The organism is Enterobacter cloacae complex sp. P14RS (genome assembly GCF_014895895.1).
GTDB lineage: Bacteria > Pseudomonadota > Gammaproteobacteria > Enterobacterales > Enterobacteriaceae > Enterobacter > Enterobacter bugandensis.
Map to the genome: position 1 here is coordinate 1 of NZ_JADBQM010000013.1, position 115,343 is coordinate 115,343.

Annotated in this window: 99 protein-coding genes (1 of these 99 running past the window's edge); 45 read left to right on the forward strand and 54 right to left on the reverse strand. The window is 57.2% G+C overall.

What is annotated here, in order from left to right; genetic code table 11:
- Positions 1–137: 137 nt before the first annotated feature.
- Positions 138–1,166 (forward strand): UDP-N-acetylmuramate dehydrogenase, encoded by a 1,029-nt coding sequence (gene murB, locus IM295_RS11800; protein WP_063155473.1) that lies wholly within the window; start codon positions 138–140, stop codon positions 1,164–1,166.
- On the forward strand, positions 1,163–2,125 hold the full coding sequence (gene birA, locus IM295_RS11805) for a bifunctional biotin--[acetyl-CoA-carboxylase] ligase/biotin operon repressor BirA (RefSeq protein ID WP_041911845.1): 963 nt from the start codon (positions 1,163–1,165) through the stop codon (positions 2,123–2,125). Before murB ends, birA begins: the two co-directional genes overlap by 4 nt.
- A gap of 194 nt (positions 2,126–2,319) precedes the next feature.
- Here birA and bcsG read toward each other — a convergent pair whose 3' ends face one another.
- From bcsG to bcsE, 3 genes are read right to left on the reverse strand one after another with little or no spacing between them, the layout of a single operon-like run.
- Positions 2,320–3,999 carry a cellulose biosynthesis protein BcsG gene (gene bcsG, locus IM295_RS11810; RefSeq protein ID WP_126345967.1) on the reverse strand — a complete coding sequence of 560 codons (1,680 nt, stop codon included), beginning with the start codon at positions 3,997–3,999 and terminating at the stop codon, positions 2,320–2,322.
- A complete protein-coding gene (gene bcsF, locus IM295_RS11815; protein ID WP_072201618.1) occupies positions 3,992–4,186 on the reverse strand; it encodes a cellulose biosynthesis protein BcsF in 195 nt (64 codons plus the stop codon). Before bcsF ends, bcsG begins: the two co-directional genes overlap by 8 nt.
- Positions 4,183–5,745: a cellulose biosynthesis c-di-GMP-binding protein BcsE gene (gene bcsE, locus IM295_RS11820; RefSeq protein ID WP_048960024.1), complete on the reverse strand. Its 1,563-nt coding sequence runs from the start codon at positions 5,743–5,745 to the stop codon at positions 4,183–4,185. The genes bcsF and bcsE overlap by 4 nt, the downstream gene beginning before the upstream one ends.
- Positions 5,746–5,919: 174 nt before the next feature.
- Here bcsE and bcsR point away from each other — a divergent pair, with 174 nt between their 5' ends.
- From bcsR to IM295_RS11865, 9 genes are all read left to right on the forward strand, one after another.
- Positions 5,920–6,108 (forward strand): cellulose biosynthesis protein BcsR, encoded by a 189-nt coding sequence (gene bcsR / locus IM295_RS11825; RefSeq protein ID WP_028014761.1) that lies wholly within the window; start codon positions 5,920–5,922, stop codon positions 6,106–6,108.
- Between the two features lie 11 nt (positions 6,109–6,119).
- Positions 6,120–6,872, forward strand: coding sequence for a cellulose biosynthesis protein BcsQ (gene bcsQ, locus IM295_RS11830; RefSeq protein WP_028014760.1), 753 nt, complete (start codon positions 6,120–6,122; stop codon positions 6,870–6,872).
- Entirely contained in the window at positions 6,869–9,484 is a 2,616-nt protein-coding gene (gene bcsA, locus IM295_RS11835) for a UDP-forming cellulose synthase catalytic subunit (protein WP_193066733.1), read from the forward strand. The genes bcsQ and bcsA overlap by 4 nt, the downstream gene beginning before the upstream one ends.
- A 10-nt stretch (positions 9,485–9,494) precedes the next feature.
- On the forward strand, positions 9,495–11,915 hold the full coding sequence (bcsB, locus tag IM295_RS11840; protein WP_045259409.1) for a cellulose biosynthesis cyclic di-GMP-binding regulatory protein BcsB: 2,421 nt from the start codon (positions 9,495–9,497) through the stop codon (positions 11,913–11,915).
- A gap of 6 nt (positions 11,916–11,921) precedes the next feature.
- Positions 11,922–13,028 carry a cellulose synthase complex periplasmic endoglucanase BcsZ gene (gene bcsZ, locus IM295_RS11845; protein WP_047363559.1) on the forward strand — a complete coding sequence of 369 codons (1,107 nt, stop codon included), beginning with the start codon at positions 11,922–11,924 and terminating at the stop codon, positions 13,026–13,028.
- Positions 13,010–16,492, forward strand: a complete 3,483-nt coding sequence (bcsC, locus tag IM295_RS11850; protein WP_193066734.1) for a cellulose synthase complex outer membrane protein BcsC — start codon at positions 13,010–13,012, stop codon at positions 16,490–16,492. Before bcsZ ends, bcsC begins: the two co-directional genes overlap by 19 nt.
- A gap of 119 nt (positions 16,493–16,611) precedes the next feature.
- Positions 16,612–18,618 carry a biofilm formation regulator HmsP gene (hmsP, locus tag IM295_RS11855; RefSeq protein ID WP_028014755.1) on the forward strand — a complete coding sequence of 669 codons (2,007 nt, stop codon included), beginning with the start codon at positions 16,612–16,614 and terminating at the stop codon, positions 18,616–18,618.
- 159 nt (positions 18,619–18,777) lie between these two features.
- Positions 18,778–20,064, forward strand: a complete 1,287-nt coding sequence (locus IM295_RS11860) for a dicarboxylate/amino acid:cation symporter (protein WP_136484768.1) — start codon at positions 18,778–18,780, stop codon at positions 20,062–20,064.
- 227 nt (positions 20,065–20,291) lie between these two features.
- A complete protein-coding gene (locus tag IM295_RS11865; protein WP_045259406.1) occupies positions 20,292–21,785 on the forward strand; it encodes a pitrilysin family protein in 1,494 nt (497 codons plus the stop codon).
- A 47-nt stretch (positions 21,786–21,832) separates the two neighbouring features.
- Here the strand turns inward: IM295_RS11865 and IM295_RS11870 are convergent, their stop codons facing one another.
- Positions 21,833–22,762: a sugar kinase gene (locus tag IM295_RS11870; protein WP_193066735.1), complete on the reverse strand. Its 930-nt coding sequence runs from the start codon at positions 22,760–22,762 to the stop codon at positions 21,833–21,835.
- Between the two features lie 229 nt (positions 22,763–22,991).
- Between IM295_RS11870 and pdeH the strand changes: the two genes are divergently transcribed.
- Positions 22,992–23,765: a cyclic-guanylate-specific phosphodiesterase gene (pdeH, locus tag IM295_RS11875; protein ID WP_041911854.1), complete on the forward strand. Its 774-nt coding sequence runs from the start codon at positions 22,992–22,994 to the stop codon at positions 23,763–23,765.
- Between the two features lie 65 nt (positions 23,766–23,830).
- Positions 23,831–25,873: an AsmA family protein gene (locus tag IM295_RS11880; protein ID WP_028014750.1), complete on the forward strand. Its 2,043-nt coding sequence runs from the start codon at positions 23,831–23,833 to the stop codon at positions 25,871–25,873.
- A gap of 59 nt (positions 25,874–25,932) precedes the next feature.
- On the opposite strand, the gene IM295_RS11885 is transcribed toward IM295_RS11880, so the two are convergent.
- The 3 genes from IM295_RS11885 to IM295_RS11895 all read right to left on the reverse strand — a co-directional run bounded on the left by IM295_RS11885 (position 25,933) and on the right by IM295_RS11895 (position 29,493).
- The gene (locus tag IM295_RS11885) at positions 25,933–27,255 is read right to left on the reverse strand and encodes an MFS transporter (RefSeq protein WP_028014749.1); all 1,323 of its coding nucleotides are present in this window, start codon (positions 27,253–27,255) and stop codon (positions 25,933–25,935) included.
- A gap of 261 nt (positions 27,256–27,516) precedes the next feature.
- Entirely contained in the window at positions 27,517–28,542 is a 1,026-nt protein-coding gene (gene yhjD, locus IM295_RS11890; RefSeq protein WP_041911856.1) for an inner membrane protein YhjD, read from the reverse strand.
- A 51-nt stretch (positions 28,543–28,593) separates the two neighbouring features.
- A complete protein-coding gene (locus tag IM295_RS11895) occupies positions 28,594–29,493 on the reverse strand; it encodes a LysR family transcriptional regulator (RefSeq protein WP_028014747.1) in 900 nt (299 codons plus the stop codon).
- Between the two features lie 119 nt (positions 29,494–29,612).
- On the opposite strand from IM295_RS11895, the gene IM295_RS11900 reads away from it, so the two are divergent.
- Positions 29,613–30,371, forward strand: a complete 759-nt coding sequence (locus IM295_RS11900; RefSeq protein WP_045259402.1) for an SDR family NAD(P)-dependent oxidoreductase — start codon at positions 29,613–29,615, stop codon at positions 30,369–30,371.
- Positions 30,372–30,544: 173 nt separating this feature from the next.
- Complete coding sequence (locus tag IM295_RS11905; protein WP_193066736.1) at positions 30,545–31,147, forward strand: response regulator transcription factor; 603 nt, start codon at positions 30,545–30,547, stop codon at positions 31,145–31,147.
- Here IM295_RS11905 and IM295_RS11910 read toward each other — a convergent pair.
- Both IM295_RS11910 and IM295_RS11915 read right to left on the reverse strand, forming a co-directional pair.
- On the reverse strand, positions 31,126–31,464 hold the full coding sequence (locus tag IM295_RS11910; protein WP_028014744.1) for a lysozyme: 339 nt from the start codon (positions 31,462–31,464) through the stop codon (positions 31,126–31,128). The genes IM295_RS11905 and IM295_RS11910 overlap by 22 nt on opposite strands.
- A 71-nt stretch (positions 31,465–31,535) precedes the next feature.
- Positions 31,536–32,075 carry a GNAT family N-acetyltransferase gene (locus IM295_RS11915; protein ID WP_028014743.1) on the reverse strand — a complete coding sequence of 180 codons (540 nt, stop codon included), beginning with the start codon at positions 32,073–32,075 and terminating at the stop codon, positions 31,536–31,538.
- Between the two features lie 147 nt (positions 32,076–32,222).
- On the opposite strand from IM295_RS11915, the gene IM295_RS11920 reads away from it, so the two are divergent.
- Complete coding sequence (locus IM295_RS11920; RefSeq protein WP_041911859.1) at positions 32,223–33,815, forward strand: STY4199 family HEPN domain-containing protein; 1,593 nt, start codon at positions 32,223–32,225, stop codon at positions 33,813–33,815.
- Positions 33,816–33,864: 49 nt separating this feature from the next.
- Here the strand turns inward: IM295_RS11920 and IM295_RS11925 are convergent, their stop codons facing one another.
- From IM295_RS11925 to IM295_RS11935, 3 genes are all read right to left on the reverse strand, one after another.
- Positions 33,865–35,514: an alpha,alpha-trehalase gene (locus tag IM295_RS11925; RefSeq protein WP_028014741.1), complete on the reverse strand. Its 1,650-nt coding sequence runs from the start codon at positions 35,512–35,514 to the stop codon at positions 33,865–33,867.
- A 183-nt stretch (positions 35,515–35,697) separates the two neighbouring features.
- On the reverse strand, positions 35,698–37,050 hold the full coding sequence (gorA, locus tag IM295_RS11930) for a glutathione-disulfide reductase (protein WP_041911861.1): 1,353 nt from the start codon (positions 37,048–37,050) through the stop codon (positions 35,698–35,700).
- A 71-nt stretch (positions 37,051–37,121) separates the two neighbouring features.
- Positions 37,122–37,964: a 23S rRNA (adenine(2030)-N(6))-methyltransferase RlmJ gene (locus tag IM295_RS11935; RefSeq protein WP_028014739.1), complete on the reverse strand. Its 843-nt coding sequence runs from the start codon at positions 37,962–37,964 to the stop codon at positions 37,122–37,124.
- 177 nt (positions 37,965–38,141) lie between these two features.
- Here IM295_RS11935 and prlC point away from each other — a divergent pair, with 177 nt between their 5' ends.
- Positions 38,142–40,184, forward strand: coding sequence for an oligopeptidase A (gene prlC, locus IM295_RS11940; RefSeq protein ID WP_193066737.1), 2,043 nt, complete (start codon positions 38,142–38,144; stop codon positions 40,182–40,184).
- A 7-nt stretch (positions 40,185–40,191) separates the two neighbouring features.
- On the forward strand, positions 40,192–40,944 hold the full coding sequence (gene rsmJ / locus IM295_RS11945; RefSeq protein ID WP_047367222.1) for a 16S rRNA (guanine(1516)-N(2))-methyltransferase RsmJ: 753 nt from the start codon (positions 40,192–40,194) through the stop codon (positions 40,942–40,944).
- 60 nt (positions 40,945–41,004) lie between these two features.
- Here rsmJ and uspA read toward each other — a convergent pair whose 3' ends face one another.
- Positions 41,005–41,442: a universal stress protein UspA gene (gene uspA / locus IM295_RS11950; protein WP_003861223.1), complete on the reverse strand. Its 438-nt coding sequence runs from the start codon at positions 41,440–41,442 to the stop codon at positions 41,005–41,007.
- Between the two features lie 283 nt (positions 41,443–41,725).
- Here uspA and uspB point away from each other — a divergent pair, with 283 nt between their 5' ends.
- A complete protein-coding gene (gene uspB / locus IM295_RS11955) occupies positions 41,726–42,061 on the forward strand; it encodes a universal stress protein UspB (protein ID WP_003861224.1) in 336 nt (111 codons plus the stop codon).
- 43 nt (positions 42,062–42,104) lie between these two features.
- On the opposite strand, the gene IM295_RS11960 is transcribed toward uspB, so the two are convergent.
- From IM295_RS11960 to pitA, 3 genes are all read right to left on the reverse strand, one after another.
- Positions 42,105–42,512, reverse strand: coding sequence for a hypothetical protein (locus IM295_RS11960; protein WP_028014736.1), 408 nt, complete (start codon positions 42,510–42,512; stop codon positions 42,105–42,107).
- On the reverse strand, positions 42,490–42,879 hold the full coding sequence (locus IM295_RS11965) for a polymorphic toxin type 44 domain-containing protein (RefSeq protein WP_028014735.1): 390 nt from the start codon (positions 42,877–42,879) through the stop codon (positions 42,490–42,492). Before IM295_RS11965 ends, IM295_RS11960 begins: the two co-directional genes overlap by 23 nt.
- A gap of 172 nt (positions 42,880–43,051) precedes the next feature.
- Positions 43,052–44,551 (reverse strand): inorganic phosphate transporter PitA, encoded by a 1,500-nt coding sequence (gene pitA, locus IM295_RS11970; protein ID WP_028014734.1) that lies wholly within the window; start codon positions 44,549–44,551, stop codon positions 43,052–43,054.
- Positions 44,552–44,779: 228 nt separating this feature from the next.
- On the opposite strand from pitA, the gene IM295_RS11975 reads away from it, so the two are divergent.
- Complete coding sequence (locus IM295_RS11975; RefSeq protein WP_193066738.1) at positions 44,780–45,976, forward strand: NAD(P)/FAD-dependent oxidoreductase; 1,197 nt, start codon at positions 44,780–44,782, stop codon at positions 45,974–45,976.
- Between the two features lie 53 nt (positions 45,977–46,029).
- Here IM295_RS11975 and IM295_RS11980 read toward each other — a convergent pair whose 3' ends face one another.
- The 5 genes from IM295_RS11980 to IM295_RS12000 form a co-directional block, all read right to left on the reverse strand.
- Positions 46,030–47,853 (reverse strand): integrin alpha, encoded by a 1,824-nt coding sequence (locus IM295_RS11980; RefSeq protein ID WP_193066739.1) that lies wholly within the window; start codon positions 47,851–47,853, stop codon positions 46,030–46,032.
- A gap of 107 nt (positions 47,854–47,960) precedes the next feature.
- Positions 47,961–49,004 carry a fimbrial protein gene (locus IM295_RS11985; RefSeq protein ID WP_193066740.1) on the reverse strand — a complete coding sequence of 348 codons (1,044 nt, stop codon included), beginning with the start codon at positions 49,002–49,004 and terminating at the stop codon, positions 47,961–47,963.
- Between the two features lie 11 nt (positions 49,005–49,015).
- A complete protein-coding gene (locus IM295_RS11990) occupies positions 49,016–51,523 on the reverse strand; it encodes a fimbria/pilus outer membrane usher protein (protein WP_193066741.1) in 2,508 nt (835 codons plus the stop codon).
- A 37-nt stretch (positions 51,524–51,560) separates the two neighbouring features.
- Complete coding sequence (locus IM295_RS11995) at positions 51,561–52,244, reverse strand: molecular chaperone (RefSeq protein WP_041911869.1); 684 nt, start codon at positions 52,242–52,244, stop codon at positions 51,561–51,563.
- Between the two features lie 55 nt (positions 52,245–52,299).
- The gene (locus IM295_RS12000) at positions 52,300–52,854 is read right to left on the reverse strand and encodes a fimbrial protein (protein ID WP_028014728.1); all 555 of its coding nucleotides are present in this window, start codon (positions 52,852–52,854) and stop codon (positions 52,300–52,302) included.
- Positions 52,855–53,430: 576 nt separating this feature from the next.
- On the opposite strand from IM295_RS12000, the gene IM295_RS12005 reads away from it, so the two are divergent.
- On the forward strand, positions 53,431–54,456 hold the full coding sequence (locus IM295_RS12005) for a TerC/Alx family metal homeostasis membrane protein (RefSeq protein ID WP_028014727.1): 1,026 nt from the start codon (positions 53,431–53,433) through the stop codon (positions 54,454–54,456).
- A gap of 60 nt (positions 54,457–54,516) precedes the next feature.
- On the opposite strand, the gene IM295_RS12010 is transcribed toward IM295_RS12005, so the two are convergent.
- Positions 54,517–55,179: an HAD family hydrolase gene (locus IM295_RS12010; RefSeq protein ID WP_028014726.1), complete on the reverse strand. Its 663-nt coding sequence runs from the start codon at positions 55,177–55,179 to the stop codon at positions 54,517–54,519.
- Positions 55,180–55,419: 240 nt separating this feature from the next.
- Here IM295_RS12010 and IM295_RS12015 point away from each other — a divergent pair, with 240 nt between their 5' ends.
- Positions 55,420–55,947, forward strand: coding sequence for an NlpC/P60 family protein (locus tag IM295_RS12015; protein ID WP_049000481.1), 528 nt, complete (start codon positions 55,420–55,422; stop codon positions 55,945–55,947).
- A gap of 5 nt (positions 55,948–55,952) precedes the next feature.
- Here IM295_RS12015 and IM295_RS12020 read toward each other — a convergent pair whose 3' ends face one another.
- Positions 55,953–56,747 (reverse strand): SDR family NAD(P)-dependent oxidoreductase, encoded by a 795-nt coding sequence (locus IM295_RS12020; RefSeq protein WP_041911873.1) that lies wholly within the window; start codon positions 56,745–56,747, stop codon positions 55,953–55,955.
- A gap of 32 nt (positions 56,748–56,779) precedes the next feature.
- Entirely contained in the window at positions 56,780–57,661 is an 882-nt protein-coding gene (locus IM295_RS12025; protein ID WP_028014723.1) for a LysR family transcriptional regulator, read from the reverse strand.
- A 99-nt stretch (positions 57,662–57,760) separates the two neighbouring features.
- On the opposite strand from IM295_RS12025, the gene IM295_RS12030 reads away from it, so the two are divergent.
- The 8 genes from IM295_RS12030 (at position 57,761) to arnF (ending at position 65,957) form a co-directional block, all read left to right on the forward strand.
- On the forward strand, positions 57,761–58,267 hold the full coding sequence (locus IM295_RS12030; RefSeq protein WP_028014722.1) for a phenolic acid decarboxylase: 507 nt from the start codon (positions 57,761–57,763) through the stop codon (positions 58,265–58,267).
- Between the two features lie 323 nt (positions 58,268–58,590).
- Positions 58,591–59,730: a UDP-4-amino-4-deoxy-L-arabinose aminotransferase gene (gene arnB, locus IM295_RS12035; RefSeq protein ID WP_049000482.1), complete on the forward strand. Its 1,140-nt coding sequence runs from the start codon at positions 58,591–58,593 to the stop codon at positions 59,728–59,730.
- Position 59,731: 1 nt separating this feature from the next.
- Positions 59,732–60,715 (forward strand): undecaprenyl-phosphate 4-deoxy-4-formamido-L-arabinose transferase, encoded by a 984-nt coding sequence (arnC, locus tag IM295_RS12040; RefSeq protein ID WP_041911876.1) that lies wholly within the window; start codon positions 59,732–59,734, stop codon positions 60,713–60,715.
- Positions 60,712–62,694, forward strand: a complete 1,983-nt coding sequence (gene arnA, locus IM295_RS12045) for a bifunctional UDP-4-amino-4-deoxy-L-arabinose formyltransferase/UDP-glucuronic acid oxidase ArnA (RefSeq protein WP_041911877.1) — start codon at positions 60,712–60,714, stop codon at positions 62,692–62,694. Before arnC ends, arnA begins: the two co-directional genes overlap by 4 nt.
- Complete coding sequence (gene arnD / locus IM295_RS12050) at positions 62,691–63,593, forward strand: 4-deoxy-4-formamido-L-arabinose-phosphoundecaprenol deformylase (RefSeq protein WP_193066742.1); 903 nt, start codon at positions 62,691–62,693, stop codon at positions 63,591–63,593. The genes arnA and arnD overlap by 4 nt, the downstream gene beginning before the upstream one ends.
- Positions 63,590–65,245, forward strand: coding sequence for a lipid IV(A) 4-amino-4-deoxy-L-arabinosyltransferase (gene arnT / locus IM295_RS12055; RefSeq protein WP_045631454.1), 1,656 nt, complete (start codon positions 63,590–63,592; stop codon positions 65,243–65,245). The genes arnD and arnT overlap by 4 nt, the downstream gene beginning before the upstream one ends.
- On the forward strand, positions 65,245–65,580 hold the full coding sequence (arnE, locus tag IM295_RS12060) for a 4-amino-4-deoxy-L-arabinose-phosphoundecaprenol flippase subunit ArnE (RefSeq protein WP_045259389.1): 336 nt from the start codon (positions 65,245–65,247) through the stop codon (positions 65,578–65,580). Before arnT ends, arnE begins: the two co-directional genes overlap by 1 nt.
- Entirely contained in the window at positions 65,577–65,957 is a 381-nt protein-coding gene (gene arnF, locus IM295_RS12065) for a 4-amino-4-deoxy-L-arabinose-phosphoundecaprenol flippase subunit ArnF (RefSeq protein ID WP_048960809.1), read from the forward strand. The genes arnE and arnF overlap by 4 nt, the downstream gene beginning before the upstream one ends.
- Here the strand turns inward: arnF and acpT are convergent.
- From acpT to IM295_RS12165, 20 genes are all read right to left on the reverse strand, one after another.
- Entirely contained in the window at positions 65,914–66,522 is a 609-nt protein-coding gene (gene acpT, locus IM295_RS12070) for a 4'-phosphopantetheinyl transferase AcpT (protein ID WP_028014714.1), read from the reverse strand. The two genes, arnF and acpT, sit on opposite strands and share 44 nt — an antisense overlap.
- Positions 66,523–66,524: 2 nt before the next feature.
- Positions 66,525–67,754, reverse strand: a complete 1,230-nt coding sequence (locus IM295_RS12075; RefSeq protein WP_048960810.1) for a beta-ketoacyl-ACP synthase — start codon at positions 67,752–67,754, stop codon at positions 66,525–66,527.
- Positions 67,751–68,482 (reverse strand): 3-ketoacyl-ACP reductase FabG2, encoded by a 732-nt coding sequence (locus tag IM295_RS12080; protein WP_028014712.1) that lies wholly within the window; start codon positions 68,480–68,482, stop codon positions 67,751–67,753. The genes IM295_RS12075 and IM295_RS12080 overlap by 4 nt, the downstream gene beginning before the upstream one ends.
- A complete protein-coding gene (locus IM295_RS12085) occupies positions 68,479–68,952 on the reverse strand; it encodes a 3-hydroxy-fatty acyl-ACP dehydratase (protein WP_047362581.1) in 474 nt (157 codons plus the stop codon). Before IM295_RS12085 ends, IM295_RS12080 begins: the two co-directional genes overlap by 4 nt.
- On the reverse strand, positions 68,949–70,118 hold the full coding sequence (locus tag IM295_RS12090) for a beta-ketoacyl-[acyl-carrier-protein] synthase family protein (RefSeq protein ID WP_126327234.1): 1,170 nt from the start codon (positions 70,116–70,118) through the stop codon (positions 68,949–68,951). Before IM295_RS12090 ends, IM295_RS12085 begins: the two co-directional genes overlap by 4 nt.
- A gap of 1 nt (position 70,119) precedes the next feature.
- Positions 70,120–70,698 (reverse strand): DUF3261 domain-containing protein, encoded by a 579-nt coding sequence (locus IM295_RS12095; protein ID WP_028014709.1) that lies wholly within the window; start codon positions 70,696–70,698, stop codon positions 70,120–70,122.
- Positions 70,695–73,019, reverse strand: coding sequence for an MMPL family transporter (locus tag IM295_RS12100; protein ID WP_193066743.1), 2,325 nt, complete (start codon positions 73,017–73,019; stop codon positions 70,695–70,697). Before IM295_RS12100 ends, IM295_RS12095 begins: the two co-directional genes overlap by 4 nt.
- On the reverse strand, positions 72,988–73,593 hold the full coding sequence (locus tag IM295_RS12105) for an outer membrane lipoprotein carrier protein LolA (RefSeq protein WP_193066744.1): 606 nt from the start codon (positions 73,591–73,593) through the stop codon (positions 72,988–72,990). Before IM295_RS12105 ends, IM295_RS12100 begins: the two co-directional genes overlap by 32 nt.
- The gene (locus IM295_RS12110; protein ID WP_028014706.1) at positions 73,590–74,012 is read right to left on the reverse strand and encodes a thioesterase family protein; all 423 of its coding nucleotides are present in this window, start codon (positions 74,010–74,012) and stop codon (positions 73,590–73,592) included. Before IM295_RS12110 ends, IM295_RS12105 begins: the two co-directional genes overlap by 4 nt.
- 3 nt (positions 74,013–74,015) lie before the next feature.
- Complete coding sequence (locus IM295_RS12115) at positions 74,016–75,707, reverse strand: glycosyltransferase (RefSeq protein ID WP_193066745.1); 1,692 nt, start codon at positions 75,705–75,707, stop codon at positions 74,016–74,018.
- Positions 75,698–76,051 carry a hydroxymyristoyl-ACP dehydratase gene (locus IM295_RS12120; protein ID WP_028014704.1) on the reverse strand — a complete coding sequence of 118 codons (354 nt, stop codon included), beginning with the start codon at positions 76,049–76,051 and terminating at the stop codon, positions 75,698–75,700. Before IM295_RS12120 ends, IM295_RS12115 begins: the two co-directional genes overlap by 10 nt.
- Positions 76,038–77,399 carry an acyl-CoA synthetase gene (locus tag IM295_RS12125; protein WP_193066746.1) on the reverse strand — a complete coding sequence of 454 codons (1,362 nt, stop codon included), beginning with the start codon at positions 77,397–77,399 and terminating at the stop codon, positions 76,038–76,040. Before IM295_RS12125 ends, IM295_RS12120 begins: the two co-directional genes overlap by 14 nt.
- The gene (locus IM295_RS12130) at positions 77,392–77,979 is read right to left on the reverse strand and encodes a hypothetical protein (protein WP_045259379.1); all 588 of its coding nucleotides are present in this window, start codon (positions 77,977–77,979) and stop codon (positions 77,392–77,394) included. Before IM295_RS12130 ends, IM295_RS12125 begins: the two co-directional genes overlap by 8 nt.
- Before the next feature lie 6 nt (positions 77,980–77,985).
- On the reverse strand, positions 77,986–78,237 hold the full coding sequence (locus tag IM295_RS12135; protein ID WP_024908875.1) for an acyl carrier protein: 252 nt from the start codon (positions 78,235–78,237) through the stop codon (positions 77,986–77,988).
- A gap of 10 nt (positions 78,238–78,247) precedes the next feature.
- Complete coding sequence (locus IM295_RS12140) at positions 78,248–78,505, reverse strand: phosphopantetheine-binding protein (RefSeq protein WP_028014701.1); 258 nt, start codon at positions 78,503–78,505, stop codon at positions 78,248–78,250.
- Positions 78,486–79,301, reverse strand: coding sequence for a 1-acyl-sn-glycerol-3-phosphate acyltransferase (locus IM295_RS12145; protein ID WP_193066747.1), 816 nt, complete (start codon positions 79,299–79,301; stop codon positions 78,486–78,488). The genes IM295_RS12140 and IM295_RS12145 overlap by 20 nt, the downstream gene beginning before the upstream one ends.
- On the reverse strand, positions 79,298–80,020 hold the full coding sequence (locus IM295_RS12150; protein ID WP_193066748.1) for a beta-ketoacyl synthase chain length factor: 723 nt from the start codon (positions 80,018–80,020) through the stop codon (positions 79,298–79,300). Before IM295_RS12150 ends, IM295_RS12145 begins: the two co-directional genes overlap by 4 nt.
- Before the next feature lie 47 nt (positions 80,021–80,067).
- Positions 80,068–81,132 carry a class I SAM-dependent methyltransferase gene (locus IM295_RS12155; protein ID WP_193066749.1) on the reverse strand — a complete coding sequence of 355 codons (1,065 nt, stop codon included), beginning with the start codon at positions 81,130–81,132 and terminating at the stop codon, positions 80,068–80,070.
- A gap of 68 nt (positions 81,133–81,200) precedes the next feature.
- Positions 81,201–81,590 (reverse strand): hypothetical protein, encoded by a 390-nt coding sequence (locus IM295_RS12160; protein ID WP_193066750.1) that lies wholly within the window; start codon positions 81,588–81,590, stop codon positions 81,201–81,203.
- 319 nt (positions 81,591–81,909) lie between these two features.
- On the reverse strand, positions 81,910–82,959 hold the full coding sequence (locus IM295_RS12165; RefSeq protein WP_041911893.1) for an AI-2E family transporter: 1,050 nt from the start codon (positions 82,957–82,959) through the stop codon (positions 81,910–81,912).
- A gap of 145 nt (positions 82,960–83,104) precedes the next feature.
- Between IM295_RS12165 and IM295_RS12170 the strand changes: the two genes are divergently transcribed.
- Positions 83,105–84,322: an MFS transporter gene (locus tag IM295_RS12170; protein ID WP_192979066.1), complete on the forward strand. Its 1,218-nt coding sequence runs from the start codon at positions 83,105–83,107 to the stop codon at positions 84,320–84,322.
- Positions 84,323–84,326: 4 nt separating this feature from the next.
- Here IM295_RS12170 and IM295_RS12175 read toward each other — a convergent pair whose 3' ends face one another.
- Together IM295_RS12175 and IM295_RS12180 are read right to left on the reverse strand one after the other, a co-directional pair.
- Positions 84,327–84,884 carry a DcrB family lipoprotein gene (locus IM295_RS12175; protein WP_028014694.1) on the reverse strand — a complete coding sequence of 186 codons (558 nt, stop codon included), beginning with the start codon at positions 84,882–84,884 and terminating at the stop codon, positions 84,327–84,329.
- A gap of 72 nt (positions 84,885–84,956) precedes the next feature.
- Positions 84,957–85,622: a 7-cyano-7-deazaguanine/7-aminomethyl-7-deazaguanine transporter gene (locus IM295_RS12180; RefSeq protein WP_028014693.1), complete on the reverse strand. Its 666-nt coding sequence runs from the start codon at positions 85,620–85,622 to the stop codon at positions 84,957–84,959.
- A 167-nt stretch (positions 85,623–85,789) separates the two neighbouring features.
- Here IM295_RS12180 and tusA point away from each other — a divergent pair, with 167 nt between their 5' ends.
- Positions 85,790–86,032 carry a sulfurtransferase TusA gene (gene tusA, locus IM295_RS12185; protein WP_032653764.1) on the forward strand — a complete coding sequence of 81 codons (243 nt, stop codon included), beginning with the start codon at positions 85,790–85,792 and terminating at the stop codon, positions 86,030–86,032.
- Between the two features lie 463 nt (positions 86,033–86,495).
- On the opposite strand, the gene yhgN is transcribed toward tusA, so the two are convergent.
- A complete protein-coding gene (gene yhgN / locus IM295_RS12190) occupies positions 86,496–87,089 on the reverse strand; it encodes an NAAT family transporter YhgN (protein ID WP_003861574.1) in 594 nt (197 codons plus the stop codon).
- 177 nt (positions 87,090–87,266) lie between these two features.
- Between yhgN and asd the strand changes: the two genes are divergently transcribed.
- From asd to glgP, 6 genes are all read left to right on the forward strand, one after another.
- The gene (gene asd / locus IM295_RS12195) at positions 87,267–88,370 is read left to right on the forward strand and encodes an aspartate-semialdehyde dehydrogenase (protein ID WP_022649649.1); all 1,104 of its coding nucleotides are present in this window, start codon (positions 87,267–87,269) and stop codon (positions 88,368–88,370) included.
- Between the two features lie 239 nt (positions 88,371–88,609).
- The gene (gene glgB, locus IM295_RS12200; RefSeq protein WP_045259374.1) at positions 88,610–90,796 is read left to right on the forward strand and encodes a 1,4-alpha-glucan branching enzyme; all 2,187 of its coding nucleotides are present in this window, start codon (positions 88,610–88,612) and stop codon (positions 90,794–90,796) included.
- Complete coding sequence (gene glgX, locus IM295_RS12205; protein WP_193066751.1) at positions 90,793–92,766, forward strand: glycogen debranching protein GlgX; 1,974 nt, start codon at positions 90,793–90,795, stop codon at positions 92,764–92,766. The genes glgB and glgX overlap by 4 nt, the downstream gene beginning before the upstream one ends.
- 17 nt (positions 92,767–92,783) lie before the next feature.
- Positions 92,784–94,079, forward strand: coding sequence for a glucose-1-phosphate adenylyltransferase (glgC, locus tag IM295_RS12210; RefSeq protein ID WP_028014690.1), 1,296 nt, complete (start codon positions 92,784–92,786; stop codon positions 94,077–94,079).
- Positions 94,079–95,512 (forward strand): glycogen synthase GlgA, encoded by a 1,434-nt coding sequence (glgA, locus tag IM295_RS12215; protein WP_041911898.1) that lies wholly within the window; start codon positions 94,079–94,081, stop codon positions 95,510–95,512. Before glgC ends, glgA begins: the two co-directional genes overlap by 1 nt.
- Positions 95,513–95,530: 18 nt before the next feature.
- A complete protein-coding gene (gene glgP, locus IM295_RS12220; RefSeq protein WP_041911899.1) occupies positions 95,531–97,978 on the forward strand; it encodes a glycogen phosphorylase in 2,448 nt (815 codons plus the stop codon).
- Positions 97,979–98,013: 35 nt separating this feature from the next.
- Here the strand turns inward: glgP and glpD are convergent, their stop codons facing one another.
- Positions 98,014–99,522, reverse strand: a complete 1,509-nt coding sequence (glpD, locus tag IM295_RS12225) for a glycerol-3-phosphate dehydrogenase (RefSeq protein ID WP_041911900.1) — start codon at positions 99,520–99,522, stop codon at positions 98,014–98,016.
- A 188-nt stretch (positions 99,523–99,710) separates the two neighbouring features.
- Here glpD and glpE point away from each other — a divergent pair, with 188 nt between their 5' ends.
- From glpE to IM295_RS12240, 3 genes are read left to right on the forward strand one after another with little or no spacing between them, the layout of a single operon-like run.
- Positions 99,711–100,043 (forward strand): thiosulfate sulfurtransferase GlpE, encoded by a 333-nt coding sequence (glpE, locus tag IM295_RS12230; RefSeq protein ID WP_028014686.1) that lies wholly within the window; start codon positions 99,711–99,713, stop codon positions 100,041–100,043.
- A 47-nt stretch (positions 100,044–100,090) separates the two neighbouring features.
- Positions 100,091–100,921 carry a rhomboid family intramembrane serine protease GlpG gene (glpG, locus tag IM295_RS12235; RefSeq protein ID WP_193066752.1) on the forward strand — a complete coding sequence of 277 codons (831 nt, stop codon included), beginning with the start codon at positions 100,091–100,093 and terminating at the stop codon, positions 100,919–100,921.
- A gap of 16 nt (positions 100,922–100,937) precedes the next feature.
- On the forward strand, positions 100,938–101,696 hold the full coding sequence (locus IM295_RS12240; protein WP_028014684.1) for a DeoR/GlpR family transcriptional regulator: 759 nt from the start codon (positions 100,938–100,940) through the stop codon (positions 101,694–101,696).
- 61 nt (positions 101,697–101,757) lie between these two features.
- Here the strand turns inward: IM295_RS12240 and malT are convergent, their stop codons facing one another.
- Complete coding sequence (gene malT / locus IM295_RS12245; protein ID WP_047367202.1) at positions 101,758–104,463, reverse strand: HTH-type transcriptional regulator MalT; 2,706 nt, start codon at positions 104,461–104,463, stop codon at positions 101,758–101,760.
- Between the two features lie 585 nt (positions 104,464–105,048).
- Here malT and malP point away from each other — a divergent pair.
- Both malP and malQ read left to right on the forward strand, forming a co-directional pair.
- Positions 105,049–107,442, forward strand: coding sequence for a maltodextrin phosphorylase (gene malP, locus IM295_RS12250; protein WP_193066753.1), 2,394 nt, complete (start codon positions 105,049–105,051; stop codon positions 107,440–107,442).
- 9 nt (positions 107,443–107,451) lie between these two features.
- Positions 107,452–109,533 carry a 4-alpha-glucanotransferase gene (gene malQ, locus IM295_RS12255; RefSeq protein WP_048960498.1) on the forward strand — a complete coding sequence of 694 codons (2,082 nt, stop codon included), beginning with the start codon at positions 107,452–107,454 and terminating at the stop codon, positions 109,531–109,533.
- A 59-nt stretch (positions 109,534–109,592) separates the two neighbouring features.
- Here the strand turns inward: malQ and gntT are convergent, their stop codons facing one another.
- From gntT to gntX, 3 genes are all read right to left on the reverse strand, one after another.
- Positions 109,593–110,909, reverse strand: coding sequence for a gluconate transporter (gene gntT / locus IM295_RS12260; RefSeq protein ID WP_048960500.1), 1,317 nt, complete (start codon positions 110,907–110,909; stop codon positions 109,593–109,595).
- Between the two features lie 305 nt (positions 110,910–111,214).
- Positions 111,215–111,790 (reverse strand): Fe-S biogenesis protein NfuA, encoded by a 576-nt coding sequence (gene nfuA / locus IM295_RS12265; RefSeq protein WP_003861601.1) that lies wholly within the window; start codon positions 111,788–111,790, stop codon positions 111,215–111,217.
- Positions 111,791–111,851: 61 nt separating this feature from the next.
- Positions 111,852–112,535, reverse strand: coding sequence for a DNA utilization protein GntX (gntX, locus tag IM295_RS12270; RefSeq protein ID WP_193066754.1), 684 nt, complete (start codon positions 112,533–112,535; stop codon positions 111,852–111,854).
- A 36-nt stretch (positions 112,536–112,571) separates the two neighbouring features.
- On the opposite strand from gntX, the gene bioH reads away from it, so the two are divergent.
- Both bioH and IM295_RS12280 read left to right on the forward strand, forming a co-directional pair.
- Complete coding sequence (gene bioH, locus IM295_RS12275) at positions 112,572–113,345, forward strand: pimeloyl-ACP methyl ester esterase BioH (protein WP_045630304.1); 774 nt, start codon at positions 112,572–112,574, stop codon at positions 113,343–113,345.
- A 111-nt stretch (positions 113,346–113,456) separates the two neighbouring features.
- Complete coding sequence (locus tag IM295_RS12280) at positions 113,457–113,726, forward strand: YdgH/BhsA/McbA-like domain containing protein (protein ID WP_045259364.1); 270 nt, start codon at positions 113,457–113,459, stop codon at positions 113,724–113,726.
- 33 nt (positions 113,727–113,759) lie between these two features.
- Here IM295_RS12280 and feoC read toward each other — a convergent pair whose 3' ends face one another.
- Complete coding sequence (gene feoC, locus IM295_RS12285) at positions 113,760–113,996, reverse strand: [Fe-S]-dependent transcriptional repressor FeoC (RefSeq protein WP_193066755.1); 237 nt, start codon at positions 113,994–113,996, stop codon at positions 113,760–113,762.
- A 12-nt stretch (positions 113,997–114,008) separates the two neighbouring features.
- On the reverse strand, positions 114,009–115,343 hold the 3' portion of the coding sequence (feoB, locus tag IM295_RS12290) for a Fe(2+) transporter permease subunit FeoB (protein ID WP_192971941.1). 984 nt of this gene lie beyond the right edge of the window; the window shows 1,335 of its 2,319 coding nt (coding positions 985–2,319); the start codon falls outside the window, past its right edge; the stop codon is at positions 114,009–114,011.

A 115,343-nucleotide genomic window follows, 5' to 3' on the forward strand; every position in this document is an offset into this window, starting at 1 on the left:
GGAACTGCCAGGCATCAAATAAGTGAAGAGGCCATCCGAAAGGATGGCCTTTTTGCGTTTCTGCGCTGCACAAACTAATCCCCCAACGCCCTGCTTATACGGTAAACTACCTGCGTTTTTGCATCAGGATAGCGTCTATGAACCACTCCCTTAAGCCCTGGAATACCTTTGGCATTCAACGTAATGCTAATCAAATTGTACGTGCCGATACTGCACAGCAGCTGCTGGATGCATGGCAAAGCGCAACAGAAAATAACGAACCCGTACTGATTCTGGGCGAAGGAAGCAATGTCCTGTTTCTCGACGATTATGCGGGAACGGTGATCGTTAACCGCATCATGGGCATTGGTGTGGAAGAGCATGCCGATAGCTGGCATCTGCACGTGGGGGCCGGAGAAAACTGGCATCAGCTGGTGCAATTTACCCTCGAAAAAGGGATGCCGGGTCTGGAAAACCTGGCGCTGATCCCAGGCTGCGCCGGATCGTCACCCATCCAAAACATCGGTGCCTACGGCATCGAACTGAAACATGTCTGTGAATATGTCGACTGCATCGAACTGGCGACCGGAACGGCTAAGCGCTTAACGGCAGAACAGTGTCGGTTTGGCTATCGTGACAGTATCTTCAAGCATGAATATCAGGATCGCTACGTGATTGTCGCCGTGGGCCTGCGTCTGCCAAAGAACTGGCAGCCGGTGCTGACCTATGGCGATTTAACGCGTCTCGATCCGGCAACCGTCACTCCCCGCGACGTATTTGACTCAGTTTGCCATATGCGAATGACCAAACTTCCCGATCCGAAAGTAAACGGAAATGCAGGAAGCTTCTTCAAAAATCCGGTTATTAGCAGCGAAAATGCAAAAGCCTTTCTTGAAGGATGGCCCACTGCGCCACATTATCCTCAGGCAGATGGCAGCGTGAAGCTGGCCGCTGGCTGGCTGATCGATCAATGCCAGTTAAAAGGCACGTCCGTAGGTGGCGCTGCCGTTCACCAGCAGCAGGCTCTGGTACTGATTAATCAATGCGATGCGACCAGCGATGATGTTGTCCAGCTGGCGCATTATGTTCGTCAACGTGTGGGCGAAAAGTTTAACGTCTGGCTGGAGCCAGAAGTCCGCTTCATTGGCCGCACAGGTGAAGTGAATGCCGTGGAGACCATTGCGTGAAGGACAATACCATTCCGTTAACCCTGATTAGCATCCTTGCTGACGGGGAGTTTCACTCTGGCGAACAGCTGGGCGAGCAGCTGGGCATGAGCCGTGCCGGCATTAACAAGCATATCCAGACGCTTCGCGACTGGGGCGTCGATGTGTTCACGGTGCCGGGAAAAGGCTACAGCCTGCCGGAGCCAATTCAATTGCTGAATGAAGACGTCATCCGCAGCCAGCTTGAACACGGCAACGTTGCGGTGCTGCCGGTGATTGATTCGACGAACCAGTACCTTATGGATCGGCTGAGCGAACTCTCGTCCGGCGATGCCTGTGTTGCTGAATACCAGCAGGCCGGTCGTGGCCGTCGCGGTCGCAAATGGTTCTCGCCATTTGGCGCCAATCTCTATCTGTCCATGTACTGGCGTCTGGAGCAGGGGCCTGCCGCAGCCATTGGCCTGAGTCTGGTCATTGGTATCGTCATGGCGGAAGTGCTGCACGATCTGGGTGCCGATCGGGTCCGCGTTAAGTGGCCAAACGATCTGTACCTTAACGATCGTAAACTTGCCGGTATTCTGGTCGAACTGACGGGAAAAACCGGTGATGCGGCGCAAATTGTTATTGGCGCGGGCCTCAATATGGTGATGCGTACTGTCCAGGATGATGTGGTGAATCAGGCCTGGACCAATCTCCAGGAGGCGGGGATTGTCATCGATCGTAACACCCTTGCCGTGCGCATGATTAAAGAGCTGCGCAGCTCACTCACGCTTTTTGAACAGGAAGGCCTGGCACCGTTCCTGTCTCGTTGGGAAAAGCTGGATAACTTCATCAACCGTCCGGTGAAGCTGCTGATTGGTGATAAAGAGATTTACGGCATTTCCCGCGGTATTGACGCACAGGGCGCGCTGCTTCTGGAGCAGGATGGCGCGATCAAGCCCTGGGTGGGCGGTGAGATTTCCCTGCGAAGCGCCGAATGACCGGATGGAGTAAACGATGCGAAAATCCGTCTGCGCTACCCTGGCATTTAACGATGGGGCAGCCTTCCGGAGAGCCCGAAATCACCTCTAAAGACGACGACTATTCGGCAAGTCTGAAAATGCGGATGTGGATTTCAGCGCAATAATGACGCACTGACTACCCCCTCTCCCCTGTGGGAAGAGGGGGAAATCAGTTACTGCGGATACGGTACCCAGTCCCCGCCGTTCAGGCGAACGTACGGTTTGTTCTGATACTGAATCACCACCGCGTTGGCGTTCTCGGAGACTTCTGCCGTTTGCGGCAGGTTGCTGGTGAGCTGATCCCAGTTCACGCTATCTTCCACAAACAGCTTCCCGTCAACGGCGCGGGCAACCAGTTCTGAAATCGCCAGATAGCTGCTTGGCTGGGTAATCTCAATTGGTGTGCCCTGGTGCGGTGCCTTCATACCAAAGAATTTAATGCCTGCAGGCACGTTGGTAATGGACGGGCTTGGGATATCGCGCAGGCCGGATACCTGCATTCTGTCGCCTTTCAGCGCGCCACCGTGCTCAGGTACCACGACTACCATCACTTTACGGCCAGATTTTTCCAGCTCCGTGAAGAACGCATCCAGCTCGTCGAAGAATTTCTGCGCCCGCACTTTGTAATCCGCCGTTTTACTCACCCCCGGGAAGTGGTTACCGTCGTGAAGCGGCAGGGTGTTATAGAACGTTGCACTGCGCGGATTACTGTCTTTTTCGATGGTCTGCAGCCAGCGCTGCAGCACGGCGGTATCGTCATAAACCGGCGAGCCATCGAAGCCCAGCAGCGTAACGGGAAGACCGGTTTGATCCATCAGTGGCGCCTGCATGCCACCCTGTTCACGTACCTCTTTCAGGAAGTTACCGAACTGACCGTTATGCCCCAGCATCAGGTGCTGCGTAAAGCCCAGCTTCGCGAGATTATCGAACAAATAACACTGGTTGCCAGCGGGCTGATACAGGTTTTTATGCGATGCCTGACCGCAGCTTGCTCGCAGCAGGCGGATTGCCGCCGGGCCGCTGTATGAGGTGGCAGAGTTAAAATCTTTAAACTGGATGTCAAAGTGGGACCACAGCGGGTGAGACATCAAACCGGCGGCATCCACGTCGGCCCAGGAGAGGGAACAGATGTTAATCACCAGCAGCTCAAACGGCTGCGCATCGGCTGGCAGCGCATCCGGGAATTTCGTCTGTCGCTTATCTTCAGCGGTATAGAAGCTGGAGAGCCAGGCATTAAGATTGGTGGAGGTCGGCGGTGCAGTCTGCGTTGGAATATCGCCCACCACCGGCGTATCGCCCGCCGTTGTAACGGTAGCCGCTGCGCTTCCTCCCGTCGTGGTCACCGTTGTCGTCGGCTGGCCGGCAGGCCACAGCGAAAAGCTTGGCCCCGCCAGCGTCAGCACGTTAAGCCAGATCATAATGGCGACGACAAACACCGTGACGCGGATCCACTGAGACAGGAACAGCCAGGCAACCAGCAGGACAAAAACGGCGCCAATCATCTGCCAGTTAATGAAACGCTCAACCAGGTCAAGCATATAGTCTGCGCTGAAGCCCGCGACCTGCGATCCCTGGCTCATTATGCTTTCCGGACCAGGCAGCCAGGTATCGTGCCAGAACAGCGCAAAGCCGATGGGGATGGCCACCCAATGGCGTAAACGATGCAGCCTGATGTTCGGCAGAGGCATCAGCAGGAAGGCCATAAACACCAGGTTAAGCAGGGGATGGAAATTCAGATAACCTGCCCAAAGCAGGCCAAACTTCACCAGAAAGTAGAAGTTCCAGCCGGAAAGGCCGCGCCAGTATTGCCAGAGCGGCGAGGGTGACGAAGCGGTATAGGATGAATTAGTCATGTTTACGGTCTGCCTTGACGTGTGATGCCCGTGTCAGTGTTCCGGCTGGTTTTACATAGCGAGGTTTTACAAACATCACTCTGGCCGTATCACGGATACGGCGTATGGAATGGCGTGCATAGTAGCCAAGCGGGAAAAAGATCAGCGCGCAGAATACGACCAGTTGGATGATATCGCTGATATTCATGATGGTGCGTTCTCCCCGTTCTCAGTTAATAAGCGAAGGGGTTCCGGAACCCGACGCCAGACATGTCCGTCATGTCTGGCATTGAGGAGCGGTTTAACATCGCTCGTGATTGCGAGCGGTTTAACCCATTGTTCAGGCTGGAGAGCGCGCATTTGCACCAGCTCTGCGCTGATAGCATTATCTTCGAACCAAATCATACGGTTCGAGAAAATATCCCCGGTAGGCAGGGGGAAGATGTGGTTAAGCGCGGTATCAAGATCGTTGACCCGGCAAAACGACAAAAATAGCACCAGGCGATTGTCGCCAATGGTCATGATGTCCCCTGTACGGTTCGGGCGACACAGGGTGAGCGCCTGCTCAACGCGAATGCCCGGGACCGGCCGCAGGGCAACCATAACCCCTTTCCCGTCCGCCGGAAGTAACGTGTTGCTCATCATGTTGCCGACGGCATCGCAGAACGTATCCCATTTCTGGTAGCCACGCAGCTTCATCGGCTGGGTCATGGAGAGCAGCGTGGAGATATCTTCCGGGACATGGCGACTGAACTGCTGACCCTGAACGCTTTCAATAAGCGTCAGGCAGCGTGACAGTGGCGCATTCCAGGGGATCACCATATTTGCCCCGCAGCCCAGAAGCAGACGCTCATCGGTAGCGCGCAGGCTGGTATTATTTTCGCGCACCACAATTTTTAACGCGCTGCCGCGCTGGCGGCGCAGGGTGTGAATTTGTCTCGCCAGCGTTTCAATCTGATTATTCTGCATCAACGAGAAAACGAGGGTGGCTGCCTGGGTGGTGCGGGCTTCATGAAAAAGCGCTTCGTTAGACTCAAACAGTGACCAGTTTTCCGAAAGCGCGGGCGCGCCCTCTAAAACCGCGATATGGCTCAGGATGCGCTTTTCATCGCTGCGCGGCTGCACCACGGTTTCTTCCTGCTGTGCCAGGTGCCATTTCCCCTCAATATGTTTAAGAGTCAGCTGTTGCCTGGCGCTCACGCCCTTTTCATTGCACCAGAAGGCAATATCGTAGAGATAGCTGCCTGCCTGGTCACGAAGACTTGCCAGTCCGAACAGGGAGCGATATTCGCCCATCAAAAGTGAGAACAGCTTGTCATTATTACTGCCGGGGTTGACGACCAATAGCGTGCAATTTTGAAACTTTGCCCATTTATTGATTTTTTCCAGCCACGACAGCAGTTTTTCAGCAGGAATATTTTGCAGTATGTTATTTGCACATTTAAGAATCACTAAATAGTGATCCGGGTCAATAGAGCACTGAACGTCGCGGGACAAAAAGTATAGACTATCCGCTTCCGCTGACATGGAAAACAAACGTACTTTCTGGGGGCCGCTGTCGCTTTCGAGCGTAATTATTTTCTTCGGCTCTTCGCCCATGCTAATGACGGCCACGCGGGAATCCTTATCCTGAGCGGCAATTGTCTGGTTTACCAGGCTGATAGCGTCTTCATTACGATCCGTATTAATCCACCAGACTCCACCGACTGGCATGTGGCTCAATTCGTCCCATAATGACTGGATGCCAATAGAAAATATGGAGTCCACGATGTCCCTCTTTTCGTCTAATTTGCCTGTATCTCAGTTTACTAGCGAAAGCGTAGAAATAAACCTAACATTGAAATTAAAGAACATCAGATTTAGCATGTAAATGAAATTTGTCAGGGCAGGATGCCCCGCAACTTCCGAGCGTGCGATTTTCCTCAAAGGGATGGAATAAGAATGGATAATAACGAACCTGCAACCCCAGTCGACTCGACTCTGGGTTACACATTCCAAAACGATTTTCTGGCGCTGGCGCAGGCCTTTTCTCTACCTGAAATAGATTACACCGATATTTCCCAGCGGGAACAGTTGGCTGCTGCTATTAAACGCTGGCCGTTATTAGCTGAATTCGCCCATCAACATTAAGGGAGCCATTGATGGCCATACTCGGATTACAGGGCGTCCGTGGCGGTGTGGGTACCACATCTGTTACCGCGGCGCTGGCGTGGTCATTACAGCTTTTAGGTGAATCGGTGCTGGTCATTGACGCCTGCGCCGATAATTTGCTGCGTATGTCGTTCAACGTCGATTTCACTCGCGAAGAGGGCTGGGCCCGCGCGCTGCTTGATGACAAAGACTGGCGGGATGCGGGGCTACGCTATACCTCCCAGCTGGATTTACTGCCTTTTGGCCAACTGACCACCACAGAACGCGAGAATGAAGCCGCCTATCAGCGTCTGTTTTCGCAGTTCACGCTTGCGCTGCAGAGCCTGAAAGAAAAGGGGCACTACCAGTGGATCCTGCTGGATCTGCCGCACGGCGCCGGGACGCTGACCCGGCAGCTCATCGCCCAGTGCGATCATGTACTTTCCGTGGTGAACGTCGATGCGAACTGCCATATTCGCCTGCATCAGCAGGGGCTGCCTCAGAACGCACATCTCCTGATTAACGATTTACGTATCGGTAGCCAAATCCAGGACGACCTCTATCAGGTGTGGCTGCAAAGCCAGCGCCGCCTGCTTCCCATTGTGATTCATCGGGATGAGGGGATGGCGGAATGCCTCGCCTCCAAGCAGCCGCTGGGCGAATACCGCAGCGACTCGCTGGCAGCAGAAGAGATCCTGACGTTGGCGAACTGGTGTCTGCTGAACTTCGCCAGCAAGGCGGAGCCTGCTGGGAGTTCGGTATGAGTCGACTCGCCAGCTGGCTTCTCATCCCGCCGGTCAGTTCGCGTTTGAGCGACCATTACCGGCACTTTCGCCGGCATGGTGCTCCGGCATTCAGCGCCGCGCTCGGCTGTTTCTGGCTGATTCTGGCCTGGACGTTCATTCCACTCGAGCACCCGCGCTGGCAGCGCATCCGTGCGCGTCACGGCGAATTATACCCACACATTAACCCCGACCGACCACGGCCTTTGGACCCGGCGCGCTATCTTATTCAGGCCGTCTGGCTGGCAATATCGTCATCCCGAACGGAGAAAATAACGCCGCACTGGCGCAGCTATTCCCGCGTACAGCAGTTACGTGAACGCTATCACCAGTGGCTGGATAAACTGCCCGCTAGCGTCAGCGATAAGACCAGCCATCTGGATAACCATAAAGAGCTTGGGCATCTCCACCCAGGCTTGCGGCGTTTTATTCTCGGCGTGATTGTCGTGTTCTCGCTCATTCTGGCGCTGGTCTGTATTACGCAACCTTTCAACCCGCTGGCGCAGTTCATCTTCCTGATCCTGCTGTGGGGCGTGGCGTTGCTGGTTCGTCGTATTCCGGGCCGTTTCTCGGCGCTGATGCTGATTGTGCTGTCGCTGACGGTTTCCTGCCGCTACATCTGGTGGCGTTACACCTCAACGCTGAACTGGGACGACCCGGTCAGCCTGGTGTGCGGTCTGGTGCTGCTGTTTGCTGAGACCTACGCGTGGATTGTGCTGGTGCTAGGCTATTTCCAGGTGATCTGGCCGCTCAACCGCCAGCCGGTTCCGCTGCCTAAAGACACCACGCAGTGGCCGACCGTCGATCTCTTCGTCCCGACCTACAACGAAGACCTGAGCGTGGTGAAAAACACCATCTATGCCGCGCTGGGCATCGACTGGCCGAAAGATAAGCTCAGAGTCTGGATCCTGGATGACGGCAACCGTCCGGCGTTTCGCCAGTTTGCGGAAGAGGTCGGCGTTGAGTACATCGCCCGCCCGACTCACGAGCACGCTAAGGCGGGGAACATCAACAACGCCCTGAAGTATGCCTCCGGGGAGTTCGTCTCGATTTTTGACTGTGACCACGTGCCGACGCGCTCGTTCCTGCAGATGACCATGGGCTGGTTCCTGAAAGAGAAAGAGCTGGCGATGATGCAGACGCCGCACCACTTCTTCTCGCCGGACCCGTTTGAACGTAACCTTGGCCGCTTCCGCAAAACCCCGAACGAAGGCACGCTGTTCTATGGGCTGGTGCAGGACGGGAACGACATGTGGGATGCCACCTTCTTCTGCGGCTCGTGTGCGGTTATCCGCCGTAAGCCGCTGGATGAAATCGGCGGAATTGCCGTTGAAACGGTAACGGAAGATGCGCATACCTCGCTGCGCCTGCACCGTCGTGGCTATACCTCTGCCTATATGCGTATCCCTCAGGCCGCCGGTCTGGCGACGGAATCACTCTCCGCGCACATCGGTCAGCGTATTCGCTGGGCGCGCGGCATGGTGCAGATTTTCCGCCTCGATAACCCGCTGATAGGCAAAGGGCTCAAGCTGGCGCAACGTCTCTGCTACGTCAACGCCATGTTCCACTTCTTGTCCGGCATCCCGCGGCTGATCTTCCTGACCGCGCCGCTGGCGTTCCTGCTCCTTCACGCCTATATCATTTACGCCCCCGCGCTGATGATTGCGCTGTTCGTTCTGCCGCACATGATCCACGCGAGCCTGACGAACTCGAAGATTCAGGGCAAATACCGGCACTCCTTCTGGAGTGAAATCTACGAAACGGTGCTGGCGTGGTACATCGCGCCGCCGACGATGGTCGCGCTGATTAACCCGCACAAAGGGAAATTCAACGTCACCGCGAAGGGCGGTCTGGTGGAAGAAGAGTACGTCGACTGGGTGATCTCCCGCCCGTATATTTTCCTCGTGCTGCTGAATATTGTCGGCGTGATCGCCGGTATCTGGCGCTACTTCTACGGCCCGGAAAACGAAATCCTGACCGTCTTTGTAAGTATGGCCTGGGTGTTCTACAACCTGATTATCCTCGGCGGCGCGGTGGCGGTGTCGGTAGAGAGTAAACAGGTTCGTCGCGCGCATCGCGTTGAAATCTGCATGCCTGCGGCGATCGCCCGTGAAGATGGTCACCTCTTCTCCTGTACGGTGCACGACTTCTCTGACGGTGGCCTGGGGATCAAAATCAACGGCCAGGCGAAAGTGCTGGAAGGGCAGAAGGTTAACCTGCTGCTTAAGCGCGGTCAGCAGGAGTATGTCTTCCCGACGCAGGTTGTGCGTGTGGCAGGCAGTGAAGTGGGTCTGCAGCTGATGCCGTTGACCAAAAAGCAACACATTGATTTTGTGCAGTGTACGTTTGCCCGTGCGGATACATGGGCTCTCTGGCAGGACAGCTTCCCGGAAGATAAACCACTGGAAAGCCTGCTGGATATTCTGAAGCTGGGGTTCCGTGGCTATCGTCACCTTGCAGAATTTGCCCCGTCGTCGGTGAAATTAATTTTCCGGTCACTTACTTCGCTGGTTTCCTGGGTCGTGTCGTTCATTCCTCGTCGTCCCGAGCGGGATGAGACGAAGCAGGCGGACCCGGTTATGGCTCAACAATGATGATAACGCGATGAAAACAAAACTTTCCTGGTTATGTGCAGTGGCAATGGGAGTGAGTGCACTTCCCGCAACAATGGCTAACGCAGCACCCGGTAACGCAGCGGCGACGCCTGCGCCGACGGTCCCTGTCGTCGCGCAGGCAACCGATCCGGTTGTTACGGCGGCACCCGGTCAAACAGAAAACATCATTCCGAACCAGCCAACGGAGGGGAACACCCTGCCGGTCGAGAATCCGGTCATCGGGCAGGTGATGCCGGGCGTGCGGGGGGCTAACGCGCCCGTTGTCGCGGATAATGTGCCGTCGCGGGACGTGAAGCTGACCTTCGCGCAAATTGCGCCGCCGCCGGGCAGCATGGTGCTGCGCGGCGTCAACCCTAACGGCAGCATTGAATTTGGTATGCGCAGCGATGAGGTTGTTTCAAATGCGGTACTGAACCTTGAATACACCCCGTCGCCATCCCTGCTGCCGACGCAGTCTCAGCTGAAGGTCTACCTGAACGATGAATTGATGGACGTTCTGCCAGTGACCAAAGAGCAGCTGGGTAAGAAAACACAGGCGCAGGTACCGATTAACCCGCTCTTCATTACCGACTTTAACCGTATCCGTCTGGAGTTTGTTGGTCACTACCGCGATGTCTGCGAAAACCCCGCCAGCAACACGCTGTGGCTGGACGTCGGGCGTAACTCCTCGCTGCAGATGACCTACCAGCCGCTGGCGCTGAAAAACGATCTGTCGGCGTTCCCGGTTCCGTTCTTCGACCCGCGTGATAACCGTCCGCTCACGCTGCCGATGGTGTTTGCATCGTCCCCTGACGTGACCGAGCAGCTGGCGGCGACCATTGTGGCCTCCTGGTTTGGCTCCCGCTCCGGCTGGCGCGGTCAGAACTTCCCGGTCATGTATGACAAAATGCCGGACAGGAACGCGATTGTCTTTGCAACCAACGCGAAGCGTCCGGGCTTCCTGCGCGACCACCCGGAAGTCAAAGCGCCAACCATTGAGATGGTAAGCCACCCGGATAACCCGTACGTGAAGCTGCTGGTGGTCTTTGGTCGTGATGATAAAGATCTGGTCCAGGCCGCGAAGGCGATTGCTCAGGGCAACGTCCTTTTCCGCGGCAACAGCGTGGTGGTGGACGAAGTTAAGCCGCTGCTGGCGCGTAAACCTTATGACGCGCCAAACTGGGTGCGTACCGACCGCGCCGTGACGTTTGGTGAACTAAAAACCTATGAAGAGCAGCTGCAGGCGTCCGGGCTGGAGCCATCGCCGATTAGCCTGTCGCTGAACCTGCCGCCGGATCTGTACCTGCTGCGCACCAACGGCATTGATATCAATCTCAACTACCGCTATACCGCGCCAGCGACGAAAGACAGCTCGCGCATGGATATCAGCCTGAACAACCAGTTCCTGCAATCGTTCAGCCTGCAAAGTACCCAGGACACTAACCGTCTGATGCTCCGCCTGCCGGTGCTGCAGGGGCTGCTGGACGGAAAAACGGACGTCTCTATTCCGGCGCTGAAGCTTGGCGCGATCAACCAGCTGCGTTTTGATTTCCAGTACATGAACCCGATGCCTGGCGGTTCGGTGGATAACTGCATCACCTTCCAGCCGGTACAAAACCACGTTGTGATCGGCGATGAGTCGACCATCGACTTCTCGAAGTACTACCATTTCCTGGCGATGCCGGATCTGCGTGCCTTTGCTAACGCAGGTTTCCCGTTCAGCCGCATGGCCGATCTCTCTGAATCCATTGTGGTGATGCCAAAAGCGCCAAACGAAGGTCAGGTGACGACCCTGCTCGACACCATGGCAACCGTAGGCGCGCAAACCGGATTACCGGCAGTTAACGTCACGTTGACGGACGATGGCAGTCAGATCCAGAACAAAGATGCGGATATCATGGTGATCGGCACCATCCCGGACATGCTGAAGGATGAAAAACGTATCGACCTGCTGGTGAAAGCCACCGAGTCGTGGGTTAACACGCCGCTTCGCCAGACCGAGTTCCCAAGCATTATGCCGGACGTGAACGACCGTAAGGCCAGCGCGCAGACGGCCGTAACCTCTCAGGGGGCGATGGCTGCGGTGGTGGGCTTCCAGTCTCCTTACAACGATCAGCGTAGCGTGATAGCCCTGCTGGCGGACAGCCCGCGTGGCTATGAACTGCTGAATACCGCGATGAACGACAGCGGCAAACGTGCCGCGATGTTTGGTTCTGTGTCGGTGATCCGCGAGTCCGGTGTCAACAGCCTGCGCGTGGGTGATGTGTATTACGTCGGCCATCTGCCGTGGTTCGAGCGCCTGTGGTATGCGCTGTCGAACCATCCGGTTCTGCTCGCCATCCTGGCTGCGGTCAGCGTGGTCTTGCTGGCATGGGTGCTGTGGCGTCTGCTGCGCATCATCAGCCGTCGTCGCCTTAACCCGGATGAGTAAGACGTGATGAAAGCCTTTCGCTGGTGTGTAGTCGCAGCGTTGATGCTGGCGGCGATCCCTCTTCGCGCCGCCTGTACCTGGCCTGCCTGGGAGCAGTTTAAAAAGGATTACATCAGCGAGGGCGGGCGCGTCATCGATCCGAGCGACACGCGCAAAATTACAACGTCGGAAGGGCAAAGCTATGCGTTGTTCTTTGCCCTGGCCGCTAACGATCGCAAGGCGTTTGACCAGTTGCTGACGTGGACGCGCGATAACCTCGCCAGCGGCAATCTCAACGATCGTCTGCCCGCCTGGCTCTGGGGACAGAAAGACAAAGAAAACTGGGGTGTGATTGATACCAACTCCGCCTCAGATGCCGATGTCTGGATTGCCTGGTCGCTGCTCGAAGCGGGCCGGTTATGGAAAGACCCGGACTATACCCAAACGGGCAAGGCACTGCTAAAACGCATTGCCAGCGAGGAAGTGGTGAAAGTGCCGGGGCTCGGCTCAATGCTGCTTCCCGGTAAAGTCGGTTTTGCCGAAGAAAACGCCTGGCGCTTTAACCCCAGCTACCTTCCTCCACAGTTAGCGAGCTATTTCACCCGCTACGGTGCCCCGTGGACCACGCTGCGTGAAACCAATCTGCGGCTGCTGCTGGAAAGTGCGCCGAAGGGATTCTCGCCGAACTGGGTGCAGTATCAGAAAAACAAAGGCTGGCAGCTACAGCAGGATAAAACGCTGGAAGGGGGCTATGACGCCATCCGTGTCTATCTTTGGGTGGGCATGATGAGCGATAAAGATCCTCAAAAAGCCCGGCTGCTGACGCGCTTCCAGCCGATGGCGGCAAAGACAATTAAACAGGGCGTGCCGCCGGAGAAAGTGGATGTGGCGACGGGGAAACACACCGGCAATGGCCCGGTCGGGTTCTCTGCCGCGATGCTGCCGTTTTTACAGCAGCGCGATGCCCAGGCGGTTCAGCGCCAGCGCGTGGCAGATCATTTTCCCGATAACAATGCCTACTACAGCTATGTATTGACTCTTTTTGGTCAGGGATGGGATCAGCATCGTTTTCGCTTCACCGCTAAGGGTGAATTAATACCGGATTGGGGCCAGGAATGCGCAAGTTCACAGTAAATCTACTCACTCTATCGCTTGGGCTGGCACTGATGCCGCTGGCGCAGGCCGTTAACTCTCCGCAGCAGAAACAGCTGCTGGAGCAGGTTCGGCTGGGCGAATCGACCCATCGCGAGGATTTGGTTCGTCAGTCGCTCTACCGTCTTGAGCTGATCGATCCGAACAACCCTGACGTCATTGCCGCCCGCTTTCGCTACCTGCTGCGCCAGGGCGATAACGCCGGAGCGCAAAAAGAGCTGGACCGCCTGAAGGGGATCGCCCCTGACTCCGGCGCGTACCAGTCCTCACGCAATACCATGCTGCTTTCCACCCCGGATGGCCGCCAGCAGCTTCAGCAAGCGCGCTTACTCGCTACGACAGGGCACACGCAGGAGGCGATTGCCGCCTATGACAAGCTCTTTGACGGCAACCCGCCGGGCGGCGACGTGGCGACGGAATACTGGAATGTGGTGGCGAAAGATCCTGCCCGTCGCGCTTCGGCCATCAACCAACTGAAAAAAATAAACAGCAGCAGCCCCGGGAATACCCAGCTCCAGACGACGCTGGCCCAGCTTCTGTTCCAGAGTGGACGCCGTGATGAAGGCTTTGCGGTGCTGCAGGAGATGGCTAAATCCACCGGCGGCCGCAGCCAGGCCTCTGACATGTGGTATGAGCAGATCAAAGACCAGCCAGCCAGCAGCGCCAGCGTCACCGCGCTGCAAAAATACCTGACCGTTTTCAGCGACGGCGATAGCGTCGCGGCGGCGCGCGCCCAGCTTGAGGCGCAGCAAAAGCAGCTCGCTGACCCGGCGTTCCGCGCGAAAGCGGAAGGGCTGGCGGCGGTGGATGCCGGGCAGGGGAGTAAGGCGGTGGCGGAGCTGCAAAAAGCCGTCAGCGCCAACCATGCCGACAGTGAAGCGGTGGGTGCCCTTGGGCAGGCCTATTCCCAGAAAGGCGACCGCGCCCGCGCGGTGGCACAGTTTGAAAAAGCGATTGCCCTCGATCCGCAGAGCGATAACCGCGGGAAATGGGACAGCTTGCTGAAGGTTAACCGCTACTGGCTGCTGATCCAGCAGGGGGATGCGGCGCTGAAGGCGAATAACCCGGCGCAGGCGGAGCGTTACTATCAGCAGGCGCGCAACGTCGACAATACCGACAGCTATGCGGTGCTGGGGCTGGGAGATGCTGCCGCCGCGCGTAAAGATAACGACGCGGCGGAGCGTTATTACCGCCAGGCGTTACGTATGGACAGCAGCAACAGCAATGCGGTTCGCGGCCTTGCCAATGTTTACCGCGCGCAGTCCCCGGAGAAAGCCTCGCAGTTTATTCAGTCTCTCTCCGCCAGCCAGCGCCGGAGTATTGATGATATTGAGCGTAGCCTGACTAACGAGCAGCTTTCCGCCCAGGCAGAACAGCTGGAGAGTCAGGGGAAATACGCTCAGGCGGCAGAAATTCAGCGTCGCCGTCTGGCACTCTCGCCCGGTGACGTCTGGATAACCTATCGTCTCTCGCGCGATCTCTACAGCGCGGGCCAGCGCAGCCAGGCGGATACCCTGATGCGCCAGCTTGCCAGCCAGAAACCGTCTGACCCGGAGCAGGTGTATGCCAACGGGCTCTACCTGTCCGGAAACGATCAGGACCGGGCCGCGCTGGCGCATCTGAATACCCTGCCGCGCAGCCAGTGGAACGGCAACATTCAGGAACTTGCCGACCGTCTGCAAAGCAATCAGGTGCTGGAAACCGCCAACCGCCTGCGCGACAGCGGCAAAGAGCAGGAGGCGGAAAATCTTCTGCGTCAGCAGCCTGCCTCCACCCGCATCGACCTGACGCTGGCGGACTGGGCGCAGCAGCGTGGCGATCTGAACGCGGCGAAAACGACGTACAGCGCCGTCCTGCAGCGTGAGCCGCAGAACGAAGACGCGATCCTCGGTCTGACCGAAATTTACAGCGCGGAAGGTAACAAAGATGCCGCCCGTGCGGAGCTCGCGAAACTGCCCGCCGCGCAAAACGGCCAGCCGCTGTCGCTCAATATGCAGCGCCGGATCGCGATGGCGCAGGCAGGTCTGGGCGATTCCGCTGCTGCAGAACAGACCTTCAGCAAAATCATTCCGCAGGCCAAATCGCAGCCCGCCTCCATGGAAAGCGCGCTGGTGCTGCGTGATGCTGCCCGCTTCCAGACGCAAAACGGCCAGCCGCAGCAGGCGCTGGAGACCTATAAAGATGCGATGGTGTCGTCCGGCATCACCACGACGCGTCCGGTGGACAATGACAGTTTCACCCGTCTGACGCGCAACGATGAAAAAGATGACTGGCTGAAGCGCGGCGTGCGCAGTGACGCCGGTGATTTGTACCGTCAGCAGGATATTAACGTCACGCTGCAGCACGACTACTGGGGCTCCAGCGGCACGGGCGGCTATTCTGACCTGAAAGCGCATACCACCATGCTCCAGGTGGACGCCCCGCTCTCTGACGGGCGCATGTTCTTCAGAAGCGATCTGGTCAACATGGACGCCGGCACCTTTGATAACAATAACGGAACTTACGACCCTAAATGGGGAACCTGCTACGACACGCCGTGTAGCGGCAACACCAGCCAGAGCGACAGCGGCGCCAGCGTCGCCGTTGGCTGGCAGAATAAAACATGGGCGATGGATATTGGTACCACGCCAATGGGCTTTGACGTCGTCGACGTGGTGGGCGGTATCAGCTACAGCAGCGATTTAGGCCCCATCGGCTATACCGTCAACGCCCATCGTCGGCCTATCTCCAGCTCTCTGCTGGCGTTCGCCGGGCAAAAAGATACCAATACCGGCACCACCTGGGGCGGCGTGCGCGCGACCGGCGGCGGGGTAAGCATCAGCTATGACAAAGGCGAGGCGAACGGCGTCTGGTCAAGCCTGAACGCGGAAACGCTGACCGGTAAAAATGTGGAAGATAACTGGCGCGTCCGCTGGATGACGGGTTATTATTACAAGCTCATTAATAAAAACAACGAGCGCCTGACGGTCGGCGTCTCCAATATGCTCTGGCACTACGATAAGGATCTGAGCGGCTATTCCCTCGGCCAGGGCGGCTACTACAGCCCGCAGGAGTATGTCTCCTTTGCGCTGCCGGTGACCTGGCGTAAGCGTACGGAAAACTGGTCCTGGGAGCTGGGTGGCTCGGTATCCTGGTCCCACTCCAAAACCAAAGACGAGCTGCGTTACCCGATCCAGAGCCTGATCCCGACCGATGAGCCAGGCCGCTATACCGACCGTGGCGCGATGGAAACCGGCAGCTCCTCCTCCGGGACGGGTTATACCGCGCGGGCAATTATCGAACGCCGGGTCACCTCCAACTGGTTTGTGGGCATGGGCGTGGATATTCAGGAAGCGAAAGATTACACCCCAAGCCATGCGCTAATTTATGTGCGCTACTCTGCTGCAGGCTGGCAGGGCGATATGGACTTACCGCCGCAGCCGCTTATTCCTTATGCGGACTGGTAATCGGATTTTCCTTAATCCATTTGTAAGTCTCTCTTAATAGCGCGGCAATCGGGTATACTCAGGCGCGCCAGGTTTACACCCTGGCGCGCCCTGCGCTTCGAGTTTTGTGGAGAGTCATTTTGCGTGTCAGCCGTTCCTTAACGATCAAACAAATGGCGATGGTCTCTGCCGTCACTATGCTGTTTGTACTGCTCTTCTGCGTAATTTTGCTGTTTCATTCCGTACAGCAGAATCGCTATAACACGGCTTCGCAGTTAGAAAGTATCGCCCGCTCGGTGCGCGGCCCGCTCTCCGCCTCGATCCTGAAAGGGGACATTCCCGAAGCGGAAACCATCTTAAAACGCATTCAGCCTGCCGGCGTCGTTAGCCGCGCCGATGTCGTCTTACCCAACCAGTTCCAGGCGTTGCGGATGAGTTTTATCCCGGAGCGTCCCGTCCCGATGATGGTGATGCGCCTGTTTGAACTGCCGGTGCAAATTTCTCTGCCTCTCTATTCGCTGGAACGTCCTGCCAATCCGCAGCCACTGGCCTACCTGGTTCTGCAGGCGGACTCGTACCGGATGTATAAATTCGTCATGAGTTGGGTGGTTACGTTAGTGACCACTTGCTTACTTATGACCCTGATCATCAGCGTAGCGCTGACGTGGTGTATAAACCGCCTCATTGTTCACCCGCTGCGCCGTATCGCCCGCGAGCTGAATGGGCTTTCGCCGCAGGATCAACTGGGGCACCAGCTTGAGCTGCCGCGTCTGCACCAGGACGATGAGATCGGTATGCTGGTGCGCAGCTACAACCTCAACCAGCAGCGCATCCAGCGTCATCAGGATGAGCTAAACAACAGCGCCACGCGCTTCCCGGTGTCGGAGCTACCTAATAAAGCGTTTCTGATGGCAATGCTGGAGCAGACCGTTGCGCGGCAGCAAACCACGGCGCTGATGGTGATTGCCTGTGAAACCCTGCAGGACACGGCGGGCGTGCTCAAGGAGAGCCAGCGTGAAATGCTGCTGCTGACGCTGGTGGAAAAGGTGAAGTCTGTTCTTGCCCCGCGCATGGTGCTGACCCAGGTCAGCGGTTACGACCTGGTGGTGATTGCCAACGGCGTGAAAGAGCCGTGGCACGCTATCACATTAGGTCAGCAAGTACTTACTGTCATAAATGAGCGGCTGCCCGTGCAGGGCATCCAGCTTCGTCCGAGCGCCAGTATCGGTATCGCCATGTACTACGGTGATTTAACGGCGGAGCAGCTGTACCGCCGCGCGTTCTCGGCGGCGTTTACCGCCCGGCGCAAAGGGAAAAATCAGATCCAGTTCTTCGACCCGGAGCAGATGGAAAAGGCGCAGCAGCGCCTGACGGAAGAGAGCGATATCCTGACCGCGCTGGATAACCGTCAGTTCGCCCTCTGGCTACAGCCGCAGGTGAATTTACAGACGGGGGAAGTGAAAAGCGCCGAGGCGCTGCTCCGCCTGCAGCAGCCGGATGGCTCCTGGGAGCTGCCGGAGGGGCTGATTGAGCGCATCGAATCCTGCGGCCTGATGGTCACCGTTGGCTATTGGGTACTGGAGGAGTCCTGCCGCCAGCTTGCCGCCTGGCAGGAGCGCGGCGTAACGCTGCCGCTGTCGGTCAACTTGTCTGCCCTGCAGCTTATGCATCCGACGATGGTCTCCGAGATGCTGGAGCTGATCCACCGCTACCGGATAAAGCCTGATACGCTGACGCTGGAAGTGACGGAGAGCCGGCGCATTGACGATCCTAACGACGCGGTGGCCATCCTGAAGCCGCTGCGCAATGCCGGCATTCGCATCGCGCTGGACGATTTTGGTATGGGGTACGCCGGGCTGCGCCAGCTTCAGCACATGAAAGCCCTGCCGGTGGACGTGCTCAAAATCGATAAATCGTTTGTCGACGGGCTGCCGGAGGACAGCAGCATGGTGCAGGCCATCGTCCAGATGGCGCGCAGCCTCAAGGTGCACCTTATTGCCGAGGGGATTGAAACCGAAGCGCAACGCGTCTGGCTGGCAGAGGCGGGCGTCGAGAGCGGCCAGGGCTACCTTTTTGCCCCCGCGGTGCCGCCGGATGTCTTCGAGCAGCGATACCTTTCTGGCGCTGACCATAACGCAAAAGTGTAATTTTGTTGCTGGCTTGTGCGAGCCAGTTCAAAGTTCTTAACATTTGTGTTTCAAATTTGAACCGGGTTTATTTCTGTCCTGTTATACGGGTGTTATTTTAGAGCCGCAGGTTAACCATAACCTTACAAAGCCTGTGGTTTTTCTTCCCAAGGACACCCTATGAAAACCTCACTCTTCAAAAGTCTTTATTTCCAGGTCCTGACAGCCATCGCCATCGGTATTCTGCTGGGTCACTATTACCCGGAGCTGGGCGCGCAAATGAAACCGCTTGGCGACGCGTTCGTTAAGCTCATTAAAATGGTCATCGCCCCGGTGATCTTCTGTACGGTGGTAACGGGCATCGCTGGTATGGAAAGCATGAAGGCGGTGGGCCGTACCGGTGCAGTGGCGCTTCTCTACTTTGAAGTGGTCAGTACCCTTGCGCTGATTATTGGTCTGATCATCGTCAACGTGGTACAGCCTGGCGCGGGTATGAACGTTGATCCCTCTACGCTGGATGCCAAAGCGGTCGCGGTCTATGCCGAACAGGCGAAGGATCAGGGCGTGGTCGCCTTCCTGCTGGACGTCATCCCTGGCAGCGTCATCGGCGCCTTCGCCAGCGGAAACATTCTGCAGGTGCTGCTGTTTGCCGTGATGTTTGGCTTCGCCCTGCACCGTCTGGGCAGCAAAGGCCAGCTTATCTTCAACGTGATTGAAAGCTTCTCGCAGGTCATCTTTGGCATCATCAATATGATCATGCGCCTGGCGCCGATCGGTGCCTTCGGTGCGATGGCCTTCACCATCGGCAAGTATGGCGTTGGCACGCTGGTGCAACTGGGTCAGCTGATCATCTGCTTCTACATCACCTGTATTCTTTTCGTGGTGGTGGTGCTGGGCTCCATCGCCCGTGCGACAGGCTTCAGCATTTTCAAATTCATCCGCTACATCCGTGAAGAGCTGCTGATTGTTCTGGGGACCTCCTCTTCAGAATCGGCGCTGCCGCGTATGCTCGACAAGATGGAAAAGCTGGGGTGCCGTAAATCGGTGGTCGGCCTGGTGATCCCGACGGGGTACTCCTTCAACCTTGACGGTACCTCGATATACCTGACGATGGCGGCCGTGTTTATCGCCCAGGCGACCAACAGCCATATGGATATTTTCCATCAAATCACCCTGCTGGTGGTGCTCTTGCTGTCGTCTAAAGGGGCTGCGGGCGTGACGGGCAGCGGCTTTATCGTGCTGGCGGCCACCATTTCTGCGGTGGGGCATCTGCCGGTGGCGGGTCTGGCACTGATTCTTGGTATTGACCGCTTTATGTCTGAGGCGCGTGCCCTTACCAACCTGGTGGGTAACGGCGTGGCCACGGTGGTGGTCGCGAAATGGGTGAAAGAGCTGGATCACAAGAAGCTCAACGATACGCTGAATAATCGCGCGTCTGATAGCAAAAATCCTGGTTTAACCTCCTAATCTTGTCACAATTGCCCGCATTCCCTTGTCGGGATGCGGGCTCCTGCGCATAATAACTGTTCATACCTGTCATAATTCGACAAGATTTTTTTTGGGTATATTTCACTTCGGACCGTGACGTTTTGCCGAACGCGCGGTCTAATCGACGTGTTTTCATCGTCATCTTTTAGAGTGCAGCGCGTCGCGAGACACTCTTTTTTAACCAGGAATGTTGATCAGGGGTTCACATGCAGGGCACAAAAATTCGACTCTTAACCGGCGGTTTGCTGATGATGGCAGCAGCCAGTTATGTGCAGGCAGATGCGCTCCAGCCAGACCCGGCCTGGCAACAAGGCACGCTAGCGAACGGTTTTCAGTGGCAGGTGTTATCTACTCCACAGCGTCCCAGCGATCGTATTGAAATCCGTCTGTCCGTAAATACCGGCTCCCTTACGGAAAGCACTCAGCAAACCGGTTTTAGCCATTTTATTCCCCGTCTGGCGCTCACGCAGAGCGGCAGCTTGCAGGCAGTACAGGTGCGTTCGCTGTGGCAACAGGCCATCGATCCGAAACGCCCCCTTCCTCCGGCTGTGGTCTCCTATGACTACACCATGTTTAACCTGAGCCTGCCAAATAACCGTAACGACCTGCTTAAAGAAGCCCTTACCTATCTCTCCGATGCCTCTGGCAACCTGGCGATTACGCCGGATACCGTGAACTATGCGTTGAGCAACGGCGACATGGTGGCGACCTGGCCTGCGGATACCAAAGAGGGCTGGTGGCGCTACCGTCTGAAAGGCTCAACGTTGCTGGGGCACGATCCGGCAGAGCCGCTGAAGCAGCCGGTGGACGTCGAACAGGTAAAATCGTTCTACCAGAAATGGTACACCCCGGACGCGATGACGCTGATCGTCGTCGGCAATGTGGATAGCCGCGCGGTGGTTGAGCAGATCAACAAAGCGTTTGGCGATCTGAAGGGCAAACGCGAAACGCCAGCCCCTGTCCCGACGCTCTCTCCGCTGCGCGCCGAGCCTGTCAGCATTATGACGGACACCGTGCGCCAGGACAGGCTCTCCGTGATGTGGGATAACGCCTGGCAGCCTATTCGCGAGTCTGCGGCGCTGCTGCGCTACTGGCGTGCCGATCTGGCGCGTGAAGCGTTGTTCTGGCACGTTCAGCAGACGCTCAGCAAAAACAACGTGAAGAACATTGGCCTTGGCTTTGACTGCCGCGTGCTGTTCCAGCGTGCGCAATGTGCCATTAACGTTGAATCGCCGGGCGATAAACTGAATGCGAACCTGGGTGTGGTGGCGAAAGAGCTGGAAAAAGTACGTAAAGAGGGGCTCTCTGAAGAGGAGTTCAACGCGCTGCTGGCCCAGAAAAAACTGGAGCTGCAGAAGCTTTTTGCCACCTACGCTCGCGCCGATACCGACATTCTGATCAGCCAGCGGATTCGCTCCCTGCAGAATCAGGTTGTCGACATTGCGCCTGAGCAGTACCAGAAGCTGCGTCAGGACTTCCTGAACGGTCTGACTGTGAATATGCTGAATCAGGATTTACGTCAGCAGCTGTCGCAGGATATGGCGTTGATCCTTCTGCAGCCGAAAGGCGAGCCGGAATATGACATGAAGGAGCTTCAGAAGACCTGGGATTCCATTATGGCCACCGCGTCGCAGCCGGCGCAGGCTGCAACGGCTGATGATCTACACCAGGACGCGACGGATATTCCGCAGGGGCAGTAACCCCCTCACGCTGACCCTCTCCCGTTTGGGGAGAGGGTTAGGGGAAACTAAACAGGCATCGCCTCGCGCGGAATAATCGCCCCGCGATACTGAATCACGGTGCTGGCCGTCAGGTGCCCACGCTGTGCCGCCGCTTCCGGCGTTCCCCCCGTCAGGCGTACCGCCAGGTAGCCCGCGCTGAAGGAATCCCCCGCCGCGGTGGTATCAATCACTTTCTCTTTGGCCAGCTTCACCGCAGGGACCTCAACCACCGCTTCACCCGCAATCGCGACCAGGCACGACTCCGCGCCGCGCTTAATCACCACTTCGCTCACGCCTGCTGCGTGCGTACGTGCAATCACGTCCTCAACCGGCTTTTCACCCCACAGGGCGTCTTCATCATCGAGCGTCAGGAAGGCGATGTCCGTGCACTGCAGCATCTGCTTATAAACCTGCTGCGTCTCTTCGCGGCTGGCCCACAGGCGCGGGCGGTAGTTGTTATCAAAAATCACCTTCCCGCCGTTGGCGCGGCATTCGCGCAGCAGCGAGAGCAGCTTTTCGCGGCTGGTCGGGCTTAAAATCGCCAGGCTAATGCCGCTCAGATAGAGATAGTCAAACGTCGCCAGCTCTTCGCAGATGGCCGCGGCGGCATCGCTCTCCAGCCAGAATTTGGCCGCGGCTTCGTTACGCCAGTAATAAAACGTGCGTTCGCCGGTGCTGTCAGTTTCGATGTAGTAAAGCCCAGGCAGGCGGTTTTCCATACGCTGTATAAGCGAGGTGTCAACATGTTCACTCTGCCAGGCTTCCAGCATCTGCTGGCTGAAGCTGTCCGTGCCGAGGGCGGTGACGTAGTTCACGGCGAGTGCCTCAGGCGCAACCTGACGGGCAATGTAAACCGAGGTGTTTAACGTATCGCCACCAAATCCGCGGCTGACTTCCGCGCCTTTTTGTGACAGCTCAATCATGCATTCGCCAATCACGGCAATTTTTTTGGACATAGTCGTGAACCTGAACAGAAGAATTTTCAGCAGTGTGCGCCGAGTGAATTAGATGGTCAACTATATTAAAACGGTGTTCCATTATTTTATTTGAGCCAGCGCGTGTTCCGGCAAATTTCTGTCATCTTAATTTCATTTCCACGGTGAATTGAACATAAAGTTCTCAATTATCGCGCCGATAATCCTGTGACGAGTCCAGAAAGGCTATCCCAACAACAGGACATCTGAAATGAAGTCAGAGCAGGTTATCCAGCGGCTGAGCACTACGCCTGAGGCAAGTATTGAGAACTTGCAGGAGCATCGCTACTGGCTGCAATGTGAGCGCGCGTACACCTGGCAGCCGATCTATCGAACGGACGGTCGGCTGATGGCAATTGAAATTTTGACCGTCGTTACGCATCCCTCAAACCCTACTCAGCGCATCGCGCCGGATCGCTATTTTGCCGAAGTTGCCGTTCGCCAGCGTCTGGACGTGCTGGAAGAGCAGCTCCGTATGCTGGCGACGAAACAGGCCTTTTTCGAGCAGCATACGATCCTCGCCTCGGTGAACGTGGATGGCCCAACTCTGCTGGCGCTGCGTCAGAACGCGAAGCTGCAGGAGCTGATCGCCACCCTGCCGTGGCTGCGCTTTGAGCTGGTGGAGCACGTGCGCCTGCCGCAGGATTCCTCGTTTGCGTCAATGTGTGAATTTGGCCCGCTGTGGCTGGATGACTTTGGCACCGGTATGGCGAACTTCTCGGCCCTCAGCGAAGTGCGCTATGACTACATCAAGGTGGCCCGCGATCTGTTCATCATGCTGCGCCAGACCCCGGAAGGGCGGAATCTGTTTACGCTGTTATTGCAGCTGATGAATCGCTATTGCCAGGGGGTGATCGTTGAAGGCGTGGAAACGCTGGAAGAGTGGCGTGATGTGCAAAACTCTCCCGCAGCGGCGGCGCAAGGCTATTTCCTCTCTCGCCCCGTGCCGATGGATCTCCTCGAAAGCGCCAGAACGACCCTCTGATAACCCCGTTTCCCTTTGTCTGGACTATAGTTTTACAGGACAGGTCATCAGGAAAGGGGATAACAATGACAAAAACAACCAGGGTCATTTCCTGGATTACAGGGATTTTCTTGTTGTTGATCGCGATCGTCGTCATCATTATCGCGACGTTTGACTGGAACCGCCTTAAGCCGACCATCAACCAGAAAGTCTCAACTGAGCTGAACCGTCCCTTCGCCATTCGTGGCGATCTGGGTGTGGTATGGGAGCGTCAGAAAGAGGAGACCGGCTGGCGAAGCTGGATCCCCTGGCCGCACGTCCACGCCGACGACATTATTCTCGGCAACCCGCCGGATATCCCCGAAGTGACCATGGTGCATCTGCCGCGCGTGGAAGCCACGCTGGCGCCGCTAGCGCTCCTGACCAAAACCGTCTATCTACCGTGGATCAAGCTCCAGCAGCCCGATGCGCGCCTGATCCGCCTCTCTGAAAAAAACAATAACTGGACGTTTAACCTTGCCAGCGACGGCGAAAAAGATCCGAATGCCCAGCCCTCTTCGTGGTCATTCCGTCTGGACAATATTCTTTTCGATCGCGGGCGGATCGCCATCGACGATAAGGTCAGCAAGGCAGACGTGGAGATCCTGGTCGATCCGCTGGGTAAACCGCTGCCGTTTAGCGAAGTCACGGGCAATAAAGCGAAAGGCGATAGTGCCAAAGCGGGTGATTATGTCTTCGGCCTGACGGCAAAAGGGCGCTACAACGGCCAGCCGCTTAACGGGAAAGGGAAAATCGGCGGCATGCTGGCCCTCCGGAGCGAAGGCACGCCGTTCCCGGTGCAGGCGGATTTCCGCTCGGGGAATACGCGCGTGGCGTTTGTGGGAACGGTCAACGACCCGATGAACATGGGGGGCGTCGACCTGCAGCTCAAGTTCGCCGGTGACTCGCTTGGCGAACTGTATGAACTGACCGGCGTACTGCTGCCGGATACCCCGCCGTTCGAAACGGACGGGCATTTGGTTGCCAAAATTAATACCGAAAAATCGTCCGTTTTTGACTACCGGGATTTCAACGGCCGCATCGGCGACAGCGATATTCACGGCACGCTGACCTATACGACCGGAAAACCACGGCCAAAACTGGAAGGGGATGTCGAATCCCGCCAGCTGCGTCTGGCCGATCTTGGCCCGCTGATAGGCGTGGATTCGGGCAAAGGGACAAAGTCAAAAGAGGTTAAGAAGGACGTTCAGCCTGCGGGAAAAGTGCTGCCTTACGATCGCTTTGAAACCGATAAGTGGGACGTAATGGACGCAGATGTGCGCTTCAAAGGACGCAAGATTGAGCATGGCAGCACGCTGCCGCTGAGCGATCTCTCGACGCATATCATCCTGAAAAATGCCGACCTGCGCCTGCAGCCGCTGAAGTTTGGCATGGCGGGCGGGACGATTTCCTCTAACATTCACCTGGAAGGCGATAAAAAGCCGATGCAGGGGCGGGCGGAGATCCAGGCGCGTCGATTGAAGCTGAAAGAGCTGATGCCGAACGTGGAGCTGATGCAGAAAACCCTCGGTGAAATGAACGGCGATGCGGACATTCGCGGGGTGGGGAATTCCGTGGCGGCGCTGCTGGGCAGCGGCAACGGTAACCTGAAACTGCTAATGAACGACGGTCTGGTCAGCCGCAACCTGATGGAGATCCTGGGGCTGAACGTCGGTAACTTTATCATCGGGCAAATCTTTGGCGATGACGAGGTGCGGGTGAACTGCGCGGCGGCGAATGTGGATCTGGTTAACGGGGTGGCGCGTCCGCAGATTTTTGCCTTCGACACGGAAAACGCGGTGATTAACGTGACCGGTACCGCCAGCATGGCCTCCGAGCAGCTGGATTTGACCATCGATCCGGAAAGTAAGGGGATTCGTATTATTACCCTGCGCTCGCCGCTTTACGTGCGTGGGACCTTCAAAAATCCGCAGGCGGGCGTCAAGCCCGGGCCGCTGATTGCGCGTGGCGCGGTGGCCGCAGCCCTCGCGACGTTGGTCACCCCGGCCGCCGCGCTGCTGGCGTTGATTTCGCCGTCAGAAGGCGAGGCGAATCAATGCCGGACGATTTTGTCGCAGATGAAGAAGTAACGCCTTTCTCCCTCTCCCTGTGGGAGAGGGCCGGGGTGAGGGCATCAGGCCGCAATGAATTACAGCGCCTGATGCTTAGTCTCATGCGTCAGCAGCAGCGCAATCAACGTCAGCGCCGCCATGGCCGCCAGATAAACGCCCACGTAGAACAGACCATAATTTGCCTGCAGCCAGGTGGCGATATACGGTGCCACGGACGCGCCCAGAATAGACGAGACGTTATAGGAGAACGACGCGCCGGTATAACGCACTTCCGTCGGGAACAGCTCCGGCAGCAGCGCGCCCATCGGGCCGAAGGTCAGCCCCATCAGGCTCAGGCCAATCAGCAGGTACGCCATCACCAGCGCCGGGCTACCTGAACTCAGCAGCGGCGGGAAGACGAACAGAGCAAACAGAATGATCAGCGTGGTGATCGTAATCATGCTCGCACGACGACCAAACTTATCCGCCAGCAGGCCGGCAATCGGTACCATCACGCCAAACCCAATCACCGCCATCATCAGCATCCACAGCACTTCGTTACGCGGCAGGCCCAGCCCAACCGGCGCGGCGGCGGTACTGTAGGTCATGGAGTACACCGTCATGATGTAGAACAGCGTGTAGGTCGCCAGCATGATAAACGTGCCCAGCACGGTCACGCGCACGTGTTTGGTCAGCAGGGTGCCCAGCGGCACTTTTACCTGTTTTTTCGCCGCGGCTACTTTTGCGAACACTGGCGTCTCATGCAGGGAAACACGCACATACAGGCCAATCAGCACCAGCACGGCCGAGAAGACAAACGGGATACGCCAGCCCCAGCTCATGAACTGTTCATCCGTCAGCAGCCAGGAGAGCAGCAGGAAGGTCCCGTTGGCAAAGAAGAAGCCAATCGGCGCGCCAAGCTGCGGGAATGAACCGTACAGCGCGCGTTTACGCGGCGGGGCGTTCTCGGTCGCCAGCAGCGCCGCGCCACCCCATTCACCGCCCAGCCCCAGACCCTGACCAAAACGCGCCAGCGCCAGCAGGACCGGCGCCAGAATGCCGATGGTTTCGTAGGTCGGCAGCAGGCCGATCGCCACGGTGGAGATGCCCATCGTCAGCAGCGAGGCCACCAGGGTGACCTTGCGCCCAATACGATCGCCGAAGTGTCCAAACAGCGCGGAGCCAATCGGACGCGCCACAAACGCAATAGCAAAGGTCGCCAGAGACTGTAGCGTCGCCGCCGTCGGGTCTCCCTGCGGGAAGAAAATATGCGGGAAAACGATGACCGCTGCGGTGGCGTAAATGTAAAAGTCGAAGAACTCAATGGCGGTGCCAATCAGCGATGCGACGACAACTTTATTGCGCGAGTTTACCGGGACGTTTTCCGCACCAGAGTCGAGTGTTGTGGCTGTTGATTGCATAATATTTTCTTATTTTTTGTCGAACGAAAGGCCATATTACGCACAGCAAAAGCGACATTTCAATCTGTAACAAAATAGCTTCCTGATTATAAAATCAACAAAAAGCGGATAATGTTCAGGCCAGCCAAAATGCTTCCATGAAATGCTTCACATTTTTTAAATATTGGTGGATAAAACTGGTTTTCGGTTAAATAAAAGTTACGGACTGGATTTATATGCTGAAATGATGAGTCGGGCTGAAATATCAGCCCGAGAGCGGAATTAACGATGTGTTTTTCCGGGCATTCGCGTGTCGCCTTTGTACTCGGCGGTGGCAATCCACGCCGCGCAGAACAGGGTTAAACGCGCGAAGAAGTAGAAGAACGCCATCAGCCCGAGCACCGAGCCAAATGCCGCGCCGGACGGGGATTTCACCAGTGACGGCAGCGTGTAAGTCATCACGATCTTAATCACTTCAAAGCCGATCGCCGCAATCAATGTGCCGCGGAGCAGCGCCTTCTTACGCGGACGATGCCGAGGCAAGCGCCAGAAAATCCAGAAGAACAGCAGGTAGTTGGCGAAGATAGAAATCGCCAGTCCGATGCCGCGCCAGGCGGGCTTCAGCCATTCGATGTAATCAAGATAGAGCGCAGAAATAATCATCTGCTGCGCGGAGCCCGCCACGGAGGTAATGGAGAGCGTGACGACGAGCGCGATAAGCAGGCCAATCAGCGAAATAAAGTCGCGGAAATATTTAACCCAAATTTTCTCCTGATCCTGCGGTTTACGCTCCCACACCTCGCGCGACTGGGCGCGAATAGCTTCGCGGAGGTTGCCCATCCAGTTAACGCCGGAGTAAAGGGCGATGAGCAAACCGACGATCCCGACGGTGGTGCGCTGCTGAACGGCGGTGTTAATCGTGCTTTTCAGCGTGGTGGCGAGGGTCGGGTCACTGACGTTATTCAGGATCTTATTGAAAATATCCTGCAGCAGCGTTGGATGTGACGCGAGTACAAAACCGGCCGCAGCAAACGACACCATCAGGATGGGGATCATCGACAGGAACGAAAAATAGGTGATCGCGGCACCGAACTGGTTCCCCATGCGGTCATTAAAGCGCTCGGTCGCACGTATAAGATGCGCAACCATGGGAAACTGCTGAATTCTCTCCGCCAGGCTGGTGACGGTGCCCAGCGCCTTGCTGGCTGTACCAGGGGCTTTAGCCTCTTCCGGCTCGGTTTCCATCTTCTTGATGGGTTCATAATCTAAATGTTGGGTGGGTCGTTGCGGGTTATTTTCCGGCGTCACGCGTCTTTTCCTTTTTCGTTTGGCTGGATGTTATTGAATTATAGCTTGCGACTAGTCCACGTAAGCTTTTGTGAGTTCGGTTAGCCACTCCATAAACAGGTGAACCCGGCGAGAGAGGTTGCGCCGGTGGGGGTAAATCAGGGAGACAGGCATCGGTTCCGCGCGATACTGCGGGAGGATCTCAATCAGTTTCTTTGCGCGCAGCAGGTCACGCACCCCAACGCGCGGGGCCTGAATGATCCCCAGCCCGGCAAGGCAGGCGGCCTGGTAAGTTTCCGTGCTGTTGACGGTTAGCACCCCGCCCGTTTTTATCCACTGCGTCGTGCTACCGTTATAAAATTCAAAGCCCTGAGGGCGGCTTCCCAGCATCGCGGCATAATGAATCACGGCGTGCGAGCCTAAATCGTCCAGCGTGTCAGGGTAGCCAAAACGCGCCAGATAATCCGGGCTGGCGCAGTTGATCACCGACAGCTTGCCCAGCGGACGGGCTATCAGCCCTGAGTCCTTCAGGGAACCCACGCGGACGACGCAATCAAACCCTTCCCGGACCACATCCACCAGACGATCGCTGCTGCTGAGCTCCAGTTCGATACCCGGATACTGCTGTAAAAACGCAGGCAGTTTGGGGATGACGACATTTCGAGCAACGCCAACGGGCATATCCACGCGCAGCCTTCCGCTGATGCTGGAGGGATCGTGCTGAAACATACCGTCCAGCTCATCCAGGTTCGCCAGCAGATCTTTTGCCCGTTCGTAATAGACCATGCCGTCCTGCGTCAGGCTGACGCGGCGCGTGGTACGGTGCAGTAGCTGGGTGCCAAGCCGGTTTTCCAGTGCCTGAATTTGCCGGGAAACGCTGCCTTTCGGCAGCGTTAATGTCTCTGCTGCGCGGGAAAAACTCTCCAGTTCCGCGACGCGAACAAACAGCTGCATTGCGTGAATTTTATCCATAGATGAAGCTCATTGTTGTTTGCACTGAAACAGTGAAGCGTTATTACCCATCTTTATTGATCTTCTATCACCTAATAAGCTCTTTCTCAATCTCCATAACAGCCAAAACGAGGTTTATGATGACTGAACGTATCGCATTAGTGACGGGTGGTAGCCGCGGCTTAGGTAAAAACGCTGCGTTAAAGCTGGCTGCTGACGGCACGGGAATTATCCTGACCTACAATCGTAGCCAGCAGGAAGCGCTGGAAGTTGTGCGCGAAATTCAGGAAAAAGGCGTCAAGGCGGCGGCATTAAAGCTCAATGTCGGGGATATCGCCAGTTTCGAAAATTTTGCTCATCAGCTTCAGGAGATCCTGAAGAGCGTCTGGCAGCGCGAAACATTTGATTATTTATTGAACAATGCCGGAACGGGTTTATACGCACCCTATACCGAAACGACGGAAGCCCAGTTTGATGAGGCGCTGAACATTCACTTCAAAGGGCCTTTCTTCCTGACGCAGCGCCTGCTGCCTCTGCTTAACGACGGGGGGAGGATCCTCAATGTCTCCAGCGGACTGGCCCGCTTCACCCAGCCAGGCTCAGGCACCTACGCGGCCATGAAAGGGGCGATGGAAGTGCTCACCCGCTATCAGGCGAAGGAGCTTGGAGCGCGCGGTATCTCCGTCAATATTATCGCACCAGGCGCGATCGAAACCGACTTTGGCGGTGGGCGCGTGCGCGACAACGCGCAGCTTAACCAGATGCTGGCGTCGCAGACGGCGCTGGGGCGGGTAGGTTTGCCGGACGATATCGGGGATGCCATTGCGGCGCTGCTTAGCGATAAGCTTGGCTGGATGAACGCGCAACGTATTGAAGTATCAGGCGGCATGTTCCTGTGATGTCTGATGTTAAGGGGAGGGAACCCCTTAAGGAAATCCTTAATATGGATGTGTCAAAATGCGGGTAAATATAAAAACCACTGGCGGATTTGTAACCTCTCCATTCATTGAGTTTTTTCTTAAATAGCGCCTATGTAGAATCCCCCTTCGCTATTCTCAGAGGGAGAAATACGATGCGAGTAATCATGTTTGACAGGCAGTCGATATTTATTCATGGAGCGATACACGGTTTGCAGAAATTAATTCCTGAAATAAATATAACGGGGGCTTGTCAGGCAGACGATTTATGGACGCAAATATCCGCGTCACCGTCTGCTATCGTCATGATTGACGGCAATTTAATTCAGGATGAGGGGAGTTCTTTCCTGGATGAAATCATGCATCGCTTCCCGTCGGTACGGGTGATGATGGTTCTGGCAAAAAAAGAGACCCGATGGGTTGAACAACTCATGCAGCGAAACGTGATGGCTATTATCCCCCGTAACGCTAACCCTGAGCGGTTTGCCGCCGTGCTGGATTCCGTGTCCAGAGGGATGGTCTGCTTTCCCGCTGAGTGGGTCAGCCAGCAATCGTCAGCGCAGGCGTTACTTTCCTTAAGCGAGCGTCAGCGTGAGGTGCTGAAGCTGCTGGCGGCGGGCGAATCAAACAAAGAGATTGGTCGCAATCTCCACATCAGTGCGGCCACGGTAAAAGCGCATCTGGAAGCGCTTTTTCGCCGGCTGGAGGTAAAAAACCGAACCCAGGCAGCCATGTACTACACCCGGGCGACGGCCTGAAGCAGCGCTTTCGGGAGTGAAGACGTCACGCCGAAACTCAGTATCATCAGTACCAGCGCGTCATGCTGCTGCTGGGTTAATGGATGTATACACTTTTCCCGCAGCAGCGTTTCACACAGCTGAATATCTTCATGGAGTAAATATTCCGCCTGAAGAGGCGTGATAAGGCCGTGAAAATTTTCCCGTTCGCGGATCACATGCCCATAGCCGATAACCCATACACCCTTTTCATCACGATATTTCTCCAGTGAAAGCCCTTGATGTTTCTTTATTAATTCTATGGCGGCAGAAGATATATTTAGCGCATGACCGTTCATATTCGTTTCCTCTTAATGGCGATACTGTAGAGGAATCGCGGTACGAGCAATATCCGCCAAATGGCTGTTGATCAGGAATTATTGTTCAGGTATTCCTGCCGTAATAACCCAAATAACCAGTCATTTTGCCAGCGACCGGAAAGGTAATAGCTTTCACGTAGCTCGCCTTCCAGCTGGAAGCGGGCTTTTTCCAGCAGACGCCTGGAGGCGACGTTTCCCGCGGTGACGGTGGCGGTGAGCCGACGAATACCGCCCTGATGAAAGGCGTAATCGCAAAGCGCCTGCAGGGATTCGAAGCCGTAACCTTTGCCCTGCGCCTCGGGGGCAAAAAGAAAGCCCACTTCGGCGCAATCTTCTTCCCGATGAATATACCCGGTAACGCCCAGCGGGGCCTGTGAGAGGGCATCACGTACGACGAGGCACAGCCAGTGCGCGCTGCCTGGCGTCCAGGGCGTCAGGCGCGAATCAAACGCCTCCCGGATCGCTGCGACGGGGCGGTTCTCCGCTACAAAGCGCATGACTTCGGGGTGTTGCTGCAACGCCAGAAAAAAGGGCCAGTCTTGCTCCTGCAGGGGCGAGCAGTTCAGGCGTGAGGTCATTAAAACTGGCATTAAGATTCTCCTGAAGCATTTTAAATGATTTTAGGGTTGTCACTTTATTTCAACAGAAAGTCAGGTATGGTTAAGCGCGTATAAATAAAAAGAAAAACGGCCGTTAGTGCCCATTCCGGATGTCTTCGCTGTCGCTTAAGGAAAACAATGACTCTCAGCACATCACATCATATCCGCGAACAGTTTGAACACTGTCTGGCGGTCATTCGCCAGGCGTCGGTGGAAATCTTGCTTCTTCTGAATGTACATGTTTCTGAGGGGAAAGATCCACGCTGGTTTCTGGAACAGCTGGACAGCGCGCGTTTAGGGCTCGGGGGATGGGCTACGGTTGCGAAGAAGCTTAACCTGAATGATGCCGAGATGTCGGAATTTACGCTGCAGCTGCGCCTGCTGCAGCAGCGCGTCCCGCAGTACGAGAGCGGGCAGGATGTCAGTGAAAACCAGCTTATTGCGGCGATGCGGTTTGTGACTACGCTGGAACATCTTCGTCTGCAGCAGCCGCTTCTGACCTACAGCACCGAGCTGGCCCCGGGAAGCGAACTCCAGCAACAGCAGGCGCACAAGCAGGTACGCGCAATTGAGTTAATGATTAAAGGCCTCATTCAGCAGGCCTGGCCCGATCAGGTGCGGCTCAATAATCATCTTAAAACCTTATTTAATGCTGACCGCGTACGGCGCTGGCTGAAGCATGGCGAAATCAACGATGTCCTGAGCGGCATGATGTTCAGTGAACTGGCGCAAATGCTGGTGGATAAAAAAGAGTTCAGCCGCTATTACGCCTCGCTGTTTAACGACCCGTCCATGCTGACGCTCCTGGTGGAGCCGCGCAAAACGCTGCAAACCTTCCTCGACGACATCCGGCAAATCCGCAACAGCATTACGGTGCAGAAAACGTTAAGTTCGGCGCAAATTCAGCTGCTGGATAACTACTACATGCAGATCTCCCGTCCGGTTCAACGCGCGTTTGAGGAGGGGAGAACGCGCGTCAACCCGGCCGGATTCATGGCGGTGGATGCCAGCGAGCTGCACGCGTTCTGGGAAAAGGCGCAAAAAATGGATCGGGTTACCGGTGGGGATCTGTTTGAAGTCCGCGACACGATTGAAAAGCCGACCCAGCGCGCCCCGCGCACGCCCGAACAGCGTGAGCAGCTTATCTCCGGTGCGCTATGGGGAGCGGTCGGCGTGATGGTGATTGCCATCGTGGTAGGCGGCTTCTGGCTGGTGACCAGCAGCAAACCGCAGCCTGCGGCCGAAAATACGGCGCAAGCGGCGGCTCCGCCGCAGGAGATGCGCGAAACCCCTTCTTCGCGCGAGACGCTGACGCGCATGGGAGTGACCTGGGACGAGAGTAATTTCCGTTCGGCGATTAACCGCAACGATACCCGCGTGGCGCTGCTCTTTTTGCAGGGTGGGATGGACTGGAAGCTGTCATGGACCGAAGAGGCGATGTCGGCAGGCTATGACGACGTTCTGGAGCTTATGCTGCGCTATCGGCAGAACATGGCAGAAGAGAAGCCGTGTCGTCGTTTCATCAATACGCTTAGCCACGCCATGTCAAACGGCGAGTCCCTGACGTCAATACGTAAAGAGTATCTGAAAGCGTTCTGCACCGTGCCGGCCGTGGTGAAGCGCCAGAAGCACGATCTTGAGATGGCAACGCGACGCGCGCAGTCACAGCCGGATGCCACCACGAAAAAATGGCAGTCTATTCAGACCGCCATTTATGAGGTGATTCGCTAAAATCTTCCCCTCTTCCCAGAGGGGAGAGGGGGGAAAAGACCGCTCCCTCTCAAGGCTCCCCATACAACCCAATCAACCGTCGCACCACGCCGTTCGTCCAGCCGAAGCCATCCTGTAGCGGATACTCCCCGCCGCCCCCTTCGCGCGGCGTACTGCTGGCGATGTGGTACTTCTCAATCAGCTTGTGGTGCGTCTTGTAGAAGTGGTTCACCGTATGCAGCCAGCTCCAGGCGATTTCATCCCCCAGCGAGTCGTTGCCGTACTGCTTGAACCCCTGAATCGCCATCCACTGCAGCGGCGCCCAGCCGTTGGGTTTATCCCACTGCTCGCCGGTTTCGTACTCGGTTGCCAGAATCCCACCCGGCGTCAGCAGACGCGCTTTTACCGCGTCAGATAAACGTTCTGCCTGCTCGTGCGTCGCCATTCCAACATACAGCGGCACAATGCTGGCGGCAGAAAACAGCGCCATCTGCTCGCGTCGCCAGTCGTAATCGCGGTAACAGCCACTCTCCTCGTCCCACAGATAGCGGTTCACCGCCGCGCGGCGATCGGTGGCCTTCTGGCGGAACAGCTCGGCCGTCTCTTTATCCCCTTTCGACGCCGAGATATTGGCAATCGCGCTCTCCAGCTTAAACAGGAAGGCGTTCAAATCGATGGGGATAAATTGCGTCGTGCGAATGCTGGCGAGCCGCGCCGGATCGCGCAGCCAGCGGGAGGAGTAATCCCAACCAGACGCTGCTCCCGCACGCAGATCGCGATAGACCTCATTCGGCGGACGACCCGAGTGGCGGGCGGTTTCCACGTCCTCAATCCACGACTCGTCGCGCGGGGTGTCACGGTCGTCCCAGTAGCGGTTCAGCAATGAACCGTCCGGCATGCGCACCGCGCTGCGGTAGGCCTGATTAAGCAGTAACGACTCCGCGCCGTCCATCCAGAAGGCATGCTCCATTTTGAGGTGGTCGAGGTAGCGCTTCGCGCCGCGCACGCCGTCTTCTTCAAACAGCTCCACCATCAGGGCAAAGACTGGCGGCTGCGAGCGGCTGAGATAATAGGTGCGGTTGCCGTTAGGGATATGGCCGTAGCGTTCGATCAGCCACGCGAAGTTATCCGCCATGCACTTCAGCAGATCGTTACGGCCACTTTCCGCCAGCCCCAGCATGGAGAAGTACGAATCCCAGTAGTAGGTCTCGCTGAATCGCCCGCCGGGCACGATATAGGCCTGCGGCAGCGCCAGCAGGGACGACCAGGGAATATGGTCCTGCGGTTCGCGCGTCAGGACGGGCCACAGGCTATCAATGTGCTCTTTCAGCGACAGGCCGGGGTCGGAGACATATTCCGTGCTGTAGGTTTCAGGCAGCCAGAAGTGGTTCTCAACGAACTGGCGCAGGTCGAAATCCCGGTGCCGTCTGACCTTACGGTAGCGGATCAGAATATCCAGCGGATCCATCTTCGGCGCGCAGTCGGGGAAGGTTTTGCTGTCCGCAAACAGCCGCGTCGACTGTACGTGCTCGAACAGTTCAAGGTAGCGATCGGCGGGCGTCAGGGCATCGGAGGCGGGTAGCCCCTCGATCATTTCGGGTTCCGGCTCCGCCTCAATCATCTCATCCAGTTTTAACTCGCAGGGATCGGTCTCGTAGCGCAGCTCTTCTGCAATCTCGAATTCGATGTTCTCGGTAGCCTGTAGTTTCTGGTTGAACATGGTGATAGGGACCTCCGGTTGTGTGTTCTGAAGACAGGTTTCTCCGGGCGTCCTATAAGCGTAGACATTCGCTTCGGTAGATGTGGAGGGATATGTGCGGTAGATCACTCTTTTCGGAGCATTCGTTTTGCAACGATTTATGTATGTGAATAAAAAAAGCCCCTCCGGAGAGGGGCTTCTGCATTATCGCATGGTGACAAACTCTTCCGCCGCCGTCGGGTGGATAGCCACGGTGTTGTCGAAGTCTTTCTTGGTCGCACCCATCTTCAGCGCCACCGCAAAGCCCTGCAGGATCTCATCCATGCCGAAGCCGATGCCGTGGATACCGACAATCTTCTCTTCCGGGCCCACGCAGACCAGCTTCATGCGGCACGGCTGACGGTGAGAGGTGACGGCGGTATACATCGCGGTGAACGCGGATTTATACACTTTCACCTGGTCGTCGCCGTACTGCTCACGGGCCTGCGGCTCGGTTAAGCCGACGGTGCCGATTGGCGGGTGGCTAAAGACCACGGTCGGGATGTTGCTGTAGTCCAGATGCTCGTCCGGCTTGTTGTTGAACAGACGCTCGGAGAGACGACGGCCCGCCGCAACGGCCACCGGCGTCAGTTCAACCGCACCGGTGTTATCACCGACGGCGTAAATGCCCGGTACGCTGGTGTTCTGGAACTTATCGACGACGATGTAGCCTTTTTCGTCGGTTTTCACACCGGTCACCGCCAGGTTAAAGCTGTCGTTCGCCGGTTCACGACCAATCGCCCAGATCAGGCAATCAACGGTCTGGCTGCGGCCATCTTCCAGCTCAAGGGTCAGGCTGCCGTCCGCGTTTTTAACGACCGCTTTTGGCACGGCGTTGGTGTGCAGGGTTGGGCCTTCGGTGTTCATCACTTCAACCAGCGTATCGACGATCAGCGGGTCAAAGCTGCGCAGCGGTGCGTGTTTACGCACGAACAGGTGCGCTTCTGCACCCAGGCCGTTAATCACGCCAGCCAGCTCTACCGCGATATAGCCCGCGCCCACCACGGCAACGCGCTCAGGCAAGGCAGGCAGCTCGAAGAAGCCGTCGGAGTCGATACCGTATTCCGCGCCCGGAATATTCGGGTGGCTCGGGCGGCCGCCGGTGGCGATCAGGATATGATCGGCGGTGATCGTCTCGCCGTTCACTTCGATCGTTTTCGCGTCCACAAAGCGGGCGAAGCCGTGAATCACGTCGACGTTATTTTTGCCCAGCACGTTGTCGTACGAGGTGTGAATGCGGTCGATGTAGGCGGTACGGCTGGCGATCAGCTTGTCCCAGTCGAAATTGTTGATGGTGGTGTCAAAGCCGTAGTCCGGACCGTACATATGGATCGCTTCACGGATTTGCGCCGCGTGCCACATCACCTTTTTCGGTACACAACCCACGTTCACGCAGGTGCCGCCCAGCGCTTTGGCTTCAATCAGCGCACATTTCTGGCCGTACATGGCCGCGCGGTTGATGGAGGCGATGCCGCCGCTGCCGCCGCCGATGGCGATGTAGTCATAATGCTTAGTCATAGCTTTTGTCCTTAATCGTGAATTGCCGCGATTGTATACCTGAAATCAATAGTTTCCACCGATGGCTGCAATTACTCCGGCACGATCCAACTGACGGTGGCGTGGCCCGTTCCGGCTGGCACCAGCGTTTTGTGCAGCCACGGCAGCACGTTGTTCATCTGCGCTTCGAGCTTCCACGGCGGGTTAATGACGATCATGCCGGAAGCGGTCATGCCGCGCTGGTCGCTATCAGGGCGTACCGCCAGCTCGATCTGCAGAATTTTGCGGATGCCGGTCGCCTCAAGGTCTTTGATCATGCGCTTGATCTGCGCGCGCAGCACCACCGGATACCACAGGGCGTATGTCCCGGTGGCGAAGCGTTTGTAGCCTTCGTGGATACCGGTCACCACCGCCTGATAGTCGGTTTTGATTTCGTACGGTGGGTCGATCAGCACCAGGCCGCGACGGGAAACCGGCGGCAGCTTGGCTTTCAGCTGCTGGTAGCCGTCGGCTTTGTCGACGCGGGCGCGGCTGTCTTTCTGAAATTCCGAACGCAGCAGCGGGAAGTCGCTCGGGTGCAGTTCGGTCAGCTGGAGGCTGTCCTGCTCGCGCAGCAGCTGGCGGGCAATCAGCGGTGAGCCAGGGTAGTAGCGCAGCTGGCCGTTGCGGTTGAAGTGATTCACCACGCCAATGTAAGGCTCCAGCTCGGCGGGCAGGTCGTCCTGCTGCCAGATGCGGGCGATGCCCTCAAGGTATTCGCCGGTACGCTCGGCATGCTCGCCGCTCAGCTGATAACGGCCCGCGCCCGCATGGGTGTCCAGATAGAGAAACGGCTTCTCTTTCTCTTTAAGCGATTCAATGATCAGGCTCTGAACGGTGTGTTTGAGGACGTCGGCATGGTTGCCAGCGTGGAAGCTGTGGCGATAACTGAGCATGGGTAATGGTATTCCGCTGAATTGACGATTTGCCACAGTTTACAGCAGAACGGCACAGATTACCCGCAGGCCCGGTAAGCGCAGCTATTGAAATCCTCTACACTTAACCCCATTACTGAACAATATGCACAGCGCCGGATGCGCGCTTCATTCATCTATTTCAACAGGACAGCGTTTATGACCAATCCATTACTGACGCCTTTTTCGTTGCCACCGTTTTCTAAAATCCTCCCTGAGCATGTGGTTCCAGCCGTTACCCAGTCGCTGGAAAACTGCCGCGCGGCGGTAGAAAGCGTGGTTGCGCAGGGCGCGCCGTACACCTGGGAGAATCTGTGTCAGCCGCTGGCCGAAGTGGACGACGTGCTGGGGCGTATCTTTTCCCCGGTGAGCCACCTGAACTCGGTGAAAAACAGCCCGGAGCTGCGTGAAGCCTACGAACAAACCCTGCCGCTGCTCTCTGAGTACAGCACCTGGGTCGGCCAGCATGAAGGGCTGTACAAAGCCTACCGCGACCTGCGCGACGGCGACCATTATGCCGAACTGAACACGGCGCAGAAAAAATCGGTTGATAACGCCCTGCGTGATTTCGAACTGTCCGGTATCGGTCTGCCAAAAGAGAAGCAGGTTCGCTACGGCGAAATCGCTGCGCGCCTGTCCGAACTGGGCAACCAGTACAGCAACAACGTCCTTGACGCTACCATGGGCTGGACGAAGCTGATTACCGACGAAGCCGAGCTGGCGGGTATGCCGGAAAGCGCGCTGGCGGCGGCGAAAGCCCAGGCCGAAGCAAAAGAGCAGGAAGGCTTCCTGTTAACCCTGGATATCCCGAGCTATCTGCCGGTGATGACCTACTGCGACAACCAGGCCCTGCGTGAAGAGATGTACCGCGCCTACAGCACCCGCGCCTCCGATCAGGGGCCGAATGCCGGTCAGTGGGACAACAGCCCGGTCATGGCGGAAATCCTCGCCCTCCGTCACGAGCTGGCTCAGTTGCTGGGCTTCGACAGCTACGCGGATAAATCCCTCGCCACCAAAATGGCCGAGAACCCGCAGCAGGTGCTCGATTTCCTGACCGATCTGGCCAAACGTGCTCGTCCTCAGGGTGAGAAAGAGCTGGCCCAGCTGCGCGCCTTCGCGAAAGCGGAGTTTGGCGTGGACGAGCTGCAGCCGTGGGATATCGCGTACTACAGCGAAAAACAGAAGCAGCACCTCTACAGCATCAGCGACGAGCAGCTGCGCCCGTACTTCCCGGAAAACAAAGCCGTCAACGGCCTGTTTGAAGTGGTGAAACGCATTTACGGCATTACCGCTAAAGAGCGTACTGATATTGACGTCTGGCATCCGGACGTGCGCTTCTTCGAACTGTATGACGAGAAAAACGAACTGCGCGGCAGCTTCTACCTCGATCTCTACGCGCGTGAGAACAAGCGCGGCGGGGCGTGGATGGACGACTGCGTGGGCCAGATGCGTAAAGCAGACGGTTCCCTGCAAAAACCGGTCGCCTATCTGACCTGTAACTTCAACCGTCCAGTGAGCGGCAAGCCTGCGCTGTTCACCCACGACGAAGTGATCACCCTGTTCCACGAGTTCGGTCACGGCCTGCACCACATGCTGACCCGCATCGAAACCGCCGGCGTCGCCGGTATCAGCGGGGTGCCATGGGATGCGGTCGAGCTGCCAAGCCAGTTTATGGAAAACTGGTGCTGGGAGCCGGACGCGCTGGCGTTTATCTCCGGCCACTATGAGACCGGCGAACCGCTGCCGAAAGAGTTGCTGGATAAAATGCTGGCGGCGAAAAACTACCAGGCGGCGATGTTCATTCTGCGTCAGCTGGAGTTCGGCCTGTTCGATTTCCGCCTGCACGCCGAGTTCAGCCCGGAGCAGGGGGCGAAAATCCTCGAAACGCTGGCCGAGATTAAAAAGCAGGTTGCCGTTATTCCTGGGCCAACCTGGGGCCGCTTCCCGCACGCGTTCAGCCATATCTTTGCAGGCGGTTACGCGGCGGGTTACTACAGCTACCTGTGGGCCGACGTGCTGGCGGCGGATGCCTTCTCTCGCTTCGAGGAAGAGGGGATCTTCAACCGCGAAACCGGCCAGTCGTTCCTTGACAACATCCTGACCCGCGGCGGTTCTGAAGAGCCAATGGTGCTGTTCAAACGCTTCCGTGGCCGCGAGCCGCAGCTGGATGCGATGCTTGAGCATTACGGGATCAAAGGCTGATTGTTACGTGAAGATCTGCTTAGTGGATGAAACGGGCGCCGGAGACGGCGCCTTATCTGTTCTGGCGGCCCGCTGGGGACTGGAGCACGATGAAGAGAACCTGATGGCGCTGGTAATGACGACAGCACATCTCGAATTACGCAAGCGCGATGAACCGAAGCTCGGCGGGATTTTTGTCGATTTTGTCGGCGGCGCGATGGCGCACCGGCGTAAGTTCGGCGGCGGTCGCGGCGAAGCGGTGGCCAAAGCGGTCGGCATTAAGGGGAGCTATCTCCCGGACGTGGTGGACGCCACGGCGGGGCTGGGACGCGATGCGTTTGTGCTGGCGTCGGTGGGCTGTCATGTGCGGATGCTGGAGCGTAATCCGGTTGTCGCCGCGCTGCTCGACGACGGGCTGACGCGAGGCTATGCGGACCCGGAAATCGGCCCGTGGCTGCAGGAGCGTTTGCAGCTTATCCACGCATCAAGCCTGACGGCGCTGACGGACATCACCCCGCGTCCGCAGGTGGTCTACCTCGACCCGATGTTCCCGCATAAGCAGAAAAGCGCGCTGGTGAAGAAAGAGATGCGGGTATTTCAATCGCTGGTGGGGCCGGATTTAGACGCAGACGGCCTGCTGGAGCCGGCTCGTCAGCTCGCGACGAAGCGGGTGGTGGTGAAGCGTCCGGACTACGCGCCGCCGCTGGCGGACGTTGCGACTACTAACGCGGTGACCACGAAAGGGCATCGGTTTGATATTTATTCGGGTACGCCAGAATAAAAAAAGCCGGGTGGCGGCTTCGCCTTACCCGGCCTACTGTCAGTGCCGCTTTTTTTGCACTTACTCGTCTTCTTCGTCGCGCAGCGGAACAATCAGCATGTCCACGTGAACGGTGTTAATCAGCTGGCGTGCTGAAGACATCAGCTTGCTCCAGAAGTCCTGATGGTGACCGCATACCACCAGATCCATATCGTATTTCTTAATCGCATCAACCAGCACCTGACCCAGGTCGCCGCTGCCGCTCAGGGTTTCGGTGATCGGATAGCCCGCGTTGGTGGAGAGCTCGCTCAGCGCGTGATGCGTTTCTTCAGAGATGCGTTTCTGCATATCGCCCAGATTGACGTCGATCAGACCGGTGTAGAGGTCGGAGTAATTCACATCAACGTGAATCAGGGAGACTTTCGCGTTGTAGGGACGTGCCATAGATACCGCTTTATCAACCAGCACTTTGCTCTCCGGGGAGAGATCTACCGCGATAAGAATGTGTTTGTAAGCCATAGTGTTACTCCTTCCTTAAGTTATCGATGACTAAATGGGAAAGCCGTCGTCTGATGCTTTCATTACGGCCCAGTTAAACATATTTTTCAAGCTTTGGTGTTGATAACGATTAACCTTGTGGCAAAAAAATTAACGGATCTCCTACACTATTTAATGAGCCGTTCGGATATTAAAACGCGAACCGGATCGACTTTTAGTCATTCTTTCACTGAACTGTCTGTCAGGGCATTGGGGTGCGGTAGCTCAGGAGCCTTGCTTCGTGGGCGGACGCCGGGGAGGATGTATGATTAGCACCGTCGCATTGTTTTGGGCGTTATGCGTAGTTTGCATAGTGAATATGGCGCGCTACTTCTCATCGTTACGTGCGCTGTTAGTGGTACTTCGTGGTTGCGATCCGTTGCTGTATCAGTATGTGGACGGTGGAGGGTTCTTCACCTCGCATGGACAGCCCAGCAAGCAGATGCGTCTGGTGGGGTATATCTACTACCAGCGCTACCGCGATCATCACGATGAAGAGTTTATCCGTCGCTGCGAGCGTCTGCGTCGTCAGTTCATTTTGACCAGCGCCCTGTGTGGGCTGGTCGTGGTCAGTATGATTGCGTTGATGATTTGGCACTGAGTACCTCAGCAGGCGGGGATAACCCCGCCTGCTTTCCTCTGGTTCAGGGCTTCACTGAGAACCGCAGATTGGAGATATTGGTCTCAATCGAAATAACCTTCCCGCTATAGGCGATATTAACGTGTCCGTTTGTATCAATGCTGGCCGCAGTGATTGTACCCGTACCTTCAATGACAGGATGCTTCATTGCCAACTGATGGATAATGTCGGTGTCTTTCCCTGTTATCTTTTCCGAGAGATAGTAACGGTAGATTGTGGGTACGGTGGCGCCACCCTGATTGTTCACGGTCATATAGAGCCAGACGCTGTCAGATAATTTATAAACGCGTTGAAGTTTATCGCCCTCTTGCTGGTTGGGCTGGTGGTTGAGCCACACAAATCCAATGACCAGAGCCAGAAGCGAAACAGTAACAAGGCGATGAATCCATTTAGTAGCCGTTTTGAATGGCATACGCTATTCCTTCTCTGATATTGCGTTGGTCCGTTGGATCGTCCCCGTAAGGCGGCTTTTCGTGCCATTTTCCCCATTCAGGTTTTGACGTGCCAGCACGGCCTTGAGCCCAACCAGCGCCCATAAGAAGGATGTTTGCAGGTATGCCTGCTGCAGTTCCGGCGGCTCCGAAGTTGAAATTACCAAATGCAGCAAAATAAGGGTCGAATTTTTTGTAATCCCAGGGACCACCATTTCGGACTTTTTGGTAGAACCAGTAATACGTTGAGGGAGTGGCCATGTTACGCGACATGCCATGGAGACGTGCTTCACGCATATTATTTGCTATAACTATTGAGCCAGGTCCTGAAATTGGGACAGAAGCCATACATTCTCCTTTGTCTGGTTTTTCTTCTGGCCGTCATCATAGTGTTATTTTCGCAACTCTTTTGAGCAAAAAATGTTCAGAAAATCCTAATGTTATAAACTGTTGGATTGCAAATAACAGCCATAAAAAAGCGGGTCAGTTTCCTGACCCGCTTTTTGTCGCCTTCAGCCAATTAAATCAGCTTCAGCGAAATCCAGTACAACCCGCCTGACAGCAGGATAGAAGCCGGAAGGGTAAACACCCAGGCCATCAGAATGTTGGTCACGGTTTTGCGCTGCAGACCGCCGCCGTCAACAATCATGGTACCTGCCACGGACGAGGAGAGTACGTGGGTGGTGGATACCGGCATACCGGTGTAGCTCGCCAGACCGATAGACACTGCCGCCGTCATCTGCGCGGACATACCCTGCGCATAGGTCATGCCTTTCTTACCGATCTTCTCGCCGATGGTGGTCGCCACACGACGCCAGCCAATCATTGTACCGATACCCAGCGCCAGCGCGACGGCCATGATGATCCAGATTGGCGCGTACTCAATGGTATTGAGCATATCGCTTTTCAGTTTCTTCAGCAGACGCTTGTCGTCACCATTCACCTCTGGCAGCTTCGCGACTTTATCGGTCACGTCGGAGATACAGAGCATGATACGACGCAGCTGACCACGCTGTTCAACGGCCAGTTTATCGTAGCTTTCGATGTTGCCCAGCATACCTTTGGCTCGTTCCAGCGCGTTAATCGCGTTAGCCGGATGGCAGTGGAATTCGCCAGGCGCGGTGGTGGCACCGGCTTCCGGAGAAGGGATCAACTGGTCAACGCCGGTCGCTTTTTTCAGCAGCTCAGGGTGCTGCTGGAAATAGGTTTCAACGTTGTTGACCGCATCACGGGTACGGGTGATTTCGTAACCCGAGGCGTTCATATTCACCACGAAGCCCGCCGGTGCGACACCGATCAGAACCAGCATCACCAGACCAATGCCTTTCTGCCCGTCGTTCGCGCCGTGAGAGAAGGCCACGCCGATAGCAGAAATGATCAGGGCGATACGCGTCCAGAATGGCGGCTTTTTCTTGCCGTCTTTCTTCTCACGCTCTGCTGGCGTCAGATGGATACGCGCACGTTTCTTCGTGTTGCTCCAGTAGCGACGCAGGATGAAAATCAATCCACCCGCAACCACCAGACCCACGATAGGGGAGACGATGAGAGAAGCGAAAATGCCCAGTACTTTAGGCAGATTCAGCGCATCAACAACCGATGTCCCGGTCATCAGGGCGTTGGTTAACCCGATACCGATAATCGCGCCGATGAGGGTGTGAGAGCTGGATGCAGGCAGGCCAAAATACCAGGTACCGAGGTTCCAGATAATGGCAGCAAGCAGCATTGAGAACACCATGGCGAGGCCATGACCGGAACTCACGTTAAGCAGCAGATCCGTTGGCAGCATATGCACGATCGCATACGCAACGCTCAGTCCGCCCAGGAGGACACCAAAAAAGTTAAATACCGCCGCCATAACAACCGCAAGCTGCGATCGCATTGCGCGAGTGTAGATAACCGTTGCTACTGCGTTTGCAGTGTCGTGGAAGCCGTTGATCGCTTCGTAAAACAGTACAAAAACCAGAGCAAGCAATAGTAAAAGCCCGGTATGTAAATCCAGGCCGGCAAACAAATGTAGCATAGGACGTTACGCCATTTTGAGGACATGAACGCGGCGCATTATCCAGGACAAATGCGCAACGGGCAAAGTGAAATATAGACTTTTTTTGACATACCACCTGATTTGGGAAAAGTGCCTGAAAGGATAATCGTTAAATTTCAATGGAATGGCTTTGTAATATCTTTTTACGCTGGTGTGACCACAGAGGAAACTTTACAATCCGCGGCAGTTAACGAAGAGGGTTTTGACGTGGAAAGGTTTGATGCCGTGGTAATTGGCGCCGGTGCGGCGGGTATGTTTTGTGCGGCGATGGCCGGACAGGCGGGTCGTCGCGTGCTGTTGCTGGACAACGGAAAAAAGCCAGGCCGCAAGATCCTGATGTCGGGCGGCGGGCGCTGCAACTTCACCAATCTTTATGTCGAACCCGCGGCCTATTTGAGCCAGAACCGCCATTTTTGCAAATCAGCGCTGGCGCGTTACACCCAGTGGGACTTTATCGACCTGGTGGGTAAGCATGGCATCGCGTGGCATGAAAAGACGCTCGGGCAACTCTTCTGCGACGACTCCGCGCAGCAGATTGTCGATATGCTGGTGGCCGAGTGCGAGAAGGGCGGCGTGGTCATGCGCCTGCGCACTGAAGTGCTGGAGGTGGGCCGCGACGAGCAGGGGTACACGCTGCAGCTGAACGGTGACACCGTCAGCGCCGATAACCTGGTGATCGCCAGCGGCGGTCTGTCGATGCCGGGGCTGGGCGCGTCACCGTTCGGCTACAAGATTGCCGAGCAGTTTGGCCTGAAGGTGCTGCCCACCCGCGCCGGGCTGGTGCCGTTCACGCTGCATAAGCCGCTGCTGGAGCAGCTACAGACGCTGTCCGGCGTCTCTGTTCCCTCCGTTATTACTGCCGAAGACGGGACGGTGTTCCGCGAAAACCTGCTCTTTACCCACCGCGGTCTCTCCGGCCCGGCGGTCCTGCAAATCTTCAGCTACTGGCAGCCGGGGGAATTTGTCACGGTGAATCTGCTGCCCGACAGCGATCTGGACGCGTTCCTCAACGAACAGCGCGCCGCGCACCCGAATCAGAGCCTGAAAAATACCCTGGCGATGCAGCTGCCGAAGCGTCTGGTGGAGTGTTTGCAGGGGCTGGGGCAGATCCCCGACGTGTCGCTCAAGCAGCTTAACAGCCGCGAGCAGGAAGCGTTGGTAGAGACGCTAACGAACTGGCGCGTTCAGCCAAACGGCACCGAGGGGTATCGCACGGCGGAAGTGACGCTGGGCGGTGTCGACACGAATGAGCTTTCTTCACGCACGATGGAAGCGCGCAACGTGCCGGGGCTCTACTTTATTGGCGAAGTAATGGACGTAACCGGCTGGCTCGGCGGATATAATTTCCAGTGGGCGTGGTCGAGCGCCTGGGCGTGCGCGCAGGCGCTGCAAAATGCGCAATAAATTGCCGGGGAGTCTCCTCCCCGGCGGTGTTGCCCATTCAGATGATGTAAGCATTAATCCGGTATAGCGTAATCCGCAATGCGGAAGGTGACCTTACCCGTCCAGGTGTTATCACGGTAAGAACCAATGGCGAGACTGTCCTGAGTGAAGCCATTGAAGCTCCCGGCCGCAATGGACGCGCCGAATTTTTCATACTGATTTTTACCCCAGTAGACTTTCGCAACGCCTTCTCTCACCAGCGTATTAATATTGATCATGCCTTCTTCATCGTCAGTGTAGTCATCCAGGCTTTTACCGCCGTTGATGACATACACGGCACCCACCTGCGTGCCGCTGCCGTTCACCGCATTCGGATCGCCGATCACCAGGTCTTTTTTACCGTCGCCGTTCAAGTCCACATTACCGAGAATGCTGTTCCCGAACCCTGCCAGCTTGCTGCCAGGCCTTTCGGCGTAAATAGCATAGCCATCGTGTACGCTAAATGTTTTGTTGTAGTTCAGCCGGGTGTGCGCCGCATCGAGGAACAGAGACGATGGTAGCTTACTGCCGTCGGCCTTACCTTTAATAATCCAGACCAGCCCGGAACGTTTTTTATCAATACCCATGTCGGCAGGGGCGCTAATCGCAAAAGCGTTAGCGTGAGCATTCAGGAAATTACCTAATGGCGTAATGGTGCCGTTATTGGGCTTATCCTGCGTATACGCGCTATGATCGTTACTTCCTTCACCTCCGCCGGACTGACCACCCAGGAAAGCCGCCCCCATACCGTGAATGCGGGTTGCCTGCGTCGAGTTTAGCGAGGCGATGTCGAGATTCCCCTGGTTGAAGCTGCTGCCGTAGACGAGATAGGCCGTGCCGCGTCCATCAGTGCCGCTGTTCTCTGATTTACGGCCTTCATTGACCGATTCCGGGTCGACGATCAGATAATCACTGAAGCCGTCGCCGTTAATATCCCCGACATCGCTGATCTGCTGCCCAAGGTTGTAGTTAAGGGGTTTATCCGGACCGTTGGTGGCGGTCATCTGCGGACGAATATAGGCACCGGTCGCGGCAGGGATCTCCCAGTCGCCCAGGTTGTTGCGCTTAATATCAATGTTTTGCCACTGATCGCCTGGCTTTTGAGCGCCGTAGATAATGATGGCGCCGCCGCGTCCGCCCGTGCCTTCGATATCGCCGATAGCAAGATCGACCATCTTGTTAGCCACTTCAGAATTTTTATATTTAATTGGGCCTACCGCGGCGCCAAACCAGCCGCCGGTATTCGCATTGCCTGAAGAATTCACCGTACGGATGCGAATACCCAGGCGAGCGTCGCCGTTGTCGATATCATTGAGGTCAATCTGATTAGAAAGACGCGCGCCGGTACGGTGATGCGGTCCGCCCCAGATAATATAGACCTGATCATGCCAGTGGGAGGCGATGACTAAATCATCATATCCATCGCCGTTAATATCACCTATTTTACGTACCGCGACGCCCATCCATTTTGTCGTCACTGAGCCAGGCTTATTCGCTTTATTGCTGTGGATAATTTTAAGCGCGTTTTGCGGATCGAATTCACCTACGTTATTGACTTGCTGCATGGGTTTCCCACCGGAAGTCCCGAAAATGACGTACGCGATCCCTTTTGCGCCATCCCCCCAGGGGGCCGTAATGACAATATCTTCACCCGCGATATGCGAACCATTGTCCTTATCGGAAAACTTACCGATCGTGGTCATCGTCATACCGAAATAGTCTTTTTCTTTTTCACCCTTAATAGATACAGGGACAGAATAAGGCTCGATATCGCTGGCGATAACCTGTGATGCCGTGATACCAGTACCTGATAAAGCTGCAACGCAAAGCGCTACACGCGTTTTCGTTTTGAGTTTCATAGTATATATCCTTATACAAATCCATTTTTCATACCCGGCAACTCATTTGTATAGCGCTATGTGTTGCCGGGAAATAAGAGGTTTCTACGCTGTATTAAGTTTTTTCTTTATTTAAACTCGAAATCCAGCGTGGATGTGGCTTCAAATTTTCCCGGTTGTGGAGACTTTTCTCCTTGTTGGACAGGTGTTGCTATAATAGTGACATTCCCCTCCTGCGTTGGTACGGCCGAACTGCTGCCATCAATTTTATTCCCGTTGTGTTCAAGTTTTATCCCTAAATCATTGCGCTCACCTTCATCATTATGGGTCTTGATAAAACCAGAGCCATTAAAATCGGACGCGCGGAACTTAATACTCACCTTGCTTTCATCTTCAGGATTTTTGCAAGTCACACGAATATCCACGCTTTTTTGCTTACCGGTGGCGTCGGGCTTAAATTCATTCGCGGTAATACTGCCAAACGGGACCTTGATGGTTTGCCCGTCATTAATCATGCATTGTGGTGGAATATCAATTGACAGTTGGAAATTAAGTGTGACAAAAGGTCTGGAGGTGTCATAACTCCCTGTCTGCTTTTTGGCAAAAATGGTCACTAATTCCTGCATAGGAATATCAATGCGGCCTGAAGGAAGCGGTTTAGTTAATTCCAGAGAGACAGTCCCGCTGGAGCCGGTTGCGAACAGAGTATGGTCGTTTTTATCATCACAGTTATTTGTCGCAGGACGTCCATTATCAACACCGGCGGTATTACTCAAATCAACCGGGATATACCGCAATTCATCCTCGCCACCAAGAACGACATTTATACCGATATTAATACCCTTTTCCGCATCCAGAGGATAATAGATAAAGTCTGCGTTACGTTTGCCGCCTCCTGTGCCCAGTTTCGTACTGGTAAATCGAAATAAGATACTTTCTGGCACGCTGGAGTCCTGACAGAGGCAGATACCATTAAAATTACCTTTATTATTCCATGTGGATTGGGTTGTGCCGGGTACGTCGTCAGCAGTAAGGTTTTCGATAATATCAAACTTGTGCGCCTGGCCAGATACGGTTGATGTCGGCCAGCAGCTTCCTACAACATCAGCATAAGCTGGCGCGCCCATCAATCCCCCTGCTGCCAGGCACGCGAGTAATGTTAATTTTTTCATTTTTAATTCCTTTATTTATTAACGGATGATTTGCAGGTCTGCGTTAACTGCACAATTCCGCTAATCGTGGGTTCCTGGCCAGAAAGCTGATAGTGAACCTGGCAACGCTGATCGGGTTTCTTACCCCAGCTCACGTCTAACGTCCCTTTTTCCGCCATCCCGGTGAGGAATACGCTGCCTTCATCACCCACAATGCTGCTGGTGGTATTCTGAGAAACAATGGCACCGAACGGAACGGGTTTGCCCTGCGCATCTTTCAGCGTCATCATCAGGCGTTTACCCACCGCCGTGGTGAAACGTGCCCGAACGATGGCCCCCCGGGTGGGAACGACTTTATGGCTGTTACTTTCCAGCTCGACATCGTCAGGTAATGTATCGGGACGCAGCTGGATATTGCTCTCCTGATAAGGTGTCAGGTAAGGCACCACCGCATAGCCCCAGGGGTCGGTGCGCACGCCAGTGTGGTTACGGACGCTGACACCTGCGGCATCCGGCGCTTCAACCAGAGCGACCGTTTCACCCAGCGACTGTGCCAGCGTGACGCCATGAGGATGAACCAGCACGCCCCCGCGCAGGCTGTAATTCAGCCGCTGCGCGTCCCGGCTATAGCCATACCCGGCGCCAACCTGCGCATAGCGTCCGTTATAGCTAAGCGAGGCATCGCTGCTGTTTGCCTGGCTCCCTGGGTTGATATTCTGCTGTACGCTCCAGTTCAGGTTATTGTCCTCAAGGGCGCTGCCGCTCAGGGAAACACTGTGGCCTGGCGAGCGTTTTTCCGCCGCAGAGAAGGTGTAACCGGCACGCGTGGAGCGGAGCCATTTGTCCAGAGGGACGCTCACGCTCAGGCTGAACAGATTGTCCTGGTTATAGAGACGCTGGTTATCCTCTTTTGTCACGTTCAGATAGTGGTTGTAATTCAGGCTATAGCTGATCCCGTTCCAGCTGTTGCCATAGCCCAGCGTGGCGGAGGTCGTGCGTTTTTGGCTCGTGTGGTAGTCCTCGCTGACCAGCATGGCGGAGAGATAGCCGAGGTTTTCTCCCAGGTTTTGGTTTAGCGTCAGTTCTGTACGGCTACGGCGTCGATCCAGGCGCGAGGGTTGCGAGTGATAGCTGCTCAGGGTTTCACCGAGCGTGTAGAAATCGGACGTCGAGTAGCGATAGCCCGCAATCGCAACGTTAGTGCCGGTAGACAGCAAATTTTTGTTATAGCGCAGGCGTAGCGACTGTCCCCGGTTTTTCTCTGCCTGTTTAGTGGTGGCCCAGGCCTGGGTAATATCAAATGACAGTGCGCCAAAATCGCCCATGTTTTTACCCATGCCAAAAAGCAGGGACTGATATTGGCTGGCAGCCTGCATGCCTCCGTATATCGAGGTTTCCCACGGCAGACCGTAAATCAGGCTCCCTTGTGAAAACAGGGCATTCTCAGCATCGCTGCTGCTGGAACGATAGCTGCCGCTAATGACTTCATATTTGTATTGCCCTTCCCGCTGCATAACCGCTAACGACGCGTAAGGCACTAAAGAGACTTGTTCGCTGCCATCCGCCTCTTTCACCACAACTTTCAGCTCGCCGCTGCTGCCGAGGTAAAGATCGTTGATGACAAATTCACCGGGCGGGACATAGCTTTGATAAATGCTGTAGCCGTTCTGAAAAATAGTGATCTGGGCATTAGTACGAGCAATACCGCGGATCACCGGCGCATAGCCTCGCAGGCTGCCCGGAAGCATCTGTTCATCCGAGTAAAGCTGAACGCCGCGAAACGGGGTGCTATCAAAGACTTCTGCGGTAGAACTGTTATCCCCGACAATCAGCTGGCTATTCAGGGCGCTGATATCACGCTGCAGATAGGTATAAACCGATTCCCAGCGCCCAGCTTGTCCCTGGCTGTTACTCCAGGTCGAGAAATTGCGTAAACGCCAGGGTCCAACGTTCAGTCCCGGACGCAGGCTGAGGTACTGGCTATCGGTTCCCGTCCCGTTGTGCGAGGTCCACGTGGCGCCGCTGTAGTTGTAGCTGAGCATCAGGCCCGGAATACCCTGTTCCCGACGCGCAGGATCGATGTAGCCGTGAGCGTGGCTGTCCAGGGCCGCCTGGGGAATGCTGAGCCTTAACGCCTGCTCGCTGAAGTCAAATTCGCTGCTTGCGAGAGGGATCGCCGACAGATTCGCGCAGCCCTGGGTATCGTCCCGGAGCAACGGGAATGCCGCCGTTTTAACACCAAACGACTGGAGCGTCTCCTCGCTGAGGCACGGTGCGAGGATATTTTTATGTTGCGCGTTCTCTTCGAGTCGAAACGTGATATCGCGCGTGTCGAACATTTTATTGTTAAGAAACAGGTCAACACGATAAACGCCGGGTGTCTGGCTCTCTTTGTTCTCAAAGAGAGAAAGATCGACGGCGGTACGCGGCGCGCCACCCGTTTCCAGAAAGGCCGGGTCGAAGTAATCACTGGCGTATAATGCGCTGGGTAATATCCAGGCAAAGCAAAGCGCTGGACGAATGCCCCAAAATATAGTCATGAAAAAATACCCCTGTGAGGTTATTGTTTTAAAATCGTTATTCTATTTTTTGTGTGATTAACTGGCTGTTGCCGCCATAATCATTGATATATTTCCATTGTACGGTGGCATTGTTTTTCAAAAGCGTGTTCCTGAGCGTGAATGTTGTGCTGCTTTTAGGCGCGAGCATGTCAATCTCTGACCATGCTTTGTTATTGATCTTCACCTCCGCAAAGGAAATGTAATAAGACGAGTTGTTGCGTACAATGAGTTCGTTATTTTTAACAGACCATTGCACATTCTTACTAATATCCGTGGGTTCATCCATTAAATTTGACGGACGATAAAATAATTTGATCCGGGTATTTACCGCTATCTGCAGTTTATTAATATCCTCTCTGGAAGAGGAGGGGATCGATTTTACGTTGATCCAGAAAAGCGACTCGCGATCCTGCGGTAAAGGCGCGCCGTTATAGATAATACGTAGCGCGTTGGACTTACCTGCATCCATGCGAAAAAGCGGTGGCGTCACAATAAACGGGGCTTTGGTGCCCTGTGAATCTTTGCCCTGTACCCAGCTCTGTACCAGGAACGGGCTGGCAGTATTATTTCTGACTGTAATATTGCTCTCTTTCTTGTCCGCATGATATACCACCCGCGTATTGGATAAGGTCACACTGGCGTGTGACATACAAGAGCCAAAGAGCAGAGCCAGCAGCGTCAGATAGCGTTTCCTTAACATAAAACGTCCTTGCGTTCCGGGCTGTTATTCATTGCCCGGAACTGAGTTGAATGATTTATTTATAGATAATGGTGTAATCCGCAACCGCATCTGCCTTACCGGCGGTCACAGCATCCAGGGATGATTTATAACGGGCTGAATACAGCAGGGTGGCTGCCCCCGTGGTGCCATCACCGGTAATAGGAACAAATTTATTCGGGTTGTCGCCCAGTTTTAACGATGTTCCATCTTCATTCAGGAATTCAATACCCAAACCCGTTGCGGCGTCGCCACCGGTTTTAAGCGCGAGCAGATTATTGTCATTAGCATCATAGGCACCGCCAAATCGTGCTCCGGCTGATTTAAGGACGGCGGTATCGCAGTTAGACAGTTCTATCTGGATACGGTGAATACCCGCAACGTCACCTTTTTCTTTAAATGCTGAAGACGAGATGGTACCCATATCGATCGTTGGGTTCCCCCCCTGACCGTTAATATCGACATCACAGGTGCTCGCGGTAATCATACCCGTGAATTCAATCGTCCCTGCGCCTTTACCTGGCGCTGCATGGCTGGAAGGACTGGCAATTGCAGCCAATAAAAATCCCATGGTAATAACGGATTTATTCATTTTTTAAAATATTCCTCAGTGTGTAAAAGGTAGAACAGTATTATTTCGGGTTAGTCACTCGAAAGCGTTGTTGTGGTCACGGGATGTGGATATTCCGCTAATATGAAACATTAAGGTGGATATTCATCATCGCTTACCAGTCCATGTGAAAAACTTCCATCACAAGAAGTCTGAATATTTTTCTGGGTCAGGTTAACAAGCGTTTAAAAAAAATAAAGTGAGAACGTCATGATTTGTCTTTGGTGGTTTTAAAATCAATGAGTTAGGTTGTTTTTATCAGGGTTTTATCAGCAATTCAGTGTGAGAATTTTACGGCTTATTTACTACTTGCCGTGTGTCAGGTTCAGCTCAGATAATAAAACTTTCATAATAATGAAAGAATAATCTCCGGAAGAACACGTTGCCTTCCCGGAAGACGTAAGAGAAATCCTGGCACTTTTAACATCACATTTACATTGCCGGGCTGGCGTCAAGAAGTGTTATTATTATTCTCTTGCCCGGTGATACGGGCGTTTTCTTTTTTTTGTTGCAAACGTTGCCTCTGCCAGCGCGCAGATGAAGGTTAAGGATAGATTCATGGCTTCTGCTCATCTCGGTTTCCCGACTGAAACCGTTGTTGTCTTTGTGGTGATGGCCGTTGGGGCGATGTTTATCGACCTCTTCATGCACCGTCACGATAAACCTGTTTCGCTGAAAAGTGCGGCCATGTGGTCCGTTTTCTGGTTCTCGATGGCGATGGCCTTCGCCGGTTTTCTGTACATCCACCACGGCGCCGAGATGGCGAGCCTGTTCCTCACCGGTTACGCGCTGGAAGAGGTACTCTCCATCGATAACCTGTTCGTGATGATGGCGATCTTTGCCTGGTTCGGCGTGCCGGATAAGTATCGTCACCGTGTGCTCTACTGGGGCGTGCTGGGGGCGATTGTCTTCCGCGGTATTTTCGTGGCGATCGGCACCAGCCTGCTGAGCCTGGGGCCGTACGTGGAGGTTATTTTTGCGCTGGTCGTCGGCTGGACGGCGGTGATGATGCTCAAGCGCAATGAAGAGAGTGACGAAGTGGAAGATTACTCGGGTCACCTTGCCTATCGCCTGGTGAAACGCTTCTATCCCGTCTGGCCCAAAATCAGCAGCAACGCGTTTATCCTGACGCAGAAAGAGGTGGATGCGGAGCTTGAAAAGCCGGAAAACCAGGACGTAACGGTTGGCCGCGTGAAGAAGGCGAAGCGCTATGCAACGCCGCTGCTGCTCTGCGTGGCGGTGGTGGAACTCTCTGACGTGATGTTCGCTTTTGACTCCGTACCGGCGATTATTGCGGTAAGCCGCGAGCCGCTGATTATCTACAGCGCCATGATGTTCGCCATTCTCGGCCTGCGTACCCTCTACTTTGTGCTGGAAGCGCTTAAGCAGTATCTGGTGCACCTGGAGAAAGCGGTGGTGCTGCTGCTGTTCTTCGTGGCGTTCAAGCTGGGTCTGAATGCGACCGATCACTTCTGGCACCACGGTTACAGCATTGGCGCGACGGCCAGCCTGTTTGTGGTGTTAGGTGTGCTGGCGCTGGGGATTATTGCGAGCGTGATGTTCCCGGGGAAACGTGAGGCCTGATGCACCGCTTTTCGCCCTCTCCCTGTGGGAGAGGGCTGGGGTGAGGGCAACAGACCGCACCTAACCCTTAATCGGTGAATTCCGGCGCTTGCGTGGGTGATGGAAGTGCCGCCAGTGTGGATCCTGCGCCGCGGCCAGCAGTTCGTGGTCGCCGCGGGTGTCGCCCCAGGCTCGCAGATGATAGTCGTTCAGATCGCCATACACCTTCTCCAGCCTCGCCACTTTCTGGGCGCAGCGGCAGTTATTGCCCGTAATGCGTCCCGTCAGCTTGCCGTCCTTCACTTCCAGCTGCGTGCCAATCAGCTTAATGCCGAGCCTGTCCGCCCACGGCTGGAGCACCAGCGCCGGCGACGCAGAGCAGATCGTCACTTCCGCGCCGGAATTTACCTCAGCCGCCACCGCCAGAACCCCTTCGGGGCGCATCAGCTTGTTCCAGTATTTTTCGCAAAAGGCTTCCGCCTGCTGGCGTAGCCAGTGTTCGTCCACGCCCGTCAGGAACGTTTTAATCAGCACTTCCTTCAGCTCATCACGCGTCAGCTTGCGGCGCACGCAGTGGAGCGTGGGCAGCGCCATGCGCACCAGACGACCCGCAAAGTAGCGTTTCCCAAAGGCAAAACGCAGGAAAGGGATAAAGCTGTCGTGGTGCGTGAGCGTCCCGTCAAAGTCAAAGACAGAGAGCACGCTGGATTTCGCCACCGTCTCGTCGGCAATCATATTGGTCATAAATACGTCTTAGCTGAATTACACATTCTGTCGATCAGTTTACCTGCTTTATCTGAACAGTCCTTACATCACCACCCTTTTTTTTCTCAATCTTGCGATCTGAAAGTGAGTCCAATTTTGGTCTCAATAATGATTGGTGAAAAAGTGAGCAGTCTATATTATCGCCACATCGAAAGATATTTCGGGGGAACGTTGGCCCCCACAGGTAAGGATAAATTCACTCTTAGCTCCTGTTTAGATATGACATTCAGATCGCTTATTTCAATCCTCACGTTAAGTTTTGCTTCGTTTTCCGCACTGAGTTTTCAGTTGCCCGCATCGATGATCTCCGCCGATAGCACATTTGCGGAATCGCCGGTGAAGTCGGCCCTGCTTCACCAGGAGACAGGCCCACTCCGCTCCCGGATACTGGATCAATACCAGAAATGGAAAGGGACTCACTATCAGTGGGGCGGCACCACGCACCGCGGAGTGGATTGCTCCGCGCTTATGCAGCATCTGTTCAGCGATGCGGCGCATCTTTATCTGCCGCGCACGACGAGCGAGCAGATCCATCGTGGTGTACAGGTAGCGCAATACCGTCTGAAGGCGGGAGATTTGGTCTTCTTCCAGACGGGTCCGAACCGCAGGCACGTTGGCGTGTATATCGGTAACAGCCAGTTTATTCATGCCTCCAGCAGCGAGGGCGTAACGGTCTCAACCCTGACTGATGACTACTGGCAGGATCGTTACATTACCGCCCGTCGTGTCGCGGGCAGCGCCGCCTGACGACATTAAATAATATCATCCACCACGCCACCATCGACGCGCAATGCCGCGCCTGAGGTGGCGGAGGCCTGCGGCGAACAGACATAAATCACCATATTAGCCACCTCTTCAACGGTGGCGGCGCGCTGGATAACCGAGCTGGGGCGGTTGGTCATGACAAATTCTTTCGCCAGCTGCTCCAGCGATTTACCGGTTTTCTCGATCTCATCTTTCATCATTTCAGCGAAACCGTCGGACATCGTCGGGCCCGGCAGCACGCTGTTCACCGTCACGCCGCTTCCCGCCACGAACTTCGCCAGCCCGCGCGCCAGCGAAAGCTGTGCCGTTTTGGTCACCCCGTAGTGGATCATGTCTGCCGGGATATTGCAGGCTGACTCGGAGGAGATAAACACCACGCGGCCCCAGCCTTTTTTCACCATGCCCGGCAGCAGGGCGCGGGAGAGGCGCACGCCGGACATCACGTTGGTCTGCCAGTAGCGCTCCCAGGTTTCATCGTCGGTGCCATAGAAATCCTGCGGGCCGTAAATCCCGGCGTTGTTCACCAGAATATCGACGTCGCTCGCGACCTTCAGCAGCGATTCAACCCCTTCCGCGGTGCTGAGATCGGCAATGGCTGCACGCACCTGCACGCCAGGCACAACCTGCTGCAGCTGCTGAATACCTTTGTTCACCGAGTCGGTGCTGCGGCCATTAACGATCACTTCCGCGCCGCTTTCTGCCAGGCCTCTGGCAATGGCAAACCCGATCCCGCCGGTTGAGGCGGTGACCAGGGCCACTTTCCCTGCAAAGTCGATTTTCATCATCAGCTCCTTATCGTTTTAACGTTCGGACCTTAAAGCGTAGCAGGTGATGATGACGGCTCCTGGCTAAAAAGGCGCAGCAGGGTTTCAACCTGCTCATCCAGCGGGGCGAGGGTGCGCTTCACGATCAGATGCAGCGGTGTGGCCCGACGAACGCCGTGGCTCAGCGGGAGGAGTTTCAGTACGCCTTGCTCCAGCTGGGGCTGAATGCGTTCCTCTGGCAGCCAGCCGTAGCCGACCTGCGAGACGACCGCCTCTATGGCAGCGTCGATGGTCGAGAACGTCCACGACTCGCCGGCAGCCCGCGCGGCGTTCTGGCTGTCCGCAATCTGGATTAGCGGCCACGGGCGCAGCATCTCATCATTCAGCGGCGCGTCGAGGCTAAAGAGGGGATGCCGGTGATGCGCCACGGCGACAAAGTCAATGTTCATCAGCCATTCGCCGAGCCCGGTAATGTCCTGGCGGCGGGTTAAAACCATCACATCGGCCTCGTTGTTCATGGCATCGGCGCGGGTATTTTCCAGCACCTCCGTGAGGCGGACCTGAGTTTGCGGATACTGCTGCTGGAACTGACGCAGAATGGCGAACAGGCGGCGGCGTGGGAAAATCGAGTCCACCACCAGGTCCAGCCGCGTGCGCATCCCGTTACGAAGGGTCGCCGCGCGCGTCTCGACATACGAAAACGCTTTCAGCAGCGGTTTCACCTGGCCGAGAAGCAGTTCACCGGCCGGGGTCAACACCGCCCTGCGCCCCTCCGGCGCCAGCAGCGCCACGCCCAGCCGCTCCTGCAGCAGCGACAGGTTATAGCTCACCGAGGACTGACTGCGGTGGGTTTCTTCCGCAGCTTTGGCAAAGCTGCCCGCATCCACCACTTTTTCCAGTAAAGCCCACTGTTCCAGCGTCGACTTGTGCATAATTTATCTAAAATTTGGATGAATTTGATTAAAACATAGCGTTATTCATTCATTTTTTGAAGGCTTAAGATCGTCTCATCAAAACGAAGGAGACATCTTATGAACACATTCGACAAACACGACTTAAGCGGCTTCGTTGGCAAACATCTGGTTTATACCTATGACAACGGCTGGAATTACGAAATTTACGTCAAAAACGAGACTACTCTCGACTACCGTATTCACAGCGGTCTGGTGGCGAACCGTTGGGTTAAAGATCAGCAGGCTTACATCGTGCGGGTAGGGGAGAGCATCTATAAAATCTCCTGGACCGAGCCAACCGGTACGGACGTTAGCCTGATTGTGAACCTGGGCGACAAACTGTTCCACGGCACCATCTTCTTCCCGCGTTGGGTCATGAACAACCCGGAAAAAACCGTCTGCTTCCAGAACGACCATATTCCGCTGATGAACAGCTATCGCGATGCGGGGCCGGCATATCCAACAGAAGTGATTGACGAATTTGCCACCATCACCTTTGTACGCGACTGCGGTGCGAACAACGAAAGCGTGATTGCCTGTGCAGCCAGCGAGTTACCGAAAAACTTTCCCGATAACTTAAAATAAGCGCGACAATTAACTAAAAAGAAAAGTTCCCGGTTATTTCTGCTTTTACAGAAATAACCGGGTTTTTTTTTGTTTGTTGATGTTCGGTTTAAAATAACATTTTGTAAAAATTGAGTCTGATCACGAAATAAATAATTCATAATTACATAAGCTATTGTTTACAAATGAATTAATATTGATTTAGTTACAACTAAATTACGCATCTTAATTTTTCCCTAAGAAATGAACGATACCTTGATATGAGTTTATGGTTCGTTGAAATAAACGAAAAAGTAATTGGTTAATATCAAGCGCGTGCCATTCTTATTGCAAGGAAATTAATGATGAGTGATTTTTTGCCTTTTTCCCGCCCGTCGATGGGTAGTGAGGAATTAGCGGCGTTGCAGGAGGTTTTAACCTCCGGCTGGATCACCACAGGGCCTAAAAATCAGGAACTTGAAGCGGCATTTTGTCAGCTGACGGGGAACCAGCACGCGATTGCCGTCTGCTCGGCGACGGCGGGCATGCACGTCACGCTGATGGCGCTGGATATTGGTCCGGGCGATGAGGTCATTACCCCCTCCCAAACCTGGGTCTCCACGCTGAATATGATCGTGCTGCTGGGCGCCACGCCGGTCATGATCGATGTGGACAAAGAGACATTGATGGTGACGCCGGAAGCGGTTGAAGCCGCCATTACCCCGCGTACCAAAGCGATTATTCCCGTGCATTACGCCGGCGCGCCGTGTGATATCGACGCCATTCATGCCGTCGGTGAGCGTCACGGTATTCCGGTGATTGAAGACGCGGCCCATGCCGCCGGAACGTACTACAAGAACCGTCACGTGGGCTGGAAAGGCACGGCGATTTTTTCCTTCCACGCTATCAAAAACATGACCTGCGCGGAAGGTGGTTTAGTCGTCACGGATAACGCCCGGCTTGCCGCGCGGATCCGCAGCCTGAAATTCCACGGCCTGGGCGTGGATGCCTATGACCGCCAGACGCACGGCCGCGCGCCGCAGGCCGAAGTGATCTCCCCGGGCTTTAAGTACAACCTCGCAGATATCAACGCCGCGCTGGCGCTGGTACAGCTGGGTAAGCTGAAAGAGGCCAACCTACGCCGCGAGGCAATCGCGCAACGCTACCTGCGCGAGCTTGCCGATACGCCGTTCCAGCCGCTGAGCATTCCGTCATGGCCACACGTTCACGCCTGGCACCTGTTTATTATTCGCGTTGATGAAGCGCGCTGCGGGATCTCACGCGACAACCTGATGGCGGCGCTTAAGGAGCAAGGCATCGGCACTGGCCTTCATTTCCGCGCGGCGCACACCCAAAAATACTACCGCGAGCGTTTTCCTGATGTATCGCTTCCGAATTCGGAATGGAACAGCGCGCGTATTTGTTCTCTCCCTCTTTTCCCGGACATGACTCATGACGACACAACCCGCGTCATTACCGCGCTCCATCAGCTTGCAGGACATTGATATGTTCAGCGCACCGCCTGTACAAAAAGTTTCTGTGGTCATCCCAGTTTATAACGAGCAGGAGAGCCTGCCCGAGCTGATCCGCCGCACCACGGCAGCCTGCGATACGCTGGGCAAAGCCTATGAAATTCTGCTGGTGGACGACGGCAGCAGTGATGATTCCGCGCTGATGCTGACCGAAGCCGCCCAGGCCGAAGGCAGCCATATTGTCGCCGTGCTGCTCAACCGTAACTATGGCCAGCACTCCGCCATTATGGCCGGGTTCAGCCACGTTACGGGCGATCTGATTATCACCCTGGACGCGGATCTGCAAAACCCGCCGGAGGAGATCCCGCGCCTGGTGGCGAAAGCCGATGAAGGCTATGACGTGGTCGGCACGGTACGTCAGAACCGTCAGGACAGCCTGTTCCGCAAGCTGGCCTCGCGCACCATAAACCGCCTTATTCAGCGCACCACCGGTAAAGCAATGGGCGATTACGGCTGCATGCTGCGCGCCTACCGCCGCCATATAGTCGACGCCATGCTGCACTGCCATGAGCGCAGCACCTTTATTCCGATCCTCGCCAACACCTTTGCCCGCAAGGCAACGGAAATTCCGGTCCTGCACGCCGAGCGCGAGCACGGGGAATCGAAGTACAGCTTTATGCGTCTCATCAATCTGATGTACGACCTCGTCACCTGCCTGACCACCACGCCGCTGCGCCTGCTGAGCGTGTTCGGCAGCATCATCGCCCTGGCCGGCTTTACGCTGTCCGTCCTGCTGGTGGTGCTGAGGCTGGTCTTTGGCCCGCAGTGGGCGGCGGAAGGGGTCTTCATGCTTTTTGCCGTGCTGTTTATGTTCATCGGCGCCCAGTTCGTCGGAATGGGCCTGCTCGGTGAATACATAGGCCGTATCTATAACGATGTTCGCGCACGTCCGCGTTACTTTATTCAACGTGTTGTCCGTCAGGAACACAAAGCATCTCAAGAGGAAAACCACCCATGAAAGCCGTTGTATTTGCCTATCACGATATGGGGTGCGCGGGCACGCTGGCCCTGCTGGAAGCGGGCTATGACATTGCTGCAATCTTTACCCATCCGGACGCGGCGGGAGAGAATCACTTCTTCGGCTCCGTGGCGCGTATCGCCGCCGAGCGCGGTATTCCGGTGTATGCTCCAGACGACGTCAACCACCCGCTGTGGGTGGATCGCATCCGCGCGCTCGCACCTGATGTCATCTTCTCGTTCTACTATCGCAACCTGATCTGCGACGAGATCTTAGGCCTGGCCGCAAAAGGGGCGTTTAACCTTCACGGCTCTCTGCTGCCCGCCTACCGTGGCCGCGCGCCGCTGAACTGGGTGCTGGTCAACGGCGAAACGGAAACGGGCGTGACGCTGCACCGCATGGTGCGCCGCGCAGATGCCGGGGCCATCGTCGCCCAGCAGCGCGTGGCAATCGACGCGGATGAAACCGCGCTTGAGCTGCATCATAAACTCTGCACCGCGGCGCAAAGCCTGCTGCGTGACGCGCTGCCAGCCATCCTCAACGGCACCTTCAGCGAGACCGAGCAGGACGAAAGCAAGGCCAGCTGCTTTGGCCGCCGCGCGCCGGAAGATGGTCGCCTGGACTGGAATAAACCCGCCCGCCAGCTGCACAACCTGGTGCGCGCCGTGACCGACCCGTGGCCGGGCGCGTACAGCTTTGCGGGCGTAAGCAAATTTATCGTCTGGAAATCCCGCGTGCGTGACGATATCCCCGCCGCTAAGCCGGGCACCGTCGTCTCCGTCTCCCCGCTGATTGTGAGCTGCGGCGAGCAGGCGCTGGAGATCGTCACCGGGCAGACCGACAACGGCCTGTACGTTCAGGGCACGCAGCTGGCGCAGTCTCTGGGTCTGGTGGCCGGGGCGCTGATCACCAGCGCGCCGGTGGTTGCCATCAAGCGCCGCACGCGCGTGCTGATCCTCGGCGTGAACGGCTTTATCGGGAACCACCTGACCGAACGTCTGCTCAAAGACGATAACTACGAGATTTACGGTCTGGATATCGGCTCTGACGCCATCAGCCGTTTCCTCAACAACCCGCGCTTCCACTTTGTGGAAGGGGATATCAGCATTCACTCCGAGTGGATCGAATATCACATTAAAAAATGCGACGTGGTGCTGCCGCTGGTCGCCATCGCCACGCCAATTGAGTACACCCGTAACCCGCTGCGCGTGTTCGAGCTGGATTTCGAAGAGAACCTGAAGATCATCCGCGACTGCGTGAAATACGACAAGCGCATCATCTTCCCGTCCACCTCTGAAGTGTACGGCATGTGTACCGACAAAAACTTCGATGAGGATGCCTCCAGCCTGGTGGTCGGGCCGATCAACAAGCAGCGCTGGATCTACTCTGTCTCCAAGCAGCTGCTGGATCGCGTAATTTGGGCCTACGGCGAGAAAGAGGGTCTGCGCTTTACCCTGTTCCGTCCGTTTAACTGGATGGGCCCGCGTCTGGATAACCTGAACGCGGCGCGAATCGGCAGCTCCCGCGCGATCACTCAGCTGATCCTGAACCTGGTCGAAGGCTCGCCTATCAAGCTGATTGAAGGCGGGAGCCAGAAACGCTGCTTTACGGACATCAGCGACGGTATCGAAGCCCTGTTCCGCATCATTGAGAACAAAGATAACCGCTGCAACGGTGAGATCATTAACATCGGTAACCCGGAAAACGAGGCGAGCATTCGCGAGCTGGCAGAGATGCTGCTGGCCAGCTTTGAGCGCCACCCGCTGCGCGATCGCTTCCCGCCGTTTGCCGGTTTCCGCGAAGTGGAAAGCAGCAGCTACTACGGAAAGGGCTACCAGGACGTCGAGCACCGTAAGCCAAGCATCCGCAACGCGAAGCGCTGCCTGAACTGGACGCCGACGGTGAAGATGGAGCAGACCATTGATGAAACGCTCGACTTCTTCCTGCGCACCGTGGAGCTATCGGAACAGGCCTCATGAAAAAAGTCGGTTTACGCATTGATGTCGACACCTTCAGGGGAACGCGTGACGGCGTGCCCAGACTGCTGGAACTGCTGAACAGGCACGGCGTGCGTGCCAGCATTTTCTTCAGCGTGGGGCCTGACAACATGGGACGCCACTTATGGCGTCTGGTTAAACCGGCATTTCTGTTCAAAATGCTGCGCTCGCGCGCGGCATCCCTCTACGGCTGGGATATTTTGCTGGCCGGCACCGCCTGGCCCGGCAGACGCATCGGCGCGGGTAATGAAGCGGTTATCCGCGCGGCGGCGCAGCAACACGAGGTCGGCCTGCATGCCTGGGATCATCACGCCTGGCAGGCGTGGGCGGGCGTCTGGGATATCCCGCGCCTGTCCCGTGAGGTCGAGCGTGGAATGCTGGAGCTTGAGGCCATCATCGGTCAGCCCGTGCGCTGCTCCGCCGTGGCGGGATGGCGTGCCGACCAGCGGGTGGTCAAAGCCAAAGAGCATTTCGCGTTTCGCTACAACAGCGACTGTCGTGGAACCGGGCCATTTTTGCCGCTGTTGGGCGAAAATCGCTACGGTACGGTGCAAATTCCGGTCACGCTTCCCACGTGGGATGAGGTGGTGGGGCGCGAGGTGAAGGCGGAAGCATTTAATCGCTACATTCTGGACCGCATCCATCGTGACGCCGGAACGCCGGTCTATACCATCCATGCCGAAGTGGAAGGGATTGCGTATCAGCATGATTTCGATGCGCTGCTGACGATGGCCGCTCAGGAGGGCATTGAATTCTGCCCGTTGAGCGAGCTGCTGCCGGACGACCTCAGCAGCCTGCCCGTGGGCAAAGTGGTCCGTAGTGAACTGGCTGGCCGGGAAGGCTGGCTTGGCTATCAACAAACCGTGAGTCCGGTCCCATGAAAACAGCCCGTTATGGCGTAGCGCTTTTCGCACTGTTTATCGTTTATTACTTCATTCCGGTCGATATTCGCCTGCTTTGGCAGCCTGATGAAACGCGCTATGCGGAAATCAGCCGCGAAATGCTGGCATCGGGTGACTGGGTTGTCCCGCATTTCCTCGGGCTGCGCTACTTTGAAAAGCCGATTGCCGGCTACTGGATCAACACTATCGGACAATGGCTGTTCGGGCACACGAACTTTGCCGTACGCGCCGGGTCGATCTTCTCCACCGGGCTCGCGGCGCTGCTGGTGATCTGGATGGCCTGGCGACTCTGGCGGGATAAGCGTACGGCCATTTTCTCCGGCCTGATCTTCCTGACCCTGTTCCTGGTGTATGGCATCGGCACCTATGCGGTGCTGGATCCCATCGTCACCCTGTGGCTGGTGGCGGCGATGTGCAGCTTCTGGCTCGCCTCACAGGCGCGCACCGTGGCCGGAAAAGCGGGCGGCTATGTGCTGCTTGGGCTGGCCTGCGGCATGGGGGTGATGACCAAAGGCTTCCTGGCGCTGGCGGTACCGGTGATCGGCGTGCTGCCGTGGGTGATTGCCCAAAAGCGCTGGAAAGAGGTGCTGATTTTTGGCTGGCTCGCGGTCCTGAGCTGCGTGCTGATTGTTCTGCCGTGGGGGCTGGCCATTGCGCACCGCGAGCCTGATTTCTGGCGCTACTTCTTCTGGGTTGAGCATATTCAGCGTTTTGCCCAGAGCGACGCGCAGCATAAAGCTCCGTTCTGGTATTACCTGCCGTTCCTGCTCGCGGGCAGCCTGCCGTGGCTGGCGCTGCTGCCAGGCGCGCTGCGTCTTGGCTGGAATGACAGACAAAACGCGGGCGGCGGGTTCTACCTGCTGGGGTGGGTGGTGATGCCGCTGCTGTTTTTCAGCATCGCTAAAGGCAAGCTGCCGACCTATATCCTGCCCTGTTTTGCCCCGCTGGCTATCCTGATGGCGCGCTATGCCTGCCTCGCGGCGGAAAAAGGGGCCAGAGCGTTGCGCATTAACGGCGGCATTAACCTGGCGTTTGGCGCTATCGGCGTGGTGGCGGCGCTGGCGGTCTCGCCGTGGGGGCTGGCTAAGCATCCGGTCTGGACATCGGTCGAACTGTATAAAGTCTTCTGCGCGGTGGTGGCGTTCCTTATCTGGGGCGCGGTAGGCTGGTTTACGCTGCGGCAGAGCCAGCGGCGCTGGTGGCTGGCGGCGCTGTGTCCTGCGGGCCTGGCGTTGTTGATTGGTTTTGCCATTCCGAACCTGGTGGTGGATTCCAAGCAGCCGCAGTCGCTGGTGGATACCGTGCGCGAGCCGCTACAGGGCAGCCGCTTTGTGCTGACCAATAACGTTGGCGTGGCCGCGGGCCTGGCGTGGGAGCTGAAGCGCAGTGACATCACGCTGTTTGCTCAGAGCGGCGAGCTGCGCTACGGGCTGGATTATCCCGATGCGAAAGATCGCTTTGTCAGTGAAGACGACTTCGCGCAGTGGCTGGCAACGCATCGTAAGCAGGGAAGCGTGTCGCTGGTGATGCTGCTGTCTAAACGTGACGATATTGCAGAGGCGAATTTACCGCAGCCGGACAATCTCTATATCCAGGGGCGTCTGGCCCTGCTGGAGTATCTGCCGAAGTGATGACCTGGACCTGGCTCATACTGGCAAGCCTGCTGAGCTGCGCGGGACAGCTGTGCCAGAAACAGGCTACCCGTCCGGCGAAAGGCGGGCGGCGTGGCGCGCACATCATGCGGTGGCTTGGCCTGGCGATGCTGGCGCTGGGCTGCGGAATGCTGGTCTGGCTGGTGGTGCTGCAGAGCCTGCCCGTCGGCGTAGCTTACCCTATGCTGAGCCTCAATTTTGTCTGGGTGACGCTGGCGGCGAAGGTCTTCTGGCGCGAGCACGTTGCTGTGCACCACTGGCTGGGGGTTGGGTTCATTATCATGGGGATTATCGTGCTGGGAGGAAGCCTGTGAAAGGCGCGTTCTGGGCGTTATGCAGCGTACTGTTAGTCAGCGCCGCACAGCTGTTGCTGCGCGATGCCATGCAGGCTCTGCCGCCGGTCAGCGATTTTCTGACGTTTATCTCCGCGCTGTGGCACGTTTCGTCCGGCACGGGCGCGCTGCTGCTGGGGTTAACGGGATACGTTGCCTCCATGGGCTGCTGGTATCTGGCGCTGCATCGCATGGCGCTCAGCAAAGCGTATGCCTTGCTGAGCCTCAGCTATATCCTGGTGTGGGGTGCGGCAATCCTGCTGCCCGGCTGGGGGGAGCGCTTCTCCTGGCATGGGCTGCTGGGCGTCGCGTTGATTATGCTGGGTGTACTGGTGATTTTCCTGCCCCGACGTGAATAATCGACTCGGTGGTCAGGGTGTAAGGGGTCGAGGTACAGACGGCAAGGCTCAGAGAACCGAGCTGCAGCTGGCTGACCGAGTGCGACTGCGCCGTGCTGTCGATGCTGACAATCTGCCAGGCGCTGCCGCCGCGCTGTTTCACAATCGCTTCTTTGCGCGTCCAGATACGCCAGAAGGCAGAAAGCTGTTCCTCGGGCGCTTCACGCTCCAGCTCGTCATGCTCTGTCAGGCTGAAAACGGCGTTGGCCAGCGCCTGCCAGTTCTTGCGGGGGCGAATCACTTCGATATCGCAGCCCACTTCACCTTCATCGCTCATCAGCAGGGCGATATCATCACCGCTATGGCTCAGGTTGAACCACAGCGGATCCCCCTTCGCAAATGCCGGCTTCCCCTGCTCGCCGTAAATGATGTCGGGGAGCGGGTGAGGGGATAATGTTCTGGCGAGCAGCGTCCGGCCTGCCAGCCAGGAGGCCTGTCGTGCACCCTGAGGTGCCTTATCTGCAAGCGTTGACGCCAGCGGGTCCGCGCAAAGGGTGGAAATTTTTCCCAGTACAAACCGGTACATAGTTACGCCCAGCGTTTAATGATAATCGAGGTATTGATGCCGCCAAACGCGAAGTTATTGCTCTGCAGATACTCGCAGTCAATCTGACGGGCTTCTCCCATAATATAATCTAAAGCCCCGCATTGCTCATCCGGCTGCGTTAAATTGAGCGTCGGGGCAAACCAGCCTTCGCGCATCATCTGCAGGCTCATCCACGCTTCCAGCGCGCCGCAGGCCCCCAGCGTGTGGCCAAAATAGCTCTTCAGCGAAGAAACCGGCACGCTGTCACCGTAGATGGCGGCCGTGGCCTGGCTTTCGGCGATATCGCCGCGGTCGGTGGCGGTACCGTGCGCGGAGATATACCCCATATCCCGGGCGCTTAACCCCGCCATCGCCAGCGACTGCTCCATGCAAATCTGCATGGTGTCACGCTGCGGCTGGGTGATATGGGCCGCGTCACAGTTGGTGGCAAAGCCCACGATCTCACCGTAGATGGTGGCCCCGCGCGCTCTGGCGTGCTCCAGCTCCTCCAGAATGAGGGTGCCTGCGCCTTCCCCAATCACCAGACCATCGCGCTGCGTATCGAACGGCGAGGGGGTGGTTTTGGGTTCGTCGTTGCGCTGGCTGGTGGCAAACAGCGTGTCAAACACCGCCGCTTCAGACGGACAAAGCTCTTCCGCGCCCCCCGCGACCATCACGGTCTGATACCCGTGGCGAATTGCCTCCCAGGCGTAGCCAATCGCCTGGCTGCCGGAGGTACAGGCGCTCGACGTTGGGATCACGCGGCCACGTAGTCCAAAGAACAGACCGGTATTCACCGCGGTGGTGTGCGGCATCATCTGGACGTAGGTTGTCCCGGTGATGTTATTGGTGTGCTTTTCGGTAAGCATGGTCGCGAATTCGCTGACCGGGCCGGTGCTGCCTGTCGAAGAACCGTAGGCGATGCCGGTTTGCCCGTTGGTAAGCACCGCTTCGCCAATCAGCCCCGCCTGCTCCAGCGCCAGCTCTGTGGCGCGGGTAGACATCAGCGACACGCGGCCCATGGCGCGAATACGCTTGCGGGTATAGTGTTCCGGCAGCGTGAAATCGTCGATCGGCGCGCCCAGCAGGGTGTGCAGGCCATCATAAACCTGCCATTCCGGCATTTTACGCACGGCGTTTTCATACGCCAGCAGCCGGCTGGAAACGGACTGCCAGTTCTCGCCAAAGGCGGTGACGCCGCCCATGCCCGTAATCACCACGCGACGCGTCATAGCATTCCTCCGTTAATCGAAATGACCTGGCGGGTGACGTAGCCCGCGATATCCGACATCAGATAGCTTGCCAGCCCGGCGACCTCCTCAGCCTGGCCCATACGTTTCATTGGGATGATGGACATCGCTTCCTTCAGCGCGGCCTCCTCCATCTCAATCATGCCGGTATCAATCAGCCCTGGCGCAATGCAGTTCACGGTGATTTTGCGTTTTGCCAGCTCGATCGCCAGCGCTTTGGTGGCGCCGATAATGCCCGCTTTGGCCGCGCTGTAGTTCACCTGGCCGCGGTTGCCCATCACGCCGGAGACGGAGGATAAGGTAATAATGCGCCCGCCCTGACGGGTGCCGATCATGGGCATAATGCAGGGGTGTATGACGTTATAAAAGCTGTCGAGATTGGTGTGGATCACGCTGTCCCAGTCGTCTTCACTCAGTGCCGGAAAAGCGCCATCGCGGGTAATTCCGGCGTTGCTGACCACGCCATACCATGCGCCATGGGCATCAATTTCCTGTTCAAGCACTTCACGGCACTGCTCGCGGTTGCCTACGTCAAACGAGAGTAAACGGCCGCTGCCGCCCGCCTGCGTGATGGCGTCCAGCGTCTCCTGCGCGCCTGCGGCATCGCGATGGTAATGCACGCCGACGGTAAACCCGTCAGCGGCAAGCTGGCGGGCGATGGCGCGACCAATGCCTTTGCTGGCCCCTGTGACCAGTACGGAACGACTCATGCGTGGGATCCCTGATTAAAAAGCGATGTTAATTCTTCTGCACTCGGCTGGAAGGTATTGACCCGGCCCGTGGCCAGCGTCTCTTCACCTGCGCAAATCGTGCATTCAAAACTGCCGAAGCGTTCGTCCTGCATCAGCAGCTTAACGGTAATGTCCAGCGTTAAGCCTTTGGCGAAACGCCCGCTGGCGCAGACCAGCTCGCGCGCGCCGAGCACCATGCCCAGCGCGATATGTTCCTGCCCCTGCTGCTGACGATGCCAGCCTGACCAGACGCCAACGGTCTGCGCCATTAGCTCGAGCGCGTACCAGCCCGGCAGGTCGCCATCGGCATTGAGAAACGGCGCCAGCACGCTTTGCCTGTCAACTGCCACGCGGCAGACCGCCATGTCATCCGTCACATTTTCAACGGACCCCAGCAGCATCATGGGCGCATCGTGCGGCAAATAGGCTTCGGGTGATAGATAGCTCATGACGTTCTCCCCAGCAGAATGCTGGCGTTATTGCCGCCAAACGCGAACGAGTTAGACAAAATCACCGGCTTTTTCAGGGCGGTGCTCTGGTGCAGCAGGCCGCACGGCGCCAGCGTCTCGTCCGGAGCGTAGCGGGAAAAATCCTGCGGCGGCAAGGGCAGATCGCGCGTCAGGATAAGCCAGCTCAAAGCCGCTTCGGTAATGCCGGCAGCGCCCAGCGTGTGGCCGGTAAGGTGTTTGGTTGAACTGCACGGCACGCTTTCTCCGAAGAGATCGTGAACCACCTGTGATTCAATCTGATCGTTGAGCGGCGTGGCCGTGCCGTGCAGGTTGATGTAGCCGATGTCGTCCGGCTGCATGCCCGCTTCGCTGAGCGCCTGAGTGATAGCCCTTATCGCCCCGTCGCCCTGCGGATGCGGGGCGGAAATATGGTACGCATCGCTGGATTCGCCCGTGCCGAGCAGCGCCACGTCCGCGGGTTCCCGGCTTAATACCATCAGCGCCGCCGCTTCACCGATGGTGATCCCCCGGCGGTCCCGGCCAAACGGCTCGCAGAGCGTGGGGGAGAAGGATTCAAGACTGTTAAAGCCGTTCACGGGCATCCGGCTCAGGGTGTCTGCTCCGCCGACAATGGCGATATCCACCAGCCCGGCTTCGATCAGGCGTTTGCCGCCGATTATCGCCCGCGCGCTGGAGGAGCAGGCGGTGGAGATCGTATAAGCCGGGCCTTCAAGCTGCAGCCAGTTGGCGAGAAAGCGGGACGGATCGCCCAGCTCCTGCTGCGGATACTGCCAGCGCGTGCTGGTCTCGCCATCGGTCATGAGACGCACGTGCTCATCGCCTTCATCCAGCCCGGAGGTGCTGGTTCCCAGCACCACGGCCACCCGGTCGCGACCAACGCGGGCGATGGCCTCGTCGACGGCGGGCTGAATCTGCGCCAGCGCGGCCAGCAGCAGCTGGTTGTTGCGGGTGCGGTGTGCAGAGAAGGTGTCCGGGATGAGCGGCAGTTCGCCTTCCACCCCGCCCAGTACCGCTTCGGGCATTCCCTGCAGCCAGCCGGTCCGGGCGTGCATGCCCGGCGCCACGCCCGCAGCCAGGTTGGCGGCAATTTCATCAGGCGAGTTGCCCAGCGCGTTGACCATGCCAACAGCGAATATATAAATCATCTCAGTCACCCAGATATTGAATGGTGATGTGGTATTTGAATACGTGTTGCTCGATGCTGATCGGCTCGCGCTTGCCTTTGCGCTGGAGATAGACAATCTCCGTCACCAGCTTGCCGCTGGCGTTGCGCAGCTCGCGCCGATCGCCATTGTCCGTTAACGTCCAGCCCTTCGGCAACTGCGGCTGCCAGGCGCTAATCGGCCAGTGGCTGAGCATCACGTCGGCCAGCACCTGGCTGGCGGGCGGCAGCTGCGGCACGACGATCGACTGCTCGGTATGAATACCGCTCTCGTCGTACGTTGCCAGGAACAGGCGAATGCCCACGGAAGAGAGGCCGGCCAGCGTGACCTTATGCGCATCCGCGTTGAGCATCACCAGCAGGGACTGCGTTTGCCCGTTAAAGCTGCCGGTCAGCAGCTGCTGGGAGCTTACCGCCGGGCTGATGCCGGGCGGCGGCAGAGTGACTTTGGTGCCAGGCTGAAGCCAGGCCTGAGGCCGCGTCTCTTTGGTATCGGTCGAATGGCTGCAGCCTGCCAGCAGCAGCGCCGCGGCCAGCGCGACGGCGCGATAAACAGCGTTCATTTACGTTTTCTCTCTTTCTTATCCGGCATCGCCAGCGGTGCCAGCAGGAAGGCGGTGAAAATACCGCTCACCAGCACAATACCAAAGCTGCTGATAGCCTGGGTGGCGCTGAAGACGAGCATGCCCAGCGTCAGCAGGGTGGTCATCATGGCCAGGGTAATCGCCAGCATCGAAGTCAGCGGCGTACCGCGCGGGTTGCTGAAGAACAGCGTGTAGTTAATACCAATGCCGAGCACCAGTACCAGCGCCAGCAGTGAAAACAGATTTACCGGGTGGCCCGTTGCGGCCAGGACCGCCAGGCCGCAACTCAGCGACAGTACGGACGGCACCAGGCTTATCAACCCTTTGCGCCAGCCGAGGCGCAGCATCGCCCCGCAGGCAATCACCGCCAGCGCCGCAAACAGTAGCCCCGTCAGCAGCGTGCGGTAGAGGGCAAACAGGCTGTCAAAGCTGGCCTTGCGGTCCACCCAGACGACGCCGTCATAGCGCGCGGCCAGCTCACCGAGCGCCGCGCTGTTTTTTGCACCGTCCACCGGCACGAGCACGCCGCTTTCCCCCCCCGGCAGGGTCAGCCAGAGCAGACGCCAGCCGTCGCTGGCCGGACTTTCAAGCCACGCGTCCACGCTGACCGGCATGGCGTCCAGATTGGGGGAAACGGCGTTGAGCCCTGCGCTTTTCAGCACGTTCGTCACCGCAGGCGCGGCGTCCCGCAGTAGCGCAAGGTCGCTTTTCTGGCGGGCCAGCGAGTTCAGCGGCAGGGTGCGCCAGCGGGTGAGATCCCCCGCCTTTTGCGCCTCGGCCAGCGCGGGAGTAAAGGCTTCCAGCCGCTCCAGCGTTTGCTGGGGCGAAGCGCCATGTACCACAAACCATTTCTGATCGACGCTTTGGCCGGTCAGGGCGGTAATGGTTTTCTCCTGCGCCAGAATATCTTTCGGCAGCGCCTGCAGTTGGGCGATGTCGTCGTCCACCTTCAGGGTGCTCATTCCCACGGCGGAGAGCAGCGCCAGCGCGACGGGCAGACCAACGGACAGTTTTTTACTGCGTCGCCAGGCGGCCAGCCAGCGCAACATCAGGACCATAAAGGGAACCGGGCGCACCGGCAAACCCCGGCACAGCCACGGATGCCAGAAAATCACCGTCAGGCAGGAGGCGCTCAGCCCCGTCGCGGCAAATACCGCCATCTGGCGGATCCCGGGGAAGGGGGCCAGCATCATAATCAGGTAGGCGGCGACGGTCGTCAGCAGCGCCAGCAGCAGCGCATTGCGCACTTTGGCCAGGCTTTGCCAGGGAGAGAGCTCCGCGCCGTGCACCATCCGTTCGGTCAGGTAGTAAAGCGTATAGTCGGCTGAAATACCGATGATGCTCATGCTCATCACCAGCGTCATCAGGTGCAGTTCGCCAAAGAGCAGCAGCGTCACCACCGTGCCCGCCAGCGCGCCGATGGCAATGGAGAGCACGCTCAGCAGCAGCGGGCGCAGAGAGCGGAACACCGCCACGATCAGCAGGAACACCCCAAGCAGGGTGGCGATGCCCAGCGTTGAGACGTCGCGTTTAGCCTGCTGGCTGGCATAATCGCTGTAGAACACCGTCCCGCGCGAAAGCAGCTGCGCCTGCGGGTAACGCGCTTTCAGCGTCTGTTGCAGCGCGTTAAGCGTCGTCACGAGCCGGTGGGTCTGCTGCATATCAAATGACGAGCCCGCCAGTTCGCCGTGCAGCAGATACCAGTAGTTTCCCGCTTCATCTTGCGTGACCAGCCAGCCGTCCATCAGCCGCAGCTTCTGGCCGTTTTGCGCCAGGGCGAGCTGCGAGCCGCGCATCAGCATCAGCGGATCGTTTTGCAGCTCTTTACCGCTGACGCCGGAGAAGGCGGAGTAGAGCTGGGATAAAATCCACTGCGCCTGCGCTTCTCCGCCGTTTTGCAGGCGGGCACGGGTGGCCGGATCAATCAGCCCGTTGCGGTGCTGCCAGAAGAATTCTCCCCAGGCCTTTTGCCCGGCGGCGTCCATCGGGCCTTTGATCTCGCGGAGCGCGTCGCTGCCGTGCAGCAGTTCAAGCCACTGCTGCGCCACGCGCGGATCGGGTTCTTTGCCGGGGCTGACCAGCCAGACCAGCTGGCGATCGAGACGCTGCATAAACCCGTCGTTGAGCGCCGGAGGGATCGCCCCCAGCGTCTGCTTCGGCAGCATGGCCAGCACGCTGCTGTTCAGCCGTGCGCCGGGCAGCAGCGACAGCAGCACGCCCAGCATAACCAGACATACCGTGGCCCACAGCAGCGCCGGGCGCAGGGATTTACGGTTCGGCAAAGCGTTGGCGTTCGTCATCGGTCAGGCTGGCGGGCGTCAGTTGGTGGTTTGAAAGGGCGATATCGGTACGGTCGCCCTGCCTGTCGTTCAGGCGAATCGTCTCAAGATAGGTCGCGCCGCCCAGATCGAGGGTGGCGAAAATCTTGTCCAGCGGCGTCGTTTTTGGGGTAAGCACCAGCGACCAGCGGCCCGCGCCCAGGTCTTTAAAATCGATGCGGAAGTTCTCTTCCAGCACCTTGTGGTCGGCCTGGAACAGGGCCCGCAGCAGGTGGTTGAACTGGAACATCTGCGGATTATTGTCGGCGGTGATGGTCTGCGGCGGCTGGCCGTTGATCGCCTGAACCATCCGCTTGTCGTCCAGCAGCAGCGTCATTGGAAACGGCGCTTTTTGATCCCACAGCAGGCCGCTGTCGCGGGCGATCAGCATCTCGCCCTGCGAGCGCAGCGGCTGCGGCATATCTTTTATCGTGCGGACCTGTTCGAAGTGCGCGCGCACCACGGGCTGCTCGGTGAAACGCTGCTGCAGTTCATCCAGCGTCACGGCGCTGACCAGCGGGCTGACGATCAGCGCCAGCAAAGGCAACCATTTCATGGCGTGACTCCCATACGTTCAAACAGTACTGCCGGACTGACAAAGCACATTTCGCGGGTGGCTTCTTCCACCGCTACCTGGATGGTGTAGCCGGTGGTGGTGCGTTTGCCGGTCTGCGCATCGAAGATTTGATAGGCAATGCGCAGGCGGTTTTCATACTCTTCAATCTGCGCGCGGACGCGAATGCGCTGCTCAAAGGTCACCGCATCGCGGTATTTCACCCGCGTGTCGACAACGGGCCAGACGTAGCCGGAGGCTTTCATCTGGCGATAGCCATAGTCAAACTGATTGAGCAGCGCCTCGCGGGCGATCTCAAAGTAGCGGAAATAGTTGCCGTGCCAGACCACGCCCATCATATCGACGTCGTGGAACGGAACGGTGATCTCAACTTCAGTCGTAAAGCGGGGATCGGTCAGCACCCTTTACTCCTTCTCTCTGGACTCTGGCAGATGCCAGAAATCGAAAAAATTAAACCAGTCGAGCGGCGACATCAGGGCGTAATGCTCCAGCCGCTGCGCGTAGCGATCGACGGTAGCCTGCAGCGCCTGCTGGCGTTCCCCGCGCGGCAGGATCAGCGGGTCGGCAAACGGCTCGCTGTGCAGGACGAGCTTACCCTGCTGGCGCAGGGCGAAAATCAACACTACCGGACAGCGCAGGATGGAGGCCAGGATAAACGGCCCCTGAGGGAACGGTGCGGGCTGGCCCATGAACGGGCTCCAGATCACCCGCCACTCGCCGCCACGCTGCGGGTTGACGGCGATGCGATCGCCCACGATCGCGACCCATTCTCCGCGCTCAAGCTTCTCTTTGATGGCAATGGCGGTGTCCGGGCCGATGTCGGTGACCGACATCAAATTCACGCCGGCCTGGGGCGCCATTTCGCTCATAATTTGCTTAAAACGCCGGGCGTTCTCGCTGAAGACCAGGGCGTTGATGGTTTTGCTGCCGTCCAGCTGGGCCAGCGCCCGGCAGGCTTCTACGTCGCCAAGATGCGAGGCCAGCAGCAGCTTGCCCTGCGGCGCCGCGATATTAAGCGTTTCGCTCGCGCCGGGAGCAAAGACCACGTCGCGCTTAAACTTCAGCTCGCCGCGCCAGCTGGCGACTTTGTCCAGCATCGCGTTGCCGAAGCGCATGAAATGGAAAAAGCTGTTGAGCTGTTCTGGAACAGGCATGTTCCGCTGCATCAGCACCTGCTTCACGCGTGCAATCCACTGCCGCGAAGCCTGCCGCGCCGGACGCGCGATCAGCCAGTAGACGCCGATAACCGGCCACAGCAGCACGGTAAACGCCCGCCGCCCCAGCAGCTGCCAGACGCGCAGCATCAGGCGCATGCCCCACAGGCCTTTAACCTCGTCCTGCTGCGCCCAGTGCTGGCCGCGTCGACGGAAGAGCAGGCCGGGAATGCGGGGCAGCATGCCGAAGAACAGCCGGGTATGCATCAGGGAGATCCGCACGTTATCTTTCAACGCGTCGAAGTGGGACAACCCGTCCTGCGGATAGGTCACGCGGGTGGGCAGAAAGACGCTGGTGTTGCCCTGCCAGTAGAGACGGACCATCACTTCGGTGTCAAAGTCCATCCGTTTACCGAGCGTTTCACGCGTGGCGAGCCGCAGCGTGGGCGAGACCGGGTAGACCCGAAAGCCGCACATACTGTCTTTAAGCTGCAGGGATAAGGTCTCAATCCATACCCAGACGTGGGTGACCCAGCGCCCGTAGAGCCGCGAGCGCGGGATAGAATCATCGTAAACGGGCTGGCCGGAAATCAGCGCGTCCGGGTGGCGCTCCGCCAGCGCCAGCATTTTGGGAATATCTTCGATGGCGTGCTGGCCGTCCGCGTCCACCTGCAGGGCGTGGGTATAGCCCGCACGCGCGCACTCCTCCAGCCCCCTGATGACCGCGGCACCTTTGCCGGCGTTTTGCGCCAGACGGACCAGCGTCATCTGCGGCTGCTCCGCCGCCAGCCGCTCAAGCTCCTGGCGGGTAGCGGCTTCGCTGCCGTCATCCACTACCAGGCACGGCAGGCCAAACGGCGAGAGGCGCGACAGCACGCTGGCCATCGTGGCGCCGTGGTTGTAGCACGGGATCAGCACGCAGGGGCGGAAGGTTACTGACATAGACGAATTTTCCCGCTGCTGGCGGTATGGCGTTCAGCCCCGTCATGACGCAGGTAGCTGAAGGTCAGCAGTTTGCGCCCGGCATGCCACTCAAGCACCAGCGTCACCGTGGTTTCCGGCAGCAGAGGCGCCTGGAACTTCACGTTTTGAATGCTGTGAAAGCGGTAGCCCGGTGCCAGTAAAGTCGTTGCGTAGTGCATGACCCAGTCAAGCTGCGCAACGCCGGGCAGCAGCGGCTGTACGGCAAAATGGCCCTGAAACCAGAACAGAGAGGCGTCGAGATGCAACACGATCTCCAGCTTCTCCGGCTGTGCCTGATGGCGCTCGATTTCATGAATTTTCATGAAATAACTCCTCTAACTGCGCATAGACACGCTTGTTCATACTGTTTACCGGCAACTCATCGACAATGCGCCAGTAGCGTGGAACGGCGACCGGCTCAAGCCACGGCAGCAGGGCGCGTCGCCAGGCGAACTCCTGCGCTTTTTTATCCTGCAGATGCCAGCGCTGACGAACCGCCTCATCCAGCACCAGCAGGACGCCAATCCCCTGACGGCCCCCGCGCGTAACCGGCAGCGCAGCCGCCTCGCAAACGCCGTCAAGCTCCAGCAGGCGACGCTCAATCTCGTTAAGCGAGATGCGCTTTTCTTCAATTTTGACCACCCGCCCGCGGCGACCGGCGATGCTAAACAGCCCCGCACTGTCGAAGTGGAGGATATCGTCCAGCTGGAGTCCTTCAGCCTCATGGATAAGCGGCGAAGTGACGCGGCAGGCGTCATCTTCCTGATGGAAGTTTACGCCGGGGAAGGGTCGCCACGGCAGGTTATCTTCCACGCGATGGCGCCAGGCGAGGATCCCGGTTTCGGTGCTGCCATAAATTTCGTCCGGCCAGATATTAAGCCAGCCAACCGTGGTGGAGACGTCACGCCAGGGCAGCATTCCGCCCGCGGAAATCAGCATCCTGACGGGCGGCGCGGCCAGTTCGGTATCCAGGCGCTTCAGGAACGCCGGGCTGCTGATGAACAGGTAATGCCGGTCATGAGGAAGGGCGGCCAGCTGCTCTGCGTAGTAGAGCATCGCGGCATGCAGCGGCAGGCCCATCGCCATCGGCAGTACGATGCGAAATGTCAGGCCATAGAGATGTTGCGGGACGACGGAGGCCACAACGCTACAGCCAGCCAGGCGTTCGCCGAAGCGGTCAGCCAGCAGGCGGGCTTCGCGATCCAGGCTGACGATGTGCTTAACCACCCGGCGCGGCGTTCCCGTGGAGCCGGAGGTGAACAGCTCGACGAAGCGGTTTTCGTTAATCTCTGGCAGGGGGACCCAGCGGGCGATCGTCTGGTGGCGGGAGGCTACCACAATCAGCTGCCCGTCGATATCGAGGGACCGATCGCTCAGGACGCCGTTAAACAGCGGCTGCTGCTCCTCAAGCAGCGAAACGCGGCTATGGCCGGGAATGACCGGCGTTTTACCGGCATGCAGCGAGGCCAGCAGCGCAACAATAAACAGGTAGCTGTTTTCAAAGCACAGCGCCCAGCGCTCGCCTTCCTGCTGACGCAGGGTGTCGACCAGTAACGTCACGTCGTGGCGCAGCTGGCCCAGCGTCCAGGTACGATCGTCGAGCCAGGCGACGGGCGTGTCGTCAGGGCGGGGCGCGTTTAACCACTGGCCCAGCGGAAGGGGGTTATTCATTGTGCATCTCTTTTTTTATCACCCGCTGGCGCACCAGCCACTCTGCCGCCATCAGCGTCCCCATCAGGATGTAAGCCACCATACCGTTCCACAGCGTCCACAGGTGCATGTCGCCGTGCAGGACGGTATACAGCGCCATCGCCCCGTTGCCGATGAAAAATCCGCACCAGACGAGGGTCACCCTGCGGGTATAGCGAACGCCCTCCGGCGGCAAATTTGGCTCTCGCAGGCGCGCCAGACGTTCGACCAGCGGCATCGCTGTCCAGAGCGAACCGCCGAACACGGCGAGCATTACAAGATTAACGACCACAGGGTAAAACAGCAGCCACTGGTGGGTTTTCAGCAGGTAGCTTGCCGCGCAGAGCGCGATCCCCGCCAGCGCCACGCACTGCACCACATACCGCATCGGGCCGGTGTTACGCCGCGCCTGACGCAGCCGCAGCAGCAACAGCAGCGCCATCACCGGCAGCAGCCACGGCAGGCTGTTATGCGTCAGCCCAAATCCAATCAGGAAGGGCCACGCCAGCAGCATCAGCCCCGTCAGAAGTGGGATGACCGGGAACGTCCGTCCACCACGCACGGTGTCTTACTCTTCGCGCAGCAGCTGTTCGACGGCGTCTACCACATCCTGAACGGTACGAACCGATTTGAAGGTTTCCGGCTTGATTTTCTTACCGGTTTTCTTCTGCAGATGGACAATCATGTCCACCGCGTCAATGCTGTCCAGCTCCAGGTCTTCGTAAAGACGGGCTTCGGGCGTAATGTCCTGCGGGTCGATTTCAAAGAGTTTGGTCAGAAGGCCGCAGACTTCCTGATAAATGGTTTCTTGTTCGGTCATAGTTCACATCTCAGGCGCGTTGGGCGTGGATAAAGGACGCCAGGGTGGCGACGGAAAAGAAGTGCTGGCGCATCTCTTCGCTTTCGGCAGAAAGCACCACGCCATACTGGTTTTTCACCGCCAGACCCAGCTCCAGCGCGTCGATAGAGTCGAGACCCAGCCCGTCGCCAAACAGCGCGGCATCGGTATCAATATCCTCTGCGGTAAGCTCGTCCAGATTCAGCGTGGTGATAATGAGATTCTTAATTTCAAGATAAAGCGCTTGCATCATTAATTCCTGACAAAGATTGAAGGCCTGATGTTAATCGATGCTGCAGGTGCCGGTTTAACTGCCTTGCCGCCAGTGCCGGTTCTTGTTGCCTTGCATCGTAAAATTCGTCGATGTTCACGCGATCGCGCACATCGACGGTAAAGACAGGTTTTGCGGGCGGTACATCATACCAGCGGCTTTTTTTATCCAGCAGGTGCTCGCTGCAGTGGATGAGTACGATCCGCAGATCGCTGCGGCAGCGCACGGCGATATTTGCCGCGCCGCGCTGGAGGGACATCGCCTCACCTGGGCGGGTACGCGTCCCTTCCGGGAAGATTAACAGCGTGTCGCCCTGGGCCAGACGCTGCTGGCTGGCGGTGAGCAGGGGCTCGGCTTCGCTGTTAATCAGATAATCTGCCGCGCGGATAACGCCGCTGACAAACGGATTGCGCAGCAGCGCGCTTTTCACCAGACAGTCGGTTTCGGGCATTACCGACGCCAGAATCACGTAGTCAATTAACGTAGGGTGGTTAGCCACCACCAGGCAGCCCCGATCGCCGCGCAGGGCATCAAGATTGTGGATGCGATAGTCCAGCACCCCGGTGCCGCGGGCAACGATTAAGAAGAAGCGGAAGCTGGCCGCGATGCTGCGGCGCGCCAGGCGACGGCGTTTGGCGCGATCGCGCTGGGCAATCAGCAGCAGGTTGAACCAGACCAGCGACAACAGCAGCCCGCCCGCGCCAAACAGCACGAAGCAGAATCCGGTCATAGCCAGACGCCATAGCCAGTTGATCCGGGCGGTCAGGCGGTTCATTGGCGCGCCCACTGCCACAGCAAACGTTCGCCGGGCACCACAAACTGCCGTTCCTCACGGAGATAGCGTTGCAGGAACATCAGGCTTTGCGGCAGGGCGGCTTCCTCGCCCGTGCTGCCGTTGCGGGTTTCGCACTGCCATTCGCTGCCGGCTTCAATCACCAGCGCCACCGCGTACGGCCAGGTAGGCATATGCGGCGGTAACGCCGGATGGTAAAATTCCGGCAGCGCGCCGTCAAAATCCACCAGCAGGACGCGGGAGTAGCCCGCATGCAGCAGGCTCAGCACTTCACACAGGGCCTGCTGGAAGGTGTCCAGCCCGGCGGAAATGGATGATGAGACAACAGGCTGGCGAGCGGCGATCGTGAGATTGCCCACCGCGGAATTGTGCACGGACATGGCGAAGTCGGTAGGCGAGACGGCCTGCCCGGTCGCCAGCGTATGCAGAATACGGTAATTGCGCTCCAGCTCGCCGTGGCGGCTGGAATAGACGACGGCGTCTATGGCGTGGCTTTGCAGCATGGCAAGACCAATATCCACCGCCAGCTTACTGCCTGAGTTAAGGCGGCGCGCGGTCATCATGGGTAACGCGGTCAGGCGGGGTAGAGGAGCCGTCGGGTCGATGGTCGACTGCAGGCGCGACCACGCCTGCCACTCTGCGGCATCGCTTAGTCCTGGCGCTCTTGCCTGCCAGTCAATAATGTTCAGTGAAAATTTCATCTACGCGCGTCCGCGGAATACCGTATTCAAAGGGCAGCCAGGCTGCGCTATTGTTCACGTTTGGTGCAAATTAACAGGGTATGACCTACCCCAAGGTTATCCAGCCGCTGTGCTATGCTGAAGCCCGCCCTTTCCAGGTAGTGATAAAACTTCTCTACGCTGTAAAACCGGCTATTGCCATTCGCCATACAGGTGAAATAGAGCGAGGTGGCATTCAGGCTGAAAGCCGCCGCTTCATATTTCTGGGCATCCCAGAAAAGCTCCATGATGCACAACCGTGCGCCAGGCTTCATGACCTCTGCGACGCGCGTCAGCATGGCGACAATCTGATCCGGAGAGAAACAGTCGAGGAACTGGCTCATCCACCAGACGTCGGCATCTCCCGGCAATGCCGACGAACTAAGCATATCGACAGCATGGAATCCAATACGATGAGAAAAACCTGCTTTTTCGATGTTTTCCTGCGCCAGCGCTATCTGCTGCGGGAGATCGAGGATCGTCACGGCAACATTGTCGTCATAGCGGCAGCAGCGTAACGACCATTTACCTGTATTTCCGCCCACATCGTACAATTTTGTCGGCGAGCTTGCGAATATATATGGCAACGCAGCGTCAAAAGCGGCGTCGGAATAGTAATGATCGAAGGCAAACCAGCTCTCTTTTGCCGGGGCAGGAAGCTGGGATAAAGCCGGATAGATGGTTGGCCAGTCGCCAAACACGGATAATCCAGCCGGTTTTTCTTTCTGCAGGGCATCGGCCAGATAAAATAACCCCTGGTAACAGACGTCCTGCGTGAAATCCATATTAACGCGGGTCATGGTATCGTGGAGTAAGAAATGGCCCACTTTCGCCAGGAAATAACGACCTTCTTTATAAGTAATTATCCGCCCGCTTAATCCCATGTCTAACAATACGCTGACGGCATAACTGCTCAGTGTACTGTTTTCGGTTATTTCGTCGAGGCTCGCCCCCTTATTACCCTGTTTATCGAGCCAGGCGAGAACGCCCGAGTTACGCAGACAAAGCGCGGTCTGAAATAACATCGGCGCAAAAGCGATGCGTTGCGCTTCGGTAATGGCATCCAGCGCGCTGAGCGTGTCCTTTTCGTACATTGTTGCGTAACCTTTCAGGGTAAGAAATGAGGTTATCGGGCCATGTCCGGCCCGACTTTAGAAAAATATTACAGCGCGGCACCCGCAGAAAGGTTCAGCTGAATATCATGGTCGAGGTTGTTCACCCAGCGGTTATAATTTTTGTGAATTTTACCGTCTTCCGCTTTCAGGTTCAGGCTGCTTTCGTAATTAATTGAATAACTTGTCGCAGAGTAGGGAATACGCACCTGGACCGAGTGATCGCGTGCCTGCAGACGGCCCTTAATCACGCCCGGGCCCGCTTCCGTCATGATCCAGTCACGCTTCTGGCCTGCTTTCAAAATGGCTGTTTTCACCTGATCGGCAGTATGACCCGCGCTCACGACAGAGTGAACCTGAGCGATAGGGGCGGTACGCGCACAGCCAGCCAGTGCGCCAACGAATACGGCGGCAGCGCACCATTTAACGAGCTTTTTCATCAACAACTCCATATAAATAATAACAATTAAAGGTAGTGTTTTTTACAAATAAGCATCACCAGGCTTAGGGATTAAGTCAGGTGTGTTTTTAATCAATATTAATGTTTACATTACGTCGTCGCTAAGGCGGGGTATAATATCACGCAAAATAATTAATCATTCCGTTTTTTTTAATTTGATTTAAGGGGTGTTGCATTTAAGCGAAATCTGGATGAGTTGATAAAAAACGGAAGGAATAAGCCTTAACGCAAATAAAAATACCGCGACGGTGAGCGTCGCGGTATTTGACGGTATAAACCCGTTTATACAGACAGATACGTTACCCCGGCAACCGGCTTTTCGGCCGCCCCGGCCCAAGCAGGATCGCCAGCTTGCTGCCCCCTTTGGTGGTTTCCATCCAGATTTTACATACGCTGGTCAGCGGGACCGACAGCAGCATGCCGACAGGGCCCAGCAGCCATCCCCAAATCAGCAAGGATAAAAACACCACCAGCGTCGACATGCCCAGCCGGTGCCCCATCATGCGCGGTTCAAGAATGTTGCCCAGCACCATATGCACGACGAGGAACAGCGCTCCGACCAGCATACATTCGTAGAAACCGTTAAACAGAAACGCCTGAATCATCGGCGGCACGGCGGAAAGCACCGCGCCAATATTCGGCACGTAGTTCAGCAAAAACGCCAGCACCCCCCACATCAGCGCGAACTGAACATCCATCAGCATCAGCCCCAGCCAGACAATAATCCCGGTCCAGACGCTTAGCAGCGTTTTCAGCGCCAGATATTTGGAGACGCCCTTTAAGGCGCGGTGTAGGCCGGCAATGTGTATTTGCGGGTTATTTAAAGCAAAGCGCAGCTTATACGGAACATGGCGCACTTCGAACAGCATAAACACCACCGTCATGACCAGCAGCAGTATGCTGGCCATCGCGCCGGAAAGACCGGTCATCAGCGTGGTGGCGTAGGTCATGACCTTCTCGGAATCCATCCTGCGCAGCATCCGCTCTGGTGAAATATGCAGGTTAAGAAAGGGCATCATCTCCTGCAGCGCGACGATTTTACGCGTCAGCTCTTTATTGTACTGCGGCAACATGGTGGAGAATTCGCTCAGCGATGCCGCCAGTACGCCGAAGAGCGCCGTCAGGCCAATCAGCATCACGATAACCACGATGGTGATGGCCACCGGGCGGCTCACGCCCCGGCGTAAAAACCAGGTCACCAGCGGATTGAGGACAATGGCAAAAAAGAGCGCCAGCAGGAGCTGGACGATAATGTCAGCGGCAGCATGTATACCCGCAAGGATAACCACCAGACAGGCGAGTTTTAATAAGATGTGGAGTCCTGCTTTATCAGGCTGGGGAGCTAACATGCGCGTTCCTTAATAAGATGACCCGATAAGTGTAGTGCCTTAGGGCCGCTTCGTCTGGCACCGATAATCTGAAAGTCGGGGCTGATTTTCTTATTGCTCCGTGGTAATAGTGAAACACTGTTGCAAAAAATTCAGGTAGAACCCCATGCCAGAACCTGCCGCCGAACCGGCGCTGAGCGGATTGCGCCTCAATCTGCGCATTGTTTCCGTCGTTATCTTCAACTTTGCCAGCTATTTAACGATCGGCCTGCCGCTGGCGGTTCTGCCGGGCTACGTCCATGACGTGATGGGTTTTAGCGCGTTCTGGGCGGGGCTGGTCATCAGCCTGCAGTATTTCGCCACGCTCCTTAGCCGCCCGCACGCCGGGCGCTACGCCGACCTGTTCGGTCCCAAAAGCATCGTGGTAGTGGGATTGTGCGGCTGTTTCCTCAGTGGTCTGAGCTACCTGCTGGCTGCCGCTACCAGCCACTGGCCGCTGGTCAGCCTGGCGCTGCTTTGCCTGGGCCGCGTCATTCTCGGGATTGGGCAAAGCCTGGCAGGAACCGGCTCGACGCTATGGGGTGTGGGGGTTGTCGGTGCACCACACATTGGCCGGGTTATCTCGTGGAACGGGATCGTCACCTACGGGGCGATGGCGCTCGGCGCGCCGCTTGGCGTGGCCTGTTACGCCTTTGGCGGTCTGTATGGACTGTCGCTGACCATTATAGCGGTCGCGCTTGTGGCGATACTGTTTGCGCTGCCGCGCCCGAAGGTGAAGGCCAGCAAGGGCAAGCCGCTGCCGTTTCGGGCCGTGCTGGGGCGCGTCTGGCCGTACGGCATGGCGCTGGCCCTGGCGACCACCGGCTTCGGCGTCATTGCGACCTTCATTACCCTGTTTTATGACGCCAAAGGCTGGGAGGGCGCGGCCTTTGCGTTAACCCTCTTCAGCGGTGCGTTTGTTGGCGCACGCCTGCTTTTCCCGAACGGTATCAACCGTCTGGGCGGGCTGAACGTGGCGATGATCTGCTTTACGGTAGAGATTGTCGGGCTGCTGTTAACCGGCATCGCCAGCGCGCCCTGGATGGCGAAAATTGGCGTCTTCCTGGCGGGAGCCGGTTTCTCGCTGGTCTTCCCGGCGCTGGGCGTGGTGGCGGTTAAAGCGGTGCCGCAGCAGAACCAGGGGGCGGCGCTGGCGACCTATACGGTATTTATGGATATGTCTTTAGGCATTACCGGGCCGCTGGCGGGGCTGGTGATGGCCTGGGCGGGGGTACCGGTGATCTATCTTGCCGCGGCGGGTCTGGTGATAATTGCCCTGCTGCTGACGTGGCGGCTAAAAAAATGGCCCCCGGTGCCGGCACCGGAGGCCACGTCATCGTCGTGAAGGGTTACTGGATCACGATGGTGTTAATGATGTTTTCAGCAGCCGTCTGCGCTTTCTGCTGATCTTCCGCTGGCAGGGTGATCTGCAGGGTCAGCAGTTTGTTATCAACCTTGCCCAGCACCACAGAAGACCAGGCGGTCTGGCCTTTCGCGGAGATGATGCTGTCCAGCTGCTGCAGCTTATGGCCTTTCAGCTCGATGGATTTATTGGTTACCACCTGCAGCTGCGGATCGCGGCCGCGCTGCTGATCTTCCAGACGTTTGGACAGAACGGCCAGGTCTTCGCTGGTGTCGTCGCCCACAATCACAATGACCGCTTTCTGGCCGGTTGCGTCGGAGTAAACGTGCATGTTATTCGCCTGGGTGCCCAGCTTGCCGCTCTGGTCAGTCATATCGGCTGGCAGAGAGAAACTGAGTTTGCCATCCATCAGATTCACCGGCTGACCGGTCGCGTTGCTTTCTGCGGATGCGCCCTGAGCAGGCGTTTTCGTGTCGCTGTTATCACAGGCTGCAAGACCCACAACCAGCAGGCCAATCCCGACATATTTAACCAGATTGCGCATTGACTTCTTCCTTTCGATAAACGGCCATAGCGGCTCATTCACCCATCTTATCACAACTGATAAAGCGAACCCTTAACCAGCCTGCAATGCCGTGATTTCAGATTTATCTGCCAGCCTTTTCAGCAGCATATTCAGCAGCACGCCGTACATCGGCAGGAAGAAAACAATGCTGATGAGCACCTTGAAGCAGTAATCCACCAGCGCGATCTCCATCCAGTGCTCGGCCATAAAGGCATCCGGGCTGCGCCAGAAGGCGATGAAGAAGAAGGCCAGCGTATCGCTCACGTTGCCGAACAGCGTGGACGCGGTCGGCGCCATCCACCAGCGGTGATTCTGACGCAGGCGGTTAAACACGTGCACGTCGAGGATCTGCCCCAGCGCGTAGGCCATAAAGCTTGCCGCGGCGATACGGGCGACAAACAGGTTGAAGTGTGTCAGCGCCTCAAAGCCCTGCCAGCTTCCCATGTAAAACAGGGAGGAGATCACGTACGAGATGAACAGCGCCGGAAGCATGACCGCAAAGATAATGCGGCGAGCCAGCGGTGCGCCGAAGATACGCACGGTCAGATCGGTGGCGAGGAAAATAAACGGAAAGCTGAACGCGCCCCAGGTGGTATGAAAACCAAAAATGGAGATCGGGAGCTGCACCAGGTAGTTGCTGGAGGTGATCACCAGCAAATGGAAAAGCGAAAGCCAGAACAACGCTTTTACGCGCTGTGATTCAGAGAACTGCGTCATATTGTGACCTTTTTATACGTTGGGGTGAGGGAACCCAATAAAAACCGCAGCATGATACTGCTTTGGCTGGACTTTGCAATGGTTAGTTTTTGCGCAATCGTTAACCTGGTTTGCATTGCCCGCGCCGGGGCGTAAACTACTGCCGTTTTTATCTGACCGAGAAGATCATGACCGACCTGTTTTCCAGCCCAGACCACACCCTTGATGCCCAGGGCCTTCGCTGCCCGGAGCCGGTAATGATGGTACGTAAGACCGTGCGTAACATGCAGACCGGTGAAACGCTGCTGATTATTGCTGACGATCCGGCCACCACGCGCGATATTCCCGGTTTTTGTACCTTTATGGAGCATGAACTGGTGGCACAGCAGACGGAAACGCTGCCGTATCGGTATTTGATTCGTAAGGGTTAACCATCGCTGAGTGGCCCTCACTTCTTTGGGGAGAGGTTGAGGGTGAGGGGAACATACGGCAGTGGTGGTCATTCCGTTCACTTTATGTTCCTTGCTACTCTGTAAATGCTGTTTCGGTGAACGTGCCAGGGCGGCTCAATCGCCACCGCCCTGGCTACCCGGGCTCCCGGCGGTAAATCGCCGCTACGCGGTACCTTCGGCTAATTCCTTTCGGCTTATCGGGGACGGGCGGAGGTAACATCCCTGTAAAGCCCGCCCTCTCGGCGCATCCATGCGCCTCGCCCCGGCCTTCAGGAAACGCCTCAGCGATTTACAGCCGGACCAGAGCATCGCAGAAAGCCTTAAATCGTTCTGAAACAACGTTAATGCTTCTGCTTAAAAATTACTGGGGAACCCTCAGCCCACGGGGAGAGGGGGCAAACACTAAAAATGGCCACGCAGTGGCCATTTTGCTTTTACCTTGCTAGCCTTTCATCCACGCCCGGATGCCGTCCAGGAACATCTGCGTCGCCATCATTACCAGAATCAGCCCCATCAGACGCTCCAGCGCGTTCACCCCTTTCTCACCCAGCAGGCGCAGGAACAGCGACGACTGCAGCAGAATAATAAATGTTCCGCCCCAGGCAATCAGCAGGGCAATCACCAGATGGCTCATCTGATTCGGATACTGATGCGACAGCAGCATCAGCGTCGCCAGAATGGTTGGCCCCGCGACGAGGGGAATCGCCAGCGGCACGATAAACGGCTCTTCGCCTGCGGGCAGGCCGCTGCTGCTGCCTTCGGCGCTCGGGAAGATCATCTTGATGGCAATCAGGAACAGAATAATCCCACCGGAAATGGAGACCGTTTCGGCGCGCAGGTTCAGGAACGCAAGGATTTTTTCACCGGCAAATAGGAAGATAAACATCACCAGCAGGGCAATAAGCAACTCGCGGATCATGATCGCCCGGCGGCGCTTCGGCTCGGTGTGCTTCAGCACCGACATGAAGATGGGCAGGTTGCCCAGTGGATCCATTATCAGGATCAATAAAACCGCTGCTGAAATGATTTCACTCATGTAAATTATCCCTGAAACTCTCTATGGTTATTATGATAATTAGCTGTATTTCTGATTGCCGGGCAATCATCGATTAATTTCGCTTGCGACTTTGGCAGCATTTTGTAATGTGAAGCATATCCCAGTTCAATACTGGCTTGCACAATCAGCACACACCCTCAGCAGGAAAAAAATGCTATGAAAAACGTTGGTTTCATCGGCTGGCGCGGTATGGTCGGCTCTGTACTCATGCAACGCATGGTTGAAGAGCGCGATTTCGACGCTATCCGCCCGGTCTTCTTCTCCACTTCCCAGCTCGGCCAGGCTGCTCCGTCCTTTGGTGGTACCACAGGCACGTTGCAGGACGCTTACGATCTGGAAGCGCTGAAGGCACTCGACATTATTGTGACCTGCCAGGGCGGCGATTATACCAACGAAATCTATCCAAAGCTGCGTGAAAGCGGCTGGCAGGGCTACTGGATTGACGCGGCCTCTTCACTGCGCATGAAAGACGATGCCATCATTATTCTCGACCCGGTTAACCAGGACGTCATCACCGACGGCCTGAACAACGGCGTGAAAACCTTTGTTGGCGGTAACTGCACCGTCAGCCTGATGCTGATGTCACTCGGCGGCCTGTTCGCGCAGGACCTGGTGGAGTGGGTCTCCGTGGCGACCTATCAGGCCGCGTCCGGCGGCGGCGCGCGCCATATGCGCGAGCTGCTGACCCAGATGGGCCAGCTGCACCAAAGCGTCGCGACCGAGCTGGCAAACCCGGCGTCCGCCATCCTCGACATCGAGCGCAAAGTCACTCAGCTGACCCGCAGCGGCGAGCTGCCGGTGGATAACTTTGGCGTACCGCTGGCCGGCGGTCTGATCCCGTGGATCGACAAACAGCTGGATAACGGCCAGACCCGCGAAGAGTGGAAGGGCCAGGCGGAGACCAACAAAATTCTCGCCACCGCGAATACCATTCCGGTTGACGGTCTGTGCGTGCGTATCGGCGCGCTGCGCTGCCACAGCCAGGCCTTCACCATTAAACTGAAAAAAGATGTGTCTATTCCGACCGTGGAAGAGCTGCTGGCCGCGCACAACCCGTGGGCGAAAGTGGTACCAAACGATCGCGATATCACCATGCGTGAACTGACCCCGGCTGCCGTTACCGGCACGCTGACCACACCGGTTGGCCGCCTGCGCAAGCTGAACATGGGGCCTGAGTATCTCTCCGCGTTCACCGTCGGCGACCAGCTGTTGTGGGGGGCCGCCGAGCCGCTGCGCCGCATGCTGCGCCAGCTGGCGTAATAATTTGTTAAACACGGGGGGTGATTGTCACCCCCTTTTTTTGCGTACTACATGGAGTAAAACGCAGATGTCTTATTTTTTATCAGGAGGAACCACGACGTTGGCTATGCTTTAAGGAAGATTTATTTCTCACCTGAGGGTAGGGCGGAGCAGAGAGGATCAACTGCACCGTTTAGGTCACATTAAAAGTCGTCCCGGAGCGCGTAAAAAGGGCGACATAAAAAAACAGGATGAATACCATGTCCGATCGTATTTCGAGAGACGTGATTAATGCGCTTATTGCGGGTCATTTTGCTGACCCCTTTTCTGTGCTAGGGATGCACCGTACAGAGGCCGGACTGGAAGTTCGGGCGCTGTTGCCGGATGCGACAGAAGTGTGGGTTATCGAACCCAAAACCGGCCGCAAGGTGGGTAATCTGGAATGCCTCGACTCGCGCGGCTTCTTCTCGGGCGTCATGCCCCGCCGTAAAAACCCCTTTCGCTATCAGCTTGCCGTTATCTGGCACGGCCAGCAAAACCTGATTGACGATCCCTACAGCTTTGGGCCGCTCTTAAAAGAGATGGACGCCTGGCTGCTGTCCGAAGGGACCCATTTACGCCCCTACGAAACGCTGGGTGCCCATGCGGATACCATGGACGGTATCACCGGCACGCGCTTTGCCGTATGGGCGCCAAACGCCCAGCGCGTCTCCGTCGTTGGGCAGTTCAACTACTGGGACGGTCGCCGCCACCCGATGCGCCTGCGCCGTGAGACGGGCATCTGGGAGCTGTTTATCCCCGGGGCACATAACGGCCAGCTCTACAAATTTGAGATGATCGACGCGCACGGCAAGCTGCGCATTAAAGCCGACCCGTACGCCTTTGAGGCGCAGATGCGCCCGGATACCGCATCGCTGATCTGCGGTCTGCCGGAGAAGGTCGTCCAGACCGAGGAGCGCAAGCAGGCCAACCGCTTTGATGCGCCGATCTCCGTTTACGAAGTGCATCTCGGCTCCTGGCGCCGCCACACGGACAACAACTTCTGGCTCAGCTACCGGGAGCTCGCCGACCAGTTGGTGCCGTACGCCAAATGGATGGGCTTTACCCACCTCGAACTGCTGCCGGTTAACGAGCACCCGTTCGACGGCAGCTGGGGCTATCAGCCCACCGGGCTGTATGCGCCCACGCGGCGCTTCGGCACGCGCGATGATTTCCGTTATTTCATTGATGCCGCGCACGCCGCCGGGCTGAACGTGATCCTCGACTGGGTCCCGGGCCATTTCCCGTCGGACGATTTTGCGCTGGCAGAGTTCGACGGCACGAAGCTGTACGAGCACAGCGACCCGCGCGAAGGCTATCACCAGGACTGGAACACGCTGATCTACAACTACGGTCGCCGTGAAGTGTCGAATTACCTGGTGGGGAATGCGCTGTACTGGATCGAACGCTTCGGCATTGATGCCCTGCGCGTGGATGCGGTGGCCTCGATGATCTACCGCGACTACAGCCGCAAAGAGGGGGAGTGGATCCCGAACGAGTATGGCGGCCGTGAAAACCTCGAAGCGATTGAGTTTCTGCGCAACACTAACCGCATCATCGGCGAGCAGGTGGAAGGCGCCGTGACCATGGCGGAAGAGTCGACGGACTTTGCGGGCGTCTCCCGCCCTCCGTCATCAGGCGGCCTGGGGTTCTGGTACAAGTGGAACCTGGGCTGGATGCACGATACGCTCGACTACATGAAGCTCGACCCGGTTTATCGTCAGTATCACCACGATAAGCTCACCTTCGGGCTGCTCTACAACTACACCGAAAACTTCATGCTGCCGCTGTCGCACGATGAAGTGGTGCACGGCAAAAAATCCATTCTCGACCGCATGCCGGGCGACGCGTGGCAGAAGTTTGCCAACCTGCGCGCCTACTACGGCTGGATGTTTGCCTTCCCGGGCAAAAAGCTGCTGTTTATGGGCAATGAGTTCGCCCAGGGTCGCGAGTGGAACCACGACACCAGCCTCGACTGGCATCTGCTGGAGGGCGGCGACAACTGGCACCACGGCGTACAGCGTCTGGTGCGCGACCTGAACCTGACCTACCGCCACCACAAAGCGCTACACGAGCTGGACTTCGACCCTTACGGCTTTGAGTGGCTGGTGGTGGACGACCACGAGCGCTCGGTGTTTGTCTTTGTACGTCGCGATAAAGCGGGCAACGAGATTATCGTCGCCAGCAACTTCACGCCGGTGCCGCGCGAACACTACCGCTTCGGCATTAACCAGCCGGGCAAATGGCGCGAGATCCTGAATACCGATTCCATGCATTACCACGGCAGTAACGCCGGTAATGGCGGGCTGGTGCAGAGCGATGCGATTGAAAGCCACGGGCGTCCAAACTCCCTGAGCCTGACGCTGCCGCCGCTTGGCACCATCTGGCTGATGCGGGAGGGAGAATGACGCAGCTTACGGCAGGTAAACCCGAACCGCTCGGCGCGAGTTTTGACGGAAAGGGGGTGAACTTCACGCTCTTTTCTGCTCACGCGGAGCGGGTGGAGCTCTGCGTGTTTGACGGGGAGGGTAACGAGCACCGTTACGATTTACCGTCCCGCACGGGAGACATCTGGCACGGTTACCTGTCCGGCGGGCGTCCGGGAATGCACTACGGTTTTCGCGTACACGGCCCGTGGGAGCCTTCTCAGGGGCACTGGTTTAACCCGGCGAAGCTGCTGATTGACCCGTGCGCGCGCCGCGTGGACGGCGAGTTTAAAGACGACCCGCTGTTCCACGTCGGCTACGGCGAACCGGACCACCGCGACAGCGAGCCCGTCGCGCCGAAAAGCGCGGTGGTGCACGATCTCTACGACTGGGAAGACGATGCCCCGCCGCGCACGCCGTGGGGTAACACCGTCATCTATGAAGCGCACGTCAAAGGGCTGACCTACCTGCACCCGTCGATCCCCAAAGAGATGCGCGGCACCTACAAAGCGCTGGGGCATCCGACCATGGTCGCTTACCTGAAGCATTTGGGCATCACCGCGCTGGAGCTGCTTCCGGTGGCGCATTTCGCCAGCGAGCCGCGTCTTCAGCGTCTTGGGTTAAGCAACTACTGGGGCTACAACCCGCTGGCGATGTTCGCTCTCGACCCGCGCTACGCGGTGCATCCGGAGAAAGCGCGGGACGAGTTTCGCGACGCGGTGAAGGCACTCCACGCCGCGGGCATTGAGGTCATTCTGGACGTGGTGCTGAACCACAGTGCGGAAAGCGATCTTGACGGCCCGACGCTCTCACAGCGCGGAATCGATAACCGTAGCTATTATTGGATCAGGGAAGATGGCGATTACGAGAACTGGACCGGGTGCGGTAACACCCTCAACCTCAGCCATCCGGCCGTTACGCATTACGCGTACGAATGCCTGAAATACTGGGTTGAAACGTTCCACGTGGACGGTTTTCGTTTCGACCTGGCGCCCGTGATGGGGCGCACTCCAGCATTTAGCCAGCAGGCGCCGCTGTTTGAGGCGATAAAAAACTGCCCGGTGCTCTCAACGGTGAAGCTGATTGCGGAACCCTGGGACATTGGTGAAGGCGGTTATCAGGTGGGGAACTTCCCGCCGCTGTTTGCCGAGTGGAACGACCACTACCGCGATGCCATCCGCCGCTTCTGGCTGGCGCGCGATCTGTCGCTGGGCGAGTTCGCCGGACGCTTTGCCGGCTCCAGCGATCTCTTTAAGCGCGACGGAAAACGTCCGTCGGCCACCATCAACCTGGTGACGGCGCATGACGGTTTTACGCTGCGCGACTGCGTTTGTTTCAATCAGAAACACAATGAGGCCAACGGCGAAGAGAATCGCGATGGCACTAACAATAACCATAGCTTCAATCATGGTATAGAAGGGTTAGGCGGAAGTCTGGATGTGATCGAGCGGCGACGCGCCAGCGTTCATGCGCTGCTGACGACGCTTTTGCTGTCTCAGGGCACGCCGATGCTGCTGGCGGGCGACGAGCACGGCCACAGCCAGCACGGCAATAACAACGCCTATTGCCAGGACAATACCTTAACCTGGCTCGACTGGGGGGAGGCGAACAGCGGGTTGACCCATTTCACCGCGGCGCTGATCCACCTTCGCCAGCAGATCCCCGCCCTTACCGCCGACAGCTGGTGGGAAGAGGGCGACGGCAACGTTAGCTGGCTGAATAAAGACGCGCAGCCGTTGAGCGCGCAAGAGTGGCAACACGGCATCACCTGCCTGCAAATCCTGCTTTCGGATAAGTGGCTGGTGACGCTGAACGCGACGGACGACGTCGCAGAGATTGTTTTACCTGACGGGGAGTGGCGAGCTGTTCCCCCCTTTGCCGGAGCGGATAATCCGGTAGTAATGGCTGTCTGGCACGGGCCTGCGCACGGAGTGTGCGTATTCCAAAGATGATAAAAAAGGAGTTAGTCATGGTTAGATTAGAGAAGAACGATCCGTTAATGTTGGCGCGCCAGCTACCATTAAAAACCGTTGCCCTGATACTTGCGGGCGGGCGTGGTACCCGTCTGAAAGATTTGACCATCAAGCGCGCCAAGCCGGCCGTTCACTTTGGTGGTAAGTTCCGCATTATCGACTTTGCGCTCTCAAACTGCCTGAACTCGGGCATTCGCCGCATTGGCGTCATTACTCAGTATCAGTCGCACACCCTGGTGCAGCACATTCAGCGCGGCTGGTCATTCTTCAGCGAAGAGATGAACGAGTTTGTCGATCTGCTCCCGGCGCAGCAGCGCGTACACGGGGAAAACTGGTACCGCGGCACGGCGGATGCGGTGACCCAGAACCTCGACATTATTCGCCGCTACAGCGCGGAATACATCGTGATCCTCGCGGGTGACCACATCTACAAGCAGGATTACTCGCACATGCTGATCGACCACGTCGAAAAAGGGGCGCGCTGCACCGTGGCGTGTCTGCCGGTGCCCGTTGCCGAGGCGACGGCGTTTGGCGTGATGCACGTGGATGCGGACGATAAGATTATCGACTTCGTTGAAAAACCGGCGAACCCGCCAACCATGCCGGGCGATGACACCAAATCGCTCGCCAGCATGGGGATCTATGTCTTTGATGCAGATTATCTTTATGAGCTGCTCGAAGAAGACGACAAAGACGAAAGCTCCAGCCACGACTTCGGTAAAGACATCATCCCGAAAATCACCAAAGCTGGCATGGCCTATGCACATCCCTTCCCATTGTCCTGCGTGCAGTCCGATCCGAATGCGGAGCCTTACTGGCGCGATGTGGGAACCCTGGAAGCGTACTGGAAAGCCAACCTCGATCTGGCGTCCGTGACGCCTGAGCTGGATATGTACGACCAGAACTGGCCGATTCGTACCCACATGGAATCCCTGCCGCCGGCGAAGTTCGTGCAGGACCGCTCCGGCAGCCACGGCATGACCCTGAACTCGCTGGTCTCCGGCGGGTGCATCATCTCCGGTTCGGTGGTGGTGCAGTCCGTGCTGTTCCCGCGCGTGCGTATAAACTCATTCTGTAATATCGATTCGGCGGTTCTGCTGCCGGATGTCTGGGTAGGGCGTTCGTGTCGTCTGCGTCGCTGCGTGATCGACCGTGCCTGCGTCATTCCTGAGGGAATGGTGATTGGTGAAAACGCGGAAGAAGATGCGCGTCGCTTCTACCGTTCTGAAGAGGGGATCGTGTTAGTCACACGGGAAATGTTGCGGAAGCTGCAGATCAAACAGGAGCGATGATGCAGGTTTTACACGTATGTTCTGAGATGTTCCCGTTGTTAAAAACGGGCGGCCTGGCGGATGTTCTTGGTGCATTACCGGCGGCGCAAATCGCCGGTGGAGTCGATACCCGCGTCCTGCTGCCCGCCTTCCCGGATATCCGGCGCGGCATACCTGATGCAAAGGTCGTGACCCGCCGTGAAACGTTTGCCGGACGCATCACCCTGCTGTTTGGGCACTACAACGGCGTAGGGATCTACCTGATCGACGCGCCGCATCTTTACGACCGTCCGGGCAGCCCGTATCACGATACCAACCTGTTCGCCTATACCGACAACGTGCTGCGCTTTGCGCTGCTCGGCTGGGTGGGGGCGGAGATGGCCGTCGGGCTGGATCCATTCTGGCGTCCGGATGTGGTCCACGCGCACGACTGGCACGCCGGGCTGACGCCAGCGTATCTGGCGGCAAAAGGGCATCCGGCAAAATCGGTGTTTACGGTGCACAACCTGGCGTATCAGGGCATGTACTATGCGCATCATATGAATGACATCGATCTGCCATGGTCGTTCTATAACATGCACGGGCTGGAGTTCAACGGGCAAATTTCGTTCCTGAAGGCCGGGCTGTACTACGCCGACCACATCACGGCGGTGAGCCCCACCTACGCGCGTGAAATTACCCAGCCGGAGTTTGGCTACGGTCTGGAAGGGCTGCTGCAGCAGCGCCATCGTGAAGGCCGCCTGTCGGGCATTCTGAACGGCGTGGATGAGCAGATCTGGAGCCCTGAAACCGATCTCCTGCTTGCCGCGCGCTATGGCCGCGACTCGGTGGAAGATAAAGCTGAAAACAAACGCCAGCTGCAAATTGCGATGGGGCTGAAGGTCAACGACAAGGTGCCGCTGTTTGCGGTGGTCAGCCGCCTGACCAGCCAGAAAGGGCTGGATCTGGTGCTGGAGGCGCTGCCCGGTTTACTGGAGCAGGGTGGACAGCTGGCGCTGCTCGGCGCGGGCGACCCGGTGCTGCAGGAAGGTTTCCTCGCCGCCGCCGCGGAACATCCGGGGCAGGTGGGCGTGCAGATTGGCTATCACGAAGCGTTCTCGCACCGCATTATGGGCGGCGCGGACGTGATTCTGGTGCCGAGCCGTTTCGAACCCTGCGGCCTGACGCAGCTCTACGGTCTGAAATACGGCACGCTGCCGCTGGTGCGCCGCACGGGCGGGCTGGCGGATACGGTGTCGGATAGTTCTCTGGAAAACCTGGCGGACGGTATCGCCAGCGGGTTTGTCTTTGAAGACAGTAATGCCTGGTCGCTGCTTCGGGCGATTCGGCGTGCGTTCGTCTTGTGGTCCCGTCCATCCCTGTGGCGTTACGTTCAGCGTCAGGCGATGTCCATGGACTTTAGCTGGCACGTTGCGGCGCAGTCGTACCGCGATCTTTATCAACGCTTGATGTAACGAGGCGAAGTTACTGATATGAACGCTCCATTTAGCTACTCTTCCCCCACGCTCAGCGTTGAGGCGTTAAAGCACTCCATCGCCTACAAGCTGATGTTTACCATCGGGAAAGATCCGGTCATCGCCAACAAGCACGAGTGGCTGAACGCCACCCTGTTTGCGGTGCGTGACCGCATGGTCGAACGCTGGCTGCGCTCTAACCGCGCCCAGCTTTCGCAGGAGACGCGGCAGGTTTACTACCTGTCGATGGAATTTTTGATTGGCCGCACCCTCTCCAACGCGCTGCTGTCGCTCGGTATCTACGACGACGTCAAAACCGCGCTGGAAGAGATGGGGCTGGATTTAGAAGAGCTGATTGACGAAGAGAACGACCCGGGGCTGGGTAACGGTGGTCTCGGGCGTCTTGCCGCCTGCTTCCTTGACTCGCTGGCAACGCTGGCGCTGCCGGGGCGCGGCTACGGTATTCGCTACGACTACGGCATGTTCAAGCAGAACATCGTTGATGGTCGCCAGAAAGAGTCCCCGGACTACTGGCTGGAATACGGCAACCCGTGGGAGTTCAAGCGCCACAACACGCGCTACAAGGTGCGCTTTGGCGGACGCATTCAGCAGGAAGGGAAAAAGTCCCGCTGGGTGGAAACCGAAGAGATCCTCGCCGTGGCCTATGATCAGATCATCCCCGGCTATGACACCGATGCGACCAATACGCTGCGCCTGTGGAACGCCCAGGCGAGTAGCGAAATCAACCTCGGTAAATTTAACCAGGGCGACTACTTTGCCGCGGTGGAAGATAAAAACCACTCCGAGAACGTCTCCCGCGTGCTGTACCCGGATGACTCAACCTACTCCGGGCGCGAGCTGCGCCTGCGTCAGGAGTATTTCCTCGTCTCCGCGACGATTCAGGACATCCTCAGCCGCCACCATCAGCTGCACAAAACCTACGCCAACCTGGCGGAGAAAACCGCGATTCACCTTAACGACACCCATCCGGTGCTCTCCATTCCCGAGCTGATGCGCCTGCTGATCGACGAGCACAAGTTCAGCTGGGACGACGCGTTTGAGGTGACGTGCCAGGTGTTCTCCTACACCAATCACACCCTGATGAGCGAAGCGCTGGAGACCTGGCCGGTGGACATGCTCGGCAAAATTCTGCCGCGCCACCTGCAAATCATCTTCGAGATTAACGACTACTTCCTCAAGACGCTGCAGGAGCAGTACCCGAACGATACCGGGCTGCTGAGCCGTGCCTCGATCATTGATGAATCAAACGGTCGTCGCGTGCGCATGGCCTGGCTGGCGGTGGTGATCAGCCACAAGGTGAACGGGGTGTCTGAGCTGCACTCGAACCTGATGGTGCAGTCCCTGTTTGCGGACTTCGCGAAGATCTTCCCGACACGCTTCTGCAACGTCACCAACGGCGTTACGCCGCGCCGCTGGCTGGCGCTGGCAAACCAGCCGCTCTCTGACGTGCTGGATGAGAATATCGGCCGCACCTGGCGCACCGATTTGAGCCAGCTGAGCGAGCTTAAGCAGCATATTGATTTCCCGACGGTGAACAAGGCCGTGCGGGAAGCCAAGCTGCTGAACAAGAAACGTCTGGCGGTCTGGCTGGCGATGCACCTCAACGTGGTCGCAAACCCAAAAGCGCTGTTTGACGTGCAGATCAAGCGCATCCACGAGTACAAGCGTCAGCTGATGAACGTGCTGCACGTGATCACCCACTACAACCGCATTAAGGCCGATCCAACCGCAGAGTGGGTGCCGCGCGTGAAGATCTTCGCCGGTAAGGCGGCTTCCGCTTACTACATGGCGAAGCACATTATTCACCTGATCAACGACGTGGCGAAGGTGGTGAACCAGGATCCGGAGATTGGCGACAAGCTGAAGGTGGTATTCATCCCGAACTACAGCGTCAGCCTGGCGCAGCTGATCATCCCGGCGGCAGATCTCTCCGAGCAGATCTCCACGGCGGGAACGGAAGCGTCCGGCACCAGCAACATGAAGTTTGCCCTCAACGGCGCGCTGACCATCGGCACCCTGGACGGGGCGAACGTCGAGATGCTGGAGCACGTAGGAGAAGAGAATATCTTTATCTTCGGCAATACCACCGAAGAAGTGGAGGCGCTGCGCAGGAAAGGCTACTCCCCGCGTGAGTTCTATGAAGGGGATGAAGAGCTACGTCAGGTCCTGACGCAGATTGCGACCGGTGTGTTCAGCCCCGACGAGCCGGGCCGCTATCGCGATCTGGTGGATTCGCTGATTAACTTTGGCGACCACTATCAGGTGCTGGCGGATTATCGCAGCTACGTGGACTGCCAGGATAAAGTTGACGAGCTGTACCGTCAGCAGGAGAAGTGGACCAGCGCGGCGATGCACAACATCGCCAACATGGGGTATTTCTCGTCTGACAGGACCATCAAGGAGTATGCCGAGAACATCTGGCATATTGATCCGGTGCGGTTGTAAAAACAAAGCCCGGTGGCGCCACCGGGTTTTTTACATCACGACGCCAGCGACAGCTCACGCTTCCCCGCATGCTGCTGCAGCCACTGCGCCACGCGAGACTGCTGCTCGGCGTTAAGCCACATCCCTTCTTTGGTACGACGCCAGATGGCATCTTCAAGGCGGCGAACCCACTCGTGCTCAACCAGGTAGCGCAGCTCGGCCTCGTACAGCTCGTGGCCGAAATGTTCACCCAGATCGGCAAGCGATTTCGCGTCGCCCAGGAACAGCTCGGTATTGCTGCCGTAGGTGCGGGCGTAGTGGCGCGCCATCCCTTCGGTAATGAACGGGAAGCGACGGCGCAGCTTCGCGGCGTAATCGTCGCGGTTTCCGCCAATATCTCCGCCGGGCAGCACTGCCTCTTTGGTCCACGCCGGGCCAATACCTTTGTAGTACGGCGCCAGTTTTTCCAGCGCGTGCTCGGCCAGCTTGCGGTAGGTAGTCAGCTTGCCGCCAAACACCGACAGCAGCGGTGCCTGACCGTCTACGTCGTGGATATCAAGCGTGTAGTCGCGGGTGATGGCCTGCGGTGAGTCAGACTCGTCATCGCACAGCGGACGCACGCCAGAGTAGGTCCAGACCACGTCGTCGCGCGACAGCTGTTTCTTGAAGTGCGCGTTATACACTTTCAACAGGTAGTTCACTTCGCTCTCGTCGATCTCGACGTTCTTCGGATCGCCCTTGTACTCCACGTCGGTGGTGCCGATGATGGAGAATTCGTCCATCCACGGGATCACAAACACGATGCGTTTGTCTTCGTTCTGCAGAATGTAGGCCTGCTTCTGGGTATGTACGCGCGGCACCACAATGTGGCTGCCTTTGATCAGGCGGATGCCGTACGGCGAAGGCAGGTGCATGCCGTCGTCGAAGAACTGCTTCACCCACGGGCCGGTGGCGTTCACCAGGCCGCGTGCTTTCCAGCTGAACTTCTCGCCGGTATCCACGTCTTCTGCTTCCACAATCCACAGGCCGTTTTCACGACGGGCGGCGGTCGCGCGGGTCCGGGTTTTCACCTCGCCGCCTTTCTTCTCGACCATCTGCGCATTCGCCAGCACCAGACGCGCATCGTCAACCCAGCAGTCTGAATATTCGAAACCGCGCACGATTTCCGGCTTAAGGACCGATTCTGAGCCAAAACGCAAACCGTTCGAACCCGGCAGGCTGGTGCGTTTGCCCAGATGATCGTACATAAACAGACCGATGCGGATCATCCACGCCGGACGCAGGTGCGGGCGGTGCGGCAGGCGGAAGCGCATCGGAATCGCCAGATGCGGGGCCATTTTCAGCAGCACTTCGCGTTCGGCCAGCGCTTCGCTGACCAGGCGGAATTCGTAGTGTTCCAGGTAGCGCAGGCCACCGTGGATCAGCTTGGAGCTGGCGGACGACGTCGCGCAGGCGAGATCGTTAGCTTCCAGCATCAACACGGATAAACCGCGTCCTGCGGCATCAACCGCAATACCGGCACCGTTGATGCCACCGCCTATCACAATCAGATCTTTGGTTTCCATAACACCCTCATGCACTTTCGTTAAAGCTCAAAAATGTTCGATATCGCTCATAATAGCAAAGGAACGCGCTTTTGGTAACATCAAAAAAACAATTTAGAGTGATATGGATAACATAATGGCGTTTACCCGCCGCCAGGACGTACACTACGGGGTAAAATCTTGTCGTTGACCACTGTAAAGAGAACACCATGGATCAGTTTGAATGTATTAACGTAGAAGAAGCCCACCAGAAGATGCACCAGGGAAAAGCGGTGCTGGTGGACATTCGCGACCCGCAGAGTTTTGCGATGGGCCACACGCCGGGCGCGTTTCATCTGACCAACGACACGCTGGGCGCGTTTATGCGCGATAACGACTTCGAAACGCCCGTTATGGTCATGTGCTACCACGGCAACAGCAGCAAAGGCGCGGCGCAGTATCTGATTCAGCAAGGCTATGACGCGGTATACAGCGTCGACGGCGGCTTTGATGCCTGGCATCGTCATTTCCCGGCAGAAGTGGAATACGCGTTTGAGCGCTAATCCCGCTATACTGTCCCCTTTTGTGTGGAAATAAGCGACCGCTGCCCATGTTGATGATCACCTCTTTTACCAACCCGCGCGTCGCCCAGGCGTTTGTCGACTATATGGCGACGCAGGGCATTATTCTGACCATTCAGCAACATACTCAGACCGACGTCTGGCTGGCCGATGAGAGCCAGGCAGGGCGGGTCAACGAGGAGCTGGCGCGTTTCCTTGAGAACCCCGGCGACCCGCGCTATCTGGCGGCCAGCTGGCAATCCGGGCAGACCGGCAGCGGACTGCATTACAGCCGCTTTCCCTTCCTTGCCACGATTCGCGAGCGCGCGGGCCCGTTTACGCTGCTGCTGATGGCAGCCTGCATTATCGTCTTCATTATTATGAACGTGGTGGGCGACCAGAGCGTGATGATCGCGCTGGCGTGGCCATATGACCCGTCGCTGGATTTTGACGTCTGGCGCTACTTTACCCACGCGCTGATGCATTTCTCGGTGATGCATATCCTCTTTAACCTGCTGTGGTGGTGGTATCTCGGCGGTATCGTTGAGAAGCGGCTCGGCAGCGGCAAGCTGATTGTCATCACCGTAATCAGCGCCCTGCTGAGCGGCTATGTACAGCATAAATTCAGCGGCCCGTGGTTCGGCGGGCTGTCGGGTGTCGTCTACGCTTTGATGGGCTACGTCTGGCTTCGCGGGGAGCGCGACCCGGAAAGCGGCATCTATTTACAACGCGGATTAATAGCCTTTGCGTTAATATGGCTAATTGCCGGATGGTTTGATCTGTTTGGTATGTCTATCGCCAATGGTGCGCACGTCACCGGCCTCGCCGTCGGTCTTGCAATGGCGCTTGCCGACACGCTCCATGCGCGAAAACGAACATAATTCTCAGGGATAATTGATGAAACAAACACAACGTCATGACGCCATTATCGAACTGGTCAAAAAACAGGGATACGTCAGCACCGAAGAGTTGGTCGAGCAGTTTGCCGTCAGCCCGCAAACCATCCGTCGTGACCTGAACGATCTGGCCGATCAGAACCGTATTTTGCGCCACCACGGCGGCGCGGCGCTGCCGTCCAGCTCGGTCAACACCTCCTGGCACGACCGTAAAGCCACGCAGACGGCAGAAAAAGAGCGCATTGCGCGTAAAGTGGCGAGCCAAATCCCGAACGGTGCGACGCTGTTTATTGATATCGGCACCACGCCGGAAGCGGTCGCTCATGCGCTGCTGGATCACGAGAACCTGCGCGTGGTGACCAACAACCTGAACGTCGCCAACACGTTGATGCAGAAAGATGATTTCCGCATCATCCTCGCGGGCGGCGAACTGCGCAGCCGCGACGGCGGGATTATCGGCGAAGCGACGCTCGACTTTATCTCTCAGTTCCGCCTCGACTTCGGCATCCTGGGGATCAGCGGCATCGACACCGACGGCTCACTGCTGGAGTTTGATTACCACGAGGTGCGCACCAAGCGCGCGATTATTGAAAACTCGCGCCACGTGATGCTGGTAGTGGACCATTCGAAGTTTGGCCGAAACGCGATGGTGAACATGGGCAGCATCAGCATGGTGGATGCGGTCTATACCGACGTGATGCCGCCAGCGGGCGTGATGCAGGTGATTAAGGATAATAATTTGCAGTTAGAGTTGTGTTGAAAAGCCGTTCTCCCTCTCCCTGTGGGAGAGGGCCGGGGTGAGGGCATCAGGCCGCACAAAACTAAACTCCGTACCCCATCATCTTCAACAGCTGCTGCGCATGCTGCACCGCATCCTGACGGTGCGCCACGCCCAGCTTCTGATACAGATTGCGAATGTGCGTTTTGATGGTGGTTGCCGCCACCGCCAGCTCACCGGCAATCTGCTCGTTACTGTATCCGGAATAGATCAGCCCCAGCACCTGCCATTCGCGCTGGGTGAGCGGGCTGGTGCGAATAAGCTCCGGCACTTCCGGGTGGTTCAGCAGGCGTTCAACAAAGTTCTCGTCGAAATGCGCAAACTTGTGGCGATGGTGCTGATTAATTTCGCGCAGAATGCGCTGGGCGCGATGCTGATCCAGCTCCGGCAGCGTGTTGAGCTGAATCAGCTGGCGCAGCTGCTGCGCCATCACTTCACCTTCAATCACGAAGTGACTAATAAACCCGGTGCGGTTCGCCAGCTGCAAGGCTTCCAGAAGCACGCGCTGGGCGTCATTTTTGCGGCCCGCCTGCCAGTAAAGCTGGTTGAGCAGCAGCAGGTTGCGGTTCAGGTCGCTCATCAGACGCAGGCTGCGGGCGTTTTCGTTTAACTCTTCCAGCACAATTTCGGCAGGCTCAAAGTCACCCAGCAGGATCTGCACGCGTGCGATGTTGCGCCACTGGCTTTGCAGGAAGTGGTTATTGGCAAATTCCGGTTTAGGCGTCTGGCGCAGCCAGTTGGCGGCGGATTTTTTGTCCCCCGTCATCTGCCAGTAAATTACCCGAACCTTGTCGGCGTTCGATACCCAGTCGCTGTGGTACTGACCGTTGCCGAGCAGGTTTTCCAGACGGTTAAGGTGATTGCGGGCGTTATCCAGATCGCCACGCGCCAGCGAGCACTGCACCAGCAGGGCCAGACACTGCAATTGCTGCTGAGGCTGGAAGCCAGAGAGCACGTTCACACCCTGACGGGCGCAGCTTTCTGCTTCATCCAGACGCGACCATGCCCACAGCAGTTGAGCGCGAATACGCAACAGGAACTCGTGCATCGGCAGCTGTTCCAGGTGCTGTTCACGAATCAGCTGGAACGCTTTTTCCTGATTTTCCCAGGCGGCCTGCAGGAACCCCTGTGCGAATAAAATCTCGCTTTGCTGAATCAGGCTCCACAGGGCGTAGTGCCACACATCATGGCGGCGCGCCATCTGCTCGGTTTGCTGCATCAGCGAAAGGGAGCGCGTCAGTTCTCCCTTGCAGTGCAGCACTTCGCCGTGCACCGAGGTAGCCACAATCCGGCTGTAGAAATTCGCCAGCGGCAGTTCATCCAGCGCGACCATCGCCAGCCGTTCCGCTTCATCCGCATCGCCGTCGTTAATCGCGACCTGCGCCCGCAGGGCGTTAAATTCGCCGTGCAGGGTGATATCCATTTCGCTTTCCATCTCCTGCTCGGCGCGCGCCAGCAGGGTATTCACTTCGCTGTAACGGTGCTGGCTCTGCATCAGCCAGGCCTGGAGCAGCACCAGGCGCGGGTTCTCCAGCAGGCTCTCCCACGGCAAGGCTTTCAACGACTCTTCCAGCAGCGTCAGTTCGCTGTGGTTAAACAGCCCCCACGCGTGGTTAAGCAGGATATCGCGCAGCATGCTGGCGTCACCGGCGGCAAGCGCGTGGTGAATGGCCTCGCTCGGGAAGCCTTGCGCCATCCAGCTTTCGGCGGCGGCGCGGTGGATTTCCGGCAATTCCGTTGCCAGCTCCCACTGGCAGCGCTGGCGCAGGAAGCTGCCAAACAGCGGGTGATAGCTGAACCACTCGCCGGGGTCGTCCATGCGCGTCAGGAACAGGCCCTGACGTTCAATCTCTTCCAGCTGCAGCTGACCGTTCTCACAGCCTGTTACGCGCACAATCAGCGCGTCGTTCATGGAGCGCAGCAGGGAGCTTTTCAGCAGGAAATTGCGGGTGGAGGGATCGACGCTGTTCAGCACCTCATCCACAAGGTAATCCGAAAGATGGCTGGCGTTGATGCCGGCCAGACGGCGCGCAGACTGGTGCGTCGGGCTGTTGTTTTGCCGGGCAGAAAGGGCAATCAGCTGTAGCGCCGTGGCCCAGCCTGCGACATCATCACACAAGCGGCTGCTTTCGGAGGCCTCAATGGGTGAGGTCAGGCGGCAGTCAAAGAACTGTTTCGCTTCCTGGTGGGTAAAGGCCAACTGCTGGCTGCCCACTTCCAGAAGCTGATCGCGCACGCGCAGGTTGGCAATACCGAGCTGCGGCAGGTTGCGTGACAGCACGACCAGGGTCAGGTTTTCCGGCTGGTGGCGCAGGAAGAAGCGCATCGACTCATGGATAACCGGGTTCGTGATCAGATGATAGTCATCAATCACCACGTACAGCGGGCGATGCCATTCGGCCAGTTCGATAAACAGCTGAGAGAAAAGGGAGGACAGGCTGGCGTACTGGCGCTTTTGCACCATTGCCTCGCTGGCGACGCAGTGTCCGTTGGTTGCCTGTTGAATAGCGGCAATCAGATAGCTGGCAAAACGCTCTTGCTGGTTGTCGCCCTCGTCGAGGGAGTACCAGCCAAGATCGCTCTTACCTGCGGCCCATTGTGAAATGAGCGTTGTTTTTCCATAACCTGCAGGGCTCGTAACCAGCGCCAGTCGGAAATTATGCGCGCCGGAAAGTTTAGCCAGCAGACGCTCGCGGACCACTGTATGGTCAAGACGAACCGGGCGACTTAATTTTGACGGAATCAACATAGGTTTCACTTCACTGTGGGGAACGAGAGAATTTATTTTTTTTGCGCTTCGTAATTAATAGCTATAAGGTCGGTCAGAAAGAGAACTATTGCAAGTTATGTCTGGCTTTTGTGGCTCTGAATTTGCACTCTGTCACAAAACATTCCGGCCAGTACTGGAACTTTTTTGAAAAGGCTTTGATGCCGCGTCAATGCTGGCTTGTATGGATGTCACGAGGCTGGGCTGAAACTGGTTTCAGAAAGGTATAATGACGTCGAATTTAATAAACTTCGGGTAAAGTTGAGTGAGATTAATAATCTCCTTAGGCAGGACCCGATTGCTGAAATATTATTCTCCGTAAGCAATCATTTCCGCGTGGATTAATTTCATCCAAAACCGCATTTCATTTCTTTGACATTCTCCCCGGTTACTTTTTTATCTTCCGGGCACACTCCAGCTATGCTCTCAGAGTGGCCTCGATCACACTTTTACGCTCATCCCCGCTACTCCTCCCTGTCTAATCCCCCACGGGAGGAGGAAGAGGTGAAATGAGCCAGGCACACTAGCGCCAACTTGTGTTTTCTTTCTAAAGGATGCCGATCCCTTATGTCACAGCCTACCTTCAACAAAGCTCAATTCCAGGCTGCCCTGACGCGTCAGTGGCAGCGTTTTGGCCTTCATGCTGCAAACGAGATGACGCCTCACCAGTGGTGGCAGGCGGTGAGCGGGGCGCTCGCAGAGCAGCTGGATGCTCAGCCCGTGGCGAAGCCCGTCAAAGGCCAGCGTCACGTTAACTATATCTCGATGGAGTTCCTGATTGGCCGCCTGACCGGCAACAACCTGCTGAACCTCGGCTGGTATCAGGAGGTGGGTGATGTGCTGAAAGAGCACGATATTAACCTGACCGACCTGCTGGAAGAAGAGATCGACCCGGCGCTGGGCAACGGCGGACTGGGGCGTCTGGCGGCCTGTTTCCTTGACTCTATGGCAACGGTCGGCCAGTCGGCGATTGGCTATGGCCTGAACTACCAGTACGGCCTGTTCCGTCAGTCGTTTACCGACGGCCACCAGATGGAAGCGCCGGACGACTGGCATCGCAATACCTACCCGTGGTTCCGCCACAACGCGCAGCTGGACGTGCAGGTCGGCATCGGCGGGAAAGTGACGAAGCAGGGGCTCTGGGAACCGGCGTTCACTATTACCGGTGAAGCCTGGGATCTGCCGGTGCTCGGCTACCGTAACGGCGTGGCGCAGCCGCTGCGTCTGTGGCAGGCGAAGCACGCGCATCCGTTCAACCTGACCAAATTCAACGACGGCGATTTCCTGCGCGCCGAGCAGCAGGGGATCGACGCCGAGAAGCTGACCAAAGTCCTCTATCCGAACGATAACCACCTGGCGGGTAAAAAGCTGCGCCTGATGCAGCAGTACTTCCAGTGCGCCTGCTCCGTGGCGGATATTCTGCGTCGCCATCACCTGGCGGGCCGCAAGCTGGCGCAGCTGCCGGACTTCGAAGTCATTCAGCTTAACGATACGCACCCGACTATTGCCATCCCGGAACTGCTGCGCGTGCTGATTGACGAGCATCAGCTGAGCTGGGACGACGCCTGGGCCATCACCAGCCGCACCTTCGCCTATACCAACCACACCCTGATGCCGGAAGCGCTCGAGTGCTGGGATGAGAAGCTGGTGAAAACGCTGCTGCCGCGCCATATGCAGATCATCAATAAGATTAACGACCAGTTCAAAACGCTGGTGGAGAAAACCTGGCCGGGCGACAAAGCCGTCTGGGCGAAGCTGGCGGTGGTGCACGACAAACAGGTGCGTATGGCGAACATGTGCGTGGTGAGCGGCTTTGCCGTGAACGGCGTGGCGGCGCTGCACTCCGATCTGGTGGTGAAAGATCTGTTCCCGGAATATCACCAGCTGTGGCCGACCAAGTTCCACAACGTGACCAACGGCATTACGCCGCGTCGCTGGATCAAGCAGTGCAATCCGCTGCTGGCCGGCCTGCTGGATAAGACCCTGAAGAAAGAGTGGGCCAACGATCTGGACCAGCTGATTAACCTGGAAAAATACGCCGACGATGCGAAATTCCGCGAGCAGTACCGCGCGATCAAGCTGGAGAACAAGGTTCGCCTGGCGGAGTTTGTGAAAATGCGTACCGGGATTGAGATCAACCCGAACGCGATTTTCGATATCCAGATCAAACGCCTGCACGAGTACAAGCGTCAGCACCTGAACCTGCTGCACATTCTGGCGCTGTACAAAGAGATCCGCGAGAACCCGCAGGCCGACCGCGTGCCGCGCGTGTTCCTGTTCGGTGCGAAGGCGGCGCCGGGCTACTACCTGGCGAAAAACATTATCCTCGCCATCAATAAAGTGGCGGCGGCGATCAACAGCGATCCGAAAGTGGGCGACAAGCTGAAGGTCGTGTTCCTGCCGGATTACTGCGTCTCGGCGGCGGAAATGCTGATCCCGGCGGCGGATATCTCCGAGCAGATCTCGACCGCAGGGAAAGAAGCGTCCGGTACCGGCAACATGAAGCTGGCGCTCAACGGCGCGCTGACCGTCGGCACGCTGGACGGTGCGAACGTCGAAATCGCCGAGAAGGTCGGTGAAGAGAACATCTTTATCTTCGGCCATACTGTTGAAGAAGTGAAAGCCATCAAGGCCAAAGGCTACGACCCGGTGAAATGGCGTAAAAAAGACAAAGTGCTGGATGCGGTGTTGAAGGAGCTGGAAAGCGGCAAATACAGCGATGGCGACAAGCACGCGTTTGACCAGATGCTGCACAGCATGGACAAACACGGCGGCGACCCGTACCTGGTGATGGCGGACTTCACGGCCTACGTTGAAGCGCAGAAACAGGTCGACGTGCTGTACCGCGACCAGGAGGCGTGGACCCGGGCGTGCATTCTGAACACCGCGCGCTGCGGCATGTTCAGCTCTGACCGCTCAATCCGTGATTATCAGGCCCGTATCTGGCAGGCAAAACGCTAAGGAAGCGCGATGGAGAGTAAACGTCTGGACAGTGCCGCGCAGGCGGCGGGAATTAGCCTCAGTTACATCAATGCGCACGGCAAACCGCAGTCTATTGGTGCGGACACCAAAAGACGTTTGCTGGATGCCATGCACAAAACCGACGCGAACGCGTCGGTTGCTCCGGTGCCAAACGTGAAGGTCTTTACCGCAGGCAAAAAGATGCCGCTGGCGGTGGAGGGGCGCGGCGAGTATAGCTGGCTGCTCACCACCGAAGAGGGGCATCAGCATAAAGGCCACGCCACCGGCGGCAAAACGTTAAACCTTCCGGCAAAGCTGCCGGAGGGCTATCACAGCCTGACGCTCACCCAGGACGAACAGCGTTTTCACTGCCGGGTGATCGTCGCGCCAAAACGCTGCTATGAGCCGCAGGCGCTGCTCGAAGGCAAAAAGCTGTGGGGCGCCTGCGTGCAGCTCTATACGCTGCGTTCCGACAGCAACTGGGGGATCGGCGATTTTGGCGATCTGAAGAACATGCTGGCATCCGTGGGCGAGCGCGGCGGCGCGTTTATCGGCCTCAACCCGATCCACGCGCTCTATCCGGCCAACCCGGAAAGCGCGAGCCCGTACAGCCCGTCTTCCCGACGCTGGCTGAACGTGATTTACATCGACGTTAACGCGTTAGACGATTTCAAAAACAGCAAAGAGGCGCAGGCGTGGTGGAAGCTTGAGACCACCCAGCAGCTGCTGAAGCAGGCCCGCGATGCGGACTGGGTAGATTATGCCTCCGTGACCGCGCTGAAAATGGCGGCTCTGCGCCTGGCGTGGAAAGGCTTTGCGAAGCGCGACGACGAGCAGATGGCGGCCTTCCGCCAGTTCGTGATGCAGGAAGGTGAAAGCCTCTACTGGCAGGCGGCATTTGATGCGCTGCACGCGTATCAGGTGAAAGAGGACGAAATGCGCTGGGGCTGGCCGGTCTGGCCGGAAGCGTATCAGACCGTGGATACCCCTGAAGTCAAAGCCTTCTGTAAAAATCATGCCGACGAGGTGGACTTCTACCTGTGGCTGCAGTGGCTGGCGTACAGCCAGTTTGCCGCCTGCTGGCAGGTGAGCCAGGGCTATAAGATGCCGATCGGCCTGTATCGCGATCTGGCCGTGGGCGTGGCGGAAGGCGGCGCGGAAACCTGGTGTGACCGTGAGCTTTACTGCCTGAAAGCATCCGTCGGCGCGCCGCCGGATATCCTCGGCCCGCTCGGTCAGAACTGGGGCCTGCCGCCAATGGATCCGCACGTGATGGCGGCGCGCGCCTACGAGCCGTTTATCGACCTGCTGCGCGCGAACATGCAGAACTGCGGGGCGCTGCGCATCGACCACGTGATGTCCGTGCTGCGCCTGTGGTGGATCCCGTACGGTGAAACGGCCGATCACGGGGCGTACGTGCAGTATCCGGTGGACGATCTGCTGTCGATCCTGGCCCTGGAGAGTAAACGTCATCAGTGCATGGTGATCGGTGAAGATCTCGGTACCGTACCGGTGGAAATTGTCAGCAAGCTCCGCGACAGCGGGGTTTATTCCTACAAAGTGCTCTATTTTGAAAACGACCATGAGAAAACCTTCCGCGCGCCGAAAGCGTACCCTGAACAGTCAATGGCAGTCGCGACGACGCATGATCTTCCTACGCTCAGAGGCTACTGGGAAAGCGGCGATCTGACCCTCGGCAAAACGCTGGGCCTCTATCCAGATGAAGAGGTTCTGCGCGGGCTGTATCAGGACCGCGAGCTGGCGAAGCAGGGGCTGCTGGACGCGCTGCACAAGCATGGCTGTCTGCCCAAGCGTGCCGGACATAAGGCGTCGCTGATGGCAATGACCCCAACACTCAACCGTGGCCTGCAACGCTATATTGCCGACAGCAACAGCGCTTTGCTCGGCCTGCAGCCGGAAGACTGGATTGATATGGCGGAGCCGGTGAACGTTCCGGGCACCAGCTATCAGTACAAGAACTGGCGCCGCAAGCTGTCCACAACGCTTGAGACGATGTTTGCCGATGACGGGGTGAACAGGCTGATTAAAGATTTGGATAAGCGCAGAAGGGCGGTGGGTAAGAAGTCGTAATTTGCCCCTCACCCTAGCCCTCTCCCCAAAGGGGAGAGGGAACCGATCGAGCAGGAGAGTCAGAGAGCCATATTCAACAGCAGACACCCTACCAGGCCGCAGACCGAAATAATGGTTTCCAGCATTGACCAGGACTTGATGGTTTCACCGATGGTCAGGTTGAAGTACTCCTTGAACAGCCAGAAGCCCGGATCGTTCACGTGAGAGAAAATCACGCTGCCGGAGCCTACCGCAATAACCATCAGCTCAGGGCTGACGCCCGTGGTAGCAATCAGCGGCGCAACGATACCGCCCGCTGTAATCGCCGCAACGGTTGCAGAACCCAGCGCGATACGCAGCACGGCAGCAATAGACCACGCCATCAGGATTGGAGAGATATTGGTTTCATGCATCATGGAAGCGATGTATTTGTCCACGCCGCTGTCGACCAGCACCTGCTTGAACGCACCGCCACCGCCGATAATCAGCAGCATCATGGCAATGATTTTGATGGACGAGGTCAGCGTGTCGTTGATCTGATCCATGGAGCGGCCACGGTTCAGGCCGAAGGTGAACATCGCAATCAATACCGCAATCAGCGTTGCCATCACCGGGTCGCCGAGGAACTCGGCAACGGCCAGGAAAGCGTGGCCTTTCGGCAGGATCATCTCCGCCACGGCGCGCATTGCCATCAGGATCACCGGTACCAGCGAGGTCCAGACGCTGACGCCAAAGCCTGGCATCTCTTCTTCAGTGAAGGTTTTGGCGCTGTACAGACCTTCCGGAATAGGCTTATCAATGCCTTTCAGGAAACGGGCATACACCGGGCCTGCCAGAATTACGGTCGGGATCGCCAGAATCGTACCGAACAGCAGGGTTTTACCCATATCGGCGTGGAAGATGGTGGCGATGGCGGTTGGACCCGGGTGCGGTGGCAGGAAGCCGTGGGTCACGGACAGTGCAGCAGCCATTGGCACACCCACGAACAGCAGCGGAATGTTGGCCGCGGCGGCGATGGTGAACACCAACGGCAGCATCAGCACGAAGCCCACTTCATAGAACAGCGCGAAACCGACGGTAAAACCGGTTAACACCACCGCCCACTGGATGTGCTGTTTACCGAATTTGGCAATCAGGGTGGTGGCAATACGCTGCGCGCCCCCGCAGTCCGCCAGCATTTTACCGAGCATGGCGCCGAAGCCCATGATCAGCGCCAGGCTGCCGAGCGTGCCGCCGACACCGGCTTTGATAGAGCTGATAACTTTAACCAGCGGCATCCCCTGCATCAGACCGACTGCAAGTGCCACCAGAACCAGAGCGATAAATCCGTTCATTTTGAAGCGGATCATCAAGAGCAGTAATAACACAACACCGATAGCAACGATGACTAATGGCATGATTTACCTGGCCTTTGAATTGTTATGGGTAACGTCATTGTTTCAACGACAAATTCCGGTTGTCCCAACTGGGAACAGAGTGGTTAACGGCACTCATACTGATGCCTGCGAAACAGTTAAGTTTAGTCGGCTGTTATAAGGGTGTTGAGTGCCCACGAGAATGATACGGGTAACATATCGTGGTTGAGAATCACCCGGTGAGGCAAAATTTGAATTATGAGACGCAGGTCAACATATAGAGGGGGAGGCAAGGGAGTCAGGCCCGGTAAGCGCAGCGCTACCGGGCAATACAGACGGGTACTGAATTAGTAGTAAGAGTGCTCGCCGCGCTGGTGCTCGGTCAGGTCACGCACGCCTTTCAGTTCCGGGAATTCGTTCAGCAGCTGCTTCTCGATCCCTTCTTTCAGGGTCACGTCGACCATGGAGCAACCGTTACAGCCGCCGCCGAACTGCAGGATCGCCAGGCCGTCTTCCGTGATTTCCATCAGGGAAACGCGACCGCCGTGGCCGGCCAGTTGTGGGTTGATCTGGGACTGCAGCAGATACTCGACGCGCTCCATCAGCGGCGCATCGTCAGAGACTTTACGCATTTTGGCGTTTGGCGCTTTTAGGGTCAGCTGAGAACCCAGCTGGTCGGTGACAAAGTCGATTTCCGCATCTTCAAGATACGGCGCGCTCAGTTCATCGACGTAAGCGGTGAGCTGTTCAAATTTAAGGGCAGTGTCAGTTGCTTCCACAGCGTCCGGAGGACAATAAGAGACACCACATTCTGCATTCGGAGTGCCTGGATTGATCACAAACACGCGGATCTGCGTCCCTTCTTCCTGATTTGCCAGCAGTTTGGCAAAGTGCGCTTGTGCAGAATCGGAAATACGGATCATAGCTTTGGCCTAATAGTTGACTAAATTACCTGGGTATAATCATACGCCCATTGAAGAAGGGCTACAAGGTACGGCACAGACACCATACCTGAACCGACGCGGCGCCGCTTTGCAAAAGCAGTCGGGAAAGTTCAGCAACGGTACTGCCTGTGGTGACGACGTCATCCACGATGGCGATATGGAGGCCGTGGACCGGCAATTCAAGGCGAAAGGCGTTTTTCAGGTTCCTTTTGCGAAGCCGGGCGTTGAGCTGATGCTGGATGGCGGTGGCATGAACGCGGGTAAGCGCGCTGGCATCGTAGCGACAACCCAGCCACCGGGCGAGCGGGCGGCAGAGCAGGTCGCTTTGATTATAGCCGCGCCGCCAGTGCCGGCGTCGGTATAAGGGGACATTCACCACCATGTCGATTTTCGGCAAAGCGCGGGTTCGTCGCGCCTGCAAAACGGCCAGCAAAAGCAGGCGGGCAAGGGGCTGCGCCAGCGAACTCTGGCCGGAAAACTTCAGGGCGTGAATAAGCTCGCTCAGCGGCGGAACATAATCATCCACGGTCACCAGCGCGCTCCACGGCGAGGATTTTTTCAGGCAGCGGCCGCAGGGCAAATCGCGGTTCGCCGCCGGTAAACCACATTGCGGGCAGGTTGTGATACGCCTTTCCAGCGAACGCGTGCAGACGGAACAGACGCCCCACGCGCTGAGGGCAAGCGGCATTTTGCATAGCCAGCACAAGCCAGGCACTGTTAGCATGTGCAACCTCCATGTGAAAAAAGAGAACAGTAACTGATGAAGACGCTGTGGTGGCAGACCGTAGGGACAGGAAATTGCCATCTTGTGCTGCTGCACGGATGGGGCCTGAATGCGGAAGTGTGGCATTGCATAAGCGAGGAACTTGCCTCGCAATTTACGTTACATCTGGTTGATCTGCCGGGCTATGGTCGCAGCCGTGGCTTTGGCGCGATGTCGCTTGATGAAATGGCGCAGCACGTTGTAGACGCCGCGCCGCAAAATGCCATCTGGCTGGGCTGGAGTCTGGGCGGGCTGGTGGCAAGCCAGATTGCGCTCTCCTGGCCCGAGCGCGTTAGGGCGCTGGTCACCGTGGCCTCGTCGCCATGCTTTAGCGCACAAGAGGCGTGGCCCGGCATCAAACCTGACGTTCTGGCGGGCTTCCAGCAGCAGCTGAGCGACGATTTCCAGCGGACCGTCGAGCGATTCCTCGCCTTGCAGACAATGGGTACCGAAACCGCGCGTCAGGATGCCAGAGCGTTAAAGCAGGTGGTGCTCTCTCTGCCGATGCCGGACGTTGAGGTGCTTAACGGCGGTCTGGAGATCCTGAAAACGGCCGATCTGCGCGAGCCGCTGGCCGGGCTGAGCATGCCGCACCTGCGTATCTATGGCTATCTCGACGGGCTGGTGCCGCGCAAAGTGATCCCACTTCTGGATTCCCTCTGGCCGGACAGCGAATCACATGTCATAGCAAAAGCCGCGCATGCGCCGTTTATCTCTCATCCGACGGAATTTTGTTCAGCGTTGGTTGCGTTAAGTCAACGTTTAGACTGATTATTTTCTATCCTGCCTGGAAAAAGTTACACACCGCAACCATACTCCAGATGTCGTTGCGGTTGTTCTGCCTACGATAATCAAAACAACAATCCTATGGAGAGTCAGGCTATGAAACTTGTTACGGGTATTGTCACTTCTCTGGTTATTGGGTCATTGTCATTTGGCGCCTTTGCGGCAAAAGAGCTGGAAAAAGATAAGGTTGCCGGGATGAATCTGACGAAAATTGGTGAGATTTCTACGTCTGACACCACTGCGCCGATGGACGCGAAACGTGAGCTGTCTAAGAAAGCGGATGAGCTTGGCGGCACTTACTACGTGATTACCAGCGCTGAGAAATATACCAAAAACGTACGCGCTACTGCGGACGTCTATAAGTAATACGATAAAGCCGGGCACCAATGCCCGGCTTTATTAGCGCAGTGCCCACCACTCCCTGAGACAGGCCTTTCCTTCCGGACAGCTTTTACAACTGACGGAGAGGCAACCCTCTGCTTCTTCCTGAATCCGCACGGCTTTACCCATGGCTTCCAGGCGCTCCAGCATGGCATCGATCATCGGCTGCGGGGTATGCAGGCTAAGGCTGAGCTGTTTTGCCTCCATGCGTCCCTGCAATGCCAGTAAGTTACGAACCTGAATCAACGATGCCATCTGTTTTTTCCCTTAGTGACAGTCGCCAGCCGGGCTGTTGCAGCAGGTGGCCGGGGTTTTACGCGTCGCCAGCAGGTTGATATCAACGCGGCTTCGCGCCCGGCGCAGCAGGCCAATCACAATCACGTTAAACAGGATGACCGCCAGGATGCAGACCAGGCTGTAGCGCGGGTGCTGGCTGAAGTTAACGGTCTGGTAAAACAGCGTCGCCAGCGAGTAGGCGATATTCAGCCCCCACAGAATGGAGAAGCCCATCCAGCCGCGGCTGGACTCACGGGCAATCGCCCCCATCACCGAGATGCACGGAATATAGAGCAGAACGAAGATGAGATAGCTGTAGGCCGCTGACGCGCTGCCAAACTTCTCGCCCATCACGCCCATGGCACCGGTCGCCATTTCGCCATCGCCTTTGCTGGCCTCAATCGGGTTAGCCAGCACGCTCAGGCTGAAGGTGTCTTTCAGGCTCTGCCAGGTCTCCTCTACGGCCCCCAGCAGTTCGTCACCGAGGTGGAACTCCGCCGGGTTAAATTCCTGCTCCTGAATGTTCTCTGCGGTGTAGAGCGTGTTCAGGGTCCCGACGACCACCTCTTTCGCCATCGCACCGGTGAACAGGCCCACGGTCGCCTGCCAGTTATCCTCCTGCACGCCAATCGGTTTGAAGACCGGCGTGATGACGCGGCTGACGGAGGCGAGGGCAGAGTCGTTGATGTTATCTGCCGCCTGACCGGTGAGGGTGAAGCTGTTCAGCGCGCTCAGGAAAATACTGACAATAACAATCACCTTACCGGCGCGCAGCACAAAGCCTTTCAGGCGCTGCCAGGTCTGGATCGCCAGGCTTTTCAGATGGGGAACGTGGTACACCGGCAGCTCCATCACGAACGGTGACGCTTCACCACGCATGATGGTGTGTTTCAGCATTAAGCCGGTCAGGATCGCCATCACGATGCCCAGCACGTACAGCGAGAAGACCGCCAGCGCGCCCTGCTGGCCAAAAAAGGCTGCCGCGAAGACCGCAAAGATCGCCAGTCGGGCACCGCAGGACATAAACGGCGCCATCATAATGGTCATCAGGCGTTCACGCGGTGCATCCAGGGTGCGCGCGCCCATTACCGACGGCACGTTACAGCCGAAGCCGACGATCAGCGGGACGAAGGACTTGCCCGGCAGGCCCAGCGCCTGCATCAGGCGGTCCATCACGAAGGCGGCGCGCGCCATGTAGCCGGAATCTTCGAGGAACGAGAGGAACAGATACATCATGCCGATCTGCGGTACCAGCGGCAGAACGGTGTTGATACCGCCGCCAATCCCCTGGGCAAGGAAGATGGTCAGCCATTCCGGGAAGTGCAG

Coding starts and splice junctions, on each gene's coding strand:
- IM295_RS11990 (WP_193066741.1), bottom strand. CDS start 51,523: ATGACTATATTTTGGGGCATTCGTCCAGCGCTTTGCTTTGCCTGGATA.
- bcsC (WP_193066734.1), top strand. CDS start 13,010: ATGCGCAAGTTCACAGTAAATCTACTCACTCTATCGCTTGGGCTGGCA.
- IM295_RS12145 (WP_193066747.1), bottom strand. CDS start 79,301: ATGAACCGCCTGACCGCCCGGATCAACTGGCTATGGCGTCTGGCTATG.
- IM295_RS12170 (WP_192979066.1), top strand. CDS start 83,105: ATGCCAGAACCTGCCGCCGAACCGGCGCTGAGCGGATTGCGCCTCAAT.
- IM295_RS12015 (WP_049000481.1), top strand. CDS start 55,420: ATGACATTCAGATCGCTTATTTCAATCCTCACGTTAAGTTTTGCTTCG.
- IM295_RS11880 (WP_028014750.1), top strand. CDS start 23,831: ATGACAAAAACAACCAGGGTCATTTCCTGGATTACAGGGATTTTCTTG.
- IM295_RS12100 (WP_193066743.1), bottom strand. CDS start 73,019: ATGACGAACGCCAACGCTTTGCCGAACCGTAAATCCCTGCGCCCGGCG.
- gntT (WP_048960500.1), bottom strand. CDS start 110,909: ATGCCATTAGTCATCGTTGCTATCGGTGTTGTGTTATTACTGCTCTTG.
- pitA (WP_028014734.1), bottom strand. CDS start 44,551: ATGCTACATTTGTTTGCCGGCCTGGATTTACATACCGGGCTTTTACTA.
- arnT (WP_045631454.1), top strand. CDS start 63,590: ATGAAAACAGCCCGTTATGGCGTAGCGCTTTTCGCACTGTTTATCGTT.
- IM295_RS12175 (WP_028014694.1), bottom strand. CDS start 84,884: ATGCGCAATCTGGTTAAATATGTCGGGATTGGCCTGCTGGTTGTGGGT.
- IM295_RS11920 (WP_041911859.1), top strand. CDS start 32,223: ATGACTCTCAGCACATCACATCATATCCGCGAACAGTTTGAACACTGT.
- IM295_RS11985 (WP_193066740.1), bottom strand. CDS start 49,004: ATGAAAAAATTAACATTACTCGCGTGCCTGGCAGCAGGGGGATTGATG.
- glgX (WP_193066751.1), top strand. CDS start 90,793: ATGACGCAGCTTACGGCAGGTAAACCCGAACCGCTCGGCGCGAGTTTT.
- glgC (WP_028014690.1), top strand. CDS start 92,784: ATGGTTAGATTAGAGAAGAACGATCCGTTAATGTTGGCGCGCCAGCTA.
- IM295_RS12020 (WP_041911873.1), bottom strand. CDS start 56,747: ATGAAAATCGACTTTGCAGGGAAAGTGGCCCTGGTCACCGCCTCAACC.
- bcsF (WP_072201618.1), bottom strand. CDS start 4,186: ATGAATATCAGCGATATCATCCAACTGGTCGTATTCTGCGCGCTGATC.
- bcsZ (WP_047363559.1), top strand. CDS start 11,922: ATGAAAGCCTTTCGCTGGTGTGTAGTCGCAGCGTTGATGCTGGCGGCG.
- IM295_RS12000 (WP_028014728.1), bottom strand. CDS start 52,854: ATGAATAAATCCGTTATTACCATGGGATTTTTATTGGCTGCAATTGCC.
- acpT (WP_028014714.1), bottom strand. CDS start 66,522: ATGTACCGGTTTGTACTGGGAAAAATTTCCACCCTTTGCGCGGACCCG.
- IM295_RS12030 (WP_028014722.1), top strand. CDS start 57,761: ATGAACACATTCGACAAACACGACTTAAGCGGCTTCGTTGGCAAACAT.
- IM295_RS12010 (WP_028014726.1), bottom strand. CDS start 55,179: ATGACCAATATGATTGCCGACGAGACGGTGGCGAAATCCAGCGTGCTC.
- IM295_RS12025 (WP_028014723.1), bottom strand. CDS start 57,661: ATGCACAAGTCGACGCTGGAACAGTGGGCTTTACTGGAAAAAGTGGTG.
- arnA (WP_041911877.1), top strand. CDS start 60,712: ATGAAAGCCGTTGTATTTGCCTATCACGATATGGGGTGCGCGGGCACG.
- gntX (WP_193066754.1), bottom strand. CDS start 112,535: ATGCTAACAGTGCCTGGCTTGTGCTGGCTATGCAAAATGCCGCTTGCC.
- IM295_RS12085 (WP_047362581.1), bottom strand. CDS start 68,952: ATGAGCTATCTATCACCCGAAGCCTATTTGCCGCACGATGCGCCCATG.
- pdeH (WP_041911854.1), top strand. CDS start 22,992: ATGAAGTCAGAGCAGGTTATCCAGCGGCTGAGCACTACGCCTGAGGCA.
- arnD (WP_193066742.1), top strand. CDS start 62,691: ATGAAAAAAGTCGGTTTACGCATTGATGTCGACACCTTCAGGGGAACG.
- IM295_RS12005 (WP_028014727.1), top strand. CDS start 53,431: ATGGCTTCTGCTCATCTCGGTTTCCCGACTGAAACCGTTGTTGTCTTT.
- bcsB (WP_045259409.1), top strand. CDS start 9,495: ATGAAAACAAAACTTTCCTGGTTATGTGCAGTGGCAATGGGAGTGAGT.
- IM295_RS11910 (WP_028014744.1), bottom strand. CDS start 31,464: ATGAACGGTCATGCGCTAAATATATCTTCTGCCGCCATAGAATTAATA.
- IM295_RS11870 (WP_193066735.1), bottom strand. CDS start 22,762: ATGTCCAAAAAAATTGCCGTGATTGGCGAATGCATGATTGAGCTGTCA.
- IM295_RS12125 (WP_193066746.1), bottom strand. CDS start 77,399: ATGAATAACCCCCTTCCGCTGGGCCAGTGGTTAAACGCGCCCCGCCCT.
- IM295_RS12180 (WP_028014693.1), bottom strand. CDS start 85,622: ATGACGCAGTTCTCTGAATCACAGCGCGTAAAAGCGTTGTTCTGGCTT.
- uspA (WP_003861223.1), bottom strand. CDS start 41,442: ATGGCTTACAAACACATTCTTATCGCGGTAGATCTCTCCCCGGAGAGC.
- IM295_RS11900 (WP_045259402.1), top strand. CDS start 29,613: ATGACTGAACGTATCGCATTAGTGACGGGTGGTAGCCGCGGCTTAGGT.
- IM295_RS12120 (WP_028014704.1), bottom strand. CDS start 76,051: ATGAAAATTCATGAAATCGAGCGCCATCAGGCACAGCCGGAGAAGCTG.
- IM295_RS11905 (WP_193066736.1), top strand. CDS start 30,545: ATGCGAGTAATCATGTTTGACAGGCAGTCGATATTTATTCATGGAGCG.
- IM295_RS12115 (WP_193066745.1), bottom strand. CDS start 75,707: ATGTCAGTAACCTTCCGCCCCTGCGTGCTGATCCCGTGCTACAACCAC.
- bioH (WP_045630304.1), top strand. CDS start 112,572: ATGAAGACGCTGTGGTGGCAGACCGTAGGGACAGGAAATTGCCATCTT.
- IM295_RS11915 (WP_028014743.1), bottom strand. CDS start 32,075: ATGCCAGTTTTAATGACCTCACGCCTGAACTGCTCGCCCCTGCAGGAG.
- IM295_RS12150 (WP_193066748.1), bottom strand. CDS start 80,020: ATGAAATTTTCACTGAACATTATTGACTGGCAGGCAAGAGCGCCAGGA.
- IM295_RS11865 (WP_045259406.1), top strand. CDS start 20,292: ATGCAGGGCACAAAAATTCGACTCTTAACCGGCGGTTTGCTGATGATG.
- nfuA (WP_003861601.1), bottom strand. CDS start 111,790: ATGATCCGTATTTCCGATTCTGCACAAGCGCACTTTGCCAAACTGCTG.
- IM295_RS11965 (WP_028014735.1), bottom strand. CDS start 42,879: ATGGCTTCTGTCCCAATTTCAGGACCTGGCTCAATAGTTATAGCAAAT.
- murB (WP_063155473.1), top strand. CDS start 138: ATGAACCACTCCCTTAAGCCCTGGAATACCTTTGGCATTCAACGTAAT.
- arnC (WP_041911876.1), top strand. CDS start 59,732: ATGTTCAGCGCACCGCCTGTACAAAAAGTTTCTGTGGTCATCCCAGTT.
- IM295_RS12160 (WP_193066750.1), bottom strand. CDS start 81,590: ATGAAAAAGCTCGTTAAATGGTGCGCTGCCGCCGTATTCGTTGGCGCA.
- IM295_RS12280 (WP_045259364.1), top strand. CDS start 113,457: ATGAAACTTGTTACGGGTATTGTCACTTCTCTGGTTATTGGGTCATTG.
- IM295_RS12090 (WP_126327234.1), bottom strand. CDS start 70,118: ATGATTTATATATTCGCTGTTGGCATGGTCAACGCGCTGGGCAACTCG.
- glgA (WP_041911898.1), top strand. CDS start 94,079: ATGCAGGTTTTACACGTATGTTCTGAGATGTTCCCGTTGTTAAAAACG.
- yhgN (WP_003861574.1), bottom strand. CDS start 87,089: ATGAGTGAAATCATTTCAGCAGCGGTTTTATTGATCCTGATAATGGAT.
- IM295_RS12095 (WP_028014709.1), bottom strand. CDS start 70,698: ATGAACGCTGTTTATCGCGCCGTCGCGCTGGCCGCGGCGCTGCTGCTG.
- IM295_RS12080 (WP_028014712.1), bottom strand. CDS start 68,482: ATGAGTCGTTCCGTACTGGTCACAGGGGCCAGCAAAGGCATTGGTCGC.
- tusA (WP_032653764.1), top strand. CDS start 85,790: ATGACCGACCTGTTTTCCAGCCCAGACCACACCCTTGATGCCCAGGGC.
- bcsG (WP_126345967.1), bottom strand. CDS start 3,999: ATGACTAATTCATCCTATACCGCTTCGTCACCCTCGCCGCTCTGGCAA.
- glpD (WP_041911900.1), bottom strand. CDS start 99,522: ATGGAAACCAAAGATCTGATTGTGATAGGCGGTGGCATCAACGGTGCC.
- IM295_RS12155 (WP_193066749.1), bottom strand. CDS start 81,132: ATGTACGAAAAGGACACGCTCAGCGCGCTGGATGCCATTACCGAAGCG.
- IM295_RS12140 (WP_028014701.1), bottom strand. CDS start 78,505: ATGCAAGCGCTTTATCTTGAAATTAAGAATCTCATTATCACCACGCTG.
- bcsA (WP_193066733.1), top strand. CDS start 6,869: ATGAGTCGACTCGCCAGCTGGCTTCTCATCCCGCCGGTCAGTTCGCGT.
- IM295_RS11895 (WP_028014747.1), bottom strand. CDS start 29,493: ATGGATAAAATTCACGCAATGCAGCTGTTTGTTCGCGTCGCGGAACTG.
- arnE (WP_045259389.1), top strand. CDS start 65,245: ATGACCTGGACCTGGCTCATACTGGCAAGCCTGCTGAGCTGCGCGGGA.
- asd (WP_022649649.1), top strand. CDS start 87,267: ATGAAAAACGTTGGTTTCATCGGCTGGCGCGGTATGGTCGGCTCTGTA.
- IM295_RS11995 (WP_041911869.1), bottom strand. CDS start 52,244: ATGTTAAGGAAACGCTATCTGACGCTGCTGGCTCTGCTCTTTGGCTCT.
- malQ (WP_048960498.1), top strand. CDS start 107,452: ATGGAGAGTAAACGTCTGGACAGTGCCGCGCAGGCGGCGGGAATTAGC.
- IM295_RS11960 (WP_028014736.1), bottom strand. CDS start 42,512: ATGCCATTCAAAACGGCTACTAAATGGATTCATCGCCTTGTTACTGTT.
- bcsQ (WP_028014760.1), top strand. CDS start 6,120: ATGGCCATACTCGGATTACAGGGCGTCCGTGGCGGTGTGGGTACCACA.
- prlC (WP_193066737.1), top strand. CDS start 38,142: ATGACCAATCCATTACTGACGCCTTTTTCGTTGCCACCGTTTTCTAAA.
- glpE (WP_028014686.1), top strand. CDS start 99,711: ATGGATCAGTTTGAATGTATTAACGTAGAAGAAGCCCACCAGAAGATG.
- glpG (WP_193066752.1), top strand. CDS start 100,091: ATGTTGATGATCACCTCTTTTACCAACCCGCGCGTCGCCCAGGCGTTT.
- IM295_RS11980 (WP_193066739.1), bottom strand. CDS start 47,853: ATGAAACTCAAAACGAAAACGCGTGTAGCGCTTTGCGTTGCAGCTTTA.
- malP (WP_193066753.1), top strand. CDS start 105,049: ATGTCACAGCCTACCTTCAACAAAGCTCAATTCCAGGCTGCCCTGACG.
- IM295_RS11885 (WP_028014749.1), bottom strand. CDS start 27,255: ATGCAATCAACAGCCACAACACTCGACTCTGGTGCGGAAAACGTCCCG.
- IM295_RS12075 (WP_048960810.1), bottom strand. CDS start 67,754: ATGACGCGTCGCGTGGTGATTACGGGCATGGGCGGCGTCACCGCCTTT.
- IM295_RS11935 (WP_028014739.1), bottom strand. CDS start 37,964: ATGCTCAGTTATCGCCACAGCTTCCACGCTGGCAACCATGCCGACGTC.
- IM295_RS11925 (WP_028014741.1), bottom strand. CDS start 35,514: ATGTTCAACCAGAAACTACAGGCTACCGAGAACATCGAATTCGAGATT.
- uspB (WP_003861224.1), top strand. CDS start 41,726: ATGATTAGCACCGTCGCATTGTTTTGGGCGTTATGCGTAGTTTGCATA.
- feoC (WP_193066755.1), bottom strand. CDS start 113,996: ATGGCATCGTTGATTCAGGTTCGTAACTTACTGGCATTGCAGGGACGC.
- IM295_RS11860 (WP_136484768.1), top strand. CDS start 18,778: ATGAAAACCTCACTCTTCAAAAGTCTTTATTTCCAGGTCCTGACAGCC.
- gorA (WP_041911861.1), bottom strand. CDS start 37,050: ATGACTAAGCATTATGACTACATCGCCATCGGCGGCGGCAGCGGCGGC.
- bcsR (WP_028014761.1), top strand. CDS start 5,920: ATGGATAATAACGAACCTGCAACCCCAGTCGACTCGACTCTGGGTTAC.
- IM295_RS12165 (WP_041911893.1), bottom strand. CDS start 82,959: ATGTTAGCTCCCCAGCCTGATAAAGCAGGACTCCACATCTTATTAAAA.
- malT (WP_047367202.1), bottom strand. CDS start 104,463: ATGTTGATTCCGTCAAAATTAAGTCGCCCGGTTCGTCTTGACCATACA.
- glgP (WP_041911899.1), top strand. CDS start 95,531: ATGAACGCTCCATTTAGCTACTCTTCCCCCACGCTCAGCGTTGAGGCG.
- glgB (WP_045259374.1), top strand. CDS start 88,610: ATGTCCGATCGTATTTCGAGAGACGTGATTAATGCGCTTATTGCGGGT.
- arnB (WP_049000482.1), top strand. CDS start 58,591: ATGAGTGATTTTTTGCCTTTTTCCCGCCCGTCGATGGGTAGTGAGGAA.
- IM295_RS12240 (WP_028014684.1), top strand. CDS start 100,938: ATGAAACAAACACAACGTCATGACGCCATTATCGAACTGGTCAAAAAA.
- IM295_RS12105 (WP_193066744.1), bottom strand. CDS start 73,593: ATGAAATGGTTGCCTTTGCTGGCGCTGATCGTCAGCCCGCTGGTCAGC.
- IM295_RS12135 (WP_024908875.1), bottom strand. CDS start 78,237: ATGACCGAACAAGAAACCATTTATCAGGAAGTCTGCGGCCTTCTGACC.